At 70.7% G+C, this 112,154-nt stretch carries 108 protein-coding genes and 2 tRNA genes (2 of these 110 running past the window's edge); 40 read left to right on the top strand and 70 right to left on the bottom strand.

From position 1 onward, the window contains the following. On the bottom strand, positions 1–242 hold the 5' portion of the coding sequence (locus tag OHS58_RS38070; protein ID WP_328645629.1) for a PPOX class F420-dependent oxidoreductase. Its footprint begins 220 nt before the window's first position; 242 of the gene's 462 nt are visible here — the first part of the coding sequence; the start codon lies at positions 240–242; its stop codon lies beyond the left edge, outside the window. 22 nt (positions 243–264) lie between these two features. Here OHS58_RS38070 and OHS58_RS38065 point away from each other — a divergent pair, with 22 nt between their 5' ends. The 3 genes from OHS58_RS38065 (at position 265) to OHS58_RS38055 (ending at position 3,062) form a co-directional block, all read left to right on the top strand. Beyond that, positions 265–1,077, top strand: a complete 813-nt coding sequence (locus OHS58_RS38065; protein WP_326945548.1) for a CPBP family intramembrane glutamic endopeptidase — start codon at positions 265–267, stop codon at positions 1,075–1,077. Between the two features lie 95 nt (positions 1,078–1,172). Then, complete coding sequence (locus OHS58_RS38060; protein ID WP_328649921.1) at positions 1,173–2,357, top strand: arginine deiminase; 1,185 nt, start codon at positions 1,173–1,175, stop codon at positions 2,355–2,357. Between the two features lie 150 nt (positions 2,358–2,507). Then, positions 2,508–3,062 (top strand): ferritin, encoded by a 555-nt coding sequence (locus tag OHS58_RS38055; protein ID WP_247059829.1) that lies wholly within the window; start codon positions 2,508–2,510, stop codon positions 3,060–3,062. 87 nt (positions 3,063–3,149) lie between these two features. Here the strand turns inward: OHS58_RS38055 and OHS58_RS38050 are convergent, their stop codons facing one another. The 4 genes from OHS58_RS38050 to OHS58_RS38035 all read right to left on the bottom strand — a co-directional run bounded on the left by OHS58_RS38050 (position 3,150) and on the right by OHS58_RS38035 (position 6,098). After that, positions 3,150–3,974 carry a hypothetical protein gene (locus tag OHS58_RS38050; RefSeq protein WP_328645628.1) on the bottom strand — a complete coding sequence of 275 codons (825 nt, stop codon included), beginning with the start codon at positions 3,972–3,974 and terminating at the stop codon, positions 3,150–3,152. Beyond that, positions 3,971–4,483: a SigE family RNA polymerase sigma factor gene (locus OHS58_RS38045; protein ID WP_247063846.1), complete on the bottom strand. Its 513-nt coding sequence runs from the start codon at positions 4,481–4,483 to the stop codon at positions 3,971–3,973. The genes OHS58_RS38050 and OHS58_RS38045 overlap by 4 nt, the downstream gene beginning before the upstream one ends. 202 nt (positions 4,484–4,685) lie before the next feature. Continuing rightward, the gene (locus tag OHS58_RS38040) at positions 4,686–5,039 is read right to left on the bottom strand and encodes a DUF952 domain-containing protein (protein WP_328645627.1); all 354 of its coding nucleotides are present in this window, start codon (positions 5,037–5,039) and stop codon (positions 4,686–4,688) included. A 177-nt stretch (positions 5,040–5,216) separates the two neighbouring features. Further along, positions 5,217–6,098 carry a DUF5926 family protein gene (locus OHS58_RS38035; RefSeq protein ID WP_328645626.1) on the bottom strand — a complete coding sequence of 294 codons (882 nt, stop codon included), beginning with the start codon at positions 6,096–6,098 and terminating at the stop codon, positions 5,217–5,219. A 53-nt stretch (positions 6,099–6,151) separates the two neighbouring features. Between OHS58_RS38035 and OHS58_RS38030 the strand changes: the two genes are divergently transcribed. Then, complete coding sequence (locus OHS58_RS38030; protein WP_328645625.1) at positions 6,152–7,318, top strand: cytochrome P450; 1,167 nt, start codon at positions 6,152–6,154, stop codon at positions 7,316–7,318. Positions 7,319–7,826: 508 nt separating this feature from the next. Here the strand turns inward: OHS58_RS38030 and mca are convergent. Further along, the gene (gene mca / locus OHS58_RS38025; RefSeq protein ID WP_328645624.1) at positions 7,827–8,666 is read right to left on the bottom strand and encodes a mycothiol conjugate amidase Mca; all 840 of its coding nucleotides are present in this window, start codon (positions 8,664–8,666) and stop codon (positions 7,827–7,829) included. Beyond that, positions 8,663–10,024, bottom strand: a complete 1,362-nt coding sequence (locus OHS58_RS38020; protein WP_328645623.1) for a DHA2 family efflux MFS transporter permease subunit — start codon at positions 10,022–10,024, stop codon at positions 8,663–8,665. Before OHS58_RS38020 ends, mca begins: the two co-directional genes overlap by 4 nt. A 95-nt stretch (positions 10,025–10,119) precedes the next feature. Between OHS58_RS38020 and OHS58_RS38015 the strand changes: the two genes are divergently transcribed. After that, on the top strand, positions 10,120–10,716 hold the full coding sequence (locus tag OHS58_RS38015) for a TetR/AcrR family transcriptional regulator (protein WP_328645622.1): 597 nt from the start codon (positions 10,120–10,122) through the stop codon (positions 10,714–10,716). On the opposite strand, the gene OHS58_RS38010 is transcribed toward OHS58_RS38015, so the two are convergent. From OHS58_RS38010 to OHS58_RS37935, 16 genes are all read right to left on the bottom strand, one after another. Next, positions 10,713–11,753 (bottom strand): DUF4328 domain-containing protein, encoded by a 1,041-nt coding sequence (locus OHS58_RS38010; protein WP_328645621.1) that lies wholly within the window; start codon positions 11,751–11,753, stop codon positions 10,713–10,715. The genes OHS58_RS38015 and OHS58_RS38010 overlap by 4 nt on opposite strands. A gap of 2 nt (positions 11,754–11,755) precedes the next feature. After that, positions 11,756–12,115 carry a rhodanese-like domain-containing protein gene (locus OHS58_RS38005; RefSeq protein ID WP_323325508.1) on the bottom strand — a complete coding sequence of 120 codons (360 nt, stop codon included), beginning with the start codon at positions 12,113–12,115 and terminating at the stop codon, positions 11,756–11,758. A 246-nt stretch (positions 12,116–12,361) separates the two neighbouring features. After that, a complete protein-coding gene (locus OHS58_RS38000) occupies positions 12,362–13,990 on the bottom strand; it encodes a solute symporter family protein (RefSeq protein ID WP_326945539.1) in 1,629 nt (542 codons plus the stop codon). Further along, positions 13,987–14,337: a DUF485 domain-containing protein gene (locus tag OHS58_RS37995; protein ID WP_247059816.1), complete on the bottom strand. Its 351-nt coding sequence runs from the start codon at positions 14,335–14,337 to the stop codon at positions 13,987–13,989. The genes OHS58_RS38000 and OHS58_RS37995 overlap by 4 nt, the downstream gene beginning before the upstream one ends. 206 nt (positions 14,338–14,543) lie before the next feature. Next, entirely contained in the window at positions 14,544–16,334 is a 1,791-nt protein-coding gene (locus OHS58_RS37990) for a sodium/solute symporter (RefSeq protein ID WP_328645620.1), read from the bottom strand. Between the two features lie 30 nt (positions 16,335–16,364). Continuing rightward, positions 16,365–16,886 (bottom strand): hypothetical protein, encoded by a 522-nt coding sequence (locus tag OHS58_RS37985; protein ID WP_247059814.1) that lies wholly within the window; start codon positions 16,884–16,886, stop codon positions 16,365–16,367. Positions 16,887–16,899: 13 nt separating this feature from the next. Beyond that, on the bottom strand, positions 16,900–17,736 hold the full coding sequence (locus OHS58_RS37980) for a LytR/AlgR family response regulator transcription factor (RefSeq protein ID WP_326945536.1): 837 nt from the start codon (positions 17,734–17,736) through the stop codon (positions 16,900–16,902). Positions 17,737–17,826: 90 nt separating this feature from the next. Next, the gene (locus OHS58_RS37975) at positions 17,827–19,242 is read right to left on the bottom strand and encodes a carbohydrate-binding protein (RefSeq protein WP_328645619.1); all 1,416 of its coding nucleotides are present in this window, start codon (positions 19,240–19,242) and stop codon (positions 17,827–17,829) included. Between the two features lie 117 nt (positions 19,243–19,359). Beyond that, entirely contained in the window at positions 19,360–20,484 is a 1,125-nt protein-coding gene (locus tag OHS58_RS37970) for a TetR/AcrR family transcriptional regulator (RefSeq protein ID WP_328645618.1), read from the bottom strand. Position 20,485: 1 nt separating this feature from the next. Further along, positions 20,486–22,084, bottom strand: a complete 1,599-nt coding sequence (locus tag OHS58_RS37965) for a long-chain-fatty-acid--CoA ligase (RefSeq protein WP_328649920.1) — start codon at positions 22,082–22,084, stop codon at positions 20,486–20,488. A gap of 231 nt (positions 22,085–22,315) precedes the next feature. After that, complete coding sequence (locus tag OHS58_RS37960; protein ID WP_328645617.1) at positions 22,316–22,561, bottom strand: hypothetical protein; 246 nt, start codon at positions 22,559–22,561, stop codon at positions 22,316–22,318. A gap of 98 nt (positions 22,562–22,659) precedes the next feature. After that, entirely contained in the window at positions 22,660–23,505 is an 846-nt protein-coding gene (locus OHS58_RS37955) for a S49 family peptidase (RefSeq protein WP_247059805.1), read from the bottom strand. Between the two features lie 19 nt (positions 23,506–23,524). Next, positions 23,525–24,844 (bottom strand): histidine kinase, encoded by a 1,320-nt coding sequence (locus OHS58_RS37950; RefSeq protein ID WP_247059804.1) that lies wholly within the window; start codon positions 24,842–24,844, stop codon positions 23,525–23,527. Positions 24,845–25,143: 299 nt separating this feature from the next. Further along, a complete protein-coding gene (locus tag OHS58_RS37945) occupies positions 25,144–26,004 on the bottom strand; it encodes an Fpg/Nei family DNA glycosylase (RefSeq protein ID WP_326945531.1) in 861 nt (286 codons plus the stop codon). Positions 26,005–26,043: 39 nt separating this feature from the next. Further along, positions 26,044–26,484 carry a DUF983 domain-containing protein gene (locus OHS58_RS37940; RefSeq protein WP_326945530.1) on the bottom strand — a complete coding sequence of 147 codons (441 nt, stop codon included), beginning with the start codon at positions 26,482–26,484 and terminating at the stop codon, positions 26,044–26,046. Positions 26,485–26,597: 113 nt separating this feature from the next. Then, on the bottom strand, positions 26,598–28,166 hold the full coding sequence (locus OHS58_RS37935) for a sigma-70 family RNA polymerase sigma factor (protein ID WP_328645616.1): 1,569 nt from the start codon (positions 28,164–28,166) through the stop codon (positions 26,598–26,600). 198 nt (positions 28,167–28,364) lie between these two features. Here OHS58_RS37935 and OHS58_RS37930 point away from each other — a divergent pair. From OHS58_RS37930 to OHS58_RS37920, 3 genes are all read left to right on the top strand, one after another. After that, positions 28,365–28,437: transfer RNA gene (locus OHS58_RS37930), tRNA-Gly, on the top strand. Positions 28,438–28,635: 198 nt separating this feature from the next. Continuing rightward, complete coding sequence (locus OHS58_RS37925) at positions 28,636–29,220, top strand: lytic polysaccharide monooxygenase auxiliary activity family 9 protein (protein WP_326945528.1); 585 nt, start codon at positions 28,636–28,638, stop codon at positions 29,218–29,220. Positions 29,221–29,321: 101 nt separating this feature from the next. After that, a complete protein-coding gene (locus OHS58_RS37920) occupies positions 29,322–30,788 on the top strand; it encodes a phosphocholine-specific phospholipase C (RefSeq protein ID WP_328645615.1) in 1,467 nt (488 codons plus the stop codon). A gap of 46 nt (positions 30,789–30,834) precedes the next feature. On the opposite strand, the gene OHS58_RS37915 is transcribed toward OHS58_RS37920, so the two are convergent. Continuing rightward, the gene (locus tag OHS58_RS37915; RefSeq protein ID WP_328645614.1) at positions 30,835–31,131 is read right to left on the bottom strand and encodes a YiaA/YiaB family inner membrane protein; all 297 of its coding nucleotides are present in this window, start codon (positions 31,129–31,131) and stop codon (positions 30,835–30,837) included. 204 nt (positions 31,132–31,335) lie between these two features. On the opposite strand from OHS58_RS37915, the gene OHS58_RS37910 reads away from it, so the two are divergent. After that, on the top strand, positions 31,336–31,458 hold the full coding sequence (locus OHS58_RS37910; RefSeq protein WP_328645613.1) for a hypothetical protein: 123 nt from the start codon (positions 31,336–31,338) through the stop codon (positions 31,456–31,458). On the opposite strand, the gene OHS58_RS37905 is transcribed toward OHS58_RS37910, so the two are convergent. The 4 genes from OHS58_RS37905 to OHS58_RS37890 all read right to left on the bottom strand — a co-directional run bounded on the left by OHS58_RS37905 (position 31,446) and on the right by OHS58_RS37890 (position 34,803). Then, entirely contained in the window at positions 31,446–31,847 is a 402-nt protein-coding gene (locus OHS58_RS37905) for an immunity 7 family protein (RefSeq protein ID WP_247059795.1), read from the bottom strand. The genes OHS58_RS37910 and OHS58_RS37905 overlap by 13 nt on opposite strands. A 43-nt stretch (positions 31,848–31,890) precedes the next feature. After that, positions 31,891–32,430, bottom strand: coding sequence for a DUF2716 domain-containing protein (locus OHS58_RS37900; protein WP_326956388.1), 540 nt, complete (start codon positions 32,428–32,430; stop codon positions 31,891–31,893). Between the two features lie 182 nt (positions 32,431–32,612). Then, entirely contained in the window at positions 32,613–34,106 is a 1,494-nt protein-coding gene (locus tag OHS58_RS37895) for a serine/threonine-protein kinase (protein ID WP_328645612.1), read from the bottom strand. Between the two features lie 73 nt (positions 34,107–34,179). Next, positions 34,180–34,803 (bottom strand): hypothetical protein, encoded by a 624-nt coding sequence (locus OHS58_RS37890; protein WP_442788262.1) that lies wholly within the window; start codon positions 34,801–34,803, stop codon positions 34,180–34,182. A gap of 224 nt (positions 34,804–35,027) precedes the next feature. On the opposite strand from OHS58_RS37890, the gene OHS58_RS37885 reads away from it, so the two are divergent. Beyond that, positions 35,028–36,191, top strand: a complete 1,164-nt coding sequence (locus OHS58_RS37885) for a hypothetical protein (protein WP_328645611.1) — start codon at positions 35,028–35,030, stop codon at positions 36,189–36,191. Here the strand turns inward: OHS58_RS37885 and OHS58_RS37880 are convergent, their stop codons facing one another. Together OHS58_RS37880 and OHS58_RS37875 are read right to left on the bottom strand one after the other, a co-directional pair. After that, positions 36,192–39,368: a glycosyltransferase gene (locus tag OHS58_RS37880; RefSeq protein ID WP_328645610.1), complete on the bottom strand. Its 3,177-nt coding sequence runs from the start codon at positions 39,366–39,368 to the stop codon at positions 36,192–36,194. Between the two features lie 43 nt (positions 39,369–39,411). Then, on the bottom strand, positions 39,412–40,833 hold the full coding sequence (locus OHS58_RS37875) for a class I SAM-dependent methyltransferase (RefSeq protein ID WP_328645609.1): 1,422 nt from the start codon (positions 40,831–40,833) through the stop codon (positions 39,412–39,414). A gap of 65 nt (positions 40,834–40,898) precedes the next feature. Here OHS58_RS37875 and OHS58_RS37870 point away from each other — a divergent pair, with 65 nt between their 5' ends. From OHS58_RS37870 to OHS58_RS37860, 3 genes are all read left to right on the top strand, one after another. Next, positions 40,899–42,215, top strand: coding sequence for an alginate O-acetyltransferase AlgX-related protein (locus OHS58_RS37870; protein ID WP_326945521.1), 1,317 nt, complete (start codon positions 40,899–40,901; stop codon positions 42,213–42,215). A 154-nt stretch (positions 42,216–42,369) separates the two neighbouring features. After that, a complete protein-coding gene (locus OHS58_RS37865; RefSeq protein WP_328645608.1) occupies positions 42,370–43,599 on the top strand; it encodes a DUF1707 domain-containing protein in 1,230 nt (409 codons plus the stop codon). A gap of 372 nt (positions 43,600–43,971) precedes the next feature. Then, positions 43,972–44,565, top strand: coding sequence for a hypothetical protein (locus OHS58_RS37860; RefSeq protein WP_328645607.1), 594 nt, complete (start codon positions 43,972–43,974; stop codon positions 44,563–44,565). Here the strand turns inward: OHS58_RS37860 and OHS58_RS37855 are convergent. The 3 genes from OHS58_RS37855 to OHS58_RS37845 form a co-directional block, all read right to left on the bottom strand. Continuing rightward, entirely contained in the window at positions 44,546–45,211 is a 666-nt protein-coding gene (locus OHS58_RS37855; RefSeq protein ID WP_328645606.1) for a response regulator transcription factor, read from the bottom strand. The genes OHS58_RS37860 and OHS58_RS37855 overlap by 20 nt on opposite strands. Then, positions 45,208–46,332, bottom strand: a complete 1,125-nt coding sequence (locus tag OHS58_RS37850) for a sensor histidine kinase (protein WP_328645605.1) — start codon at positions 46,330–46,332, stop codon at positions 45,208–45,210. Before OHS58_RS37850 ends, OHS58_RS37855 begins: the two co-directional genes overlap by 4 nt. Before the next feature lie 76 nt (positions 46,333–46,408). Continuing rightward, positions 46,409–47,242 carry a helix-turn-helix transcriptional regulator gene (locus OHS58_RS37845; RefSeq protein WP_326945517.1) on the bottom strand — a complete coding sequence of 278 codons (834 nt, stop codon included), beginning with the start codon at positions 47,240–47,242 and terminating at the stop codon, positions 46,409–46,411. Between the two features lie 101 nt (positions 47,243–47,343). On the opposite strand from OHS58_RS37845, the gene OHS58_RS37840 reads away from it, so the two are divergent. After that, on the top strand, positions 47,344–48,774 hold the full coding sequence (locus OHS58_RS37840) for an MFS transporter (protein ID WP_328645604.1): 1,431 nt from the start codon (positions 47,344–47,346) through the stop codon (positions 48,772–48,774). On the opposite strand, the gene OHS58_RS37835 is transcribed toward OHS58_RS37840, so the two are convergent. The 5 genes from OHS58_RS37835 to OHS58_RS37815 all read right to left on the bottom strand — a co-directional run bounded on the left by OHS58_RS37835 (position 48,775) and on the right by OHS58_RS37815 (position 53,883). Continuing rightward, complete coding sequence (locus tag OHS58_RS37835; RefSeq protein ID WP_328645603.1) at positions 48,775–49,653, bottom strand: VOC family protein; 879 nt, start codon at positions 49,651–49,653, stop codon at positions 48,775–48,777. Next, positions 49,646–50,167, bottom strand: a complete 522-nt coding sequence (locus OHS58_RS37830) for an RNA polymerase sigma factor (RefSeq protein WP_326945514.1) — start codon at positions 50,165–50,167, stop codon at positions 49,646–49,648. Before OHS58_RS37830 ends, OHS58_RS37835 begins: the two co-directional genes overlap by 8 nt. Positions 50,168–50,231: 64 nt before the next feature. After that, complete coding sequence (locus OHS58_RS37825) at positions 50,232–51,998, bottom strand: gamma-glutamyltransferase family protein (RefSeq protein WP_328645602.1); 1,767 nt, start codon at positions 51,996–51,998, stop codon at positions 50,232–50,234. Positions 51,999–52,061: 63 nt separating this feature from the next. Next, positions 52,062–52,445 (bottom strand): VOC family protein, encoded by a 384-nt coding sequence (locus OHS58_RS37820; RefSeq protein WP_328645601.1) that lies wholly within the window; start codon positions 52,443–52,445, stop codon positions 52,062–52,064. 133 nt (positions 52,446–52,578) lie between these two features. Further along, on the bottom strand, positions 52,579–53,883 hold the full coding sequence (locus OHS58_RS37815) for a UDP-glucose dehydrogenase family protein (protein ID WP_328645600.1): 1,305 nt from the start codon (positions 53,881–53,883) through the stop codon (positions 52,579–52,581). A 149-nt stretch (positions 53,884–54,032) separates the two neighbouring features. Here OHS58_RS37815 and OHS58_RS37810 point away from each other — a divergent pair, with 149 nt between their 5' ends. Then, positions 54,033–54,791, top strand: a complete 759-nt coding sequence (locus OHS58_RS37810) for an SDR family NAD(P)-dependent oxidoreductase (protein ID WP_326945510.1) — start codon at positions 54,033–54,035, stop codon at positions 54,789–54,791. 77 nt (positions 54,792–54,868) lie between these two features. Here OHS58_RS37810 and OHS58_RS37805 read toward each other — a convergent pair whose 3' ends face one another. The 3 genes from OHS58_RS37805 to OHS58_RS37795 form a co-directional block, all read right to left on the bottom strand. After that, entirely contained in the window at positions 54,869–55,528 is a 660-nt protein-coding gene (locus OHS58_RS37805; RefSeq protein ID WP_328645599.1) for a class I SAM-dependent methyltransferase, read from the bottom strand. 133 nt (positions 55,529–55,661) lie between these two features. Beyond that, a complete protein-coding gene (locus tag OHS58_RS37800) occupies positions 55,662–56,297 on the bottom strand; it encodes a PadR family transcriptional regulator (protein ID WP_328645598.1) in 636 nt (211 codons plus the stop codon). Between the two features lie 82 nt (positions 56,298–56,379). After that, on the bottom strand, positions 56,380–58,026 hold the full coding sequence (locus OHS58_RS37795; protein ID WP_328645597.1) for a TM0106 family RecB-like putative nuclease: 1,647 nt from the start codon (positions 58,024–58,026) through the stop codon (positions 56,380–56,382). A 33-nt stretch (positions 58,027–58,059) separates the two neighbouring features. On the opposite strand from OHS58_RS37795, the gene OHS58_RS37790 reads away from it, so the two are divergent. Beyond that, a complete protein-coding gene (locus tag OHS58_RS37790) occupies positions 58,060–58,578 on the top strand; it encodes a DUF6474 family protein (RefSeq protein ID WP_256475888.1) in 519 nt (172 codons plus the stop codon). A 3-nt stretch (positions 58,579–58,581) separates the two neighbouring features. Here the strand turns inward: OHS58_RS37790 and OHS58_RS37785 are convergent, their stop codons facing one another. Beyond that, positions 58,582–58,965 (bottom strand): PPOX class F420-dependent oxidoreductase, encoded by a 384-nt coding sequence (locus OHS58_RS37785; RefSeq protein WP_326945506.1) that lies wholly within the window; start codon positions 58,963–58,965, stop codon positions 58,582–58,584. A 14-nt stretch (positions 58,966–58,979) separates the two neighbouring features. Further along, positions 58,980–59,573 carry a dihydrofolate reductase family protein gene (locus tag OHS58_RS37780; RefSeq protein WP_328649919.1) on the bottom strand — a complete coding sequence of 198 codons (594 nt, stop codon included), beginning with the start codon at positions 59,571–59,573 and terminating at the stop codon, positions 58,980–58,982. Positions 59,574–59,662: 89 nt separating this feature from the next. On the opposite strand from OHS58_RS37780, the gene OHS58_RS37775 reads away from it, so the two are divergent. Continuing rightward, positions 59,663–60,115 carry a winged helix-turn-helix transcriptional regulator gene (locus OHS58_RS37775; RefSeq protein WP_328645596.1) on the top strand — a complete coding sequence of 151 codons (453 nt, stop codon included), beginning with the start codon at positions 59,663–59,665 and terminating at the stop codon, positions 60,113–60,115. Positions 60,116–60,170: 55 nt separating this feature from the next. Here OHS58_RS37775 and OHS58_RS37770 read toward each other — a convergent pair whose 3' ends face one another. Genes OHS58_RS37770 through OHS58_RS37755 form a run of 4 tightly spaced genes read right to left on the bottom strand, consistent with a single transcriptional unit; the run spans position 60,171 to position 63,733 of the window. Next, positions 60,171–61,139 carry a glycine betaine ABC transporter substrate-binding protein gene (locus OHS58_RS37770; protein WP_326945504.1) on the bottom strand — a complete coding sequence of 323 codons (969 nt, stop codon included), beginning with the start codon at positions 61,137–61,139 and terminating at the stop codon, positions 60,171–60,173. Further along, on the bottom strand, positions 61,136–61,915 hold the full coding sequence (locus OHS58_RS37765) for an ABC transporter permease (protein ID WP_326945503.1): 780 nt from the start codon (positions 61,913–61,915) through the stop codon (positions 61,136–61,138). The genes OHS58_RS37770 and OHS58_RS37765 overlap by 4 nt, the downstream gene beginning before the upstream one ends. Further along, entirely contained in the window at positions 61,912–63,099 is a 1,188-nt protein-coding gene (locus tag OHS58_RS37760) for an ABC transporter ATP-binding protein (RefSeq protein ID WP_326945502.1), read from the bottom strand. Before OHS58_RS37760 ends, OHS58_RS37765 begins: the two co-directional genes overlap by 4 nt. After that, positions 63,086–63,733, bottom strand: coding sequence for an ABC transporter permease (locus OHS58_RS37755; protein ID WP_328645595.1), 648 nt, complete (start codon positions 63,731–63,733; stop codon positions 63,086–63,088). The genes OHS58_RS37760 and OHS58_RS37755 overlap by 14 nt, the downstream gene beginning before the upstream one ends. A gap of 370 nt (positions 63,734–64,103) precedes the next feature. On the opposite strand from OHS58_RS37755, the gene OHS58_RS37750 reads away from it, so the two are divergent. From OHS58_RS37750 to OHS58_RS37735, 4 genes are all read left to right on the top strand, one after another. Beyond that, positions 64,104–64,598 (top strand): hypothetical protein, encoded by a 495-nt coding sequence (locus OHS58_RS37750; protein ID WP_328649918.1) that lies wholly within the window; start codon positions 64,104–64,106, stop codon positions 64,596–64,598. 73 nt (positions 64,599–64,671) lie between these two features. After that, positions 64,672–65,436 (top strand): YcnI family copper-binding membrane protein, encoded by a 765-nt coding sequence (locus tag OHS58_RS37745; RefSeq protein ID WP_328645594.1) that lies wholly within the window; start codon positions 64,672–64,674, stop codon positions 65,434–65,436. Beyond that, positions 65,437–65,988, top strand: a complete 552-nt coding sequence (locus OHS58_RS37740; RefSeq protein ID WP_326945500.1) for a copper resistance CopC family protein — start codon at positions 65,437–65,439, stop codon at positions 65,986–65,988. It begins immediately after the preceding gene. A gap of 4 nt (positions 65,989–65,992) precedes the next feature. Further along, entirely contained in the window at positions 65,993–67,021 is a 1,029-nt protein-coding gene (locus OHS58_RS37735; protein WP_328645593.1) for a copper resistance D family protein, read from the top strand. Positions 67,022–67,232: 211 nt separating this feature from the next. Here the strand turns inward: OHS58_RS37735 and OHS58_RS37730 are convergent, their stop codons facing one another. Then, positions 67,233–68,120 carry a phosphotransferase family protein gene (locus OHS58_RS37730; RefSeq protein WP_328645592.1) on the bottom strand — a complete coding sequence of 296 codons (888 nt, stop codon included), beginning with the start codon at positions 68,118–68,120 and terminating at the stop codon, positions 67,233–67,235. Between the two features lie 13 nt (positions 68,121–68,133). Further along, positions 68,134–69,519 carry a helix-turn-helix transcriptional regulator gene (locus OHS58_RS37725; protein WP_247059750.1) on the bottom strand — a complete coding sequence of 462 codons (1,386 nt, stop codon included), beginning with the start codon at positions 69,517–69,519 and terminating at the stop codon, positions 68,134–68,136. Positions 69,520–69,847: 328 nt separating this feature from the next. Between OHS58_RS37725 and OHS58_RS37720 the strand changes: the two genes are divergently transcribed. Beyond that, complete coding sequence (locus OHS58_RS37720) at positions 69,848–70,183, top strand: hypothetical protein (protein ID WP_247059747.1); 336 nt, start codon at positions 69,848–69,850, stop codon at positions 70,181–70,183. A 13-nt stretch (positions 70,184–70,196) separates the two neighbouring features. Continuing rightward, positions 70,197–70,619: a hypothetical protein gene (locus OHS58_RS37715; RefSeq protein WP_328645591.1), complete on the top strand. Its 423-nt coding sequence runs from the start codon at positions 70,197–70,199 to the stop codon at positions 70,617–70,619. Between the two features lie 338 nt (positions 70,620–70,957). Here OHS58_RS37715 and OHS58_RS37710 read toward each other — a convergent pair whose 3' ends face one another. Beyond that, a complete protein-coding gene (locus OHS58_RS37710) occupies positions 70,958–72,226 on the bottom strand; it encodes an MFS transporter (protein ID WP_326945496.1) in 1,269 nt (422 codons plus the stop codon). Further along, a complete protein-coding gene (locus tag OHS58_RS37705) occupies positions 72,216–73,541 on the bottom strand; it encodes a GH1 family beta-glucosidase (RefSeq protein WP_328645590.1) in 1,326 nt (441 codons plus the stop codon). Before OHS58_RS37705 ends, OHS58_RS37710 begins: the two co-directional genes overlap by 11 nt. 130 nt (positions 73,542–73,671) lie before the next feature. On the opposite strand from OHS58_RS37705, the gene OHS58_RS37700 reads away from it, so the two are divergent. Then, complete coding sequence (locus tag OHS58_RS37700; protein ID WP_247059740.1) at positions 73,672–74,319, top strand: TetR/AcrR family transcriptional regulator; 648 nt, start codon at positions 73,672–73,674, stop codon at positions 74,317–74,319. Between the two features lie 696 nt (positions 74,320–75,015). On the opposite strand, the gene OHS58_RS37695 is transcribed toward OHS58_RS37700, so the two are convergent. Then, entirely contained in the window at positions 75,016–76,200 is a 1,185-nt protein-coding gene (locus OHS58_RS37695; RefSeq protein WP_326945494.1) for an amino acid deaminase/aldolase, read from the bottom strand. A gap of 85 nt (positions 76,201–76,285) precedes the next feature. On the opposite strand from OHS58_RS37695, the gene OHS58_RS37690 reads away from it, so the two are divergent. Further along, positions 76,286–77,584 carry a D-arabinono-1,4-lactone oxidase gene (locus OHS58_RS37690; protein WP_326945493.1) on the top strand — a complete coding sequence of 433 codons (1,299 nt, stop codon included), beginning with the start codon at positions 76,286–76,288 and terminating at the stop codon, positions 77,582–77,584. Here OHS58_RS37690 and OHS58_RS37685 read toward each other — a convergent pair. Genes OHS58_RS37685 through OHS58_RS37675 form a run of 3 tightly spaced genes read right to left on the bottom strand, consistent with a single transcriptional unit; the run spans position 77,581 to position 79,862 of the window. Continuing rightward, on the bottom strand, positions 77,581–78,528 hold the full coding sequence (locus OHS58_RS37685) for a ribose-phosphate diphosphokinase (protein ID WP_247059737.1): 948 nt from the start codon (positions 78,526–78,528) through the stop codon (positions 77,581–77,583). The two genes, OHS58_RS37690 and OHS58_RS37685, sit on opposite strands and share 4 nt — an antisense overlap. Next, complete coding sequence (locus OHS58_RS37680) at positions 78,525–79,175, bottom strand: SDR family oxidoreductase (protein ID WP_328645589.1); 651 nt, start codon at positions 79,173–79,175, stop codon at positions 78,525–78,527. Before OHS58_RS37680 ends, OHS58_RS37685 begins: the two co-directional genes overlap by 4 nt. A 33-nt stretch (positions 79,176–79,208) precedes the next feature. After that, the gene (locus OHS58_RS37675) at positions 79,209–79,862 is read right to left on the bottom strand and encodes a hypothetical protein (protein WP_247059735.1); all 654 of its coding nucleotides are present in this window, start codon (positions 79,860–79,862) and stop codon (positions 79,209–79,211) included. 432 nt (positions 79,863–80,294) lie between these two features. On the opposite strand from OHS58_RS37675, the gene OHS58_RS37670 reads away from it, so the two are divergent. Together OHS58_RS37670 and OHS58_RS37665 are read left to right on the top strand one after the other, a co-directional pair. Beyond that, positions 80,295–81,365, top strand: a complete 1,071-nt coding sequence (locus OHS58_RS37670; RefSeq protein ID WP_328645588.1) for an HpcH/HpaI aldolase/citrate lyase family protein — start codon at positions 80,295–80,297, stop codon at positions 81,363–81,365. Continuing rightward, a complete protein-coding gene (locus OHS58_RS37665) occupies positions 81,362–82,216 on the top strand; it encodes an HpcH/HpaI aldolase/citrate lyase family protein (RefSeq protein ID WP_328645587.1) in 855 nt (284 codons plus the stop codon). The genes OHS58_RS37670 and OHS58_RS37665 overlap by 4 nt, the downstream gene beginning before the upstream one ends. 43 nt (positions 82,217–82,259) lie before the next feature. On the opposite strand, the gene OHS58_RS37660 is transcribed toward OHS58_RS37665, so the two are convergent. The 10 genes from OHS58_RS37660 to OHS58_RS37615 form a co-directional block, all read right to left on the bottom strand. Next, complete coding sequence (locus tag OHS58_RS37660; protein ID WP_326945489.1) at positions 82,260–83,144, bottom strand: CU044_5270 family protein; 885 nt, start codon at positions 83,142–83,144, stop codon at positions 82,260–82,262. Further along, positions 83,137–83,649 carry an RNA polymerase sigma factor gene (locus tag OHS58_RS37655; protein WP_328645586.1) on the bottom strand — a complete coding sequence of 171 codons (513 nt, stop codon included), beginning with the start codon at positions 83,647–83,649 and terminating at the stop codon, positions 83,137–83,139. The genes OHS58_RS37660 and OHS58_RS37655 overlap by 8 nt, the downstream gene beginning before the upstream one ends. Before the next feature lie 87 nt (positions 83,650–83,736). After that, positions 83,737–85,122, bottom strand: coding sequence for an amidase (locus tag OHS58_RS37650; RefSeq protein WP_328645585.1), 1,386 nt, complete (start codon positions 85,120–85,122; stop codon positions 83,737–83,739). Positions 85,123–85,132: 10 nt separating this feature from the next. Next, positions 85,133–85,891: an SDR family NAD(P)-dependent oxidoreductase gene (locus tag OHS58_RS37645; protein ID WP_328645584.1), complete on the bottom strand. Its 759-nt coding sequence runs from the start codon at positions 85,889–85,891 to the stop codon at positions 85,133–85,135. Beyond that, positions 85,888–87,300, bottom strand: a complete 1,413-nt coding sequence (locus OHS58_RS37640; protein WP_328645583.1) for an aldehyde dehydrogenase family protein — start codon at positions 87,298–87,300, stop codon at positions 85,888–85,890. The genes OHS58_RS37645 and OHS58_RS37640 overlap by 4 nt, the downstream gene beginning before the upstream one ends. After that, positions 87,293–88,063, bottom strand: a complete 771-nt coding sequence (locus OHS58_RS37635; protein ID WP_328645582.1) for an ABC transporter ATP-binding protein — start codon at positions 88,061–88,063, stop codon at positions 87,293–87,295. Before OHS58_RS37635 ends, OHS58_RS37640 begins: the two co-directional genes overlap by 8 nt. After that, positions 88,060–88,791 (bottom strand): ABC transporter ATP-binding protein, encoded by a 732-nt coding sequence (locus OHS58_RS37630; protein ID WP_326945483.1) that lies wholly within the window; start codon positions 88,789–88,791, stop codon positions 88,060–88,062. Before OHS58_RS37630 ends, OHS58_RS37635 begins: the two co-directional genes overlap by 4 nt. Beyond that, entirely contained in the window at positions 88,788–89,594 is an 807-nt protein-coding gene (locus tag OHS58_RS37625) for an ABC transporter permease (protein WP_326945481.1), read from the bottom strand. Before OHS58_RS37625 ends, OHS58_RS37630 begins: the two co-directional genes overlap by 4 nt. Further along, entirely contained in the window at positions 89,594–90,538 is a 945-nt protein-coding gene (locus tag OHS58_RS37620; protein WP_326945480.1) for an ABC transporter permease, read from the bottom strand. The genes OHS58_RS37625 and OHS58_RS37620 overlap by 1 nt, the downstream gene beginning before the upstream one ends. After that, entirely contained in the window at positions 90,535–92,025 is a 1,491-nt protein-coding gene (locus OHS58_RS37615) for an ABC transporter substrate-binding protein (protein ID WP_328645581.1), read from the bottom strand. The genes OHS58_RS37620 and OHS58_RS37615 overlap by 4 nt, the downstream gene beginning before the upstream one ends. A 66-nt stretch (positions 92,026–92,091) precedes the next feature. Here OHS58_RS37615 and OHS58_RS37610 point away from each other — a divergent pair, with 66 nt between their 5' ends. Further along, positions 92,092–92,835, top strand: a complete 744-nt coding sequence (locus tag OHS58_RS37610; RefSeq protein ID WP_326945478.1) for a FadR/GntR family transcriptional regulator — start codon at positions 92,092–92,094, stop codon at positions 92,833–92,835. A gap of 13 nt (positions 92,836–92,848) precedes the next feature. After that, positions 92,849–93,889, top strand: a complete 1,041-nt coding sequence (locus OHS58_RS37605; RefSeq protein WP_328645580.1) for a patatin-like phospholipase family protein — start codon at positions 92,849–92,851, stop codon at positions 93,887–93,889. Here the strand turns inward: OHS58_RS37605 and OHS58_RS37600 are convergent. The 4 genes from OHS58_RS37600 to OHS58_RS37585 form a co-directional block, all read right to left on the bottom strand. After that, on the bottom strand, positions 93,875–94,465 hold the full coding sequence (locus tag OHS58_RS37600) for a class F sortase (protein ID WP_328645579.1): 591 nt from the start codon (positions 94,463–94,465) through the stop codon (positions 93,875–93,877). The two genes, OHS58_RS37605 and OHS58_RS37600, sit on opposite strands and share 15 nt — an antisense overlap. Further along, a complete protein-coding gene (locus OHS58_RS37595) occupies positions 94,462–95,241 on the bottom strand; it encodes a hypothetical protein (RefSeq protein WP_328645578.1) in 780 nt (259 codons plus the stop codon). The genes OHS58_RS37600 and OHS58_RS37595 overlap by 4 nt, the downstream gene beginning before the upstream one ends. A 62-nt stretch (positions 95,242–95,303) precedes the next feature. Continuing rightward, the gene (locus tag OHS58_RS37590) at positions 95,304–96,344 is read right to left on the bottom strand and encodes a trans-sulfuration enzyme family protein (protein WP_328645577.1); all 1,041 of its coding nucleotides are present in this window, start codon (positions 96,342–96,344) and stop codon (positions 95,304–95,306) included. A 99-nt stretch (positions 96,345–96,443) separates the two neighbouring features. Beyond that, positions 96,444–99,662 carry a penicillin acylase family protein gene (locus OHS58_RS37585; RefSeq protein WP_326945473.1) on the bottom strand — a complete coding sequence of 1,073 codons (3,219 nt, stop codon included), beginning with the start codon at positions 99,660–99,662 and terminating at the stop codon, positions 96,444–96,446. 141 nt (positions 99,663–99,803) lie between these two features. Between OHS58_RS37585 and OHS58_RS37580 the strand changes: the two genes are divergently transcribed. The 4 genes from OHS58_RS37580 to OHS58_RS37565 all read left to right on the top strand — a co-directional run bounded on the left by OHS58_RS37580 (position 99,804) and on the right by OHS58_RS37565 (position 102,783). Next, entirely contained in the window at positions 99,804–100,178 is a 375-nt protein-coding gene (locus OHS58_RS37580; RefSeq protein WP_247059714.1) for an FKBP-type peptidyl-prolyl cis-trans isomerase, read from the top strand. Between the two features lie 100 nt (positions 100,179–100,278). Beyond that, positions 100,279–101,034: a S1 family peptidase gene (locus tag OHS58_RS37575; RefSeq protein ID WP_328645576.1), complete on the top strand. Its 756-nt coding sequence runs from the start codon at positions 100,279–100,281 to the stop codon at positions 101,032–101,034. A gap of 140 nt (positions 101,035–101,174) precedes the next feature. Then, a complete protein-coding gene (locus tag OHS58_RS37570) occupies positions 101,175–101,927 on the top strand; it encodes a S1 family peptidase (protein ID WP_328645575.1) in 753 nt (250 codons plus the stop codon). A gap of 115 nt (positions 101,928–102,042) precedes the next feature. Then, complete coding sequence (locus tag OHS58_RS37565; protein WP_328645574.1) at positions 102,043–102,783, top strand: S1 family peptidase; 741 nt, start codon at positions 102,043–102,045, stop codon at positions 102,781–102,783. Positions 102,784–103,112: 329 nt separating this feature from the next. Here OHS58_RS37565 and OHS58_RS37560 read toward each other — a convergent pair. Next, positions 103,113–103,195 (bottom strand) — tRNA-Leu (locus OHS58_RS37560). A gap of 130 nt (positions 103,196–103,325) precedes the next feature. Between OHS58_RS37560 and OHS58_RS37555 the strand changes: the two genes are divergently transcribed. The 7 genes from OHS58_RS37555 to pknB form a co-directional block, all read left to right on the top strand. Next, on the top strand, positions 103,326–104,582 hold the full coding sequence (locus tag OHS58_RS37555; protein WP_326945469.1) for a DUF3662 and FHA domain-containing protein: 1,257 nt from the start codon (positions 103,326–103,328) through the stop codon (positions 104,580–104,582). Between the two features lie 100 nt (positions 104,583–104,682). After that, positions 104,683–105,144, top strand: a complete 462-nt coding sequence (locus OHS58_RS37550; protein ID WP_247059705.1) for an FHA domain-containing protein FhaB/FipA — start codon at positions 104,683–104,685, stop codon at positions 105,142–105,144. Next, positions 105,141–106,538 carry a PP2C family protein-serine/threonine phosphatase gene (locus OHS58_RS37545; protein ID WP_326956434.1) on the top strand — a complete coding sequence of 466 codons (1,398 nt, stop codon included), beginning with the start codon at positions 105,141–105,143 and terminating at the stop codon, positions 106,536–106,538. Before OHS58_RS37550 ends, OHS58_RS37545 begins: the two co-directional genes overlap by 4 nt. After that, positions 106,538–108,022: an FtsW/RodA/SpoVE family cell cycle protein gene (locus tag OHS58_RS37540; protein WP_247059701.1), complete on the top strand. Its 1,485-nt coding sequence runs from the start codon at positions 106,538–106,540 to the stop codon at positions 108,020–108,022. The genes OHS58_RS37545 and OHS58_RS37540 overlap by 1 nt, the downstream gene beginning before the upstream one ends. Beyond that, the gene (locus tag OHS58_RS37535; protein WP_328645573.1) at positions 108,019–109,488 is read left to right on the top strand and encodes a peptidoglycan D,D-transpeptidase FtsI family protein; all 1,470 of its coding nucleotides are present in this window, start codon (positions 108,019–108,021) and stop codon (positions 109,486–109,488) included. Before OHS58_RS37540 ends, OHS58_RS37535 begins: the two co-directional genes overlap by 4 nt. Before the next feature lie 3 nt (positions 109,489–109,491). Then, the gene (locus OHS58_RS37530) at positions 109,492–110,823 is read left to right on the top strand and encodes a serine/threonine-protein kinase (protein WP_328645572.1); all 1,332 of its coding nucleotides are present in this window, start codon (positions 109,492–109,494) and stop codon (positions 110,821–110,823) included. Further along, positions 110,820–112,154 carry the 5' portion of a Stk1 family PASTA domain-containing Ser/Thr kinase gene (gene pknB, locus OHS58_RS37525; protein WP_326945465.1) on the top strand. 636 nt of this gene lie beyond the right edge of the window, so 1,335 of the gene's 1,971 nt are visible here — the first part of the coding sequence; its start codon is at positions 110,820–110,822; the stop codon falls past the right edge of the window. Before OHS58_RS37530 ends, pknB begins: the two co-directional genes overlap by 4 nt.

Below are 112,154 nucleotides of genomic sequence, written 5' to 3'. Positions count from 1 at the left end.
CACTCGTCGGACAGGATGCAGGCCGACACCTGCGGGTTCCGTTTGATGTTCACGATCTTCGCGCGCTTCGGGTAGGTCGAGATGACCAGCCGGCCCTCGGCGTCGACGCCGCAGGTGACGGGCGAGAGCTGCGCGCCGCCGTCGGCCTTCGTCGTCAGCAGGATCGCGCGGTGGCGAGTGGACAGGAACTCGGCCAGCTCGGCGCGGTCGACGGTCTCGTTGGTGGCGATAGTCCTGGGCATACGTCGAAGGTAGCGTGCGCGCATGACCTTCACCGCGCGATCGTGGCTGGCCCCGGCCCGCCCGGACTTCCCGGACGCGATCGAGGACCCGCGCGAGCGCAAGGCGATCAAGATCGAGCTGCTGATCGTCTTCGGGATCACGCTGGGCCTGTCCGGGGTGCGCAGCCTGCTGTCCCTTGTGGACTCCCTGCTGCAGCCCGCACCGCTGGCGCAGCAGCAGGTGCAGCTCAACGTGCCCCAGGCCGCGGCGAGCCTGATCGATCTGCTCAAGCAGCTGCTCTCGGCCGCGCAGCTGGTCGGCTGGGGCGCGCTCGGGCTGTACCTGCTGTGGCGCGCGGGCGTGAAGATCACCCAGGTGGGGCTGGACCGCCGCTCCCCCGGCCGCGACGCGCTGCTGACCGTCGCCCTCGCCGCCGTCATCGGGATTCCCGGGCTGGCGCTGTACTTCATCTCCTACCACCTCGGCTTCAGCCTGGCGGTGCAACCGTCCACTTTGAACGACACGTGGTGGCGGCCGATCTCGCTGACGCTCTCGGCGTTCGGCAACGCCTTCGCCGAGGAAGTGCTGGTGATCGGGTACCTGCTGACCCGGCTGCGCCAGCTCGGCGTCCGCGAGAACAACGCACTGTTCGGCGCGGCCGTGCTGCGCGGGTCGTACCATCTCTACCAAGGTTTCGGCGGGTTCGTCGGCAACCTGATCATGGGGCTGGTGTTCGGGCGGCTGTGGCAGAAGACCAACCGCCTGTGGCCGCTCGTCGCCGCGCACACGTTGTTCGACTTCGTGTCCTTCGTCGGGTATGCCCTGCTGAAGGGTCACGTTTCCTGGTTGCCCTGACAAGCACTGTGGCGCGAAGCGTCTCGCTTGAGGGTGGTGGCGGGGGCATGGATGGATAGAGTCGGGGGGTGATCGACGAAACGACACCTCCCCGGGTGGACAGCGAAGTCGGACCTCTGCGCGCGGTGCTGCTGCACCGGCCCGGCAACGAGCTCAAAAGGCTGACGCCCCGCAACAACGACCAGCTCCTGTTCGACTCGATCCCCTGGGTCGACCGGGCCCAGGCGGAGCACGACGCGTTCGCCGACGTGCTGCGCGGCCGCGGCGTCGAAGTCCTGCTGCTGGCCGACGCGCTCCGCACGGCCCTCGAGGACACCCGCGCGCACGCGTCGGGCGTCCACGCGGCGGTCGACGACCGGCGTCTCGGCGGCGACCTGGCCGACTCGTTGCGGTCGCACCTTTCGGGCGTCGACGCGGCCGGCCTCGCCGAGGTGCTGATGGCCGGGATGACGTTCGAGGAGCTGCCGTCGGCCGAAGGCGCGTCGCTGGTGCGGATGATGAACCACCCGCACGACTTCGCCGTCGACCCGCTGCCGAACCTGCTGTTCACGCGCGACTCGTCGGCGTGGATCGGCGACCGGGTGGCGATCTCGTCGCTGACCATGCCCGCGCGGCGTCGCGAAACGGCCGTGCTGGACCTGATCTACGCCTACCACCCGTACTTCCGGCACGCCGCCCGCGCGTACGGCGCGCATTCGGCGCCGATCGAGGGCGGCGACGTCATGCTGCTGGCGCCGGGCGTGCTCGCCATCGGCGTCGGCGAGCGCACGACCGCGGCCGGCGCCGAGTCGCTGGCCCGCTCGGTGTTCGCCGACGGCATCGCGCACACCGTGCTGGCGGTGCCGATCGAGCAGTCCCGCGCGACCATGCACCTGGACACGGTCTGCACGATGGTCGACGCCGACGCGGTGGTGATGTACCCGCTGGCCCGCGACTCGCTGATGGCGTTCACCATCCGCCCGACCGGCGACGGCGGCGTCAAGGTGGCCGGGCCGACGCCGTTCCTGGCCGCCGCGGCCGAGGCGATGGAGATCGACCGGCTGCGCGTCATCGACACCGGCCTGGACCCGGTCACGGCCGAGCGCGAGCAGTGGGACGATGGCAACAACACGCTGGCCCTGGCGCCGGGCGTGGTCGTCGGCTACGAGCGGAACGTCGAGACGAACGAGCGTCTCGAAGCGGCCGGCATCGAGGTGCTGCCGATCGCCGGGTCCGAGCTGGGCTCCGGCCGGGGCGGCCCGCGCTGCATGTCCTGCCCGGTGCGCCGCGACCCTCTGTGAATTAAAGTAAGCCTTCCCTAAATGGCGTCGACAATTTAGGGAAGGCTTACCAAAATTAGGTTCGTCTTTCTTTAGGAATGGTAACCTAATAGGGGGTAGATCACCACTCTGAAGTGGCATTGAATCGCATTCTGACGTACCGTAAGAGGCATGGCCCTCATCAACAAGAAAGAACCGCGCTCCAAGTTCTACGAACTGCTGCAGGCGCAGATCCACAACGAGTTCAACGCGTCCCAGCAGTACATCGCGCTCGCGGTGTGGTTCGACGCCGAGGACCTGCCGCAGCTGGCGAAGCACTTCTACAAGCAGTCGGTCGAAGAGCGCAACCACGCGATGGCGCTCGTGCAGTTCATGCTCGACCGCGACCACCACGTCGACATCCCCGGCACCGGGGAGGTGCGCAACGACTTCTCCGGCGTCACCGAGCTCATCGAGCTCGCGCTCGAGCAGGAGAAGGAGGTCGCCACCGACATCTCCACGATGGCCAAGGCGGCGCGCGCCGAAGAGGACTACATCAGCGAGCAGTTCACGCAGTGGTTCCTCAAGGAGCAGGTCGAAGAGATCTCGCAGATGAACACGCTGCTGACGATCGTCAAGCGCGCGAACGGCAACCTGTTCGAGGTCGAGGCGCACCTGCACCGCGAATCCGTCGGCGACGCCGGCGCGGACGCGCAGATGCCGCCGGTGGCCGGCGGGGCGCTCTGACTTCTCACCACGACTTCCCACCACGAAGACCGGAAAACCCGGGCTCTCCCCCTGTGGACAGCCCGGGTTTTCCGTGTGCGGCGCCGGTCAGCCGGCGCAGTCCTGGTTGAGGCTCATCAGACTGGTCTGCACGACCCCGGTGTCGTCGAGCCGGAAGTGGTACTCCGAAGTGCTGCGGGCCGGGGCGACGATGCCGCCCGGCTCGGTTTTGGCCTCGGGGTAGGTGGCGAGCACCTGCTCCTTCGTGGACCCGGCGCCGACGCCCTCGGCGGTGTGCGCCGCCTGTTCCGGCGTGACGACGGTGAGCCCGACGGCCTTCGAGATGACGACGGTCGCCGCAACCGGCACTCCGCTGCCCTGCGCCGTGTACGTGGAGCAGCTCGCGCCGGCCTGCTCGTCGCTGAACGTGACCCCCTGGGCCGTCAGCTCGGCCTCGGACATCCCCAGCTTGAGGGCGCCGAAGCCGTCCGAGGCGAGTAGTGGCCCGCTCAGGACGGCCGGGAGCTTCGACGGCGGCTGGGCCGACGACGGCGGCACCGTCCGCGAGGGCGAGGACCCCGCCGGCGGGGAGACGTCGATGTCCTGCGTGCTGGTCGGCTCGGGGGCCGGCGGCTGGGGCTGCCGGCCGGGCGTGAGGTTCTCCGGTGGTTTGACGCTGATCGAGGCGCCGTCGGCGGACATCACCGCGGTGCCTTCGTCCGTGTGGAGCCGCACCACGGTGAGCCCCCCGGCGACGAACACCACGGCGGCCGCGACGCCGACCGCGGTCAGCGCGCCTTGACGACGGTGGCGACGGCGGCGCGCACCGGCGACGATGACCGTGCCGGCGTCGGGTGGCGGGGGCAAGTCGAGCCGCTCATCGGCGAACAGGGCGCGCAGGCGCTGCTCCAGTTCGTCCTCGGAGATGTTCAACCCGCGTCACTCCCTTCGCCTTCGCCGTCGGCCGCCTTCAGTTTCATCCGCAGCGACGCGATCGCCTTGCTGGCCTGGCTCTTGACGGTGCCCTGCGTGACACCGAGCGCACCGGCGATCTCCGCTTCCGAGAGACCTTCGTAGTAACGCAGCACCATCACGGCGCGTTGCCGCGGCGGCAGCGTTCGTAACGCGCGCCACAGCGGCTCGTGCTCGAACGGGTCGTCCGGAACGTGCGGATCGGTGTCCGGCAGGTCGGCCACCAGATTCTCGCGGCGCGTGCGGCGCCACCGGCTGACGTGCGCGTTCGCCATCGAGCGGCGGACGTAGGCCAGCGGGTCGCCGGTCTTCTCGTGCACGTAGGTCCAGCGTGAACCCATCTTCTCGAGCACGGTCTGGACCAGGTCCGCCGCGTCGTGCGGGTTGCCGGTCAGCGCGTGGCCGTAGCGCAGCAACCCCGGCAGCACGGCCTGCACGAAGTCCCCGAAGTCGGCGAGCTCACCCGGCAACGTCGCGGCCCTCCCTCGGCCTGCGCTGGTCACCCAGGTATCTCCCCCGGTGAAGACGGGTGCCGCAGCGGTCACCGTATCGCCTCCCATCGGGGTCGGGTAGCCAGAAGCCGAGTCACCTTCCTCCCCAACACGCATCACAACCCCCTCAGGTTGCCCGCGTCCCCGCACGAATGTCGGAGACGCTCTGACGTGCTCCGCGTCAGCGGAGCGCGATCGACTCCGGCAGCCGGAAGCCGCCGTCCGCCACTTCGGTGAACTCGTGGACGTCCACGACGGCGGCACGCGGGATCGGGCCGTACACGTGCGGGAACCAAACCCCGGCCGGATGCGGCGGCTCGCCGTCCTCCCAGCGGACCGGGACGCCCAGCTTCGCCGGGTCGATCTCGAGCAGCACCAGGTCGGTCCGGCCCTGGTAGAGCGCGTTGGCCGGCAGGTGCGCCGTACCGAAGTCGGAGCAGTGGATGAACCCGACGTCATCCAGCGACGGCGCCCGGTATTCACCGCCCTCGACGGCCTCGGCCCAGTCGGCCGCCCCGCAGATGTGGAGTATCACGCCGAGAATGGTCCCACCAGCGCGATCCGGCGGCGGTGTCTCGTGCGCCACATAATGCCTGGTTGAACACTCATCGAGCATGTGGGAGAGCACCCGGTGAAACCGGCAGTCCGGTGCCGGATGACGAAAGGGCCGCCCCGTGTGGGACGGCCCTTTCGTGGCTTTCGTGGCTCTCGGTCAGCGCAGGGTGAGCTGACGGCCGATCAGGCCGTCACGCGCCCGCCGCTCGGCGGCGTTCAGCGGCTCGGCGTCGAGGGACTTGAGCGCCGTGTCGAGACGGGTACCCAGGGCGTCCTTCGCGTCCGCCCACTCGCGGGCGTGGGCCTCGGAGTCGAGGTCCCAGACCGGGACGAGCAGACCGTGCGCCCGGAACGAACCCGCGTAGCGCGAGCCCTCACCGAGGCCCAGCTCACCGGCTGCGGACAGCCGCGCCAGGGCCTGGAGCAGCAGGTTCTCCGACTCCGGACGGACCCAGCGCAGGTGCGCCTTCTCGCCGGCGAGCACCCAGTAGGCGCCGAAGCCGAGCCGCTCGGTCGGCATGATCGCGGCGTTGGCGCGCTCGAGGGACACCGCGACGTCACCGGTGGCGTCCGCGTCCTCGGGCAGCCACCACGCGAAGTCGCTGTGCAGCGTGACGTCGAGCTCGGCGCCCGGCGTCAGCAGGTCCTGCAGCCGGGTGTGCTCGTCGGCCTCCGGCGGGGTGGTGGTGTCCGGCACGCCGAGGACGTCGCCCTCTTTGGCGTCCAGCAGCCACTTCAGCGAGCGGCCGAGGTCGCGGCTGATGTCGGAGGACCGGGTCTGGACCTGCAGGCCGAGGTAGCGCTCACCGTCGGAACGGACGAACGCGGCCGCGGCCATCGGCAGCACGGTGGCGATGGTGACGTCCCCGCCGTCGGCGAGGGTGAGCTTGGCCGTCGCGGACGGCACGAACTCACGCAGCGCGATCAGCTCGGGCTCCGCCGCCAGCCCTTCGAACGGCTGCCCGACGAAGACGTCGCGCACCTTCGGCTTGCGGTCCGACGCCTGCTTGGGACCCTTCTTGCGCGCGCCCTTGCCCACGGCTGCCTCCTCTGGCTCGGCCTGGAACGCTATCGAAGGGTTAGTCTCGCGACGTGTTCGACCCCCGCGATCCTGACTTCCTCGAAGACCCGTACCCCGCCTTCGCCGCCCTACGCGCACAGGGCGACGTCCATTTCCACGAGGAGCTCGGCCTGGCGTTGGCGGTGTCGCACGCCGCGTCGTCGGCCGTGTTGCGCCACCGCGGGCTGGGCCGGATCTGGCAGGACGCCCAGCCGCTCGAACGGTTCGCCTCGTTCAACCTGCTGCACCGCAACTCGCTGCTGGAGAACGAGCCGCCGGCCCACACCCGGCTGCGCCGCCTGATCGCGGGCGCGTTCGGCCGCGGCCACGTGCAGCGCCTGCGCCCGATGGTCGCGACGCTCGCCGCCAAGATGGTCGACGACCTGGCCGCGGCCATCGCCACCGACGGCAGCGCGGATCTGCTGGAGCACCTCGCCCAGCCGCTGCCGGTCGCGGTGATCGCCGAGCTGCTCGGCGTCCCGGGCACCGACGGGCCGCGGATGGTGCGGCTGTCCAACGCGATCGTGAAGATGTACGAGTACGACCTGCCCGAAGAGGGCCGCGACGCCGCCAAGCAGGCCGCCGGCGAGTTCGTCTCGTACGTCCGCTCGGTCGCGGCTTCCCGGGCCGCCGCGCCCGGTGACGACATCATCAGTGACCTCCTGCGAAGTGAGTTGACGCCCGACGAGCTGGTCGCGACGGCGGTGCTGCTGCTGATGGCCGGCCACGAGGCGACGGTCAACGTGCTCGGCAACGGCATCACGTCCCTCCTCACCCATCGGGACCAATGGGATCGGCTGCTGGCGACGCCGACGCTGCTCGATCCGTGCGTCGAGGAGCTGATCCGGTTCGACGCACCCCTGCAGCTGTTCGAGCGGACGGCGACCGAGGACGTCACGATCTCCGGCTTCGAGGTGAAGCGCGGCCAGAAGATCGGCGCGCTGCTGGGCGCCGCGGCTCGCGACCCGAAGGTGTTCGAGGAGCCGGACCGCCTCGACATCGGCCGGACCCCGAACGCGCACCTCGGCTTCGGCATGGGGATTCACTACTGCGTGGGCGCTCCTCTCGCTCGGGTGGAGATCGCGGCGGCGCTGACCGCGTTGACGGAAAAGCTGCCGGGGCTGCGGCTGGTGGAGACGCCGCCGAGACGGCCGGAGTTCGTGATCCGCGGGTTGCGGGAGTTGCGGGTCACGGCCTGAGCTGCGGACGCGAGGCCTGACGCTGGGTGAGCCGCATTGCGAGGGCCGCGGTACTTGGGCCCCCGGTGGTGCTCGTGTTGCCCGCGTCGCCGGTCCAGCCGGTGGCTGACCTGCTGCGGTGGTCGCCATGTTCGGGGGCGTGAGCCGCGGTCTGCGTGGGCGGTCGTCGTAGCGCGTTGGGACACCCGCGCGGCGAACACCGTGGCCCGGCTGAAAACCTTCAGCCTGCATGGACAGTCGCCGCAGCGAGTTGGGAGACCCGCGTGGCGAACGCGGTGGCTTGCTGAAGGAACCTTCGGTCTGCGTGGGCAGTCGCCGCCGCGGGATGGGAGACCCGCGCGGCGAACGCAGTGGCCCGGCTGCAGGAACCTCCGGACTGCGTGGGGCGGTCGCCGTAGCGGGCTGGGAGGCCTGCGTGGCGAACGTGGCGGCTCGGCTGGAGGAACCTTTGGCCTGCGTGGAGAGTCGCTGTGGTGGGGTGGGTGAGCCGCGGTAGGTGGGTGGCGGGTCATGGGGTGAGTCCTGCGAACAAGTCTGTCTCCAGGTCGGGGCCTGGCGCTGGGTGGGCTCGGTGGTAGTCCTCGAAGGGCCAGGTCTGTCGCTCGATTTCGCGCGAGTGGCTGAAGAACGGGTGCGCCGGGTCGACCTGGGTGGTGTGGGCCAGGAGTGCACGGTCTCGGGTTGCGAAGTGCTTCTCGCAGCGGATTTGGGTGGTGATCGGCAGCTTGTCTTCGGGTGGTAGTTCGTCCAGGACCGGGCCCATGGCCGACGTGAGGCCTGCGGCGAGGGTGGCCTTGTGGATGGCCTCGAACCACGCTCGGCTCAGGGTTGCCTGGTAGTAAAGCTTTTGCGGTCGCCATGGGTTGCCGGGGTAGCGGGTGGGGTCGGCGGCCGCTGCGAGTGCCTCGATCGTCACCTCGTGGGTGCGGATGTGGTCCGGGTGGGGGTAGCCACCCGTTTCGTCGTACGTGATCACCACGTGCGGGCGGAACTTCCGGATCAGTGCGACCAGTGGGGCGGCCGCCTCGTCGAGTGGGAGGGCGGCGAACGAGCCTTCGGGTGGCGGCTCACCTTCGGCTGGGAGGCCGGAGTCCGTGTGGCCCAGGAACTGCTGGCGGACGCTCAGGATCTCGGCCGCCGCGGCCATTTCCCGGCGGCGGATGGCCGGGAGGTCGGCGCGGGTTTCGGGGGTGTCGAGGGCTGGGTTGAGGACGTCGCCGCGTTCGCCGCCGGTGCACGTTGCCACCAGGACGTCGACGCCTTCGGCGGCGTAGCGGGCGAGGGTTGCCGCGCCTTTGCTGGACTCGTCGTCGGGGTGGGCGTGGACGCTCAGGAGGCGGAAGGTCATGCCAGGCTCCTCTTCGGACTCGAGGACTTCGGGAAGAACGCCGCGGGGACGAGGGTCAAGGCCGACAACGCCAAGGCCCACGTGAAGGTGGTGCCGAACGCCGTGGGAGCGGTGGTTCCGGTCAGTTCGTGGTGGAGGATCGCCGCCAGGAGCGCGGTGCCCAGGGAGCCGCCGATGCGGTTGACCACGTTGAACGCGCTCGCCGCTCGGGGGATGCGGGATCGTTCCAAGGAGCCGTAAAGCGTGGTCATGCCTGGGGTTGTCGCCGCGCCCAGGCCCGCGCCGCGGACCAGGAGGGACACGGTCAGCAGGACGCCGCCGGGAGACGAACCCAGCTGCGTGAACGCGATCGTGCCCAGGAGGGACAACGTGATCCCGGCCAGCATCATCGTGCGGGGGCCGAACCGGGCCAGCAGGCGGCCACCCATGAGCAGCACCGCTGCCGAACCCACCGCCTGGGGAGCCAGGAGCAGGCCTGCCTGCAACGCGCTCGCGTGGTCCACCTGCTGGTAGTACAGCGGGAGCAGCAACATCGAGCTGTACAGCGACGCGCCCAGCAGGAACGTGCTCGCGCTGGCGACCGCGAAACCCTTGTCCCGGAACAACTTCAGGTCCAGCACCGCCGATCGGGCCCGGGCCGCGTGGACGCCGTACGCCAGCAGCAACGCCGCTCCGGCGACCGCGGCCACGACGACGCCCTCGGCCAGGCCGTACACGAACGCGCCCAGACCCGGGGACAGCAGCGCGATCCCCCGGACGTCGAGTGGTTCGCGCACGCCACCCGGTTCCGGGGCCGGGAGCAGGCGACGGGCGAATACGAACGTCGCCACGCCCAGCGGGACGATGCCGAAGAACATCCAGCGCCAGCCGAAGCCCGCGACGAGGGCGCCGCCGAGCATCGGGCCGAGGGCCGGGGCGACCGTGGCCGGCAGGGTGATCACGCCGATCATCCGCCCCAGCGCCGGGCCCGCTTCCTGCGCGAACACCGCCTGGCCGACCGGCTGCATCAAGCCGCCGCCCAGGCCGTGGAGCACCCGGAATCCGATCAGCGCGGGTGCCGACCACGCGAAGCCGCACAGCAGCGTGCCCGCCGTGAAGAGCGCGACCGCGGTCAGCCAGACCGCGCGGCCGCCGAACCGGTCGGTCAGCCAGCCCGACAGCGGGATCGCAGCAGAAGCCGCCAGCAGGTACGCACTGGCGACCCACTGCACGGTCGTCAGCGGGCTGCGCAGATCACGGGCGATCGAGTCGATCCCGACGGTCACGATCGTGGCGTCCAGGATCGACAGCACCGCGCCCATGATCAGCACACCGCCGAGGCGCCAGAGCGCCTTGTCCGGCCGGACTGCCGTGGTCATGCCCACCCCCCATTCGCTAGGTCCGACCTCAGATTAGGTCGAACCCACTCGATGGGTCAAGCACAAGTTTGGGTCCAACCCAGTAGGGTGACGGCATGAGCGAGGGACTCCGGGCCCAGAAGAAGCACGAGACCAGGAGGAACATCTCCGACGTCGCGACCGGCCTGTTCATCCGGAACGGCTTCGAGGACGTGACGATCGCGGAGATCGCCGCCGAGGCGCGGGTGGCCAAGATGACCGTGACGAACCACTTCCCGCGCAAGGAGGACCTGGTCTTCGACATCCGCGCGGACTTCGCGGCCTGGCCCGCGTCACTGATCCACGACAGCGCCTTCCACGACACACGCGAGATCTACTTCGAGGCCCTGGGCGCCGAACACGCGCTCGTCGGCTTTTCGGGCCGGGGGTTCGCGCGGATGATCAAGGAGAGCCAGGTCCTGACGAACGCGCTGCACGAGATGCACCGCGAGCGCGAGGAGGCGCTCACGCACCTCCTGATCGGCCGGCACCCCGAGCGGGAGCTCGAGCCGGTGCTAGCCGCCGCACACCTCGCGACCGTGCTGCGGGTGCTCTTCCAGGAGGTCTTCGACCGGACGCTCGAAGACGAGCCCGCGAAGCAGATCGCCGCCGCCGTGTGGCCCCTCGCCGAACAGGCCTTCGACCAGCTGGAGCCGGTCTTCGGGACCTACTAGCGCGCCGCGCCGGCCGGGCGCTTGGTCCGCAGCTCGGGCTCGGGCGCGCCGTCGACCTTCAGCACGCGCAGCTCGCGCACGCCCATCGCGTCCGACGGCGCCAGCAACGCCGTGAACCGCCGCACGACCAGCGCCGTCACGACCGCGAGCGCGGCCGCCGCGAGGTCGGTCAGCGCGACCAGGACGACGCTGTCCGCCATCGACTGCACGTCGGTGCGGAAGCGCCAGACGATCGTCACGCCCAGCACGATCCAGTTCAGCAGCCAGGCACCCCACCAGACGAGCACCTGGCGGGACGGCTTCGGCCGGACGTCACGCGGGCGGCCCAGCACCGCGTGCTCCAGCTCGCCGACGATCGACAGCGCCATCGGCAGGTTCGCGATCGGCACCAGGATGCCGACCAGCACCTGCCACACCGGGCGCGGCGGGTCGTCACCCGAGGCGTCCGCGGCCGCGTGCCGGGCGACCAGCAGCCACCAGACCGACAGCCCCGCCGGCAAGAGCGCGAGGATCGAGGCGAGCAGGCCCGCGGTGAGCACGAACCCGTCGGAGAACGCGACGACCGAGCGGGTCAGCGCGGAGTCGCGGCCCTGGACGAGCAGCACGTACCGCCAGACCTCGGCGCCGGCGGCGACCACCGTGAGCACCGAGAACGCGAAGAGGATGCCGACCAGGCTGCGGCTGAGCACCCGCACGCGGTCGATCGGGCGGACGGCATCGGAGGCCGTGCCCGGGACCGACGTCGGCCGGCGCCAGACCAGGTTCGGGAAGCCCCAGCGCGGCGGCACCGGGTAGGACGGCGGGCCGTAGTAGCGCTCGGGGGCCACCGCCCGACGGCGCGGCCACGCGCCGGGCGGCGGGGTGGCCACCCAGCGCAGCTTCGGCCGGTGGACCGGACGGCGGTGGTACGGGTACGGCTCCGGGTGCGCGGCCAGCGCGCGGCCCTGCAGCTGCTGCGGGTTCGGCGGCGGCACGGCCGGGCGCGGCCAGTACCCGGGTGGGTACGGCTGTCCCGCCGGAGGCTGACCCGGGTGCAAGGCTAGATCACTTCGGGATCGATGCCGGGGTGCTCGCCGACCATCGGCCGCCCTTCGCGGTGCCACGCGCCCATGCCGCCGGCGACGTTCACCGCGTCCCAGCCGCTCTGGTTCAGCCACGCCGTCGCCCGGGCGGACCGGCCGCCGCTGCGGCAGATCACGTGGATCGGCTGGTCGTCGGGCAGGTCGGTCAGCTCGCCGACGCGGGCCGGGAGCTCCCCCATCGGGATGTGCACGGCGCCGGGCGCGTGCCCGGCGGCCCACTCGTCGTCCTCGCGGACGTCAAGCAGCACGAGACCGTCTTGGGGCAGGTCGCGGACCTCGGCGGTCGGCAGTTCAGCGGGGCTCACCACGTTGACCATGCTGCCATGTCAGGGCGTTGCCCGCGTGTGAGGTGTGCGTACGAACGGCCCGTTCGCGACGGAAGAGGCGCGAACGGGCCGTTCGTGCCGGAAAGCGCGGCCGGATCCGGGTGCCGGAACCCGGATCTCGCGTGATCGGAGACGGATCTCGCGTGATTGGGGGCGGATCTCGCGTGATTGGCGGGGCGACACGGCGAAGGGGGCCTTCCGCACGCCAGTGCGGAAGGCCCCCTTCGTGGCGTGGAGCTAGTGCGAGACGGCTTTTTCGGCGCCCGCGCCCGTCAAGGCCCGGACCTCCATCTCGGCGTACTTCTTCTTGTTGTGCTCCTTCGACAGGACCGTGCCCAGCCAGCCGAGGAAGAACGCGATCGGGATCGAGAACAGCCCCGGGTTGTCGAGCGGGAACCAGTGGAAGTCGACGCCCTGGATCATCGACGCGCTCTTGCCCGTCTTGGCGTCCACCGGCTTCCCGGAGACCGCCGGCGAGAACACGATCAGCACGATCGTCACCAGCAGGCCGCCGTAGATCGACCACAGCGCGCCCTGGGTGTTGAACCGCTTCCAGAACAGCGAGTACAGGATCGTCGGCAGGTTCGCCGACGCCGCCACCGCGAACGCCAGGGCCACGAGGAACGCCACGTTCTGCGTCTTCGCCAGGATGCCGCCGACGATCGCGACCGCGCCGATCACCAGCGCGGTGATCCGCGCGACGCGCACCTCCGAGCCCGGCGACGGCTTGCCCCGCTTCACCACGCTGGCGTAGACGTCGTGCGCGAAGGACGCCGACGCCGTGATCGTCAGGCCCGCGACGACCGCGAGGATCGTGGCGAACGCGACCGCGGAGATGAACCCGAGCAGCACCGGGCCGCCCAGCTCCAGCGCCAGCAGCGGCGCCGCGGAGTTCGTCGTGCCCGGGGCCTTCGCGATCTTCTCCGGCCCGACGATCGCGCCGGCGCCGTAGCCCAGCACCAGCGTGAACAGGTAGAAGATGCCGATCAGCACGATGGCCCAGACCACCGAGCGCCGGGCGTCCTTGGCCGTGGGGACCGTGTAGAAGCGCATCAGCACGTGCGGCAGGCCCGCGGTGCCCAGCACCAGCGCGACGCCGAGCGACAGGAAGTCCAGCTTGGTCGTGCCGGTCTTGCCGTACTGCTTGCCCGGGTCGAGCAGCGCCGCGCCGCCCTTGCCGCCCTTGTCGACGGCGGCCTGGAACAGGTCGGACAGGTTGAAGCCGTACTTCCCCAGCACCCACAGCGTCATCGCGAACGCGCCGACGATCAGCAGCGCGGCCTTGATGATCTGCACCCAGGTGGTGCCCTTCATGCCGCCGATCAAGACGTACAGGATCATGATCACGCCGACCACGGCGATCACCAGGTCCTGCCCGAGCTCACTGTCGATGCCGAGCAGCAGGTTGACCAGACCACCCGCGCCCGCCATCTGCGCGAGCAGGTAGAAGAACGAAACGGCCAGCGTCGAGACGGCCGCCGCGGCGCGGACCGGACGTTGTTTCATCCGGAACGCGAGCACGTCGCCCATCGTGAACTTGCCGGTGTTGCGCAGCAGTTCCGCGACCAGCAGCAGCGCGACGAGCCAGGCGACCAGGAAGCCGATCGAATAGAGGAAGCCGTCGTAGCCGTTGACCGCGATCGCGCCCGCGATGCCGAGGAACGACGCCGCCGAAAGATAGTCACCGGAAATCGCGATGCCGTTCTGCGGGCCGGTGAACGCTCGCCCGGCGGCGTAGTAGTCGGACGCCGTCTTGGTGTTGCGGCTGGCCCGGAACACGATCACCAGCGTGATCGCGACGAAGACCAGGAAGATGATGATGTTGAGGGTGGAGTTGGAACCCTCCACGCCCGCGGCGAGGTTCATCGGCCGGGGTCTCCTTCGATGCTCGCGCGGATCTCGTCGGCCACCGGGTCGAGCTTCCGGTTGGCGTAGCGCACGTACAGCCCCGTGATGACGAACGTCGACACGAACTGCAGCAGGCCGAAGACCAGCCCGACGGTGATGTTGCCGGACAACCTGGTGCTCATGAACCCGTGCGCGTAGTCGGCGAGCAGGACGTAGAGCAGGTACCAGAGCAGGAACAACGCCGTCATCGGGAACACGAAGACGCGCAACCGCCGGCGCAGGCCGGTGAACTCGGGGCTTTCCTGGATCCTCTCCCACTCGGTCTGCGACTCCGCGCCACCGACGTCTTCCTCGGTGCTGCTCACAGAAGATCTCCACCTTTCCCGTTTTTTCGTACTGTCCGTACTGTTTGAAGCCAACGGACCGTAAAGAGTTAACGGCGTGGTTGGTAAGCCCCCAATCGGGCGCTTGACCTTCTGTAGAAAATCCGCTTGAGATTCGTGTGGGATGTCCGTTTAGCGGACGGGTGATCACTCGATCAGGTAATGCGTTCTCACGGCGAGTCAGCGAATTACTTGCGGTGCCGTCCCCGACCGGCGACCCGGGTCTTCTCCTCGGCTTGACCGAATCGGGCGACAGCGCGGTCGTGCATGAAGCCGAGCGGGTCCGGAGCGTGTAGGCGCAGCATGATGTCGTGCACGTGGTCCGGGCGACCGTAGCCCGTGACGCGGCTGACGAGGTACGTCGTGACGAACGCGACCGGCACGGTGATCAGCGCCGGCTGGGCGGCGAACCACGGCGCCCAGCCCCCGGTGTAGCCGCTCACGATGTTGACGACCAGCGCGGCCAGCACCAGGCCACCGCCGACGAACATCCCGGCCAGCGCACCGGGCCAGGACAGCTTGCGCCACCAGATGCCCAGCACGAGCAGCGGGCTGAACGTCGACGCCGCGAGCGCGAACGTCATCCCCACCGACAGCGAGAGATCCTCCGGCCGCAACAGCACGGCCAGGGCGACCGGGAACAGCGCGACCAGCACGGTCGCCACGCGGAAGTCGCGCACCCGGCCGGGCAGCAGGTCCGTCGACACCACGCCGGCCACGCTCACCAGCAGCCCGGACGTGCTGGACAGGAACGCCGCGAACGCGCCGGCCGCGGTGACCGCGCCGAGGATCTGGCCGCTGACGCCCGGCAGCATCGCCGAGGGCAGCCGCAGGATCGCCGCGTCCGTCTTGCCGGTGACCAGCAGCTCCGGCACGTACATCCGGGACAGCGCGCCCAGCAGCGTCGGGAACAGGTAGAACAGGCCGAGCAGCAGTAGGACGTGCACGGTGGTCCGGCGCGCGGCCTTGCCGTCGGGGTTGGTGTAGAAGCGGACCAGCACGTGCGGCAGGCCCATGGTGCCGAGGAACGTCGCGAACATCAGCGAGTACGTCTGGAGCAGGTCGGTCAGGCTGCCCGACCCCGGGTGCAGCCAGTTCCCGTTGTCGGCGACGGCGTCGGCGACCACCGGCACCGGCGTGCCGGCCAGGAACTTCAGCTTGGTGCCTTCGGCGACCGTGTGCGGGGCCAGCGGGGTCCAGTGCGTCGGCCCGGCGGCCGGGCCGTTGTCCGCGAAGCCGTACGCGTAGAGGAACGTGTCGGAGGTGACGTGCAGGGTGACGTCGGCCTGGACGTCCACCGTGGTGTCGGTGGTGAACACCGGCGGGGCGGCCGTGCCGAGCGGGCGGAAGCCGTCCGGGCCGCCGCCGGAGAAGAACACCATGCACAGCACGAACGCGGGCACCGAGATCGCGAACAGCTTGAGCCAGTACTGGAACGCCTGGACGACGGTGATCGCGCGCATCCCGCCGGCGATCACGTTGAACGCCACCAGGACCATCACGACGACGGCGCCCGCCCAGGCCGGCACCGGCAGGATCGTCGCGAGCGTCAGCCCGGCGCCCTGCAGCTGCGGGACCATGTAGAGGATCCCGATGAACACGACGAACGCAGTGGAGAACCGGCGCAGGCCGATCGAGCCGAGCCGCATCTCGAGGAAGTCCGGCAGCGTGTACGCGCCGGAGCGCCGCAGCGGCGCGGCGACGAAGAGCATCAGCGCGAGGTAACCGGCGGTGAAGCCGATCGGGAACCACAGAGCGTCGGCGCCCTCCTTGAGCACGATGCCGGCGATGCCGAGGAACGACGCCGCGGACAGGTACTCACCGGAGATGGCGGCCGCGTTGCGCCGCGACCGCACGGTGCGCCGCGCGACCAGGAAGTCGTGCGTGCTCGTGGCGGACCGCGAAGAGCGGTGACCGAGGTAGAACGTCACCACGGCGACCAGCACGATGCCGGTCAACGCCCACGGGTTCAGCTGCACGGAGGAATCCTCGCACGGGGAGGCGCGAAACTAGTTTTCGATCATGTCCACGAAGGCGCGCTCGTTGCGCTCGGCCAGCCGGTTGTACCAGAGGCCGACGCCGAACAGGAACGGGAACGGCAGCACGCCGAGGATCAGCCACGCCACCGGGATGCCCGCCAGGCTCAGCCGGGAGAACCCGGGAAGCAGGTAGAACAGCACCGGCAGCGAGCCGAACACCACGACGACCAGCAGCGACAGCAGCAGCGCCGTCCGCAGCTGCACCTTCACCAGGTGGTCCCGGACGAGCAGCTTCCCCCAGCTGGTCTGTTCCTCCAGCTCGACGCGGGCCCGCAGGGTGCCGGCGCCGCGCTTCGGGTCGCTCAGGATCACGCGTTCGCGCTTGGGTTTCGCGTGCTGCTCGTGCTTCGCCGGCTCGTCCGGCGCGGGTGGCAACGGCTCGACGACGGCCTGCTCGGACGGCTGCGGCAGCGGCCGCTGCGGGCGCCGGCCGAGCGTCGGATCGGGCTCGCGCACGCCGTTCGCGCGGCGGTCGTAGAAGTCTTCGGTCATGACCGGTCCCGGCTCAGCCGTTCCGGCCCGAACCGACCAGCCGGTCCTTCAGGGCCCGGGTGTGCCGCCGGCTGACCGGCAGCACCTTCTCCTCGTTGCCGATCACGACCTGGTAGCCGCCCTGGCCCATCCGCAGCTCGGTGATGAGCGGCAGCGCGACGAGGAACGACCGGTGGATCCGGACGAACCCGGCCTTCTCCCAGCGCTCCTCGAGCTGCGCCAGCGGGATGCGGACCAGGTGGCTGCCTTCGGTGGTGAACAACCGCGCGTAGTCGCCCTGGGCCTCGACCCAGCGGACCGAGGAGCGCGGGATGAGCTTGGTGGTGCCGGCCAGCTCGACCGGGATGACCTCGTCGTCGTTCTTGACGCCGGGCTCGCCGCCGACGGCACCGGCGGCCGGCGCCGCGGCCGAGGCCAGCTTTTCGATGACGCGCGTGATCGCGCGGTCGAGGCGGTCCTGCTGGTACGGCTTGAGCACGTAGTCGAGCGCGCCGAGGTCGAAGGCGTTGACGGCCTCTTCGGCGTGCCCGGTGACGAACACCAGCGCGGGCGAGGGCCGGAGCGCGGCGAACACCCGCGACATCTCCATCCCGGACAACCCGGGCATGTCGATGTCCGCGAAGACGGCGTCGACGATCGGCAGGCCACGCTCCTTGCGCTCGCGTAGCCTCGGGTCGTCGGTCGACAGCAGCCTCAGTGCCTCCGACGCGTCGATCGCCGGGAACACCTTCGCCACGTGCGGGCTGTTGCGCAGGCAGTGGACGAGTTCGTCCAGACCTCGAGGCTCGTCGTCCACAGCCAGGACCACGAGCTTCCGGGTGTCATCGTGAGCACTCACAGTGAAACGCATCCTGCCCATTGCCGAGTGCAATGTCCAGCCCCCGTCCGCCTGAAGTGAGAGGCACCCGCGGGCGGTGGCGCCGCCCGCGGGTCCCTCGTCTCAATGCACGAAGGTGAACCAGTTGAGGTTCACGAAGTCGGCGGGCTGGCCGCTCGTGAACGTCAGGTACACGTTGTGCACGCCCGTCACGGCGCTGGTGTTCGCCGGCACCGTCCGCCAGGTCTGCCAACCGCCCGTGCGGCCGACAGCGAAGCTCCCGATCGGTGCGTTGGACAAGCTGTCCAGCCGGACTTCCACCAATCCGCTGACCCCGTTCGCGGCACCGGACGCCACGCGCGCCTGGAAGTTCGTCGCCGCGCTGCTCCCGAAGTCGACGCCCGGGTAGAGCGCCCAGTCGCCGTTGCCCGCCGGGCCGATGTTCTGGCCGCCGCCGGTGTCGGTGGTCGTCTGCTTGGCCAGGCCGTTCTGCTGGGTGTACGACTCGGCCTGGATGGTGCTGTACGCGCTGCTCCCACCGGACGGCGGCGTCGTGGTCGTGGTCGGTGGTGTCGTCGGGGTGGTCGTGCCGCCACCGCCGGAGCCGCGGGTGCTCACGGTGACGTAGTCGACGACCATCGGGTGCCCCGGCACGATCCCCGCGCCCGGCGTCGTGGTGCCGGAGTTGTTGTTGGGGAACGCGCCGCCGATGGCGACGTTCAGCAGCACGAAGTAGCCGGCGTGGCTCGTCATGTTGGCCCAGGTCGTGGCGTCGACCTGGTTCTGGCTGACCGAGTGGAACTGCTGCCCGTCGACGAACCAGCGGAACACCTGCGGGCTGACGCTCGCGTCCCATTCGAAGCGGTAGGTGTGGAAGCCGGCCTGGCAGGTCGCGCCCGGGCAGGCCCGGTTGTTGACGATGCCGGTGGTCTCGTTGCACGGGCCGCCGGGGTTGACGCCGCAGTGCATGACGCCCCAGACGGAGTTGATCCCGTTGACGTTCTCCATGATGTCGAACTCGCCGATGGCGGGCCAGTTCCACCAGTTGCCGCGGTACGGGCCGCCGAGCGCCCAGAAGGCCGGCCAGTAGCCGAGCGCGGCGGCGCCGGTGACGTTGGGCATCTGGATGCGGCTCTCGATCCGCATCACCCCGCCCGCCGGCGGCTTGAAGTCGGTGCGCTGGGTTTCGATCCGCCCGGACGTCCAGTTGCCCGCGCCGTCGCGCAACGGCGTGATGCGGAGGTTGCCGGAGCCGTCGAGGGCGAGGTTGGACGTGCTCGACGTGTAGTTCTGGATCTCGCCGGTGCCCCAGTTGCCGGGGCCGCCGGGGTAGGCGTGGCCGGTGTCGATGATCCAGTTCGAACCGGATGGCAAGGCGCCGGAGCCGCCGGTGAAGTCGTCGGCGAACACCGTCGTCCAGCCGGACTCCGGTGGCGGGATGGACGCCGACGCGGGCAAGGTGAGCGGGATGGCGATGAGCGCGGCGCCGGCCAGAGCGCCGAGGGCCAACCGTGTCGAGGTGCGGGAGAGGTGGGGCATCGGGGACGACCTCCTCGTCGAACCGGATTTGTTGCGGGTCACAACAAAGCCCGTGACGAGGAGACCTCCCCGGGCGGAGTGATCGCCAGGGGCGTTACGAAGCAAGAGTGATACAGGTCACAAAGTCTGCCCTGAAGTACTCGAAACGGACAGTTCCAACAGGGCCGATCCGACGACGCCGAGAGCGTCCTCGACCCCCGGCAGCGTGCGCAGGTGCGGCGTCCGGGCGACGTCGTTGACCACCGTGAGCGCGGCTTGGACCCGCACGCGCGCCGGGTCCGCGCCGAGGTCCGGGTGGCCGTCGAGCAGCAGCCGGACCCACGCCTCGACGTACTCGCGCTGAGTGCGGCGCAGCTCGTGCCGCTCGGGTTCGGGCAGCAGCCCGACCTCGGTGATCAGCAGGTCGACGACGTCGTGGTGGGCCAGCGAGTACCCGGCGTACGACCGCAGCAGGGCGGGCAACGACGCCGTCCGCAAGCCGTCGCCGAGTGCGTCGGCCCCGGTGCGCAGGGCCGTCATCAGCAGCTCGGCCTTGCTCTCGAAGTGGTGGTAGACGCTCGGCCCGGTGATCCCGGCCGCCGCGCCGACCTCCTCGATGGCCACGCTGTGGAAGCCGCGCTCGGCGAAGAGCCGGGTCGCGGTCGTCAGCAGCAGCGCCCGCCGGTTCGCCGGCTCGGCGACCGGGGCGGCCGTGCGTTCCCCCAGGTCCGGGAGATCGGCGGCGGCGACCGCGCCGGCCAGCGACGTCATCAGCTCGTCGTAGGCCGGGCGCGGCAGGTCGACGCGCTGGAAGGAGACGCTGACCAGCACCGCGAGCACCGACCAGGCCAGCAGCCCGGCCTGGTCGACGGTCAGCTCCCGGCGCCGGTCGCGCAGCTGCCCGGTGAGCTGCCCGGCCAGCCGCCGCAGTGGCTCGCCGAGGCGGTGACGCTCGGCCGGTTCGAGGTGGCGGGACTCGCGTTGCCACAGGATGCCGACGTCGCGCCGGTCGAGCGCACCGGCCGCCAGGTCGGCGAAGTCGGTGACGGCGAGCGCGGTCAAAGCGTCTTCGACCACCGCGGCGAGCAGTTCCTGCTTGCCGCGGAAGTGCCGGTACAGCGCCGACGGGCCGATCGCGACGGCGTCGGCGATGTCGCCCATCGCGACGTGCGGGTAGCCGCGGCGGACGAACAGCGCGGCGGCCGCGGCCACGATCAGCGCGCGGCGGTTGCGCGGCCGGGTGCCGCGGGCGGGTGCGGACAACTCAGTGGACCCCGCGGTCGCCGTCGGTCCAGTGCCGCTTGCGCAGCTCGCGCTTGAGGATCTTGCCCGCGCCGGACATCGGCAGGGCGTCGGTGAACTCGAACGTGCGCGGCACCTTGTAGCCCGCAATGGCCTCGCGGCAGAAGTCACGCAGTTCGTCGCCGGTCGCCTCCCGGCCGTCGAGCAGCACGACGACGGCGTGCACCCGCTCGCCCCACCGCTCGTCCGGCACGCCGATCACCGCGCACGCGGCGACGGACAGGTGCTTCGCGAGCGCGTTCTCCACCTCGGCCGAGTACACGTTCTCGCCGCCGGACACGATCATGTCCTTGATCCGGTCGACGACGAAGACGTAGCCGCGCTCGTCCATGTAGCCGCCGTCGCCGGTGTGCATCCAGCCGCCGCGCAACGCGGTCGCCGTCTCCTCGGGGCGGTTCCAGTAGCCGAGCATCACGTGGTCGCCGCGGCAGACGATCTCGCCCACGCTGCCGCGCGGCACCTCGACGTCGTCGACGTCGACGATCCGCACCTCGGCGTGCGGCGCGGCCCGCCCGGCGGCCCGGCGCAGCGCCGGGTCGTCGTGGTCCTCGGCGGACAGCAGCGTCGCGACCGGCGAGAGCTCCGTCATGCCGTACGCCTGCACGAAACCCGCACCGGGAAAGGCTTTCCGGGCGCGGTCGAGCACGGCTTCGGAGATCGGCGAAGCGCCGTAAACGACGTGCTTCATCGACGTCAGGTCGTGCTTCGCGACGTCCGGGTGGTCGACGAGCAGCTGAATCATCGTCGGCACCAGCAGCGTGTCCGTGACGCCCCGGCCGCTGATCGCCTCGAGCACCCCGGCCGGGGTGAACATCGGGACGATCACGTGCGTGGCGCCGACGAGCTGCCCGGCAGCCCAGGCCGCGCCGTCGGCCAGGTGGAACATCGGCGCGGCGTGCAGCAGCTTGCCGCGGGCGGTGAGGAACCGGCCGGTGGCGAGGCTGCCCAGCGCCGACGTCAGCAGGTTGCGGTGGCTGAGCATGACACCCTTGGGCGTGCCCGTGGTGCCGCCGGTGTAGTAGACGCCGAGCAGGTCGTCACCCCCGCGACGCGCGTCGTCGACCGGATCGGCGCCGGCGACGAGGTCCTCGTAGCCCAGCATCCCGTCCGGCGTCGACGTCTCGCCGATGTGGACGACCGTGGTCACGCCGGCTTCGCGCAGCTTCGGCACCATCGGGACGAAGGCGTCGTCGACGAGCAGCACGCGCGTGTCGGATTCGGTGAGCGAGTAGGCGATCTCCGCCGGGCTCCAGCGGATGTTGATCGGGTTGAGCACGGCGTTCGCCCACGGCGTCGCCAGGAGGTACTCGTGGTAGCGATCGGAGTTGAGAGCGAGGATCCCGACGCGGTCACCGGCGCCGACACCGAGCTCCTTGAGCGCCCCGGCGAACCGGGCCACGCGCCCGGCGACCTCGCCGACGGTCCGGACCCGCTCGCCGAACTCGGTCATCGGCCGGTCCGGCCCTTGCTGCACGGCCTGGTGAAGGGTCTGCGTGAGGTGCATCCGCCGCTCCTTTGCGGTCCGGTCCCCTAGCGCTGATTCACATAGCCTAGCGCCGATTCACTTAGGAGACCAGACCTCGACGGCCACGAGAGCCGTCGAGGAAGGGGGTCAGAGACCGAAGCGGGACCAGGCGGCCTTCTCACGCGTGGCGGAGGCGCCCTTCGGCTTGCGCCGGTGCGCCGGAATGTCCGGAGCGGTGGGCGTTCGGCGAGGCCGATCCATACCTGCCGCGTGGTGGACTTCGCGGACTGACAGAGGGTTTCCCAGCCTTCGCCGCCTAGGCATCGCTCAGACGTCCGTGGGGCCCGGGACGGGACCGAAGTCCTCCTCGATCGGGCCGCTGAGCTTGCCGGCGAGTACCGGATCGGCGTGAATGGCGGCGGTGCTGCGCCACTCCGTGATCGTCTGGGCGAGGACCGACCACTGCCCGAGTTCCGCGGAAGCCTGGAAGGCGCGCGCGAAGTCGTGGACGAACTGCGCCTGCGCCGCCTCGGGCAGGACGTCCACCCACGGAAACTCTTCGAGAAGAGCCATCGCCGCCACGTCGTGCGGCAGGTGCGCCCGCACGTTGCGCAGCGCGCGCCGCGGCCACCGAGCCTTCCGACGCCCGAGACCGATGAGCTGAAGCTCGTTCAGAGACCGAAGCGGGACCAGGCGGCCTTCTGCGTCACGGCGTCCAGCACCGCGGATGCGGCGGCCGGGGCGCCGATGCCGAGGCGGGCCAGCAGGGGGCGCTTCGGTTCGGCTACCGAGATGTCGGCTTCCGGGTAGCGCTCGGTAATGATCTGGCGGAGGCTGCCGAGGCCGTCGATCAGGCCCAGCTCGACGGCCTTCGCGCCGAGCCAGACGTCGCCGGTGAAGAGGTCCTCCGTGTCGGTCAAGCGGTCGCCGCGGCGGTCCTTCACCCAGCTGACGAACAGGTCGTGGAGCTGGGTGTGCATCTTCTTCAGCCACTCGACGTCTTCGGGCTTCTCCGGCGAGAACGGGTCGAGGCGCGACTTGTTCGCGCCCGCCGTGTGCAGCCGGCGCTCGATGCCGAAGCGCTCCAGCAGCCCGGTGAAGCCGAAGCCGCCGCTGATCACGCCGATCGAGCCGACCATCGACGTCCGGTGCGCGTAGATCTCGTCGGCCGCGCAGGCCAGCCAGTAGCCGCCGGAAGCGGCGACGTCCTCGCAGAACGCCAGGACCGGCACGCCCTTCTCGTCGGCCAGCTGCCGGATCCGCTCGGCGACCAGGCCGGACTGCGTCGGCGCGCCACCCGGCGAGTTGATCAGCAGCGCGACGGCCTTGAGCCGCTCGTGGCCGAACGCCCTGGTCAGCGCGGACTCGACCGCGTTGAGGTTGATCGCGCCCCTGGCCAGCGGTGACGGCGACGGCGTGATCACCCCGTGCAGCTTCACCACGGCCACGACGTCCTTGCGCTCGACCCGGTCGGCCAGACCCGGGATCCGCGAAGCCAGCTTGTCCGTAACGCTCATAAGGCCAGGCTAGCCGGATTCAGCCCATGGGGAGGATGCCGGACCGGGTGCCGTTGACGCCGTTCGCCTCGGCGCCGTTGAGCTGCGCCGGAACGCCCTGCGACGGGACGTCGGCGCTGTCGTTGTCGGAGCTGTAGTCCGGCATGTTCGGGCGGACGCCGGGGACGAACTTCGGCACCCGCAGCGTCACCTTCATGCCGGCGCCGGGCGCCGTCTCGACCATCACCGCGTAGTCGCTGCCGAACACCTGCTGCATCCGCTGGCTGATGTTGCCGAGCCCGACGTGGGCGCCGGCGCTGTGCGCGTTCTTGACGTCCTTCAGCCGCCGCGGGTCCATGCCGATGCCGTCGTCCTCGACGCTGATCAGCGCCTCGGTGCCGTAGTCCTGCGCGATCACCGTGACGCAGCCGCCGCTGGGCTTGCTGGCCAGGCCGTGCTTGACCGCGTTCTCGACCAGCGGCTGGATGATCAGGAACGGCACGACGACGCTGAGCACCTCGGGCGCGATCTTCATCCGCACCTCGAGCCGCCCGCCGAAGCGGGCGTTCTCGATGGTCAGGTAGCGGTCGATGTTGCGCAGCTCCTCGGCGAGCGAGGTGAACATGCCCGACGAACGGAACGAGTAGCGCGTGAAGTCGGCGAAGTCCTGAAGCAGCTCTCGCGCCTCTTCGGGGTCCGTGCGGATCAGCGCGGAGATGGTGTTCAGCGCGTTGTAGACGAAGTGCGGCGAGATCTGCGCACGCAGCGCTTTGATCTCAGCCTGCTGTAACTGCTGCTTCGACTCGTCGAGCCGGGACAGCTCGAACTGCGTGCAGACGAACTGCGCGACGGCGTCGGCCATCTGCACCAGCCGCCCGCGGGTCCGGCCGACGACGATCAGCGCCGCCTCGGTCTCGCCCTCCACCAGCAGCGGCACGATCACGGCGGTCTTCATCCGGCAGGTGCCGCGGTGGTTGCAGGGCATCCGGTCGTGCGCGACGACCTCCCGGCGGTGCTTGCGGATGGCCGCGCTGATCGCGTCGACGAGGTCGACGTAGTGCTCGTTCGCCTCGCCGTCCCACGACAGCAGCGTGCCCTCGCTGTCGGTGATGCCGACGGCGACGCAGTCGAGCATCTGCAGCAGCTGGGTGGTGATCTTGTCGGCGGCGTCCTCGTCCAGGCCCGAGCGGAGGTTCGGCGCGGCTTTCGACATCCGGTGGACCGCCTGCAGCATGGCGTCCTCGACGACGCTGGCCGGCTTCCGCTGCTTGAACAGCAGCACGATCACCGCGATGCCGAGCAGCACCGCGAGGCCCCACGGAACGATCTGCGCAAGCGGAAACCCGGACACGGCGTCCATGCTCTGCGCTCGACCAACCGGGTGCAAGGCCTGATCCCACTTTCTGTTCAAACGTGACGACCGAGGGTGGGAATGACCCTACTAAGAGTCGGACAACGGCCACCCCGGTCACCGTGCGCAACACGCGGACGCGGCGTCTTGTTCCACCACATCCGGGGATATGACCAGGAAGAACGCCCTTTCGGCGGGCACCGGCCGACGGGCCGCCGAGGTCGCACGCGCGGTGGCGCAGCACGTGCGGCCGAACGGGGGAATCCGGACCGTGACGCCGTGACCACACGTGTCACGCGCCGCCGGCGCTACTTCAGCAGGCGGGACATCCGGCGGTCGGCCAGCGGCTTGCCGCCCGTCTGGCAGGTCGGGCAGTACTGGAACGACTTGTCGGCGAAGGAGATCTCGCGGATCGTGTCGCCGCAGACCGGGCACGGCAGCCCGGTGCGGGCGTGCACGCGCAGGCCCGACCGCTTCTCGCCCTTGAGCCGCGCCGCCTTCTGGCCGACCGAGCGCTCGACGGCGTCGGACTCGATCTCGTGGATCGCCTCGGCGAGGACCTCCAGCGCGCCTTCGTCGAGCTTGCCGATCGTGGCGTACGGCGAAAGCTTCGCGCGGTGCATGATCTCGTCGGAGTAGGCGTTGCCGATGCCGGCGAGCAGCGACTGGTCGGTCAGCGCCCACTTCAGCCGGGTGTTCCTCCCGGCGAACAGCTCCCGCAGCTGCGTGGCGTCCAGCGCCAGCGCGTCCGGGCCGAGGCGGGCGACGCTCGCGATCTCCTGCGGGTCCTTGACGATCCACACCGCGAGACCCTTCTTCGTGCCGGCCTCGGTCAGGTCGAACCCCGGCCCGGTGGCGGCCTCGAGGTGCACACGCAGCGAGATCGGGCCCTTGCCCGGCTTGAGCGGGGTCGCGGCCAGCCCGTCCGACCAGCGCAGCCAGCCCGCGCGGGCCAGGTGGACGACCAGGTGCAGGTCGCCGGCGACGACGTCGAGGTGCTTGCCGTGCCGGGTCGCGCCCGTGATCTCGCGGCCGTGCAGGTCGGTCCACGGCGGGGTGGCCGTCTTCAGCACGCTCAACGATGCGACATCGATCCGGAAGATCGTCCGGCCGACCGCGTTCTCCCGCAGGAAGTGGGCCAGCGCTTCGACCTCGGGTAGCTCGGGCATGCCCCCAGTCTCACCCTTTCGGCCGCAAACCGGTACCGGCTACTCGACCGGGTGCAGCGGCCCGTCGAAGTCCGGCAGCGAGTGCCGCTGGATGGTCTTGGAGATCTTCTTGACCTCGCCCTGCACGGTGAACATGCCGCGGATGGTGCCGACCCAGCGCTCGGACGGCCGGTCGCCGGTCATGTCGCCCTCGGTCTCCGCGACGACCGTCCACGGCCGGCGCAGGATCCACCGCAGGGGGAAGAACAGCATGATCAGCAGCAGTGCGAGCAGCACCCACGCCGGCACGCTGACCTGGTCAGGCGTCCAGACCACGAGGATCACGGCCAGCAGCGCGGTCACGACGATCATCGCGATGCCGGGGCCGTAGCTGCCCGCGACGTCGTGCTCGAAGTCGTCGGCCGTGGCCGGGGCCCGCCATTCCATCTGGGCACGGACCACCCAGTCGCGGCCGTCTTCGCCGCGCACCAGCCGGTTCATTCAGTAGCCTCCCGGGCCGCCCGCAAGATGAGCAGCACAACGGTACCTTGCGCGGCCGCACCCGCGCGAGAGCGGAATCGGACATCCCGCCACGCGGAGTTGATCACCGCTGTTCAGGAGCCCGACGACGCGAACGCCGTCGAATCCGACGATTCGCCCGAATCGGTGACTTCGGTGCTGCTGCTCGGGCACGGCTTCCCCGACGTCGGCGTCACCGAGGTCGAGGGTTCCGCGGTCGCGGAGTCGTCGCCGGAGGGCTCCGGCTTGGTCGTCACGGTCGGCGAACCCGTCGGGCGGCCGGTCGGCGACAGCTCGGGCGCGTCGGCGCTCTCCGGCTCGTCGGGGTCACTCGACTCGGTGATGGTCATGTCCGGGCTCGGCGTCTCCGTGTCGAGCCGCGGCGACGTCGAGGAGTGGTCGGGCGCGCTGAACGTCGAGGGGGCTTCCTCGTCGTCGCGCGGGGCGACGAGCCCGCCGGTCCCGTTGCCGGTGTCCCCGGAGGTGGTGTCGCCCGGCGCGTCGCCGCCCGGGACGCTCGGCACCTCGTTCGCGCCGAGCTGCCGGTGCCCGGTGCTGCGGGCCGCCCGGCCCGGGACGGTGATCCCGGTGCCGCGGCCGTTGAGCACGCCGATGCCGATCCGCGGGTCCTGCTGCGGCTGGGGTGGTGGCTGCTGGTGCGTCTCGCTCGGCGGCGCGACCACGAGCTCCGGCGCGCCGCCGGTCAGCCCGACGTCCTGCACCGGCGTCGAGCCGAACAGCACCGGCCCGGCGGCGACGCCGACGGCGCCCACGGCCGCGGTCGACGCCAGCGCGAGCCCGATCTTGACCTTCGAGCCGACCAGGACGCCCTTGACGGTGGCGCCGAGCCCGGCCAGCACGCCGCTGCCGCTGACCGCGGCGCCCGCGGCCGGCACCAGCAGCACCAGCACACCGGCGTGCGCGCGCAGCGACGAGCAGACGTCGCGCAGTTCGTCCTGGGTGGCGCGACACGACGGGCAGCCGTGCAGGTGCGCCTTGATCCGCTCGGCCTCGGCCCCGGTGACGCTGCCCGCGGTGAAGCCGCCGAGCTTCTCGACGACCGCGCGGCACGAGTCCGGCCCGCGGTTCACCGAAAGGTGGGCCTGCAGGTAGGCCGCGCGCAGCCCCTGGCGGGCCCGGCGGGCCAGCGCCGCGGTGGCGTTGGCGCTCAGCCCGAAGTGGGTGGCGACCATGGCGGGCTGCTCGCCCTCGACCTCGGTCTGCCACAGCACCGTCCGCCAGCGCTCGGGCAGGCTGGTGAACGCGGTCGTGATCAGCGTGTGCTCGGCGGTGCGGGCGTGGGTGTCCGCCCCGGCGCCGGCGCGGAAGTTCAGCTCGTCGTCGGAGACCGGGACGTCGCGGCGGGCGCCGTGCCACTCCCACGACACCCGGCGGGCGACGGTGAGCAGGTAGGCGCGGACGTAGTCCCGGGGACCGGAGCCGCGGCGCAGGGCCTGCAGCACGCGGAAGAACGTCTCCGCGGTGATGTCCTCGGCCTCGGACCGGTCGGACGCCAAGCTCTGCGCGAGTCTCCGGACGGCGGCGGCGTGCAGCTCGAACAGCTCCCCGAACGCGGCGTCCTCGCCGTTTCGAAGTCGATGCAGCAGCGCTTGCTCGTCGGATTCCGAGGCCGCTGGTGGCGGCACAGTGCCCAGCTCGGTCATCCGGCCCGGCACCTCCTCCCCGAAGGTCTCCCCATTCGGTCGAATGGGGACACCATACGGAGGGAATCAGCCGTCGTCACCCCTTGTACGCCAGCTGTGACACCGAAGCACCGGGTCAGGGCACCGGGGGACCCGCTCATCGGAGCAATTCAGGCAGGGTATAGAGTTCATCTCACAGCAGCCGCAAGGACGCTGTACGCGGATGTAGCGCAGCTGGTAGCGCATCACCTTGCCAAGGTGAGGGTCGCGGGTTCGAATCCCGTCATCCGCTCGCAAGATCGAAAGCCTCGCCTCGGCGGGGCTTTCGTCGTTCCGGGGTGTTCCGGTGAGCGCAACTCGTTGCGCCGGGTGGCTCATTGTCTGAACCAATGGCACCAGTACCCGGCTCGCGAAGTTCGGCCGGACAGTGGTCTGAACCATTGCCGTGAATTCTTCACACTTCTGGGGTACCTGTTGTGAGAGGAGTCACATGGTCAAGAAGCTCGTCCTCGCCGTCGCAGCCGCTCTCGCCCTTCCGCTCCTGTTCACCGGTGTCGCCTGGGGCCACGGCTACACCACCACCCCGCCCAGCCGGGCGTACAAGTGCAGCACCGGCGCCGTCACGAACTGCGGCGCCATCCAGTACGAACCGCAGAGCACCGAAGGCCCGAAGAACTTCCCCAGCGGCGGCCCCGCCGACGGGAAGCTCTGCTCCGCCGGTGTCTCGCGCTTCGCCGAACTCGACGACCAGCGCGGTGGCACCTGGCCGACCACGAAGCTCACCAGCGGGGCGACCTACACGTTCAAGTGGACGCTGACCGCGTCTCACGCGACGACGTCGTTCCGGTACTTCGTCACCAAGAACGGCTGGAACCCCTCGGCGCCGCTCACCCGGGCGCAGCTGGACACCACCCCGTTCCTGACCGTGCCCTTCAACGGGCAGCGGCCCGGCAGCTCGGTGTCGCACAGCGGCAAGCTGCCGTCCGGCAAGAGCGGGCGGCACATGATCCTCGCCGTCTGGGACATCGCCGACACGGCCAACGCGTTCTACCAGTGCTCGGACGTTGCTTTCTGACCTGGTTCGTGCCGGTTCGGCAGCGGTTTTCACTTCGTGTTCCGCTCGCGTTCCCGGTTGCCACCTTTTCGGGTGACAACCGGGAAACGAAGGTGTCAGCCATGACCGAACTGACTCGTCGCCGTCTTCTCGGATCTGCTGCCGGGGTCGCCGCCACCGCGGCCGCGGCCACCCTGATGCCCCCGAACGTCCAGCGCGCGCTCGCCCAGGGCGCCCCGAAGCACGGCTCGCTGCGGGACATCGAGCACGTCGTGCTGCTGATGCAGGAGAACCGCTCGTTCGACCACTACTTCGGCACGCTGTCAGGCGTCCGCGGGTTCGGTGACCCGCACGCCGCGCGGCTGCCGAACGGCAAGCCGGTGTTCTACCAGCCGGACGCCGAGAACCCGGCGGGCTACGCGCTGCCGTTCCACCTCGACACGCACGCGACCAACGCGCAGAAGATCCCGTCGACGTCGCACGCCTGGCAGGTCCAGCACGACGCCTGGAACGGCGGCAAGATGGACAGCTGGCTGCCGGCGCACCGCAAGGCCGACGGCAAGAACGGCCCGTACGTGATGGGTTACCACACCCGCGCGGACCTGCCGTTCCAGTTCGCGCTCGCCGAGGCGTTCACGATCTGCGACAGCTACCACTGCTCGGTGTTCGGCCCGACCTGGCCGAACCGGATGATGTGGATGACCGGCACGATCGACCCGGACGGCGAGCACGGCGGCCCGATCCTCGACAATAAGGCGCCGGCCGGCGGTTACACCTGGACGACGTACGCGGAGCGGCTGCAGGCGGCCGGCGTCAGCTGGAAGGTGTACGAGCAGAGCGACACCTACGGCTGCAACATGCTGGAGAACTTCGCGAACTTCAAGAACGCGCCCGCTGACTCGCCGCTGGCGGTCAACGGCCTCACGCACCGGCCTGAAGGCCAGTTCGAGTACGACGCGCGCAACGACAAGCTGCCGACGGTCTCTTGGATCATCTGCACCTCGACGGCGTCGGAGCACCCGCAGTACATGCCGGCCGAGGGCGCGGCGTTCGTCGCGTCGAAGATCGACGCGATCGCGGCGAACCCGGAAGTCTGGGCCAAGACGGTCTTCATCCTCAACTACGACGAGAACGACGGCCTGTTCGACCACGTCGTCCCGCCGACGCCGCCCGCGGGCACGCCGGGCGAGTTCGTCACCAAGACCTCGCCCGGCGGCACCCCGGGCAACGGCCTCCCGGTCGGCGCGGGCTACCGCGTCCCGGCGATCGTCATCTCGCCCTGGACCGCGGGCGGCTGGGTGTGCAGCGAGAACTTCGACCACACGTCGACGCTGCAGTTCCTGGAGAAGGTGACGGGCGTGGCGGAGCCGAACATCTCGCAGTGGCGGCGTAGCACCTTCGGGGACATGACTTCGGCGTTCCGCTTCAACGACCACAAGGCCCAGCCGCCGGTGCTGCCGGACACGTCGGGCCCGCTGACGCTGTCGCGCTACGAGGCGGCGAACCTGCCGGCGCCGACGTTCCCGGGCACCGGCCAGAAGCCGCCGAAGCAGGAGCCGGGCGGCCGGCCGCGGGTACCGCGCCACTGAGTTTTGCGGACGGCCACCCTCTTTTCGCGAGGGTGGCCGTTCCCCGTTACACGGTGGATTTGTAGGGATCGTGCTCGGCGAGCAGCTTGTCGAGCCGCGCCTGGTCGACGCGGGAAACGACGGAGGTCTCGTCCTGTCTGTCCCGCACGCACTTGGCGAGGGTGAAGGCCGAGGTGACCAGGTAGAGCATGCCGAGGGCGAGGAACCCGCGAACCCAGCCGTTGACGGGCAGGTACACGATCCCGCCGGTGACGGCGGCCAGGGCGAGCCCGAAGGAGAGGGCGGCCTGCGCGTAGAACGCGGTGGTGGTGGGTGACGCTGCGGACGAACCGGACTTGGTCATGTGACCACGGTCTCGCCACGGGGCCGCGGGTGTCTTGAGCAGTACTACTCAGCCCGCATTGCGAAGCGGCTACACAACCCCCGCGCGCGTAAGCAGCCCCCACCCGCCCTGGGGGGCGGCCCCGCTTCCAGCGTATCGGGGGCCGCCGACAAAGCCGGGGGACGAGACGGAATCCGGCGGACTTGTCCACATTCGAGCGGGCCTGTGGACAACGGCGCCGTACAAGCGGATCCGGCGGCGGCGCTGGTGCCGGGGACGGCGCTGGTGCGGGGGATCGCGCTGGTGCCGATGGCGGCGCTGGCCGGGGACGGCGGCTACAGCTCGTAGACGTCCAGGACTGTCGGGGCCACCGGGGTCAGGTGTGGGTCTTCGCGCTCCGTCACTTGACCTCGGGCCATGCGGTAGACGCGGAAGTCGTTGTCGTGCTCGGTGTCCTGGTCGTCCCAGACGTGGAGGAGGCCGTACGAGCCCGCGGCCAGCTCGCCGACCCTGGTGAACATCTCCAGGAGGTCCGGGGCCAGCTCGCCGCCGTGTTTGTCGAAGCCGCCGAAGTGGAGCATCGGCATGCCCGCGCTCCAGCGGAGGTCGACCAGGTCGAAGTCGCCCGCGTCGCGGATGGCGCGGTGCACGCGGTCGACCAGGCGCTCCAGGAGCGCCGCGTCGTCATCGCCGCTCGCGGTCGCCTGGATGGTCACCCAGCCGTGGTATTCGAACACCTGCACAACGGTAGCAATAGATCAACCAGCGCAGATGCCGGGCTCAGCGGGCCAGCGCGGACGGCTTCCCGTCGCGGCGCAGGACGTTGCCCAGCGCGCCTTCGCCGAGGCGCTCGAACGCCGAGACCAGGGGCTCGCCGAAGACGCAGAGCGTGCGCTCCCACGGGTGGCCGAGGGTGCCGTAGGAGAAGTCCGGGGCCAGGAACAGGTGGTAGTCGGCGCGCGGGAACACCGGCACCGGCCAGCGCGCGCCCGGGGTCATCCGGTGCGGGCGGACGCGGTAGGACTGGTGCTGCCAGTGCAGCGCCCACAGCCAGTCGTCCGGGCCGCAAACCTCGCGGAACGCGGCCAGCGCGATGCTCGCGACCTGGTGCTCGTCGACCGCGTACGGGCCGAGGCGGAACTCCGCCGACCCGCGGTCCAGGTCGCCGGGCGACAGGTCCCACGTGCGCGACGGCGCCGGCTCGCGGAACCCGGGCCAGGCGTGGGCGTAGGTGCTCGGCAAGAACGCCAGCTTGTCGTACACCCAGTACCAGGCGGGCTCGTCGGCGACGCGGGAGACGGCTTCCCAGGCTGCATTCACTTTTCGACCTCTGACTTGGCCAGGCACGAAAGAACACGCGAAAGCTTCGTGTTCGGCCTCCGGTTTGTCCAGTCCTCGTCCGCTCATCGCGAACTGTGTCACTCGACCGGGTGGGTTCTGTCAGGTTGTCACCACGCGGGCCGGCTTTGTGCAGGGGGCCTTCGTCCGTGACGGCCGACGGCTCAGACGACGACGTAGCCCAGCAGGAATTCCTTCTTCTTGCCCTCGCAGCCGGCGTCCAGCGAGTCGAAGTGGCTCGCGCCCGAGTTGCAGCGGTAGAGCGCCCGCGAACCGGACCACGTCGGCGGGTTCGCGTAGACGTAGCCGAGCAGGCCGAGCGCCTGCTGGCCCTCGCACTTGCCGCTCTGGTCGGGCGAGGTGAACCAGTCCTTCTTGTCCTTCACCTTGCAGGCGAACAGTTTCCGCGTGCCGGGCTCGGCGGACGCGACCAGCTCCCCGAAGAGGCCTTCCTTGGTGAAGCCGGCCGGCGCGCCGACCTTCTTCGTCCCGCTGAAGTGGCCGCCTTCCGGGTGGTGGAAGCGGACCAGCGGCACCTTGACCGGCTCCGGCTTCCCCGCGGTCGACGACGGCGCGGTGGAACTCGCGGACGGCGTGGGTTTCTTGCTGCTGCTGTGTTTTGTGGTCGTCGGCGGCGCGGACGACGTCGGCGTGGGGCCCGGCGCGCCCGCGGCCACCGGCGTCGAGCTGTCCGGCTTGAGCAGGAAGATCGCGCCGAGCGCGGCGATCACCGCGACCGCCACCCCGGTCAGCACCAGCGGCAGCCGTCGCTTCCGGTCCGCAGTGGCGGGTACCGCCTGGAAGGCGGTCGTCGGCAGGTCGGCCGGCTCCACGACCCGGGTCTGCGCAACGACCCGGGTCTGCGTGCCGGTGCGCGCGAATTCCAGCAGGCGCCGCGTTCCGGCCGCGGTCAACCGGTCCGAAGTGGACTGCGTGAGCAGCCCGAGCACGGCGTCGGCGAGCGGGCCGCGGCAGCGTTCGAGCACCGGCCGGTCGTACATGATCGCGTGCAGCGTCGCGGCCGTTGTCGTGCGCTGGAAGGGCGCCCGGCCTTCGGCGGCGTGGAACAGCGTCGCGCCGAGCGACCAGAGGTCGGACGCCGGTGACGGGCCGGCGCCGGCGAACAGCTCGGGCGGCATGTAGCCGGGTGAGCCCATGACGCCGCCGGTCTGGGTCAGGCCGGGGTCGTCCATCGCCCGCGCGATGCCGAAGTCGGCGAGCTTCACGCGGTCGCCGGGCCGCACCATGATGTTGCTGGGCTTGACGTCCCGGTGCACGATCCCGGCCGCGTGCGCGCTTTCCAGCGCGCTCAGAACCTGCAGGCCGAGCGCGGCGACGCGGTCGTTCGCCAGCGGCCCCTCGCGGCCGACGACGTCGGCCAGCGTCGGCGCGATCACCAGCTCCATCACGATGAACGTGGCGCCGTGTTCGCTGACGACGTCGTAGACCGTGACGACGCCGGGGTGGTTCAGCCGCCCCGCCGTGCGGGCCTCACGCAGGACGCGCTCGAGGTGCGTCGGCGACGCGCCCGGCGGCGTGGCCAGCTCCTTCAGCGCCACCGGCCGCCCGAGGAACTGGTCCTCGCCGCGCCAGACGACGCCCATTCCGCCCCGGCCCAGTTCGGCCGAAATCGCGTACCTGCCCGCGACAAGTCTCATTCGTCGCCCCCCTGAGCTCGGGGGCCGATGCTAACGAGGGAGGCACTAGGCGAACCCAGCGCCTCCCCCGGTCTCAGGCGACGTCCCAGAGCGTCAGGAACGCCGAGGCCTCGCTGCGGGCCCAGGGCCGCAGCCGTTCGCGGTCGCGTGGGGTCAGCTGGAACTCCTTCGCCCGGCGGACGTCGATGACCAGCGCCTCACCGCCCGGCAGGATGTCCGGCATCGCCTGCTCCAGCACCCACAATGCGAGCTGGGCCGACGACTTGGTCAGCGGTTCCTCCTTGAAGTACAGCCAGGTCGCGTAGCGCCGGCCGTTGCTCTTGCGGAGCCCGATCTGCGGGCTGACGCCGATCTCGAGGTCGCCCAGCCGGCACCGGCCGCGGCCGACCTCGATGAGCCGGGGCGACTTGCGCCCGAGGTAGCGCAGCCAGCCCTCGGCGATGGCGCTGTAGTGCGGCTTCGTCCGTTCGTCCGCCGCGTTGACGAGCGCCCGGAGCGCCACTTCGTCCTGGTTCGCCGCGCGTCCCGACCGCACGGCGTTGGCCGCCCGCCGGTAGTAGTTGAACGCGGCTCGCGCCGGGTCCTCGTACAACCGCCGCTGGCGCCGCACGAACGACGACCGCGACGGACCGGAACTGGCGCTGTAGCCCACGAATGTGGGCAGGGTGATGTAGGCCATGGCCCTGCCTTCCTCCATCACACCACCCGCGGTTGCGAGCGGCATCTCCCCTGTACAACGCCAATTTTAGAACATACGTACGACAGTTTCGGGGGCCTGACGGGTGACGCGGCCGGGTTGGTCCGCGGGACTCCCGAAATCCGGCGACTTGCGCTACGTTGCCGATCAACCTCAAACCGCAACCTCGCTGGTCGGCAGCCCGTGCCAGACTGATGCCCCGAATGGTGGATGGGGGTCCAAGGATGAGCTGGCAGGAAGAGCTTCGCCGCCTCGACGCGGAGCTTGCCGAAGGTCGGATCGAGCCCGCTGACCACCGCAAACAGCGGGACGAGCTGCTCGCACAGGCCTCCGGATCGACGGTTCCGTCACCGGTTCCGTCCCCGCTACGCCGTCCGGGTGAAGCCTGGCGGAGCACCAACCCCGCCGGCCACCCAGCACCGGTCCAGCAGGGCCCGCCGCCGCAGCGCATGGAGTCGCCGCGGCCGATGGTGCCGCACGCGCACGCGCAGCGGCCGCACCCGCCGTGGCAGCGCACCGGGCTGCCGAAGGCGATGTCGACCAGCAGCGTGCCGGCCTTGCCGGACCACATGACCACCGCGCCGAGCCCGGCCGACATCACCCCGACCCGCTACCTGCGGGTCGACGGCCAGGTCGAGCAGCCCCCCGGCAGCCGGTTCCCGCCGATCACGCCGCCGGGCGGCGAGACCCAGCAGCACGAGACCGAGCCGGACGACGACGGCCCCGGGAAGCACCGGTGGGGCGTCGACGACGAGGAGTCGTCCGGGCGGACCTGGACGACGTGGCCGTTCATCGCCCTCGGCGTGCTGGTCGTGCTTGGCATGATCATCGGCGCGACGATGTGGCTCGGGCGGGACGACCCGGCGCCGAACGCGCTGACGACGTTCACGCCGAGCGTGACGCAGCCGCCGGCCGCCGCGGCCCAGCCGCAGCTGGAGGACCAGGTCCCGCCGCTGCCCGGCGTGCAGCACCCGGAGAGCTCGACGATGTCGCTGGCCAAGGGCCTCGACCTGAACCTCTACCCCAAGGAAACCGCGCAGGTCTTCTCGCAGCACGGCGTCACGCAGCTCGTCTACCGCGCGTCGAACTCCGGCGACACCGGCTTCCTCGCCTACGCGATCCCGACGGAGAACGAGGACGGCGCGAAGGCCGTCGTCGACTACCTCCGCGCCGCCGCCGACGCCGGCGGGTTCAAGCCGCTCGCCGCCGACGGGAAGATCGTCAGCGGCCGCAGCGGCGAGCAGCGGATGGACGGCACCTGGTACACCTCGGGCAAGGTCGCCGTCGTGCTCTGGGCGTCGCTGCCGTTCGACCAGGACAAGGCCGGCCTCAAGACCAGCCTGGACAACGCGCTCGCCGTGTTCCAGAAGGCGTTGCCGCCCAGCTGATCACGACCCGTCGAGCACGCCTTCCAGGGTGTGGCGGGCGACGTCCGCGCCGAACAGGCGGTCCACCACGGTCTTGCCCTCTTCGGACAATCGCTGCCACAGCTTGTCGTCGTCGAGCAGGGTAACGATCTCCTCGGCGAGCTCCTCCGCCGTGCTGCCGACGAGGACGTCCTGGCCGTGCGTCAGGTGCATGCCCTCGGCGGCGAGCGGAGTGGCGACCACGGGAACGCCGTACCCGAGGCTCTCCCCCAGTTTTCCCTTGACGCCGGCGCCGAAGCGCAGCGGCGCGACGACGGCCCGGGCCTCGCGGTAGGCGCCGTCCAGGTGCTGCACCCAGCCGCGGACGACGACGCCGTCACGCTCGAGGTCGAACATCTCCTGCGGCGGGTTGCTGCCGACGATCTGCGCGACCGCGTCCGGCCGGCGGCGGCGCACGAGCGGCATGATCTCGGTCGCCAGCCAGCGCGCGGCGTCCCGGTTGGGCAGGTGGTCGAAGCTGCCGACGAACAGCACGCCCGACCGTCCTTCCGGGACGGCCACCGAGCCGTCGGCGTGGTGCACGTTGGACAGCACCTCGACGCGCGCCGAGGGCACGAGCTCGCCCAGCAGCGCACGCTCCACATCGGACACGACGAAGGTGACGTCGGTGGCGCGGGTCAGGCCCAGCTCGGACTCCCGCAGCACCTCGGCTCGGCGCCGCAGCGTCAGCTCCTCGCGGGTGTCACCGAGCCGCGCGGCCAGGTCGGCCTGCCGGTTGAGCCGGACGAAGTGCAGGTCGACGGTGTCGTAGGCGATGAGACAGTCCGGCGCGTGCTCGCGGACCTGCTCCAGCAGCTGCCAGGCGACGTGCGGCCGCGACAGGATGGTCAGCTTCAGGTCGGCGCCGGCCTCGCGCAGGAACTCCTGCTGTTCGCCGAGCCCGGTGACGACCGTGACGCCCGCGCGGTACAGCGCGCCGGCGTACGGCTCGGGGAGCGCGTTGTTGAGCGGCATGAACACGACGCGGTGGCCGAGCCCGACGAGCAGCTCGAGGATCCGGAACATCCGCACCGAGCCGGAGTCCTTGTCCGGCATGGGCACTTGGTGGTCGGCGACGAGCACGGTGCCGCCGCGGTGGCCGTCCTTCGTGCGCTGCCGCCCGGCCCAGACCGCGCGCGGGCTCGCCTCGGGGAAGTGGTCGCGCAGCTGGACGCTCCACTTGTCGACGAAGACGCCGCGGTTGAGCTCCTGGTGGCGCTTCACACCGGAGGAGACGTCCGTGCCGTTGGTGATGCCTTCGTGGTGCACGACGACCGACGCGGGCTGGACCATCGTCCGGTACCCGGCCGCCCGCACGGCGAACGCGAGGTCGGTGTCCTCGTAGTAGGCGGGCGAGAAGCGCGTGTCGAAGCCGCCGACGCGCTCGAACAGGTCGCGGCGGACCAGCAGGGCCGCGCCCGAGCAGTAGTCGACGTCGCGCAGGGACTGGTACCAGGGCGCGTCCGGCGACTGCAGCCTGCCGTAGTTCCAGCCGGTGCCGTCGGCCCAGATGATGCCGCCGCACTCCTGCAGCCTGCCGTCCGGGTAGACGAGCTTCGAGCCGACGAGCCCGACGTCCGGGCGCGTCTCGACGACGCCGACGAGCTCGTCGAGCCAGCCCGCCGTGACCTCGGTGTCGTTGTTCAGGAAGAAGATGAAGTCACCGCGGGCGTTTTCGGCGCCGAGGTTGCAGGCGCCGACGAACCCGAGGTTCTTCGGCGCGCGGACCAGCCGGATCCCGGCGCAGCCGGCGACGCGGTCGGCGGAGTCGTCGCGCGAGGCGTCGTCGACGACGATGACCTCGAACGGCGTCGAGGGCAGGTGCCGCTGGATCGAGTCGAGGCAGCCGCGGGTGAACGGCCAGTTGCCGTAGACCGGGATGACGACGCTGACGATCGGCTGGTCGCTGGTGGTCACCGCGACCGGGCCGGGCACCGCGGCGGGCTGGCCGGGCAGCACGCCGGCCGGCCGGCCGAGCGTCGTCTCGTAGAGGTCGCGACGGCGGGTGCCGCGGGGCGCGAACTTCTCGATCGAGCCGCGGTACTTGCCGATCGCGCGCTGCACGAGCGCGGACGTCTCGGAGCGCAGCTTCTCGTTCTCCGCGGCGAGCCGGCCGATGGTCTCGGAGAGGCCGGAGTTGTTGCTCGCCAGCCACTCCAGCCGTTCGCTGTCGTAACCGGCCTTGCGCTGCAGGCGGCTCAGCTCGCCGGCCGCGCGCTGCCGGTCTTCGCGGGCGCGCTCGGCTTGGCGCAGCGCCTCGTCGCGTTCGGTCGCGGTCTGCCGCTCGGCGGCGGTGATCTCCGACAGCCGGGCGGTCAGCTCGGCGACGGACGCGCTCGCCTGCGCGCGCTCGGCCTCGGTGCGGCCCAGCGCGTCACGCAGCCGGCCGGCCTCGGCGGCCGCACGCGCGACGAGCGTCAGCTTCGGGTCGACCATCGCGGACGTCGAGGGCACGTCGATCGGCTTCGCGGAGGCGACCGAGACGAAGTAGGTGTGCGGCGCGCCGGTTTCGACGACCCAGCCGTCGGCGTCGTCCTGCTGGACGGTGAGGACCTCGGCGCCGGAGCCGGCCCCGCCGTCGTGGATCAGCGAGCCGACGGCGACGTTCTGGCGCAGCACCACGACGTGCTCGAAGCTGCCGGCGAGCAGCGAGCGGAACGCCGACTCGGTCAGCTCGTGCACGTGGTACGGGTTCTCGTTGCCGTGGTCGTGCGTGTAGACCTCGATGTCCGGCGTGCTGCAGAGGAAGACCCCGCCCGGCGCGAGCCGGCCCGTCACCAGCTCCATCAGCTTGTCTTGCGCGTCGACGTGCTCGATCGCCTCGAAGCAGGTGATGACGTCGAACGTCTCACCGTCGAGGGCCTTCGGGTCGGTGATCGAGCCGACCTCGAAGCGCGAGCCCGGGTAGCGGGTCCGGGCGTGCTCGACGGTCCGCGGGTCGATCTCGAGGCCGACGACCTCGGCGGCCGTGCGCGCCAGCAGCGCACCGCCGTAACCCTCGCCGCTGGCCAGGTCGAGGACGCGCTTGCCGGCGACGAACCGGGCCGCGAACGCGTAGCGGTGGTAGTGCTCGTAGATCACCTGGAGGTCGTCGGTCCACGGCACGCACCGCTCGCCGGTCCAGTCGATCAGCCGCTCGGCGCCAGTCCCCTTGCCCATGCCGGGCAGATTAGCGGCCCGACCAGCACCGCCGGGCCGGACCTCAGTTTTCGATCCGTTCGAGCAGCGACAGCCCGACGAGGATGTAGGAGAGCGTCCGCCGGTCGCCGCCGAGCCCGGCGGTCAGCGACCAGTCGGCGTCGACGGACAGCCGCACCTGGCGGTGGGCGTCGAGCCGGACCGGCAGGACCTGCTCGACCAGCCCCGGTCCGACGTCGGCCTTCGCGACCGGGACGCCGTCCACGGAGACGGTGACGCCGCCGTGCTCGGTGGCGTCGTCCGGCAGGTAGGTGCGCAGTTCCAGGGCGCCGACGGCGGTGGTCGGCAGCAGCGGGAACTCGATCGACGGCGCCGCCCAGTCGTCGTGGTAAAGCCCGTTTATCCGGCCGGTGACGATCCCCGCGCCGCGCACGAGCCGCTCGCCGCCGGTGCCGCCGGGGCGGAACGACGCGCGACCCGCCGGATCGACGACGCGGGTGTCGCGAACGGACCGTTCGGGCGTCCGGGTGCCGTGCACGCGCAGCGGCTGCGGCGTCGGGTGGAACAGCGCGGTCAGCCGCGTGCCGGTGACGAGCCCGAGGTCGAGCAGGGCGTCGTCGAGCACGCCGACCTGGTCGAGCAGCTCGACGTGGACCGGGTTGTCCAGGTCGACGTTGTGGCCGTAGATCCGGTCGACGAACGGGTCGATCACGTTGCCGTAGGGCAGGAACAGGCTCGGGTGCAGGTGGTCGAGCAGCACCGGCAGGACGTCCTGGGCGCGGATGCCCTCGAAGCCGTCGGCCGCGCAGTCGATGTCGACGAACTGCTCGTCGACCTGCCCGGTCAGCGCGTTGCGGCGCAGCTCCGGCGGCAGCGTCGCCCAGATCCGGTCGACGACCTCCAGGGCCTCCGGCCACCGGCGGTGCCCGTTGCGGCCGATCATGTCGTGCACGACCAGGACGCCGTCCGGCGTGAGGCTGCTCGTGATCTGCGCGTAGAGGTGTTCGAGGTCGAGCACGTGGTGCAGGGCCTGGAAGCCGACGACGACGTCGTGCTCGGCGTCGGCCCGCCAGGTGTTGAAGTCCGCGGTGATCAGCTCGACACGGTCGGCCACGCCCTGCTCGCGGGCGGCCGCCTCGGCCCGGGCCTGCATGTCCGGGTTCAGCTCCAGCAGCCGCAGCCGGACGTTGTCCAGCCCGGCCTCGGCCAGCCCGCGCAGCCAGCCGAGCTCCTGGTCGCCGTTGCCGCTGCCCAGCGACAGCACGACGGTGTCGCGGTCGAGCCGCTGAGCGCGTTCGGCGATCTGGCCGACGATCAGCTCGTCGATGCCCGGCACGCCGAGCTGATCGAGCTTCGGCCGCACGTGCTTGTTGGACCAGCGGTGCGCCGACGGCGGCAGGTTGCCGTGGATGTCCTCCTGGTCGGCGAAGGTGTCCCGTTCCCGGGCCAGCCGCTGGTCGTAGCCCGGCCCTCGGCCACCGTTCATCGCACGTCCCCTCGCGTTCACCTGTTCGGGGCCGCCACGCTCCGGCCCGGCGCTAGGATACGGCCGTGTCCTCCCGTCCTCCGTCGCAGTTGCCCACCGACCCGGGCCTGCCGAGGACCCCGGAGTCCTGGCTGCCGAAGGAGCACAACCTCTACCGGCCCCGGCACAGCAAACGCCAGCGCACGGCCCTCGCCTGCGCGGCCTTCTTCTTCGTGACGCCGCTGCTGCTCTCCGCGGTCGGCGTGCACCCCACCGCCTTCGAGAACCGGCCGCTGCGGGACTTCCCCAGCCTGGGCGACGGCTGGGGCTTCTTCACCGGCATGGCCGGCTGGGCCACCGACCACCTGCCGCTGCGCCAGGCCGGCGTCCAGGCCGCCGACGGCATCAGCACCGGCGTCTTCGGCGACCCGCCCGGGTCCGGCCAGGGCACCAGCCACGAGGGCGGCACCGTCGGCGTCGACCAGGGCCAGCCCAGCACCGGCGACGTCCCGGGTTACGTCTACCCGACCGTGCTCCCGGGCAAGGACGGCTGGATGTACCTCGGCGAGGACGTCAACGCCCGCTGCCGGCCGGTGATGGACACCGACCACGTCGTCGCGGCGCTGCGGAAGCTGCGCGCCGCCGTCGAGAACTCCGGGCGGAAGTTCGAGCTGGTCATCGCGCCCGACAAGTACAGCGAAGAGCCGTCGCACCTGCCGGACAACTACGTCGGCAAGCCGTGCGCCCAGGCCCGCACCGCCGAGTTCTGGAACCGCGTGCCCCGCGAGACGGGCGCGATCGACCTGCGGCCCGCCCTGGCCGACGCCGAGAAGCGCACCGGCCACTCGCTGTACGACCCCAACGACACGCACTGGTCGTTCGACGGCGGCCTGGTCATGACGTACGCGCTGGGGCAGTCCATCCAGCCGGGCAGCACGGTCCGCTGGCAGGCGGCGCCGAACGGCACCCGGCCGTGGCCGGCGGACCTGGCCCGGGTGCTCGGCCGCGACGAACAGCGGAAGCTGACGACCTACAGCCTCTCGACCGACGGTGGCGCCGACCGCACCCGCTACATCGCCAGCGACTTCAAGACGCCGCTGCACCTGACCCAGCCCGACGGCGCGAAACCGGCCGGTTCGATCGGGCAGAACACCGCCGTCGTGGCCGACTCGTTCACCCAGTTCGCCAGCCCGTTCCTGGCCGCGACCTGCCAGGACGTCACCATCGTGCACGCCGAGACGACGGCGCAGAGCAACGCGCAGGAACTCACCGGGTTGTTCGCCGACCGGGACGTGATCACGTTCGAATTGGTCGAACGGAGCGTGATCGGCGGATCGTCCCCACTGCTGCGGAACCAGACCATCGACCAGCTCGCCGCCGTGCTCGCGCAACACCCCAGGTGACCTGGGAAGCGGGATGCGCCACCCGAAGGTAACGACGGGGTGGTGGGCGACGAACAGGTGAGCACACCCGTGCACAATGACTCCGTGCGGTCACGCGGCTGCACCCATACACTCGCACGATTTCGCAGGCGATCTACCCGAAGGGGGTACCGGGGTGACCTGGCAGGAAGAGCTGCGCAGGCTTGACGAGGAGCTGGCGGCGGGAAACCTGACGGCCGACGAATACCGGACGCGGCGTGACCGGGTGCTGTCCATGGCCGTCACGACCGGCGACAGCCAGGCCGCCCCCGCTCAGCCCGCGCAGCAGCCGATGGGCGACAGCGCCTCCGAGACCCAGATCATCGCACCGGTGAGCCCGCCCGCGCCGCAGCAGCAGGCCGACGCGGCCGAGGCGACGCAGGTCGTCTCCGCCACCGACGCCGGGGGCGGCGAGCGGACCCAGGTCGTCCCGCAGTGGCAGCAGCAACAGCAGCCGCAGTACAGCCAGCAGTCCCCGGCCGGTGGGTTCCCCCAGCAGCAGTACGGCCAGCAGTCCCCGGCCGGTGGCTTCCAGCGGCCGCCGCAGCAGAGCCAGCAGAACCCGTGGGGCGCGCAGCAGCAGGACGTCAGCCCGCCGTGGGGCGGCTCGGACTTCCCGCCGATGGCGCAGTCGGGCAACGCGGACTGGATCAGCCAGGGCCCGGAGAGCTTCCAGACGCAGCCGTCGTCCGGCAAGGGCAAGAAGATCGCCTTCGCCGTGATCGCCGTCCTGGTCGTGGCCGGTCTCGGCTACGGCGTCTGGGCGCTGTTCATCAAGGACAACGGCACCACCCCGCCGGTCGCCCAGCAGAGCACCACGCAGCAGCCGCCGCCGGCCCCGACGGTGAAGCCGCTGCCGGAGCCGCCCGCGGCCAAGCCCGAGCCGAGCGACAACTCCGCGGCGCTGGTCACCCCGGCCGGCACGACCCGCGCCGGTGGTGGCGAGTTCGACCTGGACAAGCTGCAGTCGGCCAAGTACCTGCCGACCACGGTCATCGAGAAGCTCAAGTCCGGCGGCATGACCGACGGCCTGCTCAAGACGACCAAGGACGGCGACGTCACGCTCGGCCTGTTCGCGCTCGAGCTGCCGAACGCGCAGGCCGCGTCCGCGGTGGCGGCGGAGTACGCGAACGCCGAGCAGGAGGGCGGCCTGACCGCCAACCGCAACCTGTCCCTGCACGGGGTCCAGGTGTTCTCGGCGGCGGACAGCAGCCAGCAGGTCTACCGCGCGGTCTACGTCCTCTACAACCGCGTCGTCATCGTGGACTCGTTCGGCCCGTCCAAGGACGCGACGCTCGCCTCGTTCAAGACGCTGCTGACCGCCCAGGTCCAGAAGGCGCCGCCGACGGAGCGCACGAACAACTGAGCACGGCTTAGCGCTGCCGGAGTAAGTCTGCTCGATGGGCTTCGTGATCCAGGTGGTTCCTGGCGGTGCGGGCGGGTCGCCCTCGTACCGGGGTTGTACTCGGGCGGGCTGCCCGTGCCGTCAGGGGCCGCCTGGGCGCGAAGACCGCGAGCGTGACTTGCTCCGGTAGCGCTTAGCCCGAAGGTGTGACTTAGGCCGTGTCGATGAACCCCCTCCCCCTCCCGGACGCCCTCTGAACAGAGCATCGTCCGGGAGAGGAGGCGCCGTGATCTGGATCTGCCTGGTCGCCGTCCTCGCCGTCGTGTTCCTGGTGCGGGCGGTTCGCCTGGTCCGGCGGGTCAAGCGCGGCTGAGCTGTGGTTGGGTCGTCGGCGTGCCCAAGCTCGTGACGCGCCGGATCACCCCCGCCGGCTTCCTGCTCGCTTTGCTGCTCTTCCTGTTCCTGCCGTGCCTGGCCGCATCCTGCGACGCGCCGGACGGCACCCGGGCCGCGGTGACCTACTCCGGCGCCGATCTGGCCTCCGGCCAGCAGAAGTTCACCGGGATCGACGGCCTCGGCCTGACCCCGGCGCAGCAGACGGCCGTGGCGGACAAGTTCGACATGCCGGGCCTGGTCCAGGTGCTGGCGATCGTCGTCGCGGTGCTGCTGGTCCTCGGCCTCGCGACGGCGTTGCCGCGGACGCCGAAGGTGCGTGCGCTGACGGCGGTCGTCGTCGCCGGCACGGCCGCCGCGCTGCTCGTGGTGACCGAGGTGTTCGCGCTGCGGAACCTCACCGACTACACCCGAACGATCGCGGCCACCGTCTCGACGCTGTCGACGAGCCAGGCCAACCTCGACGACGAAGCCACTGCCGCCGTCGACCTGCGGCTCGGGTTCTGGCTCTCCGCCGGCCTGGTGCTCGTCGTCTTCGTGCTGAACGTCTTCGTCGCGCTGCGCCGCTCCGGCGTCACGGCCGACGTGGAGTGACCAGGCCGGACTCGTAGGCGAGCACCACGAGCTGGGCGCGGTCGCGGGCACCGATCTTCGTCATGATGCGGCTGACGTGGGTGCGCGCGGTGGCCGTCGAGATCACCAGGTGGGCGGCGATCTCGTCGTTCGACATGCCGCCGGCGACCAGGCCGAGGACCTCGCGTTCGCGGTCGGTGATCTCCCGGACGGCGCTGGTGTCGATCCGCCGGTTCTCCGGCCGGCCGACGAACTCCTGGATCAGCCGGCGCGTGACGGTCGGTGCCAGCAGCGCCTCCCCGCTCGTGACGACGCGCAGCGCGCGCAGCAGCTCGACCGGCTCGGTGTCCTTCAGCAGGAACCCGCCGGCGCCGGCGCGCAACGCCTCGTAGACGTACTCGTCGATGTCGAAGGTGGTCAGGACCAGCACCTTCGTCCCGGCGAGCTCGGGGTTCGCGGAGATCCGGCGGGTGGCTTCGAGGCCGTCGACGCCCGGCATGCGGATGTCCATCACGACGATGTCCGGCTTGTGCTCGATGGCGAGCGCGACGGCCTGTTCGCCGTCACCCGCTTCGCCGCAGACGTCGAAGCCGTCCTCGGTCTCCAGCAGCACCCGGAACCCGGCGCGGACCAGCACCTGGTCATCGGCCAGCAGGACGCGGATCATGCGTCTCCCTCGATCGGTAGCTCGACGAACACTTCGAAGCCGTCGCCGAGCGGCTGGGCCGTGAAGCGCCCGCCGAGCGCCGCGGCGCGTTCGGCCATGCCCCGCAGGCCGTGGCCCGGGGCCGGCTGGGTGGTGCCGCGGCCGTCGTCGCGCACCCGGAGCGTGAAGGCGCCCGCCGGCCGGCCGAACCGGACGTCGACGTGGCGTGCCTGGTCGGCGTGCCGGACGACGTTGGTCAGCGACTCCTGCAGGATCCGGTACCCGGCGGCGTCGACCGGCGCCGGAAGCTCGCCGGCCTCGCCGTGGACGTCCACCGTGAGGCCGGCGTCGCGCGCGTGGGCCAGCAGCTCGGCGGCCTGGGCGAGGCTCGGCGCGGGCGCCTTGTCCTCCCCCGACCGCAGCACGGCGAGGGTGGCACGCAGGTCCTTGAGCGCGGACGCGCTGGCCTCCTTGATGTTGAGCAGCGCCTCCTTCGCCTGCTCGGGCCGCCGGTCGGCGACGTGCGCGGCGACGCCGGCCTGGACGTTGATCATGGCCAGGCTGTGCGCGACGACGTCGTGCACCTCGCGCGCGATCCGCAGCCGCTCCTGCTCGGCGAGCCGGTGCCGGTGCTCGTCGGCCTGCTCGCGCCGGGCCGCGACGGCGGCGAACTGGTACCGGACGGCGGTGCCGATCCCGATCACCGCGACCAGCCAGACGACGAGGAACCCGGCGCCGACGGCCAGCACGAACGACCCCGACGTGACGATGTGGCCCAGGTAGAGCACGGCCAGCGCGCCGGCGCCGGTGATCCCGGCGACGAGCGGGCCGCGCTGCCGGGTGAGCACGAACAACGCGATGGTCGGCACGACGATGACCGGCCCGCCGGGAAAGCCCGAGGCGTAGTAGCCGAACGCGGACGCCGTCGTGATCAGGAAGAGCGTCAGCGGGAAGCGGTGGACGAGCAGCAGCGTCAGCGTGGTGGCGACGAGCCAGGCGCCGGCGACCGGCGTCATCGGCGGCGAACCGGGCTGCCAGCGCGACGCGCCGCTGGTCGCGCCGAGCACGAAGACCGTGACGACGACCGTGCGCACCACCCGCCCCACCCACGGGGACAGGCTCGACTGCGGCGGCCGTCTCATACCGCGAAAGCTACCGGTCGGCGACGGCGGCCGCGTCCGTCCTGAAGCGACTCTCCGCGTACGTCGGGTGCCGTAGTCAGCCGGCCATGAGCGGCAGCTTCGCCGCCGTCTCCGCGTCGGCCGGGGTGTAGGTCGACACGGTGATCTCCGAGCGGCGGCCGAAGTAGAGGTAGGTGAAGTTGAAGCACAGCAGGCCGACGTCCGGGTGCAGGTAGCGCTTGGTGCGGATCGGCTCGGAGTTGACGTCGTGGTGCGGCCAGAGCTCGGCGAACAGCGGCGACTCCGCCTTCAGCCGCTTGACCAGCTGCTTCCACGCCGGCTCGGCGACGTGCTCGGCCATCGCCGCGCGGAACGACGCGATGACGCGCGGGATGTTCGTGTCCCAGTCGAGCATCCGCTCGCGCCACTGCGGGTTGAGCAGGCACTGGACGAGGGTGTTGCGGTCCTCGAACGGGATGGCGTCGACGTCGCCCATCAGCCAGCTGTAACCGCGGTTGTAGCCCAGCAGGTCGCAACGGGCGTTGCGCACCGCGACCGGGTACGGCTCGAGCTTCTTCAGCATCATTTCCAGCTGCGGCGAGAGGACCTGGCAGTCCTTGCCGCTCTCCGGCTCGGGCGCGCCGGCCAGCCGGAACAGGTGGGTGTGCTCGTGCGGGTCGAGGCGCAGCGTGCGCGCGATCGCCAGCAGGACCTGCTCGGACGCGTTGATGTCGCGGCCCTGTTCGAGCCACGTGTACCAGGTGACCCCGACGCCGGCGAGCTGCGCGACCTCTTCGCGGCGCAGCCCCGGCGTCCGGCGGCGGCCCATCAGCGGCAGGCCGACCTGCTCGGGCGTGATCCGCTCCCGCCGGCTGCGCAGGAACCGCGCCAGCTCCTGGCGGCGGAGTTCGGATTCGACGGCGGTGGTCATGGTGCCAGGATCGCACGCCAGCGAAACTGGTACCAGGTAGTGGCGGTACCCGGATGAACAGCAACTGGTACCAGGTTAGCTAGAGGTCGATCGTAGTACTCATGACCACGACTGAACTCGCGCCGAGCACCCCCGGCGTCCCGGCCCGGCCGGGACTGACCCCCGCCGGCCTGGTCACCGTGCTGCTGGGGGCGGCACTCCCGATCATCGACTTCTTCATCGTCAACGTCGCCCTGCCCACGATCGACGCCGACCTCCACGCGTCCACGGCCACGCTGGAGCTGGTGGTCGCCGCCTACGGCATCGCGTACGCGGTGCTGCTGGTGGTCGGCGGCCGCCTCGGCGACTCGTTCGGCCGCCGTCGGCTGTTCTTCGCCGGCCTCTGGCTGTTCACGTTGACGTCCCTGGCCTGCGGAATCGCCCCGACAGCGACCACGCTGGTGATCGCCCGCGCCGCGCAGGGGGCGGCGTCGGCGTTGCTGCTGCCGCAGGTGCTCTCGATCATCCAGGCGACGACGTCCGGCGAAGAGCGGTCCCGCGCCCTCGGGTTGTTCGGGGCGACGGGCGGCCTCTCGACGGTCGTCGGCCAGCTCGCCGGCGGCGCCCTGGTGGCGGCGAACCTGTTCGGCACCGGCTGGCGCCCGATCTTCCTGGTGAACGTCCCGATCGGGCTGGTCGTGCTGCTGCTGGCGCGCCGCCTGCCGGAAAGCCGCGCGCACAACCCGCTGGGCGTCGACCGGCTCGGGACGACGTTGCTGGCCGTGACGCTCCTGTCGTTCCTGGTCCCGCTGATGGAAGGCCGCGCGCTGGGCTGGCCGGTGTGGACGATCGTGCTGCTGGCGCTGTCCCCGTTCGCCGCGGCCGCGTTCGTGCACGTCGAGCGACGTCTCGAGCGGCTCGGCGGGACGCCGTTGCTGCCGCCGTCGGTGATGCGGCTGCCGAGCGTGCGCCGCGGGCTGCTGGTGGGGGTCCCGTTCTTCTGCGCGTTCGGCTCGTTCATGTTCGTCTACGCGATGACGCTGCAGGAGGGCCTGCACTTCGGGCCGCTGGGCGCGGGCGCGGCGCTGACGCCGATGGCCGTCGCGTACTTCACGGTGTCGATGCTGAGCAGCCGCCTGGTGACGCGGTACGGCCAGAAGGTCGTCGCGGTCGGCGGCGCGATCAACGCGGTGGGCATGGTGGCACTGCTGTGCACGTCGCTGGCGCAGTGGCCGAACCTGACGATCCTCGACCTGGCGCCGTCGATGGTGGCGATCGGCGTGGGCAACGCGCTCGCGATGACGACGTTGTTCCGGATCGTGCTGTCCCACGTCCCGACGGACCTGGCCGGCGTCGGCTCGGGCGTCATGACGACGACCCAGCAGACGTCGCTGGCGCTCGGCATCGCGACGCTCGGGAGCCTGTACGCGGCCCTGTCGGCGCCGGGCGCGCTGGGCGTTCGGGACGCGTTCGCGCTGGTCATCGGCCTGATCGCGGTGCTGGCGGTGGTCGTCGCCATCACCGCGAGGCGGCTGCCGGACCCGCGGACGTGATCAGCTGCCCGGCTGCTCCCAGAGCCAGAACTCGATGCCCTGGTTGTCGGTGCAGTCCGCCGTGAAGCCGTACGGGTGGTTCTCGACCTCGCCCGCCTGGCCACCCTGGTCACGCACCCGGGTGAGCGCGGCTTCCAGGTCGTCCACCGCGAACATCAGCTTCCAGCCGACCTGGCGGCCGGGCCCGCCCCACAGGCCGCCCGGGCGGCCGTGGCCCTCGATGTTCCACGCGCCTTCGACCGAGCCGGGCGCGAACTGCCAGCCGAGCACCGCGCCGTAGAACGTCTTCGCCGGCTCGGCGTCCGGGACCTGGAACGTGAAGTACATCGACTCGCCCGGCTTGGGCTGCGGCTCCGGTTTCGGCGCGGCCTGCGAGACCAGCCAGCGCTGGCCGAACGGGTCGCGGAACGAGCCGCCGCGGCCGTACGGCGAGTCGCTCACCGCGCGGATCAGCGTCGCGCCGAGTTCGAGGGCGCGGGTGACGCTGACGTCCGGGTCCGGCACCTCGACCCGCACCGACGCGCCACCCTCGGCGGCGACGTGCCCGATCTCCGGGTACTCCTCGGCGAGCATCAGCACGGCGTCGCCGATGGCCAGCTCGGCGTGCCCGACGCGGCCGTCGTCCATCAGGATCGGCTCGCCGCGCCGGGTCGCGCCGAAGACGTCGACGTAGAAGTCGAGCGCGGCCCGGGCGTCGGACACGGCGAGGTAGGGCGTCAGCGACCGCAGCTCGGCGGTGGTGGCAGGGGCTTCCGTGGTGGTCATGTCGGCTCCGTTCAAGATCACGCGACGCAGGTTGTCGCGCAGTTCGGCGGCGAAGTCCGGGTCGGGGTCGACCCGGTCGGAGGGCCGGCGGAGCGCGTCGAACGGCTCAGGCATCGCGACCCCCCTTCTCGTAGGAACGCCGGAACGCGGCGCGGGCCCGCACGAGCAGCGCCTCGGTGGCGTGCACGCTGCGGCCCAGGTGGCCGGCGACCTCGGGGACACCGAGGCCGTCGACGTAGCGCAGGGTCAGCGCCGCTTGGTGGTGCGGCCCGAGTGAGGCGAGCACCTGTCTCGCGCGCAGGGCGTCGAGCTGCTCGTCCCACGGGTCCTCGACGTCCGGCTCACTGTCGTGGACCAGGCGCAGTCCGCGTTCCTCACGTTCTTTGCGCCGCCAGTGGTCGGCGAGCTTGTGCCGGGCGACGCCGATCAGCCACCCGGTGCTCACTGGAGGTGCGTACTCCTTGCGACAGGCGGCGACCGCCCCGAGGAAGGTCTCGGAAGTGAGCTCCTCGGCGAGCGTCCGGTCACCGCACCGGGACAGCAGGTACCCGTAGACCTCCGGCAGCGCGGTCTCGTAGAGCCCGAGCAGCGCGAAGGCCGGGTCCGGTTGCACCCGAGGTTCCGTCACACCCTCATCGTCGCTCGGGGGCGAGGTTTTCCGACGGGTGAATCCCGGATTTCTTCGATCGGCGCTACCGGCCCGCCGCGTACCCCTGCATACCGCGGGCGTTGGCCCCCGCGCGGAGCACACCTTCGGAGCGGGAGACCGCCGCGAGGCGGCCCAGCGCCCAGTCGCCGGCGTCGATCAGCTCGTGGCCGCGGTTTCGCAGGCCGGCCAGGGTGGCCGCGCCCAGCCGCGACTCGACCACCAGCTCGCGCGGGTTCCACGAGCGCGGGTAGAACGAGCTGGGGAACGCCGTCGTGTGCCAGGCCGGCGCGTCGATCGACTCCTGGAGGTTCAGGCCGCCGTAGACGTGGGCGAGCCAGAAGCACAGCTGCCACTGGTCCTGCTGGTCACCACCCGGGGTGCCGAACGCCAGCGTCGGGACGCCGCCGCGCAACGCCAGCGACGGCGACAGCGTGATGCGCGGGCGCTTGCCAGGGGCCAGTGAGTTCGGCAGGCCCTGCTCCAGCCAGAACATCTGGCCGCGCGAGTCGAGGCAGAAGCCCAGTTCGGGGATCGTCGGGCTGGACTGCAGCCAGCCGCCGGACGGCGTCAGCGACACCAGGTTGCCCGCCGCGTCGACGACGTCGAGGTGGACCGTGTCGCCGCGGGTCTGGCCCTGGGGGCCGACGGTCGGCTCGCCCGTCGCGCCGCCTTCCGCGCGCACGCCCTGCAGCGAGTTCAGGATCGCCGGGAGCCGGGCGGGCCCGCGGGCGTCGCCGGGCCGCAGGTCCGCGGACGCCGTGTCGGTGATCAACGCGCGCCGGGCGTCGGTGTACGACGCCGAGAGCAGCACGTCCAGCGGGACGTCGGTGTCGCCGTACCAGGCCTCGCGGTCCGCGAAGGCGAGCTTCGCCGCTTCGACCGACAGGTGCACCGTGCGCTCCGACGCCACTCCGTCCACAAAGGACAGTTCGTCACGGAAACCGTGCATCAGCAACGCCTGCTGCAACAGCGCCGGCCCCTGCGTCCAGCCGCCCAGCTTGACCAGGCGCCAGTCGTCGACGTCCACCGAGACCGGGTCTTCGTAGCCCGCCGACCACGACGCGAGGTCGTCGCCGGTGAGCAGGCCCGCGTGGTCGCGGCCCGAGTCGTCGCGGAACGCCGTGCGGCTGAACGCGTCGATCGCTTCGGCGACAAAACCCTGTGACCAGGCACGACGGCCGGCGTCGAGTTGCGCTTCGCGGCCGGAGACGGCTTCGGACTCGCGCAGGAGGCGCTCCCACGTGTCCGCCAGCGCGGGGTTCTTGTGCAGGCCCGCCGCGGGCTTGCCGTCCGGCAGCCACAGCGCCGCCGACGTCGGCCAGTGCTCGACGAACAGCCCTTCGACGGCGCGGATCGTGTCGCCGACCCGCGAGACCAGCGGCGTGCCGTTGCGCGCGTAGCCGATCGCGTAGCGCAGCACCTCGCGAAGGGACTTCGTGCCGTAGTCGCGAAGCAGGAGGAGCCAGCCGTCCCACGCGCCCGGGACCGTCGCCGGGAGCAGGCCGCTGCCCGGGATCAGGTCCAACCCCAGCGAGGCGAAGTGCCCGGGCGTCGCGGCCGCGGGCGACGGGCCCTGGCTCGCGAGCGCGCGGGGTGTCGGATCGCCCGCCGTCACGAAGATGCCGGGCACCTGGCCCGCCGGCCCGCACAGGTGCGGCTCGGCGACCTGCAGGACGAACCCGGCGGCGACCGCCGCGTCGAACGCGTTGCCGCCGTCCTCCAGCACCGCCATCCCGGTGGCCGAAGCCAGCCAGTGCGTCGACGCGACCATCCCGAAGGTGCCGGCCAGCTCGGGCCTCGTCGTGAACATGCCCCGATAGTACGCATTGCTAAGGACCCCGCGCGCCCCTTGGGACGCACGGGGTCCGATCAGCTACCAGGAAGCCGGGCGTTGCCGCTCCGGCTCGTACGGCTGCGTGATGATTTCCATCCCGTTCCCGCCGGGATCGAGGAAATAAACGCCACGGCCGCCGTGGTTGTGGTTGATTTCGCCGACCTGCTTGCCCATCGGATCGGCGTGGTAGGTCACGCCGGTTTCGACGAGCCGCGCGAAGACGGCGTCGAAGTCGTCCTCCGGGATCAGGAAACAGTAGTGCTGCAGGCGGAGGTCCTGCTCGGGGACGGTCGCGAAGTCCAGGCGGACGCCGTTGCGGACCTCGACCGGGATGAACGGGCCCCATTCCTGCCCGACTTCGAGGCCGAGCAGGTGCGCCAGGAATTCGGCGGATTCCCGGTTGTTCCGGGACGGGACGATCAAGTGGTTCAATTCAACGGAAACTGATGCTGACACGGGTGAAATGCCTCCGGGGCACTCCCGCCACCTCCATGCCTCACCCAGCCGGTGACCGACACGCGATGCCGTGCCGACGATCTTAGCCAGCCGAAGGCACTCAGGAAACCTTGATTCGGGCCGCCGCCCGCGGCCGGCCGACACCCTGCCAGGACAGCCCCGCGTCGACGATCACCCGCGGATCCAGCAGGTTGCGCGTGTCGACGACGTCGACGCCGTCCATCAGCTCGGCCATCGCGGCCCAGTCGAGGTGCTTGAACTCGGCCCACTCGGTCAGCACGACGACGACGTCCGCGTCCTTCGCGACCTGGTAGGCGTCGTCGACGACGGTCATCCCGGGCAGCTCGCTGTCGACGGCCGGGTCGTAGGCGATCAGCTCGGCGCCGAGCGCGCCCAGCACCGAGCACACGGCGAGCGCGGGCGAGTCGCGCAGATCGTTCGTGCCCGCTTTGAAGGCCAGGCCCAGCACGCCGATCCGGGCCCCGGCGAGCGTGCCGCCGACCGCGCCGGCGATCTTCGCGACGATCCGGTCGCGCTGGGCGATGTTCTCGTCGATGGCCGAGGTCAGCATCTTGAAGTCGTAGTTCACCGACTCGGCCACCTTGACCAGCGCGCTGGTGTCCTTCGGCAGGCACGAGCCGCCCCAGCCCGGGCCGGGCTTGAGGAACGTCCGCCCGATCCGCCGGTCGTGGCCCATGCCCTCGGTGACGAGGTCGATGTCCGCGCCGAGGCGCTCGCACAGCTCGGCGATCGAGTTCACGTAGGACAGCTTGAGCGCGAGGTAGCAGTTCGCGGCGTACTTCACGAGCTCCGCGCTCGCCGCGTCGGAGACGACGACCGGCGCCGCGAGGTCGGCGTACAGCTCGCCGACCCAGCGCGCGGCGGCGAGGTCGTCCGAGCCGACGACGATCCGGTCCGGGCCCAGGAAGTCCGCGACGGCGGTGCCCTCGCGCAGGAACTCGGGGTTCGACACCACCGGGACGTCGGTGCGGCCCAGCATCGCCTCGATCCGCTGCGCCGTGCCGACCGGCACGGTCGACTTGGTGACCAGCGCGCACCCGTCGGGCAGGACGTCGCCGATCTCGGCGACCACCGCTTCCACCGCGCGCAGGTCCGCGGAACCGCCGGCGCCCATCGGCGTCGGGACGCAGAGGAACACGGCTTCGGCGTCGCGGACGGCGTCCCGCGCGCCGACGACGAACTGGAGGCGCCCGGCCCCGACGCCGCGGCCGACCAGCTCGGCCAGACCCGGTTCGAGGATGTCCACGCGCCCCGCGCGCAGTCTCGACACCTTCGCGCGGTCGACGTCCACGCACGTGACGTAATGCCCGAGACTGGCCAGGCAAGCGCCCGTGGTCAGTCCGACGTAACCCGTTCCCACCACCACGATCCGAGCAGGCGTCATGGTGCTGAAGGTGACAGCCGGACGTGACCACCGCGCTAACGGGAACGGTCGCCCTCGGGAGCGGTGAGCGAAGACACGAATCGCGCCCATGCGAACGAGCGTTAACCTAGGGCCGGATCCAACGCAGCAGTCCGAAGGGAACGGCACAGATGCAGATCACCGACACCGCGGCGCTCGTCACCGGGGGTGCGTCCGGCCTCGGCGGGGCGACGGCGAAGGCCCTCGCGGCCAAGGGCGCGCGGGTGTTCGCGCTCGACCTCGCCTCCTCGATCGAGAAGGCCGAGCAGGTCGACGGCATCACCTACGTCGAGGCCGACGTCACCGACGTCGACCAGGTCGAGGCCGCCGTCGCGACCGCGTCCGGCTCGGGGGTGCCGCTGCGGACCGTGGTGAACTGCGCCGGCATCGGGCCGTCCGCGCGGATCCTGTCCAAGAAGGGCCGCCACGACCTCGCGCTGTACGCGAAGGTCGTCCAGATCAACCTGATCGGCAGCTTCAACGTGCTGACCATCGCGGCCGAGGCGATCGCGAAGACCGAGCCCCTCGAAGACGACGCCCGCGGCGTCATCATCAACACCGCGTCCATCGCCGCCTTCGACGGCCAGATCGGGCAGGTCGCCTACGCGTCGTCCAAGGGCGGCATCGTCGGCATGACCCTGCCCGCGGCTCGCGACCTGGCCTCGCAGGGCATCCGCGTGCTGACCATCGCGCCCGGCATCGTCGACACCCCGATGCTCGCCACCGTCAGCGACGACTTCCGCGCGTCGCTCGCCGCCGGCGTCCCGTTCCCGAAGCGCCTCGCGCGCCCGGACGAGTACGCGCAGCTCGCGCTGTCCCTGATCGACCACGACTACCTCAACGGCGAAGTCGTCCGCATGGACGGCTCACTGCGCATGGCCCCGCGCTGACCTCAAGGGCGGCACTTTCGCCGGGAAAGATGCGTCCGAGGGGCCCTCGGACGCATCTTTCCCAGAGAAAGCTCGTCTCAGCGGGTGAGACGGACCTCCAGGCCGATGCCGGCCTGCGTGACTGAGCAGCCGGCGAACTCGCTTTCGGTGGCCAGCTCCTCGAACTGCGCCGGGGTGAACGCGCGGCGCCGCAGCCAGCCGAGCGTCTGCCGCACGGTGAAGCCGTTGAGCACGCCCACGTCCATCGAGTCGACCTCACGCTGGATGTCCGCGCCGGTGGCCTGGTGGTTCAGGTCGTGGATCACCGCGAACCCGCCCGGCCGCAGCACCCGGTGCATCTCGTTCAACGCCGTCACCGGCTGCCGGAAGTTCTTGAACGCGGCCTGGCAGACCAGCAGGTCGAACGACTCGTCGGCGAACGGCGCCGTCGTGACGTCGCCCTGCCGGAAGTCGACGGCCATCCCGGCGCGCGCGGCCTCTTCGAGCGCGATCTCGACCATCGTGTGGCTGATGTCGAGGCCGGTGACGCGGAAGCCGAGCTTCGCCAGTTCGATGGCGAAGAACCCGGGACCGGGCGCCACCTCCAGGATCTCGGCGCCGGCCGCCAGCCCGGCCACCACTTCGGCCGCCTGCCGCCGGTACTGCTTCAGCTGCGCCTCGGTCCCCCGGTTCTTGGCGTACCAGCGAGCCTGGCGGCCCTCCATCTCGGGCACTTTGTGCTTGCGGGTCGTTTCCATGGATCTCTCCTCTTCGGGTGAGCCGAACCGAAGAGCCGCCCGGTTATCCTTACCGGTGCCACCTCGTGACCGGGCGTGCTCGGTTCGGGGTCGAGGACCCCGGGCGGTGTGCCAGCACTGCCCGGGGTCCGTGCTATTCCTCTTTTTCCACGAGCTCCCCCAGGTCAGCGGGGAGTTCGCCGGTCTCGTAGTAACGCCGCCAGGCCTCGATGCCGGGCACGGCGCCACTGGTCAGCTCGCCCAGGAAGGCCCTGGACCACTCGGCTTCGGCGAGCGTCATCGCCAGGTCGTACTCGACCTCCACCAGGAACAGCCGCGGCATCATCGGACGCAGCTGCTCGAGCGACGCCCGTTGCGCCTCGACGTGGTCTTCGAGCTGCTCGATGCGGTGCCGCAGCAGGCTGATCGTCTGGTCCGGGCCGAGAACGCCCATCATCGACAGCCCGGACTGGAACCGCGGCGGCTCCCGTTCGACCGTGCCGACGAGCTCGCGGACCCAGTCCTCGAACTCCTCGTGCCCGGCCTTCGTGATCCGGTAGACGGTCCGCTCGGGCCGGCCGCCGTCCTTGACGCTGCCGACGGCCTCGAGGAAGCCGTGCTTCCGGAGGTTCGCGACGACCGTGTAGAGCGAGCCCCACTTGATCGGCAGGTCGGCTTCCTTGCCGCGGTACTTGAGCACGGCCGCCATCTCGTAGGGGTGCATCGGGCGTTCCAGCACGACGGACAGCACGGCCAGCCCGAGCAGGTTGCCGACCTTCCGCCGCTTCATCCCGCACTCCTCGTAGCCGAATACTCGTGGACGAGTATACGCAAGACGCGCCAGCGGGCAAGTGTCTTAGCCGGTGAAACAATCAGAGGTCGAACATGTACGGGACCTCGACCTGGGCCCGCTCGCTGATCCAGCCACGCAGGGCGTGCGTCGCGAGGACGTCGTCCTCGTTGTAGCGCAGCAGCCGCTCGCGCTGGGTGTCGTCCGGCGTCTCGCCGTCCATCCCGACGGCGTCGCGGTACCAGCGCATCGACGCCTCGCCACCCGCCTCCGGGTCGCGCCAGGAGAAGCCGGCGGCCGGGGCGATCACCTTCAGGCCCTTGCCCTGGGAGCAGAGGAACTGGTCGGTGACGCTGCGGAAGAGGTCGACCCACTCCTCGGAGTCCACAAAGGACTGGACTTCCTTCTTCGCGGGGATGCCCGGGTGGTCGCCGAAGCGCTCGACCGAGCCGAAGAGCCAGCGGTTCTCGGCGAGCGCGTTGTAGCAGTAGGCGCGGAAGGTCAGCCCCGCCGCTTCGGTGCGCTCGCGGACGTCGGTCAGCCAGGCCCAGAACTCGGCGAACGAGCGGGCTTCGTCGCCGGTCGGCAGCGGATCCCACGTCGCGAACGCGCGGTAGCCCGGCTCCAGGCCGATGTCGGCGCCGCTGAGCAGGCAGCCCCAGAGGTACGCGCCGGCGTCGCCGAAGCTCTCCATGTCGACGTCGACCTCGACGTCGCCGCGCGGCACGTCGACCCGGTCGACGCGGCGGACGAGCGTGAGACCGGCCAGCCAGGCGCGGGCGAGCACGACGGCGTCCGGGAACGTCACGCCGGTCCAGTTGATCACCGGCGCCTCGCCCGCCGGGTCGAGCGCGGCCAGGTTGTCCACAGTGGACACGCCGGCGCGGCGCAGCTCCATCGCGTCCTCGCCGCGCACCACGAGGCTGACGTCCCGGGTCTCGGTGAGCAGCGCTTCGCACGTCGGCCACCAGGGACACCCGCGGCACTCCAGCACCCGCGACGGCTCGGCCAGCGGCTCCTCGCCGTTCGCCGCCGCGTTGGCGATGGCGAGCCGGTCGGCGAACCGGGCCTGGTACTCGGTGATCGCGCTGCGCCCGTTCGGCCAGGTGCCCGCGGTGAGGTCGTGCCAGACGACGACGTCGGCGTCGAGGCCGATCACGCCGCCGAGGACGAGACCTTCGTCGGCCTGCCCGAGCGTCTGCAGCATCCGGCGGATGTGCACCAGCCGGAGCTGGTCACGCGGCTGCGAACGGACCTTGCGGCCGCTGTCGGAGCCGCGGTTGGCCGGGTCGAGGTCGGTCATCTCGGTGACGATCGCGCCGGCGCCGCGGTCGGTGATGCGGTGGCGCACGACGAGCACCGGCACGTACCCGCGGCCGGTGCGGACGAGCAGGTCGATGCCGCCGCGCCGGTGCCCGGCCGGGTCGACCGGCAGCAACGCGCCCCAGATGTAGCGCGCTTCGGCGGCGAAGGCCTGCTCGGTGCGTTCGACGCGCTCGCCCGCCGGGAGGTCGCGATCGATCTTCACCCACTGCTCCGGCCCGCCGGACGCGGCCATCAGCCGGGCGACGATGTCGTCCCGATGCGCTGCGGCGTCGGCGATCCGCTGCTGCGCCGTCGGATCCGGCGGTGACAGCGGGACCCCGCGCATGAGCGGATCGTGCTCGAGGTGCACCCGGCGGCGGCAGCGGCTGACCGCTCCCGCGTCGAGTACCACCTCGCCCTTCATGGAGATCACTCTAGAGGCCACCGCCGAGCCGCCATGCCCGCCACGGGCAAGACCAGTAAGTTCGGACTTCGACACGTCGCAGGAGGTGCCATGGCGCGCAAGGCCAAGGTCGAGGGTGAAGGCCGATTCACCCCCAAGAAGACGAAGAACGCGATCGCGGTGGCCAAGGTGCTCGGGCCCGTCGTGATTCCCGTGGTCGCGCCGTACGCGGTGCGCGCGGCGGGCGCCGCCCGGGAGGTGTACGACCGCTACCAGGCGCGGAAGCTCGGGGTCGAGGTCGACCAGCTCGGCAGCTACACCGGCCGCGGCGCGGCGCTGCACGCCCGGATCGCGGGCATCGCCGAAGGCTGCCGGGACCTGCAGAAGTCCGAGAAGGCGACGCCCGCCGACGTCGAGTTCGTAAAGGACTCGCTCGGAACGCTGGAGCAGCTCTCGGCGACGGTCCGCGCCGCCGAGCGGATGCCGGCGGCGCGCCGGAAGTCGGCGCACCGCGCGGTCGCCGGCGAGCTGGAGCGGTTGGAGGGTCAGCTGCTGCACCGCCTGGGCATCTAGGCCTCAGCGCATCCCCACCTGCTGGCTGGTGGGCTCGATGAGCACGGCGAAACGCTCCTGCTCACGCGGGTACGGGCCGCCGGTGTACTTCTTCGCGATGGTGTCGACGATGTCCCAGCCGGCGTCGCCGTCGACCCGTTCGACGACCGTGCCGCGGATGATCACCGGCTGGTACGGGTTGTCGGCCGGCGTCAGGGAGATCGCGACGCGGGGGTCGCGTTCCCAGTTGCGGGCCTTGCGCGAGCCCGGACCGGTGAAGACGGCGATGTGGTCGCCGTGGGTGCCGATCCAGACCGGGACGGCGTGCGGGCCGCCGTCGGGCAGCACGGTGGCGATGTGGGCGATCGGGGTGCCGGCGAGGATCTCGCGCAGGTCGTCGTTGATCATGGTGAGCTGCTCCTTCAGTTTTCGACTGCGTATCGAAGATGGGTGACACCGGGCGCCGGGACAACTTCGAGAAGGCGGAGGCGCACGTGCGCGGGCAGCGCCTGGAAGAACGGACGCCCGCCGCCGAGCAGGACCGGCACCTGGTGCAGGACGACTTCGTCGACGAGCCCCGCCTTGAGCCCCTCGGTCAGCACACCGCCACCCATCAGGGTGACGTCCTTGTCGCCGGCGATCCCGCGCGCCGCCGCGACGGCGTCCTCGATCCCGGTGGTGACGAGCGTCTGCCGGTCGGTGATCCCGGGCGCCGGGCGGTGGCTGAGCAGGACGAGCGGCGCCGTCGGGTGCGGGCTGCCGCCGCCGAAGCGGTCGGAGTCCTCGTAGGTGTTGCGGCCCGCGACGACCGCGCCGACGCGGCCGGCGACGTCGTCGAAGACCCGTGCGCTCGGCTCGCTCAGCTTGAAGCCGTCGAACACCGCACTGGGCGTGTCGCCGGCGAAGTACCAGTCGAAGAGCGAACCGCCGTCGCCGAGCCCGTGACCAGGGCCGGGCCCGGCGCCGGTGATGTACCCGTCGACCGACACCGCGTGTGCGCCGAAGACCTTGCCCATCTCGTCATCCTCCCAGAGTTCCTTCAAGAGACTCCAGAACCGTAGCAGTCAGCGTTCCCTGAGGGAACCCCAAGGCGTAGACTGGGTGCATGCAGCGGACGAACTTCGGCGAAATGGCGTGCTCGATCGCGCGCACGCTCGACGTCATCGGCGAGCCGTGGTCACCGCTGATCCTGCGGGACGTCTGGGTCGGCTTCACCCGGTTCGAGCAGCTCCAGGCGGACCTCGGCATCTCGCGCAAGGTCCTGACCGAGCGGCTGAACCACCTCGTCGAGCACGGCGTGCTCGACCGGCGGCCCTACGACCAGCGGCCGCGCTACGAGTACGTCCTGACGGAGAAGGGCACCGACCTCGTCGACCTGCTCATGGTGATGGCCGGCTGGGGTGACAAGTGGCTCGCCGGCGCGGCCGGGCCGCCGGTGGTCTACCGCCACCGCGGGTGCGGTGAGATCAGCGCGGCCGGCGTGCGGTGCACCTGCTGCGGCGAGCCGATGCACGCCCGCGACGTCGACCCGCTGCCCGGGCCCGGTGCGGCCGCCTGAGACAGCGAAACGGCCGGGCAGCGTGTGCTGCCCGGCCGTTCCCCGTCGTGGCGGGCTACTTCACGAAGCCCTTCTTGACCATCCAGTCGTGGGCCACCTTGCCCGCGTCCTGGCCGTCGACGTCGACCTGCTTGCAGAGCTGGACCATCTGCTCGTTGTCGATCGCCGCGCTGATCTTCTCCAGCGGACCGCGGATGTCCGGGTGCGCCTTGACGAAGTCCGTGCGCAGCGTCGCGACGGCGTTGTACTGCGGGAACGCCTTCTTGTCGTCCTCGAGCACCCGCAGGTTGAGCCCGGAGATCCGGCCGTCGGTGGTGAACACCTCGCCGACCGGGCACGTGCCGCCCGCGACCGCCGAGTAGATCGTGCCGATGCCGAAGTTCTCGATCTTCGGGTTCTGGAAGCCGTAGGCCTTCACCGCGGCCGGGAACCCGTCCTGGCGGCTGGTGAACTCCGTCTCCAGGCAGAACACCGCCTGGTCCGGCTTCTGCTTGATGAACGCCGCGAGGTCCGACGTCGTCTTCAGGTTGTTCTGCGCGCCGTACGCCTCGGTGACGGCGAAGGCGTACTGGTCGTTGAGCGGCGAATAGTTCAGCCAGGTGACGCCGAACTTCTCTTCGTCGGCCTTGGCCGTCGCCTCGTACTGGGCCTTCTCGCCGCCGGGCACCGGGAGCTCGTTGCCCTGGTAGTTGATCCAGCCCGTGCCGGTGTACTCCCAGGTGACGTCGGTCTGCCCGGAGAGCAGCGCCTGCCGCGACGAGTTGGACCCCTTGATGTCCGACAGGTCGACGACGTCCGCGCCCGACGCGGTCAGGGCCATCTCGGCCATGTACGCCAGGATGATGTTCTCGGTGAAGTCCTTCGACCCCACCGTGACCTTCAGGCCCTGCAGCGACGGGATCGGCTGGATCGTGCCCGGCTGGATGTCGTAGGGCACGGCCTGGTTGACCGTCAGCCCGCACGCCGAGAGCGTCGCGCCCAGCACCGCCGCGCCGAAGACTGCCGTTATGCGCCGGAATTTCATCGCAGCCCCTTCGGTCCGAAGAACTGTTCGGCGACCGCGCCGAGCCAGTCGACCAGCAGCGCGAGCGCCACGGCCAGCACCGAACCGGTGACCAGCACCGAGGTCAGGTTCAGCTTGTACCCGGTGTCGATGAGCAGCCCGAACCCGCCGGCGTTGACGAACATGCCGAACGTCGCGGTGCCGACCGCCAGCACCAGTGAGGTGCGCAGGCCGGCCAGGATCAGCGGGACGGCCAGCGGCATCTCGACGCGGAACAGCACGGCGGTCGCCGACATCCCGATGCCGCGGCCCGCGTCGATCAGCGACTCGTCGACCTGCTGGATGCCGACCATCGTGTTCCGCAGCACCGGCAGCAGCGAGTAGAAGGCCAGCGGCAGCGCCGCCACCCACAGCCCGCCGGTCGCGCCGGTGACGATGAACCACAGCACCAGCACGCCGAGCGCGGGCGCGGCCTGGCCGATGTTCGCGATCGCCAGGAAGATCGGCGCGAGGAACCGCGCCCACGGCCGCGTCACGATCACCCCGAGCGGCACCGCGACCAGTACGACGATCGCGGTCACCACCAGCGTCATCAGGACGTGGTCACCCAGCGCCGTGAACAGCGAAGAGGCGTTGAGCGTCTCCTTCTCGGTCGCGGTCAGGCCGCTCGAGAACACCCAGATCAGGGTCACGGCGACGATCACCAGCACCACGGCGGGCTGCGCGAACAGCCGGACGCGTTCCGCGCGCTTGGAGCCGGACTCGGTGGAAAAACCGGTATCGACGGCAGCGGTCATGCGGACACCTCCTCGCCGTTCGTGTGCTCTTCACGCAGGTGCTGGATGGTCGCGATCACGGTGTCCAGCTGGATGGTGCCCGCGTACTCCCCGCGCGCACCGGTCACCGGCACCGAACCGCCCTCGGCGAGCATCGCCTCGAGCGCGTCCTGCAGCGTCGACTGCAGGCTGACGATGTCGCGCAGCGGCCGTCCGGCGGTCGCCAGTGACGACGCCGACGTCAGCTCGCGCACGTGCGCCCAGCGGATCGGCCGCTTGCGCTGGTCGAGGACCAGTGCGAAGTGCTTGCGCTGGTCTTCGAGCTTCTTGCGGACCTCGGCCGGGTCGTCGTCGACCGTCGCGGTCAGCGCGTCCTGCTGGAGCTCGACGTCGCGGACCCGCAGCAGCGTCAGCTGCTTCAGCGACGCGCCGGCGCCGACGAAGCCGGCGACCGTGTCGTTGGCCGGGTTCGCCAGGATCGCCTCGGGCGTGTCGTACTGCAGGATCGACGACTGGTTGCCCAGCACCGCGATCTTGTCGCCGAGCTTCACGGCCTCGTCGAAGTCGTGCGTGACGAAGACGATGGTCTTCTTCAGCTCCGTCTGCAGCCGCAGGAGCTCGTCCTGCAGGTTGCCGCGGGTGATCGGGTCGACCGCGCCGAACGGCTCGTCCATCAGCAGCACCGGCGGGTCGGCCGCCAGCGCGCGGGCGACGCCGACACGCTGCTGCTGACCGCCGGAGAGCTGCCGCGGGAAGCGGTCGCGGAAGTCGGACGCGTCGAGGCCGACCAGGTCCATCATCTCCTCGACCCGGTCGTTGACCTTCTGCTTGTCCCAGCCGAGCAGGCCCGGCACGACCCCGATGTTCTGCGCGACGGTGAAGTGCGGGAAGAGCCCGGCCTGCTGGATCGCGTAGCCGATCCGGCGGCGCAGGGTGTCGACGTCCAGCTTGAGCGCGTCGTCGCCGCCGATGGTGATCCGGCCGGACGTCGGCTCGATCAGCCGGTTGATCATCCGCATCGTGGTGGTCTTGCCGCAGCCGGACGGGCCGACGAAGACGACGATCTTGCCGGCGGGCACGACCATGGAGAAGTCGTCGACGGCGGCTTCGCGGGTCCCGGCGTACTTCTTGGTGACGTGCTCCAGTTCGATCTCGACGCCGGAGACGCCGTTTTCTTCGGTCACAGCGTTCTCAGCCACGGACACCCCTCGAGATGGTGAAGCGCTTGATCAGGACGTAGATGCCGTCGAGGATCAGGGCGAGGATGACGACCCCGACCGTGCCGGTGACGGCTTGGTTCAGGGAGTTCGTGCTCCCCGCGTTCGTGAGCCCGGAGAAGACCTCGGCGCCGAGGCCGGGGCCCTTCGCGTAGGCCGAGATCACCGCGATGCCCATCAGCATCTGCGTGGAGACCCGCATCCCGGTGAGGATCGCCGGCCAGGCCAGCCGCAGCTCGACCCGGGTCAGCACGCCGAACCGGCTCATCCCGATGCCGCGCGCGGCATCGGTGATCGCGGGGTCGACGCCGTCGAGTCCCACGATGGTGTTCCGGACGATCGGCAGGAGGCCGTAGAGCACCAGCGCGATGACAGCGGTCGTCGGACCAAGCCCGGAGATCGGGATCAGCAGCCCCAGGAGGGCGAAGGACGGCACCGTCAGGATCGTGCTGGCCAGTGCGGTGGCGAGCGCCGAACCGATCGGGCTGCGGTAGACCGCCACCCCGATCAGCACGCCGAGCACCGCCGCGAGGATCGTGCACTGCACCACCAGGCTGGTGTGCAGGTAGGCCTCCAACCACAACTTGCTCGCCCGGTCCGAGATGTACTCGAAGAGATTCATCCGTGTCCGCACTCCCGCCCGCGTCCGTGAGGCTTCACCCGAACGGGCTAGCTCCTGACCGACGGCTCAGTACCCACCGTGCGCCGAAGCCAAACCCCCGTTCCAGGCCTCATTGATTCCGACACCGTTCCGTATCCGGACGTGATCGGCAACAAAAAGCCGATTTTTCAGGGTTTCGGGTGGCGGAGCCCCCGGCCCGGGGCGGAGACCCGGCGATGACAGCGTTGAACCGATGCCGATCGGGAGCCGTGAACTCCACGTGTGCTCAGTTGACGGGATCACCAAATCACCCGTCGGGGAGTCGCTTAGAGTGTTCGCCATGAGCACTTCAGGACGGCGTCCCGCCGTGCTGGGTGCTACTCGCGGCGTGTTGCTCGCGGTGACCGCGGGTGCGCTCACCGTCACCGCGCACCGGCTCGCCGACGGCGGGCTGCCGGATCCGGCGATGACCGTGCTGCTCAGCGGCCTGTTCGGCTGGACGGCGACCGCGCTGGCCCGCAAGGCCCGCGGCCCGCTCGCCACCATCGGCCTGCTGGGCGCGGCCCAGCTCGTGATGCACCTGCTGCTCACGACGCTCGCCGGGCACCACGACATGTACGCCATGCCGGGCACCGAGAGCCTCGGCATGGTCGCCGCGCACGCCGTCGCGACCGTGGTCACGGCGCTGCTGCTCGCTCGCGCGGACGAGACGCTGGTCGGCCTGCTGGCCGCGTTGCGGGCGATCCTGCCGCGGCTGCTCGGCCCGCTGCCGGTGCCGGTCGCGGCCGCCTCGCTCGTCCCGGCCCGCACCGCGGCGCCGAGCCACCTCGTCGGCGTCGACCTGCGCCGGATCCACGGGCGGCGCGGCCCGCCCGCCCACTCCTGAACCGAGCTTCTTCCCCCGCACCAGCGAACCCCCGAGTTCGCTGTCCCCTTTTGAGTTCATCAGGAGTGAACGCATGTCCCAGCACGTCTTCAAGCGCGCCGGTTTCCTCGCCGCCACCATCGGTGTCGCCGGCCTCCTCGGCACCGGCGTCGCCTCCGCGCACGTCACCGCCAACGTCTACGGCGCCCAGCCGACGAAGGGCGGTTACGCGGCGATCGTGTTCCGCGTGCCGAGCGAAGAGCCGACCACGATGACCACCAAGGTCGCCGTGGACTTCAAGGCGGACTACGGCATCGGCAGCGTGCGGACCAAGCCGATCCCCGGCTGGACCGCCGAAGTCACCAAGTCGAAGCTGCCGGCCCCGATCACCAAGGACAACGGCACGCAGATCACCGAGGCCGTCACCGCGGTGACGTGGACCGCGGCGCCGGGCAGCGAGCTCAAGTCCACCGACTACCAGGAGTTCGAGGTCAGCTTCGGCCCGCTGCCGTCCAACGTGGACGAGGTCGAGTTCCCGGCCCACCAGACCTACAGCGACGGCAAGGTCGTCGACTGGAACCAGCCGACCCCGGCCGGTGGCGAAGAGCCGGAGCACCCGGCGCCCGCCGTCAAGCTGGCCGCGAAGGCCGCCGACGGCGACGAGCACGCCGGCATGGGCGCGAACACCGCGGCGACCACCGGCGAGCACACTGAAGCCGCGGCGTCGTCGACGTCGGACAGCACCGCGCGCTGGCTCGGCGGGGCCGGCCTGCTCGTGGGCGCGATCGGTCTCGGTGTCGGGGCCGGCGCGACGATCCGGGCCCGCAAGGCCACAGCGAAGCCGGGAGGCGCCAGCTAAATGCGGAAAGCCCTCGTGGCGCTGGCGTTGACGGTGGTGGCCGTGCTCGGCACGGCCACCCCGGCGCTGGCGCACAACGTGCTGATCTCCGCGGACCCGGCGAACGGCTCGTCCGTCGCCGCCGGGCCGCAGAAGGTCAGCCTGACGTTCGACCAGTACGTGCAGGGCGCGGACGTCAACCAGATCGCGGTGACCGGACCCGGCGGCGGCCAGTGGGCCGAAGGACCGATCAGCGTGGTGAACAACGTCATCAGCGCGCCACTGCGGCCGCTCGGACCGGCCGGGAAGTACACGATCGGCTACCGGGTGCTGTCCGCGGACGGCCACCCGGTGACCGGCGAGCTGACGTTCACCCTCACCGCCGCGGGCACCGGCACGCCGGCGACCGTGGACGCGGCGAAGTCGCCCGGCGGCTCCTCCTCGCAGGCGACGTCGCAGTCGTCGTCCACCGGGGTGCCGATCTGGGTGTGGATCGCCGGCGCGGTCGTCCTGCTGGCGATCGGGCTGGTCGTCGCGCTCCGGTCGGGCGGCAAAGCGGTGGAAGAGAACTGACGCGATGACTCAGGCCGAGACCACCACCAAACCCCGCTACGTCACGCTGCTCTGCATGGTGACGGCGGGGCTGCTCGGCGCCCTCATCGGCGTCGCGCTCACCGCCAGCACCCCGGTCCCCGGCGTGGTGGAGCCCAGCGCGGTGGTCTCGGCCGGCATCCCGATCGTCCGCGTGCTGCTCGACCTGTCCGCGGTCACGACGATCGGGCTCGCGCTGCTGTCGGTGCTCGTCGGGTACGACCGGCCGAAGCTCACCGAGCCGATCATGCGGCTGGCCCGGCCGGCCGGCGTCGCGGCCGCGCTCATCTGGGCCACGACCGCCGTCGTCACGCTGATCCTGCAGACCGCGGAGTACAAGCCGGGCACCTCGACGCTCACGGCGTCCGACATCGGCGGCTACATCGCGAACGTCGGCGCCGGGAAGGCGCTCGTCATCGTCGCCGTGCTGGCCCTGGCGCACGCCGGGATCGGCGCGCTCGCCCTGCGGTACGGCGAGAAGATCCCCGCCGAGGTCCGCGTCGGGCTCGGCCTGTTCGCGCTGCTGCCGCTGCCGGTCACCGGGCACGCGTCGAACTGGAGCTACCACGACTACACGATGATCTCGATGGAGCTGCACGTCATGAGCGCCGTCGCCTGGACCGGCGGCCTCGGCGCGATGGCCGTGCTGCTCGTCGCGAACCGGACGCTGCTGGCGCACGCGATGCCCCGGTTCTCGAAGCTGGCGACGCTCTGCCTGATCATCTCGGCGGCGACCGGCCTGTTCAACGGCCTCATCGAGATCTCGCTCAACCCGACCATCGGGTTCTGGGCGGCGATCTTCACGACGCCGTACGGGCAGCTGCTCATCCTCAAGCTCGCCTGCACCGGGGTGATCGCGCTGCTCGGCGCGAACGTCCGCTGGCGGCTGATGCCCCAGATCGTCCGGCACAACCGGACGGCGCTCGCCTCGTGGGCGACGCTCGAGCTGACCGTCATGGGATTGGCGTTCGGCTTCGCCGTCGTGCTCACGCGCGCACCGGTCGTCGCGTCTTGAACGCGCGCCAATGCAGGTAGAACCGACGTGGCGTCACGGCGTGTAGCTGCAACTTGCGCATTGGAATGACTGGGCATCCATTGGAGGTGACCGGTCGGGCAGAACTTTCTACCGTGAGCAGACGACATTCCGTAAGCGACGAACGGTCATCCGAGGTCGTCGAATGCACGTGCAGGATGTGGCGCCGGTCACATGATGTGACAACGTCCGCTCAGCGGTAACGCGTCCACCGGACGTCCGTCCGGCCGTGCCGGAGATCGTCCAACCGGCGGAAGAGCTCCGGCCGCACCTGGGGCCGGCTGCGCAGGATGGGCAGCACGCTGGTCGTCAGCTTCAGTTCGCGGATCCCCCGCAGCACGGCGAAACCGGGCCAGGACGTCACGTCGAAGCCGTAGGCCGCGGCGAACGTCCGGTACTGCACCGGCGGGTCCCCGAACCGCTCACGGCCGACGGCGAGCGGCGTCAGGTCCCATTCCGGCGGCCCGACGCACGACGAGTCGAAGTCGCAGAGCACCGGCCCGTCCGGGCCCGGGATGACGTTGCCGGGGTACGCGTCGCCGTGGACCAGGCCCCGGGGCAGCGGGAACTCCAGGCCGGCCAGCGCGGCCTCGAGCTCGGCGCAGCGGTCCAGCAGGAACGCGCGGTCGGCGGCGCTGATCTCTTCGGCGTCGGACACCCGGGCCCGCACGGCGGCGAACGGCGCCCACTCGGCGAGGCCGTCGGGCGCGGGGAGGGCGTGCACCTGGCTCAGCAGGCGGGCCAGGTCGGCCGGGGACGCCGGCCGGCCGATGCTCGGTACCTGGTGCCACACGGTCACGAGGTGCTCGCCGACGGCCATCGGCTGCTCGACGCCGCCGAGCAGCCGGATCGCCGGGACGCCGTGGGCTTCGAAGTGGCGGGCGACGCTGACCACGGTCCCGACGCGGTGCCGAAGCCGGGTCGAGCCGACGATCCGGACCACGACCGGGGCCGTGACCAGCGCGTACACCGCGTTGTTGGTGAACCGCAGCAGCCGCGCGCCGGTGGGGTCGAGGCCGAGCAGCGTGCAGGTCTCGGCCAGCACGCCGCGCAGCTTCTCCGGGGTGAACCGTCCGTCCAAGACGGTTCCGGCGTTACGCGGCGTAGAAAGCGTGGAGGCGATCGGCGAGGTCACGGGCGTCGGCGTTGTTGCGGCGGCGCTCGGCCTCTTCCTGCAGGGGCCGCATCCGGTCCTTCACGCGCTCGGACTTGATGCCCTCGGCGCAGTCGATGGCCTTGCCGCCGACCTTGGAACCGTGGTCGAGGTCGCCGTCCAGCAGGTGGTTCGTGGCCAGCGCGCTCAGCATGAACGTCTTGGAGCGGGCCATCTCGTCGTCGTAGGAGTCGACGGCCCTGGTCAGCGCGGGGATCGCGAACTTGGTGTGCTCGGCGTTCTTCTGCGCGAGGACCGTGTGGACGGTGCCGACCATGGCGTAGACGTCGGTCTCGGTGAAGAACTTCACCCACGACTCGGCTTCGGCCAGGTTGGCGCGCTCGAACTCGTCCTTGCTCCGGCCGAGCAGCTTCACCGCCTGCTCCTCGTTGCCCATCATCGCGTAGGCCCAGGCCTCGTTCGCGCAGAGCACGGACACCGCCAGCTCGGAGCCCGATTCCTGGGCGGCGATCTGGCCGAGCTGGAACAGCTTCAGCGCGTCGTTCGGGGCGTCCTGGTGCAGGTAGACGCGGCCCATGCGGTAGAGCACGTTGGCCACCAGCGGGTGATTCTCGCCCTGCTTGGCCAGGTCCAGCGCGTTCGCGAAGTGGCCGCGGGCGGAGTCCATCAGCCCGGTGTCGAACGACGTCCAGCCGGCCAGCGAGTGCAGGTCGGCGAGCGCCACGTAGAGCCGGTTCTTGACCAGGTCGGTGCCGTTGGACTCCAGCATCTGCTGGCCCCAGGACAGCTGCGCCACGACGGCGTCGCGGCAGAACCCGCCGCCGTACTGGTAGTCCAGGGCGCGCAGCGCGCGCGTCGCGGCTTCCACCTGGCGCACGTCGGTCATCCCGATGCGCCCGGGAGCGGGCGTTCGCGCCGGTCCCGCCGACCACGTGCCCGATTCCGGACCGAACACCGCCGCACCCATCGTGACCTGGGCGGCGTGCGCGAGGAACCTCCGTCGCTTCACGGACTCGTCCTCCTCAGCCTGCTGGCCGTCGGCGGAGCCGACGACGCGTATCGCCGTGGCCTCGTCGTAGGCGAGGCCCATGTATCCACGCGGGACACCCAGGCCGTCGGCGATCCTGGTGAGGACGTCGTAGGCCATGACCTGGCGACCCTTGAGGATCTCCGACACCTCGGACTGGGACTGGCCGGTCATCGCGGCGATCTGGCGCTGCGAGACACCGTGCTTGCGAAGGAGCCGGTAGACGGCGCTGATCTCACGGGCGGCGAGCGCAGCTCTCATCTCGGGCTGCTCCCACGCGTCAGCGGGAACGGCGTGGCTCTGCCGGGCATCGGCACTGCCACCGTTACTGGCGTCCATCGCGCCCCCTCCACTGTCCGGTCGGGCGTCTGTGAATCAGCGTAAGCAAAGCTGCCGAACCTTGTGAACCAGGCGAACTGCGCCCTGATCGGTCCGGGCGAAGTCCGTTGACCGCTTACCGTGGAACCGAGTCCGGTCACCGCTATGACGCCATTTCGACCTTCTATCGCACCCGGTTTCACCTCACTGTAGTTGTCAGATCTCCGTCACCGCCCGGACACCGGTTGCGATCACGGAGAGCTACGAAAACCGCAGCGCTGTGACAACGCGAAGACGAAGCGATGTCGCAGAAGGCAGTTTCGAAGAGGACGACAGAGCGGAGAAGGGCGTGGAGTTCGTGGACTCGTTCGCAGGGGGACATGTCGGTACGGCCACTCGTGCCGTGCGGCCGGCGGTCTCTCCCATCTCCCCTGTCCGTCCGGTCACCCCCGCCGCCGCGGTGGACCCCCGCACCGCGGCCGTCCGCCACTACGAAGGCGGCCAGCTCGTGTGGCGGGTGCAGTGCGGAGACCTCATCGAGCGCGAACGCGCGGTGACGGTCTTCGTCGAGGACAACCAGGTGGTACTGGTCTCGCCCCCCGGCGAGACCGCGCGGTTGACGTCCGGCCAGCTCGGACAGCTGCGCGCCGCGCTCAACGAAGCCGCCAAGATGGCGGAAAGGTAACGGTGAGCTGATCATGGATCAGGTACTCGGGCAGGTCCTCCGCAATGCGGTCTGGGAGCGCCTCGACATGCTGACCGACCTGGCGAACCGCGCCGACGCCCAGTCGCTCGTCTCGGTCGCGCGCTCCGAACTCCCCCGTCTCACGGAGGCGTGGCGCGCGATGCTGAAGATGCACGAGCCCGACGAGCGCGGCGACTGCCCCACCTGCTCGACCCGGTGGCACCGCTGCAAGGCGCCGTGCTCGGTCTGGCAGGTCGCGCACGAGCACCTGGTGGCCGGCGGCCTCGCCCCGCAGCAGGCCTCGACGGCCCGTGGGCTGCAGGGCCGGCGCACGAGCCCGGTGCCGACGCAGGGCCGTCCGGTGCCCGCCCCGTCCCCGGCCGAGACCACCGGGCGGCACGCCCTGGTGAACCCGCGCCGCGCGCTCACCGCCTGATCCACCCCGGTCCGGGAGCGCGGCCGGCCGATCGCCCCATCGGACCCGCGCCCGCTCTCGCCTTGGCCGGGGACTGTTTCGCCCGCACCCCCGAGCAGCGCGAACCAGTCCCCGGCCAACCTCCCGGTCCCCATCGCGATTAATCGAAAAAATTACGCGTTAGCCCTAGCCCGGGCGGTAATCGCCCGCTAGATTGATCATCAAGCGCAGCGTGATCATGGAGTTGGTCCGCAGCGCGCCCGCCCCACACGTGCGGCCCCGAATTCCGCGGGCCGGTGCCGTTGCACTCCCCTCCCCCGACCGGCACCGGCCCGCGGTTCCACGTCTGCGTCCGGCCGCTAACGGACCGCCTTCACCCGCAGGACCAGCACCGCGGCCAGCAGCGTCGCGACGGCCGAAGCGGCGAAGAGCCCGGAGTAGCCACCGAGGTACGCGAGCACCAGCGGCGTCAGCAGCGGGGCGACCACCTGCGGCAGCGAGTTCGCGATGTTGATGACGCCCAGGTCCTTCGCGCGGTCCTGCGCCGTCGGCAGCACCTGCGTCAGCATCGCGAGCGCGACGGCCATGTACGCACCGAAACCGACGCCCAGCAGCGGCGACGCGGCGAGCGCGACCGGCCAGCTCTGCCAGATCACCAGCAGCAAAGCGGCCAACGCCATCACACCGGAGGCCGCAAGGACGTACGGCTTACGCCGTCCGGACTTGTCGGAGAAGTGCCCGGCGAGCACGGCCCCGATCACGAGCGCCACGCCGTAGAGCCCCATCATGATCAACAGACCCGTGTCGGGGTCCGGGTAGTGCACCGCGTCCTTGAGGAAGAACAGCAAGTAGAGCGTCCCGAACGCGTTGCCGAGGTTGATCATGAAGTGGCACGACCAGGCCCACGCGAAGTCCGGGTGCCGCCGCGGCGAGACCCAGAGGTTGCGCAGCACCTCACCGGCCGCCGACGACGGGCGGTGCTCGACCGGCAGCCGCGCGTCCGGCGTCCGGAGCACGAAGAACGCGGCCCCGACCAGGACGATCCCCGCGCAGACCGCGTAGGCCAGCGGGATCCCGGCGATGCCGAGCATCACGACGACCACCACCGCGCCCAGCACCGTGCCGAGCATCTGCGCGATGCCGACCAGCCCGCCGACCTGCGCGCGCTGCCCGACCGGCACCCGGTCGGCGATGGCGGACATCAGGGTGGCGAGCATGCCGTTGAGCCCGGCCTGCACCAGGCACCAGCCGGCGATCAGCAGCGCGACGTTCGGCGCGAACCCCAGCACCAGCAGGCCCACCGCGGCGACGACCGCGCCGACGACCGTCCACGGGTGGCGGCGGCCGAAGCGCGAGCACGTCCGGTCCGACAGCAGCCCGACCGCCGGGTTGACGATCAGGGCCACGACCGCGCCGGCACCCATCACGATGCCGAGCACGAACTCCTTGTTCACCTGGTCGAGCAGCTCCGCCTGCTGCGGCAGCAGCACCTGGATGGGCGCGTAGATCCCCAGCCAGAGCGCGATGTTCGCGAAGAACAGCAGGCTCATCCAGCCGGGCCGCACCCGCACGACGGGCTCGGCGAGGGCTTCGGGCAGGCCCGTGGCCTCGGTCGTCTCACTGCTCATCCCGCACCAGCTTCCGGTACCAGTGGAACGAATCCTTCGGCGTGCGCCGGAGGGTCTCGTAGTCGACGTGCACCAGGCCGAAGCGCGGCGCGTAGCCCTTGGACCACTCGAAATTGTCCATCAGGGACCAGCAGAAGTACCCCCGGACGTCGACTCCGGCGTCCATCGCCTCGCGCACCGCGACGAGGTGACTGTGCAGGAAGTCGATCCGCTCGGGGTCGTGCACGCCGCCGTCCTCGGCGACGACGTCGGCGAAACTGCAGCCGTTCTCGGTGATCTGGATCGGCGGCAGCTTGTCGCGGTAGCGCCGGTGGAAGTCCAGCAGCAGCTCACGCAGGGCGTGCGGGACGATCGGCGAGTCGTTGGTCGTCATCGGGTAGCCCTCGATCGGGCGGAGGTCGAACGGCAGCGGGTTGCCCGGGCTGGGCTTCGCGACGCCTTGGGGCTCGTAGTAGTTGACGCCGTAGAAGTCGAGCGGCTGGGCGATCGTCGGCAGGTCGTCGGCGAACCCGGCGGGCAGGTGCTCGTGGAGCTGCTCGGGGTAGGTGCCGAGCAGAACGGGATCCGCGAAGAGCCGGTTGAGCAGCGCGTCGAGCCACACCGCGGCCGCGTCGTCCTCCAGACTGTCTTCGACCGGCCAGATCGGCGAGTGGTTGTTGGCCGTGCCGATGTTCGTGGCGCCGGCCGCGCGCAGCGCCTGGACGGCGAGGCCGTGCGCGAGGTTCTGGTGGTGCGCGGTCGGGATGGCGTCGAGCAGGAGGGTCTTTCCGGGTGCGTACTCGCCGATCGCGTAACCGAAGATGGACATCACCATCGGCTCGTTCAACGGGATCCACAGCTTCACCCGATCGGCGAAACGTTCGCCGAGGATGTGGGCGTACTCGGCGAAGCGCCCAGCGGTCCCCCGGGCGAGCCAGCCGCCTTCGTCTTCGACGGCCTGCGGGGTGTCCCAGTGGTAGAGCGTGACCGCGGGCGCGATGCCGGCCTCGCACACGGCGTCGATGAGCTTGTCGTAGAACCCGAGCCCCTCGGCGTTGGGCGCGCCTTTCCCGTCGGGCTGGATCCGGGGCCAGGCGATGGACATCCGGTAGGCACCGACGCCGAGTTCCGCCATCAGCGCGATGTCTTCGGGGTAGCGGTGGTAGTGGTCGGCGGCTACGTTTGCCTCTTCACCGCGAGCGATCTTGCCTTCCGTCGCGGTGAACGTGTCCCAGATGGACGGACCGCGCCCGCCTTCGGTGGTGGCGCCTTCGATCTGGAACGCCGAAGTCGAAACACCCCAAAGGAAGTCTGGCGGGAAGTTCGGGTTCTGCACCGGCTGCTGACCCCTTCGTCAGGCCACCCGTACGGGTGAACATGAAAAGTTCTCATATACTAGGTCTTCACTCGTCCGTGGGGAAGCCCGTCGGCGCGATAAAGTCCCAGATCAGACGAGGAGGAGTGCCGTGTCCGACATCCAGGCCGCGAAGGTGCCGGCAGAAGCGACCCCCCTACGCCGGCAGCCGGTCCAGCAACGCAGCGCGAAACGGGTCGAGCAGATGCTCGACGCGAGCGCGGCGCTGATCGACGAGCTCGGCTACGACGCCCTGACGACCACCCTGATAGCCAAACGAGCAGGGGTCGCCGTCGGTTCGCTGTACCAGTTCTTCCCCGACAAGCGCGCGGTCGTGCAAGCGCTTACCGCCCGGAACCTCGAACGGTTCGTCGGCGCGGTCAACGAGCGCCTCAACCAGCTCGGCCCGGAGCACTGGTGGGACGTCGTCGACTCGATCCTCGACATCTACCTGGAGATGCACCGCTCGGTGCCCGGCTTCTCGAAGGTCCACTTCGGCGACATCATCGACCGCCAACTGCTGGACGAAACCCGCGACAACAACGCGGTGATCGTCGACTCCCTGACGGACCTCCTGGCCTCCCAGGTCGACCGCCCGGTGGAGGACCTCCGCTTCGCGATCACGATCGCCAACGAGGTCGCGGACGCACTCCTGAAGCTGGCCTTCCGCAAGGAACCGAGCGGCGACGAGAAGTTCGTTGCCGAGGCGAAGTACGTGGTGAAGGGGTACTTGGCGGCCCGGTTCGGGGAGAAGTCCTAGCTGTCCACAGAAGTTGTCCACAGGCTTCCCCAGTTGTGGACAACCCTGGGGTTTCGCCCGCTTTCGGCCGGGTCTGTCCGGGGGCGCCGATAGACTGGACGTGGGGACGCCCCCCTTGGGAGTGGTGGGGGCTGCTTTCCGGGCGGGGGTGCTGGCCGGGGGCTTGGTTCGCCCGTCCGGGGTTGGGGACAACGCCCGGAGGCGGGGGCGTTTCGGTGGGGAAATCGGTGTTCGTGTGCACGGACGTGGTGGGGGCTTGCTGCTGGTCGCGGGGGCGGTCGCCGGTGGTCCGCGGTTGTCGGGTGCGGTTGTCGGTTGCGGCGACGGTTTGGCGGTCGGTCGCGGCAGTCTGATGCAGCGGCGGCTTGGCGGTCACCCCCGCGCAGCGGTCGGTCGCGGCGGCGGTTGGCGGTCACCTGCGGCAGTCCGATGCGGCGACGGTTTGGCGGTCACCCACGGCAGGCCGCTGCAGTGGCGGCTCGGCGGTCACTCGCAACGGTCGGGTCGCGGCGGTCGGGTCGCAGCGGTCGGGTCGCAGCGGTCGGGTCGCGGCGGTCGGGTCGCGGCGGTCGGGTCGCGGCGACGATTCGGCGGTCACCCCGCAGCGGTCGGTTGCGGGGATGGCGGCGTCCAGGGCCCGACCTCCGGTGGCTGTTCCGTCGCGCGAAGCAGCCCTGCTCCCGGAACCCGAGTGGCTCAGCCGAAGTTCTGGTGCTCGCCTCGGTATGTCGGGACCGTGCGCTCCACCCGGTCGCCCAGTACCAGGTGGTAGTGCGTGAAGCGCTCCGCCAGCTCCCCCGCCTTCGCGTGGCGCAGCCACACCCGGTCGCCCAGTTGCAGGGTTCGGGCGGCTCGGCCCGTCACCGGGGTCTGGACCTCTCCCGCGCCTTCGAAGCCGAGGAACTTCAAGCCCGTCGGGAGGTACGGCTTCGGCTGGCGCGAGGGGCCCGTCGGGCCTGAGGCGATGTAGCCGCCGGAGTACAGGGTGGCGATCTTGCGCGTGGGGCGGCGGACCACCGGGAGCGCGAACAGCGCCGCCGGGCGGGGGTGGAAGCGGGTGTACGCGTCGAACAGGGTCGGGCCGATCAGGCCTGAGCCCGCGGCGATTTCCGTGACCACGGCGTCCGCGCCCGTCGACTCGATGCTGCCGGTGCCGCCGCCGTTGACGAATTCCAGGTTCGCCACCTCGCGGACCGCGCGGACCACCGCGCCGCGGCGGCGGGCCAGTTCGGCCGCTGACCGGCGTTGCATCCAGCCGATCACCAGCTGGTTCGCGCGACGACCGGCCGCGTCGCCCAGGCCGGCGATCTGGCCTTCGTACGCCATGACGCCGACCAGCCGGAAGCCGGCGCGCGCCACGATCTGGCGGGCGAACGTCGAGGCCTGCTTCGGTGTGAAGATCGGGGACCGCCGGGTGCCGACGTGGAGTCCCGGGACCGGGCGCCACGACGCGTCCAGTTCGAGGCAGACGCGGATTTCCGGGTGGCCGTGGCCGAGGGCGGCGTCCACCAGGTCCAGGTGCTCGGGCGAGTCGACCATGATCGTGATCGCCGCGCGGGCACGCTCTGACGCGGCCAGGCGGCGGAGGGCGTCGTGGTCGGCTGTCGGGTAGGCGACGACGACGTCGTCGGTCGTGCCCTGCTCGACGTGCCAGATGGCCTCGGCCAGCGAGTAGCACATCAGGCCTTCGAAGCCCGGCATCGCGAGCACGCGCTCCAACAACGCCCGGCAGCGGACCGACTTGCTCACGACGCGGATGGGCTTGCCGCCCGCGCGTCGGTGGAGGTCGTCGGCGTTCGCGTCGAAGGCAGCCAAGTCGACGACGGCCAAGGGTGGATCGAGGTCCTTGGTCGCCAAGTCGTACACCGTCGCACTGGTCACGAGGTCTAAAGTACGACAACAAAGCTTGAAACGCGAATACTATTCACTTACTGTCTCGGACATTCGACCGATGGAGGGGGCGCACATGACCCGGTGGACCAACTGGGCGGGCACGGCGTCCGCCTCGCCGCAGCACGTTCACCAGCCGCGGAGCGCGGCGGAGATCGCGGCGACCGTCGCGAGCATCGCCGCGGCCGGCCGGACCGTGCGCGCCTGGGGCAGCGGCCACTCGTTCACCGCGATCGCCGTCGCCGACTCCGACGCGCTCGACCTGCGCGGCTGGACCGGCATCGAGCGCGCCGACCTCGAAACCGGCCACGTCACCGTCCGCGCGGGCACCACGATCAAGCAGCTCAACGCCGCACTCGACACGCTCGGGCTGGCCATGACCAACCTCGGCGACATCGACGCGCAGACCATCGCCGGCGCGATCTCCACCGGCACGCACGGCACCGGCGCCCGGCTCGGCGGCATCGCCACCCAGATCGTCGCCCTCGAGCTGGTCCTGGCGGACGGCTCGGTCGTCACCTGCTCGGCCGGCGAGCGCCCCGACCTCTTCGCCGCGGCCCGCGTCGGTCTCGGCGCGCTCGGCGTGATCACCACCGTGACCCTGCAGTGCGAGCCGTCGTTCGTGCTGCGCGCGCAGGAACGGCCGGAGCCGCTGGAGCAGGTCCTCGAAGGCTTCGACGACTCCGCCGCGAACAACGAGCACTTCGAGTTCTACTGGTTCCCCTACGGCAAGAGCGCGCTGGTCAAGCGCAACAACCGGTGCGAGACGGCCGAGCCGTTGAGCAAGGTCCGCGAGTTCGTCGACTACCAGGTGATGGAAAACGTCGCGTTCGGCGGCCTCTGCCGGACGGGCCGGCTGATGCCGCGGCTCGTGCCGTCGCTCAACAGCTTCGCGTCGAACATGCTCTCGGCGCGCGAGTACAGCGACCTCTCGCACCGCGTCTTCGTCACCGCCCGGAACGTCCGGTTCACCGAGACCGAGTACGCGGTTCCACGTGAATCACTGCACGACGTCCTCGCCGAGCTGCGCGCCCTGGTGCCCAAGCTGAAGGACCCGGTGATGTTCCCGGTCGAGGTCCGCGTCGCGGCCGCCGACGACATCTGGCTCTCGACCGCGCAGGGCCGCGACTCGGCCTACATCGCGATCCACCAGTTCACCGGCATGCCGTACCGCGAGTACTTCAGCGCGTTCGAGAAGATCGCCGGCGCGGTCGGCGGCCGCCCGCACTGGGGCAAGATGCACGACCTCGACGCCGGCGTCCTCCGCTCGCGCTACCCGCACTTCGACGACTTCCTGCGCGTGCGCAAGGAAACCGACCCGAGCGGCGTGTTCACCAACACGTACCTGGACCGGGTGCTCGGGCCCGTCGGCTAGAAGAGCGCCGACACCGATTCGCCGTTGTGGATCCGGCGGATCGCCTCGGCCAGGGCCGGCGCGATCGAGAGGATCTTCAGCTTCTCGGTGCGTTCCTCTTCGGGGACCGGGACGGTGTTGGTGCAGACGATCTCCAGCACCTCCGGCCGGTCGCCGATGCGCTCGATGGCCTTCGCCGCGAACAGGCCGTGGGTGCAGGCGACGCGGATCGACCGCGGCTTCAGCTCGGCCAGCCTGTCGAGCAGCTCGAGGACCGTGCTGCCCTTGGCGATCTCGTCGTCGAGCACGATCACGTCGCGGCCGGTGACCTCGCCGATCACCGAGGTGATCTGGACGCGGTCGTCGGGGAAACGCTCCTTCGCACCGGCCGCGACCTGGACGCCGAGGAGCCGCGCGAAGTGCGACGCCTCCTTCGCGTTGCCCAGGTCGGGCGAGACGACGGTGGTGCGCGAGAGGTCGTACTGCCGGAAGTGCTTGGCCAGCTCCTGCAGCGCGTGCAGGTGGTCGACCGGGACGCTGAAGAAGCCGTGCACCTGCGGCGAGTGCAGGGTCATCGCGAGCACACGGCTCGCGCCGGCCGTCACCAGCAGGTCGGCGACCAGGCGGCCGCCGATGGAGATGCGCGGCGCGTCCTTCTTGTCCGAGCGCGCGTACGAGTAGTGCGGCATCACCGCGGTGATCCGCGACGCCGAGGCGCCGCGCGCCGCGTCGAGCATCAGCAGCAGCTCGACGAGGTGTTCCTGCACCGGCTTCACGAGCGGCTGGATGATGAAGACGTCCCGCTCGCGGCAGTTCGCCTGCAGCTGGACCTCGAGGCAGTCGTTCGCGAAGCGCTGGATCTCGACGGGCCGCAGCGGCACGCCGAGGTTGCTGCAGATCTCTTCGGCCAGTTCCGGGTGCGCGCTTCCGCTGAAGACGGCGATTTCCCTCGATGCCTCGTTCACAGCGCCGAGATCGCCGCGTCGATCGCCGTCTCGCCGGCGATCAGTTCCAGTGTCCGGCGCGTGGACGCGGGGGTGTCGAGCAGCGCGAGGAGCACCGCGGCGACGTCGTCACGCGGGATCGGGCCGCGACCGGTCTTGTCGGCCAGCAGGACCTGGCCGGTGCCGGGGTCGTCGGTCAACGCGCCGGGCCGCAGGATCGTCCAGTCGAGGTCGCGGGCCTTGAGGTCGTCCTCGGCCGCGCGCTTGGCGCGCAGGTAGACCCGGAAGTCCTCGGTGGCGTCGGGGTTCTCCGGGTTGTCGGCGCCCATGGAGCCGACCTGGATGTGGCGCCGCACGCCGGCCTGCACGGCCGCGTCGGCGAACAGGGCCGCAGCGCCACGGTCCACAGTGTCCTTGCGGGCGGATCCGCTGCCCGGCCCGGCGCCCGCTGCGAATACCGCGGCGTCGGCGCCCTTCAGCGCCTCGGCGACGGTGTCCACATCGGAGCTCTCCAGGTCGAGCACGACGGCTTGGGCGCCGGCGGCTTCGAGGTCCGCCGTGTGGGCGGGATTCCGGATGATCCCGACCCCTTCGTCACCGCGCGCGGCGAGCAGCCGCTCGAGCCGCAACGCGATCTGACCGTGTCCACCAGCAATGACGACTCGCATGCCACCGACCCTAGTAGGGATCGATCAAGGCCGTCAGTCGAGCTCGGCGGGGACTTCGGCGGTGCGCAGCAGGTGGTCGTAGACGACCTCGTTCACCAGCCGGGAAACCGGGTCCTCCGCCAGCACAACGCGCTCGGTGCGGCCCTCGAGGTCGAGGTCGACGACCGCGTTCGGGTCGGCCGAGACGATCGCGAGGCCGTACGCGCGGGCCCGCGGCAGGCAGTTGCCGACGTAGTCCTCGGTCAGCACGGCCGGCGACGGCAGCACCATCGCGGCCTCGCCGTAGCGGGCGAACGGAACCGCGGAGGCCATCGCGGTGCGCCAGTGGCGCGCGACGGCCAGGACGCCGATGATCTCGGCGGCCGGGGCGGGGGCGGTTCCGGCCAGCTCCGGCCAGGTCCAGGTGTCGACAGTGGCCCGATCGGCCACCGGGCCGGCACCCATCGCGATGCGCTCGGCGTGCACGTCGGTGCGAAGCTTGGCGACGACGCAGACCTTGCGGCCCAGGATCGTGATCTCGGGGAGGACGACGCCGTTCCAGCCCAGCTGGGCGGCGGCGGTGCGGGCGAGTTCGTCGACGCTCGCGGGGAGCTCGATCGGCGGCACCACTCGGCTCGGCATCGACCGGCTGCGCTTCGCGCCACCGGCGACCGTCGAGCGCTCGGTGTTCTGAGGTGTAGCCGCCACGAGTCCGCCTCCTTCAAACCTGCACTGCTTCGTGACCGGGGAAAACCGGCACCTCACTTGTCTAACAGCGCGGCGGCGCGGCGTCGCCGGGTAGCGCGAGTGGCTGCGATCGGCGGCGGCCAGCGGTCGATGACCGGTCGGTAGGCGGTCATGGGACTTCGGTCGAACGGTGCGGCCAACCGAGTGATCGCGGGGTGAGTGGCACTACGGTCCGCCCGCGAACGATTACCCAGGGCGCGAATCCGGACTTGTGGATCACTCCGGCCCGACTAGCCCGTTCGGCGCAACCCGGGAAGAATCCACAGTGGACGCAGGCCGCTGAGCTGCGGTTGTCCGCCGTCACCCACATGGCGGTGAGCTGCACCGCAGCGCTCACGCGCGCCCGCGACTAAAGTTACCGACCAGTCACTTAGTCGTCGCCGTGGAGGACCGATGCGCTCCCCGAAGGACTTCTTCGCCCCGCTCGCCCTGGGCGCGCCCGCCCCCGTGCGGGAGATCCCGGTGACGCCGTCCCGGATGATCCACTTCTTCGACCCGAGCAACGAGAAGATGGCGGCCAAGGCGCCGGACATCGCCAAGAAAGTCGACGTCCTCCTGGGAAACCTCGAGGACGCCGTGCGCGCCGACCGCAAGGAGGCCGCGCGCGCCGGGCTCGTCGCCATCGCCAAGGCCAACGACTTCGGGAAGACGCAGCTGTGGACCCGGGTCAACAGCCTGGACTCGCCGTGGGTGCTCGACGACCTGGTGACGCTCGTCACCGAGATCGGCGACAAGCTCGACGTGATCATGGTGCCGAAGGTCGAGGGCGCGCCGGACATCCACTACGTCGACCGGCTGCTGGCCCAGCTCGAAGCGCGCGCCGGCCTGACGAAGCCGTTGCTGGTGCACGCGATCCTCGAGACGGCGAGCGGCGTGGCCAATGTGGAGGAGATCGCCGGCGCGAGCCCGCGGATGCAGGGCATCTCGCTCGGCCCGGCCGACCTGGCCGCGAGCCGCCGGATGAAGACCACCCGCGTCGGCGGCGGCCACCCCGGCTACCTGGTGCGCACCGACCCGACCGGCGACGACCTGACCGCAGGCCGGACGACCTACCAGCAGGACCTCTGGCACTACACGGTGGCGCGGATGGTCGACGCCTGCGCGATGCACGGGATCCTGCCGTACTACGGGCCGTTCGGGGACATCCGCGACGTCGTCGCGTGCGAGGACCAGTTCCGGAACGCGTTCCTGCTGGGTTGTGTGGGCGCGTGGAGCCTGCACCCCGTGCAGATCGACATCGCGAAGAAGGTGTTCTCGCCCGCGCCGTCCGATGTGGCCTGGGCGCGCAAGGTGATCGCCGAGATGGGCGACGGCACCGGCGCGGTGATGATCGACGGGAAGATGCAGGACGACGCGTCGGTGAAGCAGTGCCGCGTGGTCGCCGAACTGGCCGACGCCCTCGCGGCGGACGACCCCGAGCTCGCGGCCGCCTACGACGCCGCCACCAAGGAGATCCTCGGATGACCGAGCTGAAGCCGAGACGCTCTGTTCTCTACATGCCCGGCGCCAACGAGCGCGCGCTGGAGAAGGCCAAGACCATCCCGGCCGACGCGCTGATCCTCGACCTCGAGGACGCCGTCGCGCCGGACGCCAAGGAGGCCGCCCGCGAACGCGTCTGCGCGGCCGCGTCGTCGGGCGACTACGGCGACCGCGAGGTGACGATCCGCGTCAACGGCCTCGACACCGAGTGGCACGACGCCGACCTGCGCGCGGCCGCGTCGGCCGGCCCGGCCGCGGTGGTCGTGCCGAAGGTGAACTCGGCGGCCGAGGTGCACAACATCGAGCGCGCGCTGGAGCTGGGCGGTGCCCCGGACCACACGAAGATCTGGGCGATGGTCGAGACGCCGGTCGCGATGCTGCACGCCGAGGAGATCGCGGCGGCGTCCGAGCGGCTGACCGTGCTGGTGATGGGCACGAACGACCTCGCCAAGGAGCTGCACGCGGAGTTCGTCCCCGGCCGCGGCCCGCTGCTGGGCGGGCTTTCGCTGTGCCTGCTGGCCGCGCGCGCGACCGGCAAGGTGATCCTCGACGGCGTCTACAACGACGTGAAGGACCTTTCCGGGTTCGAAGAGGAGTGCGTCCAGGGCCGCCAGTACGGCTTCGACGGCAAGACGCTCATCCACCCCGGCCAGGTCGAGCCGTGCAACCGGATCTTCGCGCCGTCCGAAGAGGAGATCGACCGGTCGCGCCGGATCATCGAGGCGTTCGAGAAGGCCGGCAGCGGCGTGGTCACTGTGGACGGTCGGATGATCGAAAACCTGCACGTCGACAACGCGCGCCGGGTGCTCGCGCTGGCCGAGGCGGTCAAGAGCTGACCGCCGGTGGCCGGGCTACCCCACTGCCCGGCCACCGGACGGTTCACTGCGGCAGGCTGTTCGTCCACTCGGCACCGACCGTGATGGTTTCCGTGTCCTTGGTGCCGCTCATCACCGCGCCGTCCGGAGTCACGTACATCGATGTCCGGTTCACCCGGCCGGTCGCCGGGTCGACGACGAGCCGCTCGTTCCCCGGCAGCAGCAGGCCTTGGCCGCCCGGGACCGCGCCGAGCGCGCGCACCCCCGGGTACGCGGCGATCGCCCGGAACGCCGCAGCGCGGACCGCCGGGGGCGCCGGCAGGGTGGACACCAGCGAAACCAGGGCCTGGGGCAGCAGCTCCTGCCGCTCGCTCGAGCTCATGGGGCCCGCACTCGTCCGGACTTCGCTGCGCTCCAGCGCGTTCGAGATCCAGTCCCGCAACGCCGCCGGTTCGGTGGGCAACGCCAAGAGCTGGTCGAGGGTCACCTCGACGACGCTCAGATGGAAGGGCGAGTCCACAACCAGCCGGATGACCCGGCCCCCGGTCTTCGCGCCGCGGAACCACTGGTGGCCCTCGGCCGTGGTCCAGTACTCGTAGGTCTCCGACTCGGCGATCTTGAGGTGCCAGTACTTGCCCGTGCCCGCCGGTGCCTTCGCGGCCACGGTGGCCGCAGCGAGCAGGACCTCCTGGCCGGTGACGGCGACCGGCGCCGCGGCCTGCGGGGCCGGCGTCGGGGTCTGGGCCGGGGTTCCGGGCACGGTCGCCACCACGACGGCGGCCGCGGCCGCGACGGCGACCAGTCCGGTGCCGATCGCGAGCGGGCGGACGTGCCGGCGACGGCGGCCGGTGAGCATGTGGTTCTGCAGCCGGTGCCGGCTGCGGTCGACGACGTCCTGGGTGGGCTCGTCGGGGGTCAGTGCCGCGCGCAGCGTCTGCAGGTCATTCATCACGGGCCTCCTGGGCGAGAACGGGGGTGAGCTTCTTGCGGGCACGCGTCAGCCGGGAGCCGACCGTGCCCGGGGAGATGCCGAGGGCCTGAGCGACTTCCGCGTAGCCGAGGTCGGCCATGGCCACGAGCAGCAGCACGTCACGCTCACCCGAAGACAGCCGCGACAACGCTTTTCCCAGTCGACCGGCGTCGAGGACGCGGTTTTCGTGGCCCTCGGCGGGCCGGGGTGTCTCGAGCCGTGAGAGCGCCCGGTAGTGCCGGGCCTCCTTGCGGCGGTGCCGGGACACCAGGTTCGTCGCGATGCCGAAGAGCCAGGCCCGCAGGTCGCCGCGGGTGGCGTCGAACGTCGTCCGGCGGTCGAAGGCGACGAGGAACGTCTCGGCGGCGACGTCCTCCGCGACCTGGGCACCGAGCCGGCCGGCGACGTACCGGTAGATGGCCGCGAAGTGCCGGTCGTGCACCTCGGTGAACAGCTCGGTGCCGAGCACCGGGGCCGCCGTCATGGGGCTGCCTCTGTCATGCGGATCCTTCCCGTCGGCGACAGCTTCACCACCACTTCGCCGCGGGCCCGGATCTTCTTCCCTCGTTCTTTAACCCACCGGCCAAGGCCGCTGCGGCGGGCGGACGCGCTCGTACGCCGCAGCGGCGCGCAGGACGCCGACGTCGTCGAAGCGGCGGCCGCTGATCTGGAGGCCGATCGGCCGGCCGTCGTCGGTGTAGCCGCAGTTCAGGGACACCGCGGGCTGGCCGGACATGTTGTACGGCACCGTGAAGCCGATGTGCTCGAACGGCCGGGCCGGGTCGTTCGTCGGGGACGCCCATTCCGCCGGCGGCGCCGCGACCGGGCAGGTCGGCGACAGGACGACGTCGAACCCCGAAGTCGCGCGGAGGGTCGCGACGCTGATCGCGTCGATCTGGGCGAAGCCGCGGTAGACGTCCACTCCGGACAGATCCGCGCCGCCCGCCGCCCACTCCGCGATGTAGGGCAGCACCTTCGCGCGCCGGTCGAGCGGCAGCCCGGACATGTCCGACCAGGCGCGGGTGCGCCAGAAGACGTCCAGGCCGTCGAGCATGCTCCGGTCGAGGAACGGCGCGACCGGCTCGACGATCGCGCCCGCGGCTTCGAAGGCCCGGGCCGCCGCGGCGACGGCGTCGCGCGTGGCCGGGTCCACCGGGAGGCCGGGGCCGGACTCGAGCTGCAGCCCGACGCGCAGGCCGTCGAGCGTGCCGTCGAGCGACGACCACTCCAGGTCGGCCGGTGGCAGGCTCAGGTGGTCACGCGGGTCGGGCGTGGACAGCACGCTCATCAGCAACGCCGTGTCGGCGACCGTGCGGGTCAGCGGGCCGGCGACGCGGCCGAGGAACGGCGGGTCGACCGGCACCCGGCCGAAGCTCGGCTTCAGCCCGACCAGACCGCACCAGCCCGCGGGCAGCCGGATCGAGCCGCCGATGTCGGTGCCGACGTGCAGCGGGCCGTACCCGGCGGCGCCCGCCGCGCCGGCGCCCGCGCTCGACCCACCTGGTGACGCCGACGGCTGCCACGGGTTGCGCGCGGTGGTGTGGAAGCTCGACAGGCCGGACGTCAGCATCCCGTAGTCCGGCATGGTCGTCTTGGCCAGCAGGACGCCGCCGGACTCGCGGACGCGCGCCGCCGCCGGAGCGTCTTCGGCCGCCGGGACGAGCGCGGTCGCCGCGGTGCCGAGCGGGACCGGCGTGCCGCGGGTCGCGATGTTTTCCTTGAGCGTCAACGGGACGCCGTCGATCGGGCCCAGCGGTTCGCCCGCGTGCCACCGCGCTTCGGCCGCCTTCGCGTCGTCACGCGCGCTCGACGGGTCGTATGCGTACAACGCGTGCAGCTCGGGCTCCCGCGCGTCGATGCGTTCGAGGACGGCTTCGGTCACCTCGACCGGCGAGAGCGTCTTCGCGCGGTACTGCGCGACGAGTTCGACGGCGGTCAGGTCGGGCAGCTCGGTCATGAGCCCTCCTTCACGAAGCGGGCGGTTCGAAGCGGCCGTCGACGGCGGTCCAGCCACCGTCCACCGCCAGCACCGAACCGGTGACGAACGTCGACGCGTCCGAAGCGAGGTAGACGACGGCGCCGGCGAGCTCGTCGGGACGCGCCCAGCGGCCCAGCGCGCCCTTCCGCGCGTACGCGTCGTACCACTCCGGATTCGCCTTGATCTGCGCGGTCAGCGGGGTCTCGACGACGCCGGGGGCGATCGCGTTGACCCGGACGCCGGCCGGCCCGAACTCCGCGGCGGCCGTCCGGAACAGCTGGACGAGCCCGGCTTTTGTTGCCGCGTAAGGGCCCTGACCAGGCTCGACGGTCGTGCCGCGGATCGACGAAAAGCCGATGATGCTCCCCCGCCCGCGCGCGACCATGTCGGCGCCGAACGCGCGGACGACCTCGAACGTCACGCCGAGGTTGAGCGCGAGGACGCGGTCGAACTCGTCGCGGGTGTAGTCGAGCAAGCGTTTGCGGACGTTGGTCGCGGCGGTCAGCACGACGACGTCGAGCGGGCCGAGGTCGGACGCCGCGCGGTCGACAGCACCCGGTTCCAGGAGGTCGATCTCGTACGCCTCGCCGACGCCGGTTTCGCGGGCCGCTGCGATGTCGCGGTCCGCGACCACCACTGAGGCGCCGTGCGCGGACAGGGCTCGCGCGGCTTCGCGGCCGATCCCGCTGCCGCCGCCGAGCACGACGGCACGCCGTCCGTCCAGCCGGAACAGGTTCTCGTAGTTCACGGTCGCAGCACCGCCATCCTCGTCACGGTCAGCTCTTCGACGGCGAAGCGCGGGCCCTCGCGGCCGATGCCGGAGTCCTTCACACCGCCGTACGGCATGGTGTCCGAGCGGAACCCGGGCACTTCGTTGACGACCACGCCGCCGACGTCCAGCTCGTCCAGCGCCCGGAAAGCCGTGCGCAGGGACGCGCTGTAGACGCTGGCGTGGAGGCCGTAGCGCGACGCGTTGACCGCGGCGAAGGCTTCGTCCACATCGGACACCGTGCGCACGCAGACGACCGGGCCGAAGATCTCCTCGTCCCAGGCTTCGACGCCGTCCGGGACGTCGAGCAGGACGGTCGGGCGCAGCACGGTGCCCTCGATGCCACCGCCGACCTGGCGGGCACCGGACTTCTCGATCCACGCGGCGACGCGGTCGGTGGACGCGGGGTCGATCAAGGCCGAGACGCGGGTCTTCTCGTCGCGCGGATCGCCGACGACGACCTCGTCGAGCCGCGCCAGCAGGCGTTCGGTGAACTCCTCGGCGACCGACGCGACGACCAGCACGCGCTGCACCGAGATGCAGGCCTGGCCAGAGGCGTAGAAGCCACCGCGCAGCACGGCGTCCGCGGCCGCGTCGAGGTCCGCGTCTTCCGCGACGACCAAGGCCGCGTTGGAACCCAGTTCCAGTAACGTCTTCGTGGGCGCCGCGTCGCGGGCGATGCGGTGGCCGACGGCAGCGGAGCCGGTGAACGAGACCGCGCCGATCCGGCGATCGGTCGTCAGCGCGGCGCCGACGGACGCGTCCCCGGTGACCAGCTGGACCATGGCGGCGAGAGGGGCCATCGAACGCACGAGGTGGACCAGCCACAGCGTCGCGAGAGGCGTCTGTGGCGCGGGCTTGATGATCACCGGGCAGCCCGCGGCGATCGCGGGGGCGATCTTGTGCGACGCGAGCAGCAGCGGGTAGTTGAAGCCCGCGATGCCGACGACCACGCCGATCGGCTTGCGTTTCCAGAACCCGACCAGCCCGTCGCCCGAAGGCAGTAGATCCAGCGGGACGGTCTCGCCGTGCAGCCGCGACACCTCTTCGGCGGCGGCTTCCCACGTGACGATCGTGCGGGCGACCTCGACGCGGCAGTCGACCAGGGGCTTGCCGGTCTCCAGCACGAGCAGGTTCTCGAACTCCTCGCGGCGTTCGGCCAAGGCCGCGGCGACGTCGTTCAACAAGGAACGGCGAGTCCGCGAAGGCAGCGAGGCCACTTCGCGCGCGACGGCGACAGCCTCGTCGACCGCCCGAGTGGCCAGCTCAGGCGTGCCGATGGGCGCGGTCCCGATGACACTCCCGTCGTACGGGAACACGACGTCCGATGTGTCCACAGTGGACGTCCAGCCCGCGCCGATCGGCAGGCCGTCCGGGTGGTCAGGCATCGTCGCCTCCGCTCAACCGGGCCAGTTCCGCGCGCAGGTTCGGCGCGGCGGCCAGGAGTTCCCGGGTGTACTCGTGCTGCGGCGCGTCGTAGACCTGCTCGACGTCGCCGAGTTCGACGATCTCGCCGCGGCGCATCACCGCGACGCGGTCGCAGACGTGCCGGACGACGCCGAGGTCGTGCGACACGAAGATCAGCGTCAACGCGAACTGCTCGACGAGCGAGGCGAGCAGGTCGAGGATCTGGCCGCGCACGGAGACGTCGAGGGCGCTGACGGGCTCGTCCGCGATGAGCACGCTGGGGTTCGGCGCGAGCGCACGCGCGATCGAGATCCGCTGCCGCTGGCCGCCGGAGAACTGGTGCGGATACCGCCCGGCGGCGTCCGCGGGGAGCCCGACCGCCGCCAGCAACTCGGCGACACGCTGCGGGTTTCGGCGCCCCAGCGGTTCGGCGATGATGTCGGCGACGCGCATCCGCGGGTCGAGCGAACCCATCGGGTCCTGGAAGACGATCTGCAGTTCGGACCGCAGGAAGCCGAGTTTGCGTTCCGGCAGGTTGTCGATGCGCCGGCCCTGGAACGACACCGTGCCCGCGGTCGGCTTGTCGAGGGCCGCCAGCAGCCGGACCAGTGTGGACTTGCCCGAGCCGGATTCGCCGACGATGCCGAACCGCCGGCCGGCTTCGACGTCGAAGCTGACGCCGCGCAGCGCGTGCACGTCCCGGCGGGCGTACCGGCGTTCCAGATCGCGGACTTCGATGATCATCGGCGCGCCTCCAGGTCCGACGCGTCCAGGAGCTTGCGGGTGTACTCGTGCTTCGGCGACGTCAGCACTTCGCGCGTCGAGCCCGCTTCGACGATCTCGCCGTCGAGCATCACCAGCACGCGCTCGCACACCGACGCCACCACCGCGAGGTCGTGGGTGATGAACAGAAGGGCACTTTCACGTGAAAGTGACGCCTTGATGAGCGCGAGGATCTGGGCCTGGACGGTGACGTCGAGGGCGGTCGTCGGCTCGTCGCAGATCAGCAGTGACGGCTCGTTGGCCAGCGCCATCGCGAGCACGACGCGTTGCCGCTGGCCGCCGGACAGCTGGTGCGGGTACGCGCGAGCGGTGTCCGGCAGGCCGACGGCGGCGAGCAGTTCCTCGGCTCGGTGACGACGGCCGTGAACCCGGCCGGGCTCGGTGACCTGACGGCCGACGCGCATGGCCGGGTTCAACGCCGTCATCGGCTCCTGGAACACCATCGCCAGCTCGTCGCCGCGCAGCCGCGAAAGGTCCTTTTCGGACATTCCCAGCAGCTCGCGGTCGCCGAGGCGCACCGAGCCGGACGCGTGCAGCTCGTCGGGCAGCAGGCCCATGATCGCCAGCGCCGTCAACGACTTCCCGGAGCCGGACTCGCCGATCAGCCCGACGCGCTCACCGGCGCCGATGTCGAACGAGACGTCCCGGACCAGCGCGTTCACGCTGAGCCCCGTGACCGAGAGAGTCATACGCGGGCCGCCAATCGGGGGTCGAGGCGGTCGCGCAGGCCGTCGCCGAGGAGGTTGAACCCGAGGACGGCGACGGCGATCGCGATGCCCGGCACCAGCGCCAGCCGCGGCTGGACCGTCAGCAACTCTTGGGACTCCTGCAGCATCCGGCCCCACGACGGCGTCGGCGGCCGGGTGCCGAACCCGAGGAACGACAGCGCCGCCTCCGCCAGCACGGCGATCGCGAACGACACCGACGCCTGCACGATCAGCAGGCCCGAGATGTTCGGCAGCACGTGCCGCACCGCGATGGTCAGCCGCGACCGGCCGCCGGCGCGGGCGGCGAGCACGAACTCGGTGCTCATCACCTGCAGCGTGCCGGACCGGGCGATCCGCGCGAACGACGGGATCGTGGCGATGCCGATCGCGACCATCGCGGTGAGCGTGTCCGCGCCGAACACCGCGCCGAACATGATCGCCAGCAGCAACGCGGGAAACGCGAGCACGAGGTCGTTGACCCGCATGACGAATTCGCCGAGCCACCGCGGTGACATCCCGGCGAGGATCCCGAGCGGCGTGCCGATCACCGCGGCGATGCCGACCGCGACCACGCCGACGTACAGCGTCGTCCGCGCGCCGACCATGAGCTGGCTGAGCAGGTCACGCCCGAACTTGTCCGTGCCGAAGAGGTTCTCTCCCCCGAAGCCGAGCAGCCGGTGGGCCGCGTCGACCTTCACCGGGTCGAACGGCGTCCAGAAGAACGACAGCACGGCGGCCAGGACAACCAGGCCGACCAGTACCCCGCCGATCACAAGATTGCGCATCACGAACCTCGCAATCGCGGGTCGAGCACGGTGTAGAGGACGTCGACGACGAAGTTGACCAGTAGCACGCCGACCACCAGCACGAGCACGATCCCCTGCACGGTCAGCAGGTCCCGCGACGCGACCGCGTCCAGCAGCATCGAGCCCAGCCCCGGCAGCACGAACACGCGCTCGACGACCACTGCGCCGATCAGCAACGTCGCGAGCTGGAGCCCCAGCACGGTGACGACCGGGACGGACGCGTTGCGCAGGCCGTGCCGCACCAGCGCCTGTCCGGGACGCAGGCCCTTGGACCGCGCGGTGCGCAGGTAGTCCTGGCCGAGCGTGTCCAGCACAGCCGTGCGCACATAACGCGTGAGCACCGCGCCCTGCACCAACCCGAGGGACAGAGCCGGCAGGACGAGCCCGCGGAGGAACTCGCCCGCGTCCTGGTCGGGCGGCGTCCACCCGCCGGACGGCAGCCAGCGCAGTTGCACCGCGAAGATCTGCACCAGGATGATCCCGGCGAGGAACGCGGGGATCGCGACGCCGATCTGCGACAGCCCGGAAACGCCCGCACCGGCCGCTTTCCGGTGCTTCACCGCGGCGAACGTGCCCGCGGGGATGGCGATCACCAGCGCCACCAGCATCCCGGCGCCGACCAGCCAGAGCGTGACGCCGAGGCGGTCGAGCAGCTGCGGGCCGATGGTGTCGCGCGTGACGTACGAGCGGCCGAAGTCGCCGTGCAGCACGCCGCCGATCCAGTCGAAGTACTGCGTGACCAGCGGCCGGTCGATGCCGAACTCGGCGCGGGTCTTGGCGAGCAGCTCCGGCGTCGCGTTGACGCCGAGCGCGACCTGCGCCGGATCACCCGGCAGCACGGCCATGAAAAGGAACACGACGATCGACGCGACCAGCACGCTGACCACGAAGATCGCCACCCGGCGCAGCACCTTGGCGGTCATCGCGGCGCCAGCCCGGTCAGGTCGAACGACTCGCTGACCTGGTTGGCCGCGAACCCGCCGACCTTGGCCTTCGCCACGATCACGTTGGGGAACAGGAAGAGCCAGTCCGCGGCGGCGTCCGTGTTGAGCTGCTCGGCCACGAGTTTCATGTCCGCGACCTGCTGCTCCGGCGTCCCGCTGTCGGCTTCGGCGAGCAGCTGCTGGACGCGCTTGCTGTCGTAGCCCCAGTAGTACGTCGGCTTGCCGAACGTCGTGATGTCACGGGCCTCGACGTGCTGGATGATCGACAGGTCGTAGTCGTGGTCGGTGAACACCTGCTTCAGCCAGACGGCCGGGAAGTCGAGCGGCTCGATGGTCGTCCGGACGCCGACGTCGGCCAGCTGCGACTGGACGACCTGCGCGGCCGACACGGCGTACGGCAGGTTCGGGATCCGCAGGCGCAGGTTCAGGTTCGTCGCGCCGGCCTCGCTCAGCAGTGCCTTCGCCTTGCCCGGATCGAACGGGTGGACGTTCGACAGGTCCTCGTACCAGGGGTCCGTCGGCGGAACCATGATGCCGATCAACGTGCCGCGCCCGGCCCACGCCGTGTCCAGCAACGCCTTCCGGTCGATCGCGTACGTCAGCGCCTGGCGGACGCGCGGGTCGGTCAGCGGCGCGCGCTTGTTGTTGAACGCCAGCGTGACCTCGCTGTTCGACGTGCCCTGCACCACCTGGAACCGGTCGTCGGCCTGGAACTGCGGGATCGAATCGGGCGCGGTGATCGCGGAGATGACGTCGATGCCGTTGCTGTACAGCGCGTTGTTCAGCGCGGTCGGGTCCTTGATGTACTTCAGTACAACTGTCCGATACGCCGGTTTCCGGCCCCAGTACGCGGGATTCGCCTTGAGCACGACGGAGTCGCCGCGCTTGCGGGCCGCCACGACGTACGGCCCGGTACCGATCGGCTTGTTCGCCAGGTCGGCCACACCGGTGGGACTGAACATCGCGCCGAGCCGGCTCGTGAGGCTGAACAGCCAGCCGTTCGACGGCTTCGACAGCACCACCCGCGCGTGGTCCGGCGCCACGACGTCGACGTGGTCGACGACGTCCATTGTGGACTTGATCGAGATCGTCCAGTCGGTCTTCACGCGCAGCAGCGAGAATTTGACGTCCTCGGCGGTGAACGGCGCGCCGTTGCTGAACTCGACCCCTTGCCGCAGCTGGAAGTCGTAGGTCTTCCGGTCCGGGCTGATGGTCCACGACTTCGCGAGCAACGGCACCACGCGACCCTGCGAGTCGAGCTTCACCAGGCCTTCGTAGACGTTGTAGAGCAACGCCTGCGGGATCGCGGCACCGTCGGTCTTGGTGAAGTCGAAGTTGGCCGGCTCCGCCGTGAATCCGACGGAAAGCGTGTCCGGACCAGCGGAAACGCTCGCCGACGAGCCGGCCGAGCAGCCGGACACCACGAGCAGCAGCGCCGCCGCCAGCACGTGAATCCGGGCTTTCATCTGGCCTCCAGGTAGGTACACTGGTCTGACCAGTAGCCTGCACGCGACGGACGTCGAGGTCAAGGGATGCGGTTCGAACCGGTGGCTCCGGTCCGCGCGTACGAGCGGGTCGTCGAGCAGATCGAGCAGGCCGTGGTCAGCGGGGCGCTCAAACCGGGGGAACGCCTGCCCAGCGAGCGCGAGCTGATGATCCAGTTCGGCGTCGGCCGCTCGACGATCCGGGAAGCCCTGCGGGTGTTGCAGGCCGCCGAAATGATCCGTTCGCGGCCCGGCGATCCGCGCGGACCCGAGGTGCTGGCCGCGTCCCCGGTGGCGTTGCACCGCTCGATGCACCGGCTCGCGCGCGCCGACCACGTCGGGCTCGCGGAGCTGTTGCAGTTCCGGATGATCCTCGACGGCTCGGCGCACCTACTGGCCGCGGAGCTGCGCACCGACGACGACCTGACCGGCCTGGCCGAAGCCCTCGACGCGATGCGCGAAGGCGTCTCACGCGGGTACGCCGAGTTCAGCCGCGCGGACGTCGCGTTCCACGAAGTCATCGCGCGGAGCTCGCGGAACCCGTTGCTGGTGGTCAGCGAGGAGGTCGTCCGCGGGGTCGTGCTGGAACTCATCGAGGACAAGCTGGAGCACGCCAGCAACCGGACGTCGCTGATGCGCACCTGGCTCGCGCACCACGCCGAGGTCCTCGACGCGGTCCGCGCGGCCGACGGCGCCGGCGCGTCACAGCTGGCCAAACAGGCGTTGTACGACAACTACGCCGAATACGTCCCGGCCGGGCAACGCCCGCTGCTGACCCCCTTGCTGCGGTAATACACTCGGCCGGGTGGATTCCACGGAACGCAGCGGCGTCGGCTTGGCCCTGTCCGGCGGCGGCTACCGCGCGATGCTCTTCCACACCGGCGCGCTCTGGCGCCTCAACGAACTCGGCTGGCTGCCGAAGCTGACCACCGTCTCCAGCGTGTCCGGCGGCTCGATCGCGGCCGGCGTCCTGGCCCACGCGTGGCACCAGCTGTCCTTCGGCGACGACGGCATCGCGGACAACTTCGGCAAGTTCGTCGTGGAGCCGATCCGGAAGCTGGCCCGGACGAACCTCGACGTCCCGGTGACGCTCAAGGCGATGTTCATCCCGTGGCGCAGTGCGGGCGAAGAACTCGCGCGCGTCTACGCGAAGCACCTCTTCGACGACTTCCGCCTCGACCAGCTCGACCCGTCGGGCCCGCACTTCGTGTTCACCGCGACCAGCCTGCAGGACGGCTCGCTGTGGTGGTTCTTCCGGCAGGACGGGCCGCACGGGCAGATCCCGCTGGCCACCGCCGTCGCCGCGTCGTCGGCGTTCCCGCCACTGCTCTCGCCGGTCGTGATCCCCGACCCGAACCAGGCGGACCGCAAGATCGTGCTCAGCGACGCGGGTGTGTACGACAACCTCGGCCTGGACCCGATCGAGAACCAGCGCGCGGTCGTCCTGGTCAGCGACGCCGGCAAGAAGATGCTGCACGAGGACAACCCGAAGCGGAACTGGCCGATGCAGCTGCTGCGCGTGCTGACCGTGATGGACAACCAGGTCCGCGAGCTGCGCACCGGCACGCTGCTGAAGTCGTACCAGGACAAGACGTACGCCGGGACGTACTGGGCGACCTACAGCGACATCGAGCACTTCGAGCTGCCGGACGCGCTGCCCGCGCCGGTCGAGCAGACCCACGCGCTGGCCGTGACGAGCACTCGGCTGACGCGCACCTCGGAGCGGCTGCAGGACCAGCTGATCAACTGGGGTTACGCCGCCTGCGACGCGGGCATGCGCAAGTGGGTCGACCGGGCCGCGGTCGCGCCGAAGTCGTTCCCGTACAAGGGATCAGGCGTTGGCTAGGTTCGCGTAGACGACGATGTTGTCCTCGTAGCTGTGCGCGGCGTGGTCGAACACCCCGCCGCACGTGATCAGCCGCAGTTCCGGCTTGTCGCTGTTGCCGTACACCGCGTCCTTCGGGAACGTGTCCTTCGGGACCTGCGTGACGTGGTCCACGACGAACTTCAGCTTCTTGCCGTCGCTGCGGTCGACGTCCACCTCGTCGCCGGGCGCGAGGTCCTTGAGCTTGTAGAAGATGCCGGGCTTCTTGTCGCCGTCGACGTGGCCGAGCACGATCGCCGGGCCGACGTCGCCGGGCACCGGCGAGAGCTTGTACCAAGCCGCCTGCATCGGCGTGTGCACCGACGGGACCGAGATCGAGCCGTCGGTCTTGACGGCGACCGCGAGCAGGCTGGACTCCGCGCCGATCTTGGGGATCTTCACCGACGTCGGGCGCAGGCCCTTGAACGGCGCGGTCACCGGGACCGACGACGGCACCGGCGCGGGTGCCGCTTTCGGCGGCTCGCCGGAGCCGCAAGCGGCCAGCGTCAGCGCGAGGGCGACCGCGGCGACCGCCGTGCCCGCCCGGCGGACGGTCACCAGGCCGTGCCGCCGAAGCCCGTCTCGACCCCGCCGCGGGGCGTGACCTTGACCTGGGCCTTCGGTGCGGCGTTGCCGGGGGTGCTGGTGGTGGTCGACGTGCTCGGCCCGCTCGACGTCGTGATCGGCGCGGTGCTCGACGGCGCGCTGGTCGTGGTGCCGCTGGTCGTCGTCGGTGCGCTGGTCGTGGTGCTGGTCTCCGGCGGCGGCGCCTGCTCGAAGTCGACGACGCCTTCGCCGTCGACGCCGGCGCAGGTCCAGCTGAACTTGCCGGTGGTCGTGCCCGGCGGCAGGCCGTTGACGCGCACGGAGTAGTTCCAGGTCCGGCCGTCGGACTCGTCCTGGTCCGGGCCGCCGGTGACGTCCAGGTACTGGGTCGCCACGTTCCCGGGCGCGCCCGCCGCACAGTTGATGACCAGGACGCCTTCGCCGCCGACGCCGACGAAGCCGTGGCCGGTGTTGTCCTGGTAGCCGTCCGAGGGCGGCCCGGCCGTCGTGGTCGTGGTCTCCGGCGTCGTCGTCTTGGTGACGTCGGTCGTCGGGTCGGCCGGGGTCGTCCCGGTGGTCGTCACCGGGGTGGTCGGTGCCGTCGTGGTCTCCGAGGTGCTCGGGACCGTCGTCGTGGTGGTCGTCTCCGAGGTGGAGGTGGTCGTCTCCGTGGTCGACGGCGCGGTCGTCGTCTCGTCCGTCTGCGCGAATGCGGCCGGTGCGGCGGCGAAGGTGATCAGCGCGCCCGCGGAAACGATCCCCGCGACTCGGTTCAGCGTTCTACCCACGGTCAGACTCCCAACGGCATTGAACTGCGATGCCGCGACTATCGACGATTCCGCCGTTGGTGTTACTCCGCGAGGGCGATGGACAAATCGCGCCAGAGGTCTTCCGGATCTTCGAGGCCGACGCTGAACCGGACCAAACCGGCGGGCACGCGCTCCTCACCCGGCAGCCACGCCCGCCGCTCGACCAGGCTTTCCACCCCGCCGAGGCTGGTCGCAGGCCGGATCAGCCGGACCGTCGAGCAGAGCTTGTCCGCGGCCTCGGCGCCGGCCAGCTCGAACGCGACCATCATCCCGAAACCCGGGTAGCGCACCCGCGTCACCGCTGGGTGCTCGCGGAGGCGCCCGACGAGCAGCGCGGCGGTCCGGGACTGCTCGGCGAGCCGCACCGGCATGGTCCGCAGCCCCCGCAGCGCGAGCCAGGCTTCGAGGGCACCCGGCGTCGACCCGACGCGGGTCCGCGCGCCGCGCAGCTCGTCGGCCACCGCCGGGTCCTTGGCCACGGTGATCCCCAGCAGCAGGTCACTGTGCCCGCCGATGAGCTTGGTCGCGCTGTGCACGACGACGTCGGCGCCGAGTTCGAGCGGCCGCTGCTGCAACGGCGTGGCGAAGGTGTTGTCGACGACGACCCGGCCCCGCGCGGCGGCGGCGATGGTCTCGATCTCCATGACGTCGAGCGTCGGGTTGGTCGGCGACTCGAGCCAGACCAGGTCGGACGTCGCCGCCTCGGCCACCCAGGCGGCCGTGTCGGTCGGCTCGAGCTCGGTGACGGCGAGCTTGCCGAGCTTCTGCGCGTGGGCGAGCACCCCGCGCGTCACGGCGTAGCTGAACGTCGGGACGACCACCCGCGACCCGACCGGCAGCAGGTCCAGGACCGCCGACAGGGTGGCGACGCCGGACGCGAACGCCGTCGCGTAGCCGCCTTCGAGCGCCCCGATGGTCTCCTCGAGCGCGTGCCAGGTCGGCGTGCCGTCGCCGCGCGCGTAGACGAAATCGCCACCGGCCTGGTACGTGCTGGTGGCGACGAGCGGGGTGTTCAGCGGCTCACCGGGACCGTGCGGCCGGCCGGCGGCGATGGCCTTGGTGCGGGGCGTCCAGTCGTCCATGTGATCACCGTAACCGCAGGTCATCCGCTGGTCATCCGCTGGTCACTGTGACGAAGACGGCCGGCCCGCCCGCGCGTCCGCGGGCGAGCCGACCTGGTCTCAGTGGGCGTAGACCTCGAACTCGTAGAGCGAGTAGCCGTACTTCGTGCCGCGCTGGACGCCCTGCAGCTTCACGAACCGGGCCTGCGTCGGCGCGAAGGACACGTTGTCCTGCCCGCCGTTGCCGTCCGTGACGACCGCCGAGTCCGTCCAGTGCACGGCGTCCGGCGAGGTCTGGATCTTGTAACCCTTGCCGTACGCCGATTCCCAGCTGAGCTGCACCCGCGAGACCGGCTGCACCGACCCGAGGTCGACGGTGATCGCCTGGTCGTCGCTCCAGTCGCTGGCCCAGCGGGTCGAGGCGTTCCCGTCGATCGCGTTCGACGCCGGTGACGGGTAGAAGCCGGTTTCGGCGCTGGTGGCGCTGACCGTCTTCCCCGGCGCGAGGTTGGCGATGTTGTCGCCGCGGTGCGCGGTGTACTCGACGACCTGCTGGAACGTCGGGCGGTTCTGCCAGCTGATCTTGTCCTGCGTGATGCCGCCCAGCGCGTTGTGCACGATGGTGTCGGCACACCACTGGTCGCCCGCGGCGCAGCTCGCGTCACCGGGGTAGACGGTGTTCGCGGCCTGGCCCGCGGCGGTGGTCAGCGAGTCGACGAGCGCCTGGCGGCACGTGGTGACGTTGCCGCCGCCGCAGAACGTGCTGCCGAGCGGGCCGGCCACCGGCTGGCCGAGCACCTGCCGGATGTCCTTGCTGACGTACCCCCACCAGCCGAACTGGAAGGACGAGCCCTTGTGCGGCTGGCCGGTGTGCTGGCCGTTGCCGTTCTGGAAGCCGGACGGGCTTTCGTTGATGCCCAGCACGCCCGTCATCGCGTTGTAGGCGTTGTCGCCCATGCCCGGCTTGAACTCGGCCTGGACCAGCAGCGGCCACCAGGCGTCGAAGATCCGGATCGCGTCGGCGTCGGCGTACGCCTTGCTGCCGGGCGTGGTTTCCGTCCGCTGGTGGCCGTTGGCCATCCACGCCTTCAGCTTCGCTTCGGCATCGGCGGCCGCACCGGTGGTCGGCGTCTTGTCGAGCACCTGCAGCAGCAGCGGCAGGACGCGCTCGGCACGCAGGTCGGCCAGCGCGGCGTCCTCCATCGCCTGGGTCAGGTTGAGCCGGGTGACCTTGGTGCCGGTGAGGATCATCGTCTTGACGCGCGTGTCGAGCAGGTCGACGCGGTGCACGGCGGACTTGTCGGCGCCGGCGGCCGCGTACCCGTTGGCCTGCGCGTTGTTCCAGCTGACGTAGTAGTCCTGGTTGACCGACTGCGGGTGCTGCGACGCCGGGGTGTAGGTCGCGACGTTGCCCGCCGGGTTCCAGCCGGTCCAGTCGTGCCCCTGGTCACCCCACACCGGCATGTTCGGGTCCACATTGGACTGCCGGGCCGGGTTGGCGCCGGAGTTGAAGTACGCGACGTCCTTCGAGTCGGCGTAGAACCAGTTGAACGTGAAGTTGATGTCGGCCGCGGCCTTCTGGAAGTCCGCCGCGGACTTGACGTAGCCCGGGTCGTTCAGCTCCTGGAAGCCGATCAGCGAGTCGGCCTCGTGGAAGAGCGAGGACCGCAGCTGCGCGTACGCCACGGGCTTGCCGCCGACCGTCGCCCGGCTGAGCACCGGGCCGTACTTCGTGCGGTAGCTGCGCAACGTGTACGAGCCGGCCGCGGTGCCGTCGGCCACCGTCGGGTTCCAGGAGTTCTTGACCTCCACGGTATCCATCGGGAGGCACTGGCCCTTGTAGGTGTAGTAGTTCGAGTCCTTCGTCGGCGCCTTGCCGCTCGGGTCGCACAGGTTCAGCGCGTAGGTGTCGATGATGTCCTGCGCCGACGTCGTCGCGCTCCACGAGTAGTCCTGGCCGCGGCCCAGCAGCACGTACATGCTCAGCCCGGCGAAGGCCGCGCCGCGGGCGCTGATGCCCGGGCCCTGCAGTTCCTGCAGCATGAGCAGCTGCGGCGCGAAGTACCCGGTCTGCGGGCCGAAGACGGCGACCGGGTGGCCGCTGGCGGTCTTCGAGCCGGACACGACCAGCGCGTTCGACATGCCGTGCTTGTCGGTCAGCATGTCGCCCGGCAGCACGCCGTTGTCGAACATCCCGCGGGCGGGCTCCTGCGCGGCCGGGGCCGGGACGTCCACAGTGGACGGAGTCGCGGTCGACGCCGAGCCGGTCTGGTCGAACACCAGCTGCTGTGGCGTCACCGAACCCTTGTCCGGCAGGGCCTGGCCGACGGCGTTGGCCGGGGTCTTGCCGTACGGGAACGTCTGCCCGTCGTGCAGCGTCTTGACGGCCTCGGGGTCGTCCTCGGACCGCAGGCTCTGCCACACCTTCTCGCCCTGCACCGCGCCGTACTGCTCCTGCAGCGCCAGCTTCGCGACGGCGTTCTGCACCTCGCCGCCACCGCCGGCGCCGAACTCGGCGCCGACCAGCGAGGCGAGCGCGACCAGGTCGGTCAGCTTGAACGGGTCGATGGTGCCGGCGTTGGTGATCGCGTCGACGTGCCCGGTGAGCACGTACTCGCCCGGGAAGTAGCGGCCGCTGTGGGAGTCGGAGATGTACTTGTTGATGCCGTCGACGTACGCCTGCGCGTCGGCGAGGCCCTGCGCGCCGCGCGGGCCCTTCGCGGCGACGTTGTCGATCTGCTGCTGCAGCTCGGCTTCGGTGTAGGGCGCGTTGGCGAAGAAGCTCTGCTCCAGCTCCCGGTTGGCCGCGGCGCCGCCGGCGAACGACGTCACCTGGCCGCGGGCGGCGTGGCGCAGGACGTCCATCAGCCACAGCCGGTCCTGCCCGGCCGCGTACCCGGCGCCGAACTCGGTGCCGGCGCGGGTGGTGCCGGTGATGTGCGGGACGCCGAGTGCCTTGTCCCGCACGATCGTCACGTCGGAGCGCGGCTGGGTCGTGCTGGCGACCTGGTCGGCGGCGACGCCGAACGACGAGTCGTTGAAGTACTGGTTGATCGTCCCGGTGGTCAGCGTCTGGTAGCCGCCGGCCAGCGAGGAGTACTTGCCGAGCTGGTCGGCCGCGTGCGCCGGGCGGGTGCCGAGCACCTTGTGCGCCAGGATGTCCGCGAGGGTGGCGTTGCCGTTCTCACCGGGCGGCAGGATGTCGCTGCACTGCCCGCCGCAGTAGTCGTTGGGTGCCGCGGCCGCCTCGGCGGCCGGAGCGGTGACAGCGACCTGGGTGAGCCCGGCGACCAAGCCCGCCAAAGCCGTCAAGGTCAGGGTACGGATGCCGCGTCGCATCAGGGCTCCCTCGCAGGTCAAGGAGAGTGACGAAGCGCACGCTACCGAGCAGTAGCACACATGTGAAGAGTTTTCGCGTTTTTCAGCCCTTGGGCGTAGTCCGAACGGCGCAGCCTCGCGCGCGTGGGTACGGTGGCTGCCATGACCTTGGAAAAGCCCCAGATCGACCGCCCGGACGGCACCCCGCCGGCCGACCTCGAGATCACCGACATCACCGTCGGCGACGGCGTCGAGGCCACGCCCGGCAAGTCCGTCACCGTGCACTACGTCGGTGTCGCGCACTCGACCGGCGAAGAGTTCGACGCCTCTTGGAACCGCAACGAGCCCCTGCGCTTCGGCCTCGGCGCCGGCCAGGTCATCTCCGGCTGGGACCAGGGTGTCGCGGGGATGAAGATCGGCGGCCGGCGCAAGCTCGTCATCCCGCCGCACCTCGGCTACGGCGACCGCGGCGCGGGCGGCGTCATCAAGCCCGGCGAGACCCTCATCTTCGTCGTCGACCTGGTCGGCGTGAACTGATTCTCCCGGCGGTGGCGGGACTTCCCGCCACCGCCACACCGGGTTTCGCTACCCTCGCCCCCATCGCCGGCCGGAAGCCGGCCCAACCAGGGGGTTGAGAATGCGCATCCGCGCTTTGCTTTCCGCAGGTCTGTTCGCGCTCGCCGCGGCCGTCGTCACCGCGGCACCGGCATCGGCCGTGGCCAACGGCGCCGACGTCCCGCAGGGAACGTTCAAGTTCGCCGCGAAGCTGACCATGACGGACATCCCGCGCACCGACGGCACGAAGTACAACAGCGCGTGCTCGGGTTCGCTAATCGCCAAGAAGTGGATCGTCACCGCCGGCCACTGCTTCCACGACGCGGCCCGCAACCCGGTCTCCGGCCCGGTCCCGTACCCGACGTCGGTACTGCTGGGCACCACCACCGTCGACAAGCCGGGGATCACGCGCAACGTCGTGACGGTGTACCAGTCACCGAGCAACGACATCGCGATCGCCGAGCTCGACAAGCCGGTCTTCGGCATCGAGCCGCTGTCGGTCAGCCACAAGGCGCCGGTCGTGGGCCAGAAGGTCGTGCTCGCCGGCTGGGGCAGCCTGACGTCGGTCGACCCGACGCCGGGCACGAAGCTGCAGCAGGGCCTGATGAAGGTCGCGACGGTCGACCCGCTCTACACCGGCGTGACGGGCTTCGCCCCGACGTCGACGACGAGCGCGTGCACCTACGACTCGGGCGCCCCGTACTTCGTGCCGACGGGCAAGAGCGGCGGCCGCCTGGTCTCCATCGAGAGCGACGGCCCGGACTGCCCCCACGACCAGGCCGAGACCACCGCGCGCGTCGACGTCGTCGCGGACTGGATCGCCGCGCACATCGGCTGATTCCCGGCAAACGGCCCCGACGCGAGGCGTCGGGGCCGTTTTCTTACTCCGTGCAGCGCATTCCGACCCCGCGCACCGTCGCTACGCTCGAAGGTGATCACCGGCGCGAGCCGCCGGTGCGTGACAAGGGGGATCCACCGATGCGCGTCCGCGCTGTGCTTTCCGCTGCCCTGCTCACCCTCGCCGCCGGTCTCGCGACCGCGGGCCCGGCTTCGGCCGTGGCCAACGGATCCGACGTCCCGGCGGGCCAGTTCAAGTTCGCCGCGAAACTCACGATGACGAACATCCCGAAGCCCGACGGCACGAAGTACAACAGCGCCTGCTCGGGCGCGTTGATCGCGGCGAAGTGGATCATCACCGCCGGCCACTGCTTCCACGACGCGAACCGCGTCCGCGTCTCCGGCCCGGTGCCGTACCCGACGTCGGTGCTGCTCGGCACGGTCAACCAGAGCACGCCGGGCGTGACGCGCAACGTGGTGACCGTCTACCAGGCCGCCGCGAACGACATCGCCATCGCGACCCTCGACGCCGACGTCACCGGCATCACGCCGCTGACGGTCAACCGGCTCACGCCGTCGCTCGGGCAGCAGCTGACGCTCGCCGGCTGGGGCAGCCTCACCGCCACCAACCCGACGCCGGCGACGAAGCTGCAGCAGGGCACCGTGAAGGTCGGCCAGGTCGCCACCTCGACGCTGGGCGTGCAGGGCGTGGCTCCGACGTCGACGACGAGCGCCTGCGTGTACGACTCGGGCGCGCCGTACTTCGTCGCGGCCGGCACCGGCGGCCAGCTGGTGTCCGTGGAGTCGTCCGGCCCGGACTGCCCCCACAACCAGCTCGAGACGACGTCGCGGGTGGACGTCGTCGCGGATTGGATCTCTTCGCACACGGGCTGACCCCTTCCGGGCGTCACCCGGTGGGCCAACGGGTGACGCCCGGCCAGGGAATTCCCCCCAGCCCGGCGGCGGCAATAACCTCGAACGTCGATCATCGATTCGACGAAGGGGAAGAATGCGCCTGCGCGCCCTGCTAGCCGCTGTTGTCCTGACCATCACCACCGCCCCTGCCGCCTTGGCCGCGCCAGGGATCGCCAACGGTTCAGACGTCCCCCAGGGTCAGTTCGGGTTCGTCGCGAAGCTCGCGATGACGAAGATCCCCCGCCCGGACGGTTCGACGTACAGCAGCTACTGCACGGGCGCGCTGGTCGCGCCCGGATGGCTCCTCACCACAGGCCACTGCTTCCACGACGCGGCCCGCAACCGCGTCTCGGGCAAGGTCCCCTACCCGACGACGGCGACGCTGGGCCTCACGGACGAGGGCATCGAGTCCGGAGTGGCCCGCAAGGTGACCGAGGTGGTCCAGGCGAAGGAGAACGACGTCGCGCTGGCCCGCCTGGACACCCCGGTGAGCACGGTGAAGCCCCTGCCGCTCAACCGCGCGCTCCCCAAGGTGGGCGACCAGCTGACCTTGGCGGGCTGGGGCAGCCTGACCAGCACGAACCCCAAGCCGGCCACCCGCATGCAGCAGGGCACGGTAGCGGTGGCCACGGTGGCCCCGACCACCCTGGGAGTCCGCGGCGCGGCCCCGGCCATCACCACGAGCGCCTGCACGTACGACTCGGGAGCCCCGTACTTCACCCCGGCAGGCCTGGTGGCCCTGGAGGCAACGGGCCCAGGCTGCCCCCACGCAGGCATCGAAACAACATCCCGAACAGACATCCTGGCGGACTGGATCACCAAGACAACAACCTGACCGAGCCATCAAGCCGACACCAGAGGCTCAGCCGAGGCACTCTGCTCGGCCAGCCGCAGCGCTGCAGATGCGCCTGTCGATAGCCCTGACCCCAGCCTGACAAGGGCCTAAATACACCCCCACCTAAGCCCCAAGCGAACACCACGCAGAGCCAAACGGGTGATATTCACCACCAAACCAAACCCCAAAACCCCCCGCAACGACCCCACTCAGCCACGCTGGAAGGTGAGAGAAGGCACCGTGGGGGGTCCGGGGGGCTCGGCCCCCGGGAGACACAAGGACAACGGGAAGAGCCCCGGTCGCGCTAGCGACCGGGGCTCTGAACAGCGTGGGCGAGGAGGGAGTTGAACCCTCACGTCCTTTCGGACACACGGACCTGAACCGTGCGCGTCTGCCATTCCGCCACTCGCCCGAGTGCTTCCTTGCGGCAGCGAGGAGAACACTAGCAGGTCGTTCGCACCGGTTTCACCGGGGGCCGTGTCGAGGCTCGCTCACCCGGATAGGATCGGGGCGCAAGCACAAGTGTGAGGAGGTTTTCCCCGGTGGGCCGCGCTGAGAGATTCGACAGGCGACTCGAGAACCTGGTGGGGAACACTTTCGCGCGCATGTTCGGTGGCAACGTCGTCACGCAGGAAGTGGCGATCGCACTCGAGCGGGAGAGTGAGGAGAACGTTCGTGAGCTGGCAGGCGGTCGGCAGCTCGCCCCGAATCACTACATCGTGTCCTTGGGGACGGCTGACCACGAGCGCATGGCCGGTGACGAGCAACGCGTCACCCAGGTGCTGGCCAAGGCGGTGGCCGAACACCTCGCCGCCGAAGGCCTGGACACCTATGGTGACGTCGTCGTATCACTCGAGCGCAACGAGGCGCTGCATACTGGACAGTTCAAGACCCGTTCGTCCGTCGATCCCGACGCCCGCCCCGCAGGCGCCGGTTCACCGCGGTCGGCACGACCCAGCAACGCAGGAGACCCAGCAATGAGCCAGCCCCCCGGCTACGGCCAATACGACCAGGGTGACCCGTACGGCCAGCAGGGCCAGTACGGCTACGGACAGCAGGGTGGCCAGCAGCCCGGGTACGACCAGGGTTACGGCCAGCAGCAGGGCGGCTACGAGCAGGGCGGCTACGGTCAGCAGCCCCCGGCCGGTGGCTATGAGCAGGGCGGCTACGGTCAGCAGCCCCCAGCCGGTGGCTATGAGCAGGGCGGTTACCAGCAGGGTGGCTACGAGCAGGGCGGCTACGCCCAGCAGCCCCCGCAGGGTGGCTACGACCAGGGTTACGCCCAGCCCCCCCAGGGTGGCGGCTACGACCAGGGCGGTTACGCGCAGCCCCAGCAGGGCGGCGGGTACGACCAGGGCGGCTACCAGCAGGGTGGCTACGACCAGTACGGCGGCCAGCAGCAGCAGGGCGGCTACGACCAGTACGGCCAGCAGCAGGCGTACGGCCAGCCGGCCGGCGACCCGTACGCGCAGCAGCAGGGTGGCTACGGCGCCCCGGCGGCGGCGCGTCAGCTCGCGGCGAGCCTGCAGCTGGACGACGGCTCGAACCGGACGTACTCCCTGAAGCAGGGTGGCAACGTCGTGGGCCGTGGCCAGGACGCGGACTTCCGGCTCCCCGACACCGGTGTCTCGCGCCGTCACCTGGAGATCACCTGGGACGGCCAGAGCGCGACGCTCGCCGACATCGGGTCGACGAACGGCACGACCGTGAACGGCACCCCGGTGCAGACCTGGCAGCTCGCGGACGGTGACGTCATCCGAGTGGGGCATTCGTCCTTGGTGTTCCGTACACAGGGCTGACTCCGGGCGCGAAATACTGTTCCCGCAGAATTGACGTGCGGGGGGACCGCGGCGTACCCGCGTCGCGGCTGCACGGAAGAGTCGGGAGCGGACACACCAAGTGCCAGAGCTGGTCGTACAACTCACCAGGGTGGGCTTCCTCGTGCTGCTCTGGCTCTTCGTGTTCGCTGCGCTCAGAGTCGTCCGCTCGGACCTCTACGCGGCGTCGGGCATGCGTGTCCAGGTGCCGACGTTCGGGCGCAAGAAGGAGAAGAAGCCGCGCGGCGGGAAGTCGCCGCAGCAGCTGCTGGTGACCCACGGGGCGCTCGCCGGGACCCGCATCGCGCTGGACGGCAGGCCGATCCTGATCGGCCGCGCCGACGACTCCACGTTGGTGCTCGACGACGACTACGCGTCGACCCGGCACGCCCGGATCGCCCAGCGCGGTGAGGACTGGTACGTGGAAGATCTGGGCTCGACCAACGGCACTTATCTGGACCGGGCTAAGGTCACTGCACCCCTCCGGGTCCCGCTCGGAGTCCCCATCCGGATCGGCAAGACGGTGATCGAGCTTCGCCCATGACTCTCGTCCTCCGCTATGCAGCCCGCAGCGACCGGGGCCTGGTGCGTTCGAGCAACCAGGACTCCGTGTACGCCGGCCCTCGCCTGCTCGCGCTCGCCGACGGCATGGGTGGGCATGCGGCGGGCGAAGTGGCCAGCAAGGTCGTCATCGCCTCCCTCGCCCCGCTCGACGACGATGAGCCGGGTGACGACCTCCTCGCCCAGCTGCGCGAGGCGGTGGCGAACGGCAACGCCGCGATCGCCGAGCTCGTCTCGCAGGACCCGGACCTCGACGGGATGGGCACCACGCTCACCGCCGTGCTGTTCGCCGGGACCCGGCTGGGCCTCGTGCACGTCGGCGACTCGCGCGCCTACCTGTTCCGGGGCAGCCAGTTCGCGCAGATCACGCGCGACGACAGCTTCGTCAACGAACTGCTCGAACAAGGCCGGATCACGCCCGAAGAGGCGGCGGTGCACCCCCAGCGGTCGCTGCTGCTGAAGGCGCTGACCGGGCACGAGGTCGAGCCGAGCCTCACCGTGCGTGAAGCGCGCCCAGGCGATCGGTACCTGATCTGCTCGGACGGCTTGTCCGGCATGGTCAGCGACGAGACGCTCGCGGAGGCCGTGCAGATCCCGGACCCGCAGCAGTGCGCGGACCGGATGATCGAGCTGGCGCTCAAGGGCGGCGGCACCGACAACGTCACGGTGATCATCGCCGACGTCGTCGACGTCGACTTCGGTGAGGACGCGCCCATCGTGGGCGGCGCCGCCGGGGACGGCAGCGACGAGCGGCACCAGGGCGACTCGCCCGCGGCGCGCGCCCGGGCGCTGACCCAGCCCCCGCCGCAGCCGCGCCAGGAGCTGCCGCAGCCCACCGTGGACCCCAAGGCCAAGCGTCGGAAGCGGTTCCGCTGGCTGGCCGGCGCGCTGGTGGTGCTCGTGGTGCTCGCCGCGGCCGCCATCGCCACCCGCTACTTCGTGCTGAGTCAGTACTATGTCGGCGAAGGTGCGGACCAGGAAGTCGTGATCTACCGCGGCGTCCCCGGCAGCATCCTCGGCATCGACCTGCACACCTACGAGCAGGGCTCGTGCCCGCCGAACCAGGTGTGCACGGACAAGCTGCGCGTCAACCAGCTCCAGGAGGACGCTCGGCTGGCGGTGCAGAACGGCGTCAAGAAGGACAGCCTCGACGACGCCCGGAAGTACATCGACGACTTCCTGCAGCTGCACAAGCGCTTGAACAACTGCGCGCCGGCGGGGACCCAGCCGTCCCAGACGCCGACGCCTTCGGTCACGCCGACGACGACTCCGTCGGCACCGGCCGGTTCCACAGCTCCGTCGTCGGCGAACCAGCCTGCGGGGAGGGACTGCTCGACGCCGAGTTCGACGGCACCGACGACGGGAGGCGGTAACTGATGAGCCAGCCTGCCGCGAACACCGCCGAGCCGCTGGCGGCGCAGTTCCAGACGAACCCGCCGCGCGACGTGCCGACCCGGCGCAACACCGAACTGGTGCTGCTGGGGTTCGCGGCCTTCATCGTGACCATCGCGTTGGTCCTGGTGGAGGCGAACCAGGAGCAGGAACTCACCGCGTCGATCCTCTGGCTCGGGCTCGCCTACCTCGGCGTGCTGACCGGGGCGCACCTCGCGGTGCGCAAGTGGGCGCCGTACGCGGACCCGGTGCTGCTCCCCTGCGTCGCGCTGCTCAACGGCATCGGCCTGGTGATGATCCACCGGATCGACCTGGCCCAGGCCGAGAAGGCACTGCAGAACGGCAAGGACTTCTCGCCGGACGTCACCAAGCAGGTGCTGTTCACGGTCGTCTCGCTGGCGTTGTTCATCGTGGTGCTGGTGGTCGTCAACGACCACCGCACGCTGACCCGCTACGGCTACACCGCCGGCCTGATCGGCATCGTCGCGCTCGCGCTGCCCGCGCTGCTGCCGTCGAGCCTGTCCGAGGTCAACGGCGCCAAGGTGTGGCTGAAGCTGCCGGGCTTCTCGATCCAGCCGGGCGAGTTCGCGAAGATCCTGCTGATGATCTTCTTCGCCTCGTTCCTGGTGTCGAAGCGCGACCTGTTCATGGTGGCGGGCAAGAAGTTCCTCGGCGTCGAGCTGCCGCGAGCCCGTGACCTGGGCCCGATCCTGATCTCCGCCGTCGTCTGCATCGGCGTCCTGGTGTTCGAGAAGGACCTCGGCACGTCGCTGCTGTTCTTCAGCGTCATCCTGGTGATGCTCTACGTGGCGACCGAGCGGGCCATCTGGGTCGTGCTCGGGCTGAGCTTCTTCGTCGTCGGCTGCGTGATCGCCTACAACCTCTTCGGGCACGTGCAGCAGCGCGTGGCCAACTGGCTGGACCCGCTGGCCACCTACGACGACGCCGGCGGCGGTTACCAGCTGGCGCAGGGCCTGTTCGGGCTCGGCACCGGCGGCGTCGGCGGCACCGGCCTCGGCGCGGGCCGGCCGGACATGGTGCCCGAGGCCGCCACCGACTTCATCACCGCGTCGATCGGCGAAGAGCTCGGCTTCATCGGGCTCGCCGCGGTCCTGATGTTGTACTTGCTGGTGGCGATGCGCGGCATGCGGAGCGCGCTCGCCGTGCGCGACACGTTCGGCAAGCTGCTCGGCGGCGGGCTGGCGTTCACCATGGTCATGCAGATCTTCGTCGTCGTCGGCGGCGTCACGAAACTCATCCCGGAGACCGGTATCACCGCCCCCTTCCTCTCCAAGGGTGGTTCGTCGCTGCTCGCGAACTACATCCTGGTCGCGCTGCTGCTGCGGATCTCCGACGCCGCCCGCAGGCCCGGCGCCCGGCCGAAGCCGCAGCAACCGCAGGCGCCGATCGCCGAAGCGCACACGGTGCTCGTGCAGCGCCCGCCGGCGAACGGGGGCGCCCAGGCATGAACACCCCGCTCCGCAAGGTCGGCATGGCGATGCTCGTGATGGTCGTCCTGCTGCTGGCCAACGCCACCTACATCCAGGTGGTGAAGGCCGACGACTACCGCACCGACTCCCGCAACGCCCGCGTGCTCTACGACGAGTTCGCGCGCCGGCGCGGCCAGATCGTGTCGCAGGCGAACGGCGAGGTGCTGGCGAAGGTCGACCCGTCGAACGACAAGTACAAGTACATCCGGTCCTACGTCGACGGCCCGATGTACGCGCCGGTCACCGGCTACTACTCGATCAACTACGGCTCCGGCGGCCTCGAGCGCGCCGAGGACGACGTGCTGAACGGCTCGGACCCGCGGCTGTTCGTCCGGCGGCTGTCGGACATGGTCACCGGCCGCGACCCGAGTGGCGGCAACGTCCGACTGACCATCGACCCGGCCGTGCAGAAGGCCGCGTACGACCTGATGACGCAGCGGAACTACACCGGCGCCGTCGTCGCGCTGGAGCCCAGCACCGGCCGGATCCTGGCGATGGTCTCGACGCCGTCGTACGACCCGAACCAGCTCGCGTCCCACACGTCGAAGACGCAGATCGACGCCTGGAACGCGAACATCAAGAACGACAAGAACCCCATGCTGAACCGGGCGATCTCGGAGACCTACCCGCCGGGCTCGACGTTCAAGCTGGTCACCGCCGCGGCCGCGCTCGAAGACGGCAAGGGCCCGGACACCCCGGTCAACCCGGCGCCGAACACGAAGCTGCCCGGCACGAGCGTCACGCTGGAGAACTACGCCGGCGAGGCCTGCCCCGGCGCCACGTTCAAGGACGCGCTCGCGCACTCCTGCAACGTGCCGTTCGCGGAGTTCGCCGGTCAGCTCGGCGCGGACAAGATGAAGGAGACCGCGGCGAACTACGGCATCGGCCAGACGGACCTGACCGTGCCGATGAAGGTGGCGCCGTCCACGGTCGGGCCACTGGACTCCCAGGGCGCGCTGTACCAGAGTGGCATCGGCCAGCGCGACGTGCGGCTCACCCCGCTGCAGGACTGCCTGCTCGCCGCGACCGTGGCCAACAACGGGATGGCGATGAAACCGCAGCTGGTGCAGTCGGTGCTGGCACCGGACCTGTCCACCATCGAGGACTACAGCCCCACCGAGCTCACCGGCACACCGGCGCTGTCGTCGTCGAATGCCGCGATCCTCAAGGACATGATGATCGCTTCCGAGGGCTTCACCAAGGGCGGCGGCAAGCGCCCGGACATCCAGATCGCGTCGAAGACCGGCACCGCCGAGCACGGCACGGACTCCAAGAACACCTTCCCGCACGCCTGGTACACCGCGTTCGCCCCGGCGAACGACCCGAAGATCGCGGTCGCCGTGATCGTCGAGGACGGCGGTAACCGCGGGCTCGCGGCGACCGGCGGCTCGGTCGCCGCGGAAATCGGCCGCGCGGCGATCAACGCCAAACTCGGGGGTGGATAGCGCATGCTGTCCTCCGGTCAGCTACTGGCCGAGCGCTACAAGCTGACGAGCCGGATCGCCGTCGGCGGGATGGGCGAGGTCTGGCAGGCCAGCGACACCCGGCTGGACCGGACCGTGGCCGTCAAGATCCTCAAGGCCGAACTCTCCGGCGACGCCGAGTTCCTCCACCGCTTCCGCACCGAGGCGCGGATGACGGCGTCCTTGAACCACCCCGGCATCGCCGCGGTGCACGACTACGGCGAGACCCTCTTCGACGGCGACCTGTCGATCGCGTACCTGGTGATGGAGCTCGTCGACGGCGACCCGCTGGCCGGGTTGCTCGCCAAGCACGGCCGGCTGTCGGCGGAGTTCACGCTCGACATGCTGGAGCAGGCGGGCAACGCGCTGCAGGCCGCGCACGAGCGGGGCCTGGTCCACCGCGACGTCAAGCCGGGCAACATCCTGGTGACGCCGGCGGGCCAGGTGAAGATCACCGACTTCGGCGTGGCGAAGGCGGCCGACGCGGCGCCGGTCACCCGGTCCGGCATGGTCATGGGCACGGCGCACTACATCGCGCCGGAGCAGGCGCTCGGGCACCCGGCGGAACCGGCGTCCGACGTCTACTCGCTGGCGGTGTGCGGTTACGAGTGCCTCGCCGGGCACCGGCCGTTCCTGTCCGAGAACGCCGTGACGGTCGCGATGATGCACATCCGCGACATCGCGCCGCCGCTGCCGCCGGACGTACCGCCCGCCGCGCGCGCGGTGATCGAGGCGACGCTGGTGAAGGACCCGCGGCAGCGCTACAGCAGCGGCGGCGAGTTCGCGGCCGCCGTCGCCGCGGTGCGCGCCGGGATGCCGCTGCCGGCGCCGTCCGGGCTGGTCAACGCGTCCTACTCGACCGGTCAGCAACCGGTCCAGCAGCAGCCGGTCCAGCAGCAACAGCCGATCTCGCAGCAGATTCCGCAGCAGCAGCCGCACATGCCGATCGGGCCGCCATCGCCCGCGATGAACCCGATGCCGGTCATCGGCCCGCCGTCCCGGCCCGCGATGCGTCCGCTGATGGTGCCGGCCACCCGCAAGAAGTCCCAGTGGGGCTGGTGGGCGCTGCTGGCCGCGATCCTGCTCGTCGTCCTGGTGGCGGGCATCGTGCTGATCGCGAAGATGATCGGCGGTTCCGGCTCGCCGCCGCACGGTGGCCAGACGACGAGCCAGGTGGTCCCGGGCAGACAGCCGCCCGCGGAGGATCCGCCCGCGTCTTCGAGCGCCTACCCGGCGGACACTCCCGGCACGACCGACGATGGCCAGCAAGGCATCATGAACACACCTTGGACGGAATGGAACGGCACCCAGAGATGAGCACACCCAGACTGCTCTCCAACCGGTACGAGCTGGGCGAAACGCTCGGCTACGGAGGCATGTCCGAGGTCCATCACGGCCAGGACGTGCGTCTCGGCCGGGAAGTCGCGATCAAGATCCTCCGTGCCGACCTCGCCAGGGACCCGCAGTTCCAGGAGCGCTTCCGCCGGGAAGCACAGAACTCCGCCGCGCTGAACCACCCGGCGATCGTCGCGGTCTACGACACCGGCGAAGCGAACACCGAGTTCGGTCAGCTGCCGTACATCGTCATGGAGTTCGTCGAGGGCCGGACGCTGCGCGACATCGTCAAGACCGAGGGCCCGATGTCCCAGAAGCGGGCGATGGAGGTCATGGCCGACGTCTGCGCGGCGCTCGACTTCTCGCACCGCCACGGCATCGTCCACCGCGACGTCAAGCCGGCCAACGTGATGATCACGAAGAACGGCGCCGTCAAGGTGATGGACTTCGGCATCGCGCGCGCGATGCACGACGGCCAGTCCGCGATGACCCAGACCGCCGCGGTGATCGGCACGGCGCAGTACCTGTCGCCGGAGCAGGCCCGCGGTGAGTCGGTCGACGCCCGGTCCGACGTCTACGCCGCCGGTTGCGTGCTGTACGAACTGATCACCGGCGAGCCGCCGTTCACCGGCGACTCCCCGGTCGCGGTGGCCTACCAGCACGTCCGGGAGGACCCGAACCCGCCGTCGTCGGTCAACCCGGCGGTCGCGCCCGAGCTGGACGCTGTCGTGCTGAAGGCGCTGGCGAAGGGCCCGGCGAACCGCTACCAGTCGGCCGCGGAGATGCGCTCGGACCTGGTCCGCACCCTGTCGGGTCAGCGCCCGGCCGCGCCGATGGTGATGTCCGAAGACGAGCGCACGCAGGTGATGAACAACGACCGGCGGCAGCCGCAGCGCTACGAGGAGTACGCCGAGCCGGACGACGAGGACCCGAAGGCCAAGCGCCGGCGCCGCACGATCCTGGCGGTGCTGGCGGCGGTGTTCGTGCTGGGCGCGGTGCTGCTGATCATGTGGCTGTCGGGCTCGTTCAAGAGCACGCCGGGCACGGTCGCGATCCCCGACGTGGTGCACCAGACGGTCCCGCAGGCGCGGGAAACCCTGACGGGCGCCGGGTTCAACTCGATCGGGACCAAGAACGTCACCTGCGGGGTGCAGCCGACCGACGGCAGCCCGCAGTGCGAGCAGGGCGACGTCAACCGGGTCATCAAGATCGACCCCGCGTCCGGGACGCCGGTGAGCACCGACGCGAAGATCACGCTGTACGTGGGGGTCGCGCCCGGCAAGGCCCGCGTACCGGACCTCAAGAACAAGACG

This window comes from Amycolatopsis sp. NBC_00348 (genome assembly GCF_036114655.1).
Classification (GTDB): domain Bacteria; phylum Actinomycetota; class Actinomycetes; order Mycobacteriales; family Pseudonocardiaceae; genus Amycolatopsis.
The sequence above is the reverse complement of the archived record's forward strand: the minus strand, read 5'-3'. Positions and strand labels throughout refer to the sequence as shown.

Bases quoted from the DNA above. Each gene is read 5' to 3' on its own strand.
- OHS58_RS37610 (WP_326945478.1), top strand. From the start codon at position 92,092: ATGCGGTTCGAACCGGTGGCTCCGGTCCGCGCGTACGAGCGGGTCGTC.
- OHS58_RS37530 (WP_328645572.1), top strand. From the start codon at position 109,492: ATGCTGTCCTCCGGTCAGCTACTGGCCGAGCGCTACAAGCTGACGAGC.
- OHS58_RS37925 (WP_326945528.1), top strand. From the start codon at position 28,636: ATGGTCAAGAAGCTCGTCCTCGCCGTCGCAGCCGCTCTCGCCCTTCCG.
- OHS58_RS37765 (WP_326945503.1), bottom strand. From the start codon at position 61,915: ATGACCGCTGCCGTCGATACCGGTTTTTCCACCGAGTCCGGCTCCAAG.
- OHS58_RS37770 (WP_326945504.1), bottom strand. From the start codon at position 61,139: ATGAAATTCCGGCGCATAACGGCAGTCTTCGGCGCGGCGGTGCTGGGC.
- OHS58_RS37665 (WP_328645587.1), top strand. From the start codon at position 81,362: ATGACCGAGCTGAAGCCGAGACGCTCTGTTCTCTACATGCCCGGCGCC.
- OHS58_RS37535 (WP_328645573.1), top strand. From the start codon at position 108,019: ATGAACACCCCGCTCCGCAAGGTCGGCATGGCGATGCTCGTGATGGTC.
- OHS58_RS38020 (WP_328645623.1), bottom strand. From the start codon at position 10,024: ATGACCACGGCAGTCCGGCCGGACAAGGCGCTCTGGCGCCTCGGCGGT.
- OHS58_RS37710 (WP_326945496.1), bottom strand. From the start codon at position 72,226: ATGAGCAGTGAGACGACCGAGGCCACGGGCCTGCCCGAAGCCCTCGCC.
- OHS58_RS37845 (WP_326945517.1), bottom strand. From the start codon at position 47,242: ATGACCACCGCCGTCGAATCCGAACTCCGCCGCCAGGAGCTGGCGCGG.
- OHS58_RS37575 (WP_328645576.1), top strand. From the start codon at position 100,279: ATGCGCATCCGCGCTTTGCTTTCCGCAGGTCTGTTCGCGCTCGCCGCG.
- OHS58_RS37815 (WP_328645600.1), bottom strand. From the start codon at position 53,883: ATGACGCCTGCTCGGATCGTGGTGGTGGGAACGGGTTACGTCGGACTG.
- OHS58_RS38055 (WP_247059829.1), top strand. From the start codon at position 2,508: ATGGCCCTCATCAACAAGAAAGAACCGCGCTCCAAGTTCTACGAACTG.
- OHS58_RS37755 (WP_328645595.1), bottom strand. From the start codon at position 63,733: ATGAATCTCTTCGAGTACATCTCGGACCGGGCGAGCAAGTTGTGGTTG.
- OHS58_RS37590 (WP_328645577.1), bottom strand. From the start codon at position 96,344: ATGGACGACTGGACGCCCCGCACCAAGGCCATCGCCGCCGGCCGGCCG.
- OHS58_RS37640 (WP_328645583.1), bottom strand. From the start codon at position 87,300: ATGCCTGACCACCCGGACGGCCTGCCGATCGGCGCGGGCTGGACGTCC.
- OHS58_RS37690 (WP_326945493.1), top strand. From the start codon at position 76,286: ATGACCCGGTGGACCAACTGGGCGGGCACGGCGTCCGCCTCGCCGCAG.
- OHS58_RS37975 (WP_328645619.1), bottom strand. From the start codon at position 19,242: ATGCCCCACCTCTCCCGCACCTCGACACGGTTGGCCCTCGGCGCTCTG.
- OHS58_RS37615 (WP_328645581.1), bottom strand. From the start codon at position 92,025: ATGAAAGCCCGGATTCACGTGCTGGCGGCGGCGCTGCTGCTCGTGGTG.
- OHS58_RS37955 (WP_247059805.1), bottom strand. From the start codon at position 23,505: ATGAGCGTTACGGACAAGCTGGCTTCGCGGATCCCGGGTCTGGCCGAC.
- OHS58_RS37945 (WP_326945531.1), bottom strand. From the start codon at position 26,004: ATGCCCGAGCTACCCGAGGTCGAAGCGCTGGCCCACTTCCTGCGGGAG.
- OHS58_RS37625 (WP_326945481.1), bottom strand. From the start codon at position 89,594: ATGCGCAATCTTGTGATCGGCGGGGTACTGGTCGGCCTGGTTGTCCTG.
- OHS58_RS37950 (WP_247059804.1), bottom strand. From the start codon at position 24,844: ATGGACGCCGTGTCCGGGTTTCCGCTTGCGCAGATCGTTCCGTGGGGC.
- OHS58_RS37670 (WP_328645588.1), top strand. From the start codon at position 80,295: ATGCGCTCCCCGAAGGACTTCTTCGCCCCGCTCGCCCTGGGCGCGCCC.
- OHS58_RS37745 (WP_328645594.1), top strand. From the start codon at position 64,672: ATGTCCCAGCACGTCTTCAAGCGCGCCGGTTTCCTCGCCGCCACCATC.
- OHS58_RS37655 (WP_328645586.1), bottom strand. From the start codon at position 83,649: ATGACGGCGGCCCCGGTGCTCGGCACCGAGCTGTTCACCGAGGTGCAC.
- OHS58_RS37660 (WP_326945489.1), bottom strand. From the start codon at position 83,144: ATGAATGACCTGCAGACGCTGCGCGCGGCACTGACCCCCGACGAGCCC.
- OHS58_RS37885 (WP_328645611.1), top strand. From the start codon at position 35,028: ATGAGCTGGCAGGAAGAGCTTCGCCGCCTCGACGCGGAGCTTGCCGAA.
- OHS58_RS37570 (WP_328645575.1), top strand. From the start codon at position 101,175: ATGCGCGTCCGCGCTGTGCTTTCCGCTGCCCTGCTCACCCTCGCCGCC.
- OHS58_RS37855 (WP_328645606.1), bottom strand. From the start codon at position 45,211: ATGATCCGCGTCCTGCTGGCCGATGACCAGGTGCTGGTCCGCGCCGGG.
- OHS58_RS38015 (WP_328645622.1), top strand. From the start codon at position 10,120: ATGAGCGAGGGACTCCGGGCCCAGAAGAAGCACGAGACCAGGAGGAAC.
- OHS58_RS37940 (WP_326945530.1), bottom strand. From the start codon at position 26,484: ATGAACCGGCTGGTGCGCGGCGAAGACGGCCGCGACTGGGTGGTCCGT.
- OHS58_RS37920 (WP_328645615.1), top strand. From the start codon at position 29,322: ATGACCGAACTGACTCGTCGCCGTCTTCTCGGATCTGCTGCCGGGGTC.
- OHS58_RS37795 (WP_328645597.1), bottom strand. From the start codon at position 58,026: ATGAAGGGCGAGGTGGTACTCGACGCGGGAGCGGTCAGCCGCTGCCGC.
- OHS58_RS37620 (WP_326945480.1), bottom strand. From the start codon at position 90,538: ATGACCGCCAAGGTGCTGCGCCGGGTGGCGATCTTCGTGGTCAGCGTG.
- OHS58_RS37875 (WP_328645609.1), bottom strand. From the start codon at position 40,833: ATGAACGGTGGCCGAGGGCCGGGCTACGACCAGCGGCTGGCCCGGGAA.
- OHS58_RS37785 (WP_326945506.1), bottom strand. From the start codon at position 58,965: ATGATCAACGACGACCTGCGCGAGATCCTCGCCGGCACCCCGATCGCC.
- OHS58_RS37810 (WP_326945510.1), top strand. From the start codon at position 54,033: ATGCAGATCACCGACACCGCGGCGCTCGTCACCGGGGGTGCGTCCGGC.
- OHS58_RS37935 (WP_328645616.1), bottom strand. From the start codon at position 28,166: ATGACCGAGCTGGGCACTGTGCCGCCACCAGCGGCCTCGGAATCCGAC.
- OHS58_RS37775 (WP_328645596.1), top strand. From the start codon at position 59,663: ATGCAGCGGACGAACTTCGGCGAAATGGCGTGCTCGATCGCGCGCACG.
- OHS58_RS37585 (WP_326945473.1), bottom strand. From the start codon at position 99,662: ATGCGACGCGGCATCCGTACCCTGACCTTGACGGCTTTGGCGGGCTTG.
- OHS58_RS37890 (WP_442788262.1), bottom strand. From the start codon at position 34,803: ATGGAGGAAGGCAGGGCCATGGCCTACATCACCCTGCCCACATTCGTG.
- OHS58_RS37915 (WP_328645614.1), bottom strand. From the start codon at position 31,131: ATGACCAAGTCCGGTTCGTCCGCAGCGTCACCCACCACCACCGCGTTC.
- OHS58_RS37635 (WP_328645582.1), bottom strand. From the start codon at position 88,063: ATGATCATCGAAGTCCGCGATCTGGAACGCCGGTACGCCCGCCGGGAC.
- OHS58_RS37680 (WP_328645589.1), bottom strand. From the start codon at position 79,175: ATGCGAGTCGTCATTGCTGGTGGACACGGTCAGATCGCGTTGCGGCTC.
- mca (WP_328645624.1), bottom strand. From the start codon at position 8,666: ATGACCTTCCGCCTCCTGAGCGTCCACGCCCACCCCGACGACGAGTCC.
- OHS58_RS37895 (WP_328645612.1), bottom strand. From the start codon at position 34,106: ATGAGACTTGTCGCGGGCAGGTACGCGATTTCGGCCGAACTGGGCCGG.
- OHS58_RS37565 (WP_328645574.1), top strand. From the start codon at position 102,043: ATGCGCCTGCGCGCCCTGCTAGCCGCTGTTGTCCTGACCATCACCACC.
- OHS58_RS37880 (WP_328645610.1), bottom strand. From the start codon at position 39,368: ATGGGCAAGGGGACTGGCGCCGAGCGGCTGATCGACTGGACCGGCGAG.
- OHS58_RS37540 (WP_247059701.1), top strand. From the start codon at position 106,538: ATGAGCCAGCCTGCCGCGAACACCGCCGAGCCGCTGGCGGCGCAGTTC.
- OHS58_RS37985 (WP_247059814.1), bottom strand. From the start codon at position 16,886: ATGACCGAAGACTTCTACGACCGCCGCGCGAACGGCGTGCGCGAGCCC.
- OHS58_RS37630 (WP_326945483.1), bottom strand. From the start codon at position 88,791: ATGACTCTCTCGGTCACGGGGCTCAGCGTGAACGCGCTGGTCCGGGAC.
- OHS58_RS37800 (WP_328645598.1), bottom strand. From the start codon at position 56,297: ATGAAGCGGCGGAAGGTCGGCAACCTGCTCGGGCTGGCCGTGCTGTCC.
- OHS58_RS37840 (WP_328645604.1), top strand. From the start codon at position 47,344: ATGACCACGACTGAACTCGCGCCGAGCACCCCCGGCGTCCCGGCCCGG.
- OHS58_RS37805 (WP_328645599.1), bottom strand. From the start codon at position 55,528: ATGGAAACGACCCGCAAGCACAAAGTGCCCGAGATGGAGGGCCGCCAG.
- OHS58_RS37725 (WP_247059750.1), bottom strand. From the start codon at position 69,519: ATGGACGCCAGTAACGGTGGCAGTGCCGATGCCCGGCAGAGCCACGCC.
- OHS58_RS37650 (WP_328645585.1), bottom strand. From the start codon at position 85,122: ATGACCGAGCTGCCCGACCTGACCGCCGTCGAACTCGTCGCGCAGTAC.
- OHS58_RS38000 (WP_326945539.1), bottom strand. From the start codon at position 13,990: ATGAACCTCGCCGCGGGCGTGGAGGGTTCCAACTCCACCCTCAACATC.
- OHS58_RS37580 (WP_247059714.1), top strand. From the start codon at position 99,804: ATGACCTTGGAAAAGCCCCAGATCGACCGCCCGGACGGCACCCCGCCG.
- OHS58_RS38065 (WP_326945548.1), top strand. From the start codon at position 265: ATGACCTTCACCGCGCGATCGTGGCTGGCCCCGGCCCGCCCGGACTTC.
- OHS58_RS37735 (WP_328645593.1), top strand. From the start codon at position 65,993: ATGACTCAGGCCGAGACCACCACCAAACCCCGCTACGTCACGCTGCTC.
- OHS58_RS37715 (WP_328645591.1), top strand. From the start codon at position 70,197: ATGGATCAGGTACTCGGGCAGGTCCTCCGCAATGCGGTCTGGGAGCGC.
- OHS58_RS37780 (WP_328649919.1), bottom strand. From the start codon at position 59,573: ATGGGCAAGGTCTTCGGCGCACACGCGGTGTCGGTCGACGGGTACATC.
- OHS58_RS37545 (WP_326956434.1), top strand. From the start codon at position 105,141: ATGACTCTCGTCCTCCGCTATGCAGCCCGCAGCGACCGGGGCCTGGTG.
- OHS58_RS37980 (WP_326945536.1), bottom strand. From the start codon at position 17,736: ATGCGTTTCACTGTGAGTGCTCACGATGACACCCGGAAGCTCGTGGTC.
- OHS58_RS37825 (WP_328645602.1), bottom strand. From the start codon at position 51,998: ATGTTCACGACGAGGCCCGAGCTGGCCGGCACCTTCGGGATGGTCGCG.
- OHS58_RS37960 (WP_328645617.1), bottom strand. From the start codon at position 22,561: ATGGCTCTTCTCGAAGAGTTTCCGTGGGTGGACGTCCTGCCCGAGGCG.
- OHS58_RS37850 (WP_328645605.1), bottom strand. From the start codon at position 46,332: ATGAGACGGCCGCCGCAGTCGAGCCTGTCCCCGTGGGTGGGGCGGGTG.
- OHS58_RS37835 (WP_328645603.1), bottom strand. From the start codon at position 49,653: ATGCCTGAGCCGTTCGACGCGCTCCGCCGGCCCTCCGACCGGGTCGAC.
- OHS58_RS37790 (WP_256475888.1), top strand. From the start codon at position 58,060: ATGCCCGCCACGGGCAAGACCAGTAAGTTCGGACTTCGACACGTCGCA.
- OHS58_RS37740 (WP_326945500.1), top strand. From the start codon at position 65,437: ATGCGGAAAGCCCTCGTGGCGCTGGCGTTGACGGTGGTGGCCGTGCTC.
- OHS58_RS38005 (WP_323325508.1), bottom strand. From the start codon at position 12,115: ATGGTCAACGTGGTGAGCCCCGCTGAACTGCCGACCGCCGAGGTCCGC.